Origin of the sequence: Yoonia sp. I 8.24 (assembly GCF_022096995.1) — a bacterium.
Lineage (GTDB): Bacteria > Pseudomonadota > Alphaproteobacteria > Rhodobacterales > Rhodobacteraceae > Yoonia.
Genome location: NZ_JACXGQ010000009.1, coordinates 1 through 113,295, shown reverse-complemented (window position 1 = coordinate 113,295; position 113,295 = coordinate 1). Strand labels below are relative to the sequence as shown.

General features: G+C 55.0%; 117 protein-coding genes (1 of these 117 only partly in view). 57 read left to right on the top strand and 60 right to left on the bottom strand.

Features of this window, described 5'->3' with window-relative positions:
- A protein-coding gene (locus Yoon_RS16225) for an electron transfer flavoprotein subunit alpha/FixB family protein (protein WP_238113632.1) crosses the window boundary here: on the top strand, positions 1–500 show its 3' portion. The gene continues 427 nt to the left of window position 1, outside the view; only the last 500 of its 927 coding nucleotides appear in the window; its start codon lies beyond the left edge, outside the window; its stop codon occupies positions 498–500.
- A gap of 71 nt (positions 501–571) precedes the next feature.
- Here Yoon_RS16225 and Yoon_RS16220 read toward each other — a convergent pair whose 3' ends face one another.
- The gene (locus tag Yoon_RS16220) at positions 572–967 is read right to left on the bottom strand and encodes a hypothetical protein (RefSeq protein WP_238113630.1); all 396 of its coding nucleotides are present in this window, start codon (positions 965–967) and stop codon (positions 572–574) included.
- Between the two features lie 86 nt (positions 968–1,053).
- On the opposite strand from Yoon_RS16220, the gene Yoon_RS16215 reads away from it, so the two are divergent.
- Genes Yoon_RS16215 through Yoon_RS16200 form a run of 4 tightly spaced genes read left to right on the top strand, consistent with a single transcriptional unit; the run spans position 1,054 to position 3,694 of the window.
- Positions 1,054–1,881, top strand: coding sequence for an energy-coupling factor ABC transporter ATP-binding protein (locus Yoon_RS16215; RefSeq protein ID WP_238113628.1), 828 nt, complete (start codon positions 1,054–1,056; stop codon positions 1,879–1,881).
- A complete protein-coding gene (locus Yoon_RS16210) occupies positions 1,856–2,458 on the top strand; it encodes an energy-coupling factor transporter transmembrane protein EcfT (protein WP_238113626.1) in 603 nt (200 codons plus the stop codon). The genes Yoon_RS16215 and Yoon_RS16210 overlap by 26 nt, the downstream gene beginning before the upstream one ends.
- Positions 2,459–2,472: 14 nt before the next feature.
- Entirely contained in the window at positions 2,473–3,027 is a 555-nt protein-coding gene (locus Yoon_RS16205) for a biotin transporter BioY (protein WP_238113624.1), read from the top strand.
- A complete protein-coding gene (locus tag Yoon_RS16200; RefSeq protein WP_238113622.1) occupies positions 3,017–3,694 on the top strand; it encodes a nitroreductase in 678 nt (225 codons plus the stop codon). The genes Yoon_RS16205 and Yoon_RS16200 overlap by 11 nt, the downstream gene beginning before the upstream one ends.
- Here the strand turns inward: Yoon_RS16200 and Yoon_RS16195 are convergent.
- The 3 genes from Yoon_RS16195 to Yoon_RS16185 form a co-directional block, all read right to left on the bottom strand.
- Entirely contained in the window at positions 3,691–4,785 is a 1,095-nt protein-coding gene (locus tag Yoon_RS16195) for a thiolase family protein (RefSeq protein ID WP_238113619.1), read from the bottom strand. The two genes, Yoon_RS16200 and Yoon_RS16195, sit on opposite strands and share 4 nt — an antisense overlap.
- Positions 4,785–5,954, bottom strand: coding sequence for a class I adenylate-forming enzyme family protein (locus Yoon_RS16190; protein ID WP_238113617.1), 1,170 nt, complete (start codon positions 5,952–5,954; stop codon positions 4,785–4,787). Before Yoon_RS16190 ends, Yoon_RS16195 begins: the two co-directional genes overlap by 1 nt.
- 69 nt (positions 5,955–6,023) lie before the next feature.
- Entirely contained in the window at positions 6,024–6,881 is an 858-nt protein-coding gene (locus Yoon_RS16185; RefSeq protein ID WP_370642198.1) for a DUF6473 family protein, read from the bottom strand.
- Between the two features lie 149 nt (positions 6,882–7,030).
- Between Yoon_RS16185 and Yoon_RS16180 the strand changes: the two genes are divergently transcribed.
- The gene (locus Yoon_RS16180; protein WP_238113615.1) at positions 7,031–7,906 is read left to right on the top strand and encodes a 3-hydroxybutyryl-CoA dehydrogenase; all 876 of its coding nucleotides are present in this window, start codon (positions 7,031–7,033) and stop codon (positions 7,904–7,906) included.
- Here Yoon_RS16180 and Yoon_RS16175 read toward each other — a convergent pair.
- From Yoon_RS16175 to Yoon_RS16145, 7 genes are read right to left on the bottom strand one after another with little or no spacing between them, the layout of a single operon-like run.
- Positions 7,903–8,781 (bottom strand): lysophospholipid acyltransferase family protein, encoded by an 879-nt coding sequence (locus tag Yoon_RS16175; RefSeq protein ID WP_370642197.1) that lies wholly within the window; start codon positions 8,779–8,781, stop codon positions 7,903–7,905. The two genes, Yoon_RS16180 and Yoon_RS16175, sit on opposite strands and share 4 nt — an antisense overlap.
- 32 nt (positions 8,782–8,813) lie before the next feature.
- On the bottom strand, positions 8,814–9,083 hold the full coding sequence (locus tag Yoon_RS16170; protein WP_238113613.1) for an HPr family phosphocarrier protein: 270 nt from the start codon (positions 9,081–9,083) through the stop codon (positions 8,814–8,816).
- A complete protein-coding gene (locus Yoon_RS16165; RefSeq protein ID WP_113775027.1) occupies positions 9,080–9,475 on the bottom strand; it encodes a PTS sugar transporter subunit IIA in 396 nt (131 codons plus the stop codon). Before Yoon_RS16165 ends, Yoon_RS16170 begins: the two co-directional genes overlap by 4 nt.
- Positions 9,472–10,386 carry an RNase adapter RapZ gene (gene rapZ / locus Yoon_RS16160; RefSeq protein WP_238113611.1) on the bottom strand — a complete coding sequence of 305 codons (915 nt, stop codon included), beginning with the start codon at positions 10,384–10,386 and terminating at the stop codon, positions 9,472–9,474. Before rapZ ends, Yoon_RS16165 begins: the two co-directional genes overlap by 4 nt.
- The gene (locus Yoon_RS16155) at positions 10,383–10,808 is read right to left on the bottom strand and encodes an HPr kinase/phosphorylase (RefSeq protein ID WP_238113610.1); all 426 of its coding nucleotides are present in this window, start codon (positions 10,806–10,808) and stop codon (positions 10,383–10,385) included. The genes rapZ and Yoon_RS16155 overlap by 4 nt, the downstream gene beginning before the upstream one ends.
- Positions 10,809–10,817: 9 nt before the next feature.
- Complete coding sequence (locus Yoon_RS16150; RefSeq protein ID WP_238113609.1) at positions 10,818–12,542, bottom strand: sensor histidine kinase; 1,725 nt, start codon at positions 12,540–12,542, stop codon at positions 10,818–10,820.
- 3 nt (positions 12,543–12,545) lie between these two features.
- Positions 12,546–13,247 carry a response regulator transcription factor gene (locus Yoon_RS16145; RefSeq protein WP_238113608.1) on the bottom strand — a complete coding sequence of 234 codons (702 nt, stop codon included), beginning with the start codon at positions 13,245–13,247 and terminating at the stop codon, positions 12,546–12,548.
- Positions 13,248–13,547: 300 nt separating this feature from the next.
- On the opposite strand from Yoon_RS16145, the gene Yoon_RS16140 reads away from it, so the two are divergent.
- The 3 genes from Yoon_RS16140 to Yoon_RS16130 are packed head-to-tail and all read left to right on the top strand — an operon-like array spanning position 13,548 to position 16,191.
- On the top strand, positions 13,548–15,146 hold the full coding sequence (locus tag Yoon_RS16140) for a phosphoenolpyruvate carboxykinase (RefSeq protein ID WP_238113607.1): 1,599 nt from the start codon (positions 13,548–13,550) through the stop codon (positions 15,144–15,146).
- A gap of 60 nt (positions 15,147–15,206) precedes the next feature.
- Positions 15,207–15,743 carry a DUF3859 domain-containing protein gene (locus Yoon_RS16135; RefSeq protein ID WP_238113606.1) on the top strand — a complete coding sequence of 179 codons (537 nt, stop codon included), beginning with the start codon at positions 15,207–15,209 and terminating at the stop codon, positions 15,741–15,743.
- A 43-nt stretch (positions 15,744–15,786) separates the two neighbouring features.
- Complete coding sequence (locus Yoon_RS16130; protein ID WP_238113605.1) at positions 15,787–16,191, top strand: hypothetical protein; 405 nt, start codon at positions 15,787–15,789, stop codon at positions 16,189–16,191.
- 20 nt (positions 16,192–16,211) lie between these two features.
- On the opposite strand, the gene Yoon_RS16125 is transcribed toward Yoon_RS16130, so the two are convergent.
- Positions 16,212–16,982 carry a sulfite exporter TauE/SafE family protein gene (locus Yoon_RS16125; protein WP_238113603.1) on the bottom strand — a complete coding sequence of 257 codons (771 nt, stop codon included), beginning with the start codon at positions 16,980–16,982 and terminating at the stop codon, positions 16,212–16,214.
- A gap of 149 nt (positions 16,983–17,131) precedes the next feature.
- Between Yoon_RS16125 and Yoon_RS16120 the strand changes: the two genes are divergently transcribed.
- Complete coding sequence (locus Yoon_RS16120) at positions 17,132–18,817, top strand: acyl-CoA dehydrogenase family protein (RefSeq protein WP_238113601.1); 1,686 nt, start codon at positions 17,132–17,134, stop codon at positions 18,815–18,817.
- On the opposite strand, the gene recO is transcribed toward Yoon_RS16120, so the two are convergent.
- From recO to folK, 13 genes are all read right to left on the bottom strand, one after another.
- A complete protein-coding gene (recO, locus tag Yoon_RS16115; RefSeq protein WP_238113599.1) occupies positions 18,814–19,539 on the bottom strand; it encodes a DNA repair protein RecO in 726 nt (241 codons plus the stop codon). The genes Yoon_RS16120 and recO overlap by 4 nt on opposite strands.
- 264 nt (positions 19,540–19,803) lie before the next feature.
- Positions 19,804–20,130: a DUF1491 family protein gene (locus Yoon_RS16110; RefSeq protein WP_238113597.1), complete on the bottom strand. Its 327-nt coding sequence runs from the start codon at positions 20,128–20,130 to the stop codon at positions 19,804–19,806.
- 12 nt (positions 20,131–20,142) lie between these two features.
- Complete coding sequence (gene era, locus Yoon_RS16105) at positions 20,143–21,060, bottom strand: GTPase Era (protein WP_238113595.1); 918 nt, start codon at positions 21,058–21,060, stop codon at positions 20,143–20,145.
- Positions 21,057–21,737, bottom strand: a complete 681-nt coding sequence (gene rnc, locus Yoon_RS16100) for a ribonuclease III (protein WP_238113593.1) — start codon at positions 21,735–21,737, stop codon at positions 21,057–21,059. Before rnc ends, era begins: the two co-directional genes overlap by 4 nt.
- Positions 21,734–22,417 (bottom strand): signal peptidase I, encoded by a 684-nt coding sequence (lepB, locus tag Yoon_RS16095; protein WP_238113592.1) that lies wholly within the window; start codon positions 22,415–22,417, stop codon positions 21,734–21,736. Before lepB (Yoon_RS16095) ends, rnc begins: the two co-directional genes overlap by 4 nt.
- Positions 22,418–22,421: 4 nt before the next feature.
- Positions 22,422–23,255, bottom strand: a complete 834-nt coding sequence (lepB, locus tag Yoon_RS16090; protein WP_238113591.1) for a signal peptidase I — start codon at positions 23,253–23,255, stop codon at positions 22,422–22,424.
- 52 nt (positions 23,256–23,307) lie between these two features.
- Complete coding sequence (gene acpS, locus Yoon_RS16085; protein WP_238113590.1) at positions 23,308–23,709, bottom strand: holo-ACP synthase; 402 nt, start codon at positions 23,707–23,709, stop codon at positions 23,308–23,310.
- Positions 23,706–24,329 carry a LysE family translocator gene (locus Yoon_RS16080; RefSeq protein ID WP_238113589.1) on the bottom strand — a complete coding sequence of 208 codons (624 nt, stop codon included), beginning with the start codon at positions 24,327–24,329 and terminating at the stop codon, positions 23,706–23,708. The genes acpS and Yoon_RS16080 overlap by 4 nt, the downstream gene beginning before the upstream one ends.
- Positions 24,326–25,072 carry a pyridoxine 5'-phosphate synthase gene (locus Yoon_RS16075; protein WP_238113588.1) on the bottom strand — a complete coding sequence of 249 codons (747 nt, stop codon included), beginning with the start codon at positions 25,070–25,072 and terminating at the stop codon, positions 24,326–24,328. The genes Yoon_RS16080 and Yoon_RS16075 overlap by 4 nt, the downstream gene beginning before the upstream one ends.
- Positions 25,073–25,100: 28 nt before the next feature.
- Positions 25,101–25,775, bottom strand: a complete 675-nt coding sequence (locus tag Yoon_RS16070; protein ID WP_370642196.1) for a DUF2062 domain-containing protein — start codon at positions 25,773–25,775, stop codon at positions 25,101–25,103.
- A 25-nt stretch (positions 25,776–25,800) separates the two neighbouring features.
- Entirely contained in the window at positions 25,801–27,933 is a 2,133-nt protein-coding gene (locus Yoon_RS16065) for a bifunctional (p)ppGpp synthetase/guanosine-3',5'-bis(diphosphate) 3'-pyrophosphohydrolase (RefSeq protein WP_238113585.1), read from the bottom strand.
- A gap of 39 nt (positions 27,934–27,972) precedes the next feature.
- Positions 27,973–28,326 (bottom strand): DNA-directed RNA polymerase subunit omega, encoded by a 354-nt coding sequence (gene rpoZ / locus Yoon_RS16060; protein WP_090201487.1) that lies wholly within the window; start codon positions 28,324–28,326, stop codon positions 27,973–27,975.
- 99 nt (positions 28,327–28,425) lie between these two features.
- Positions 28,426–29,004, bottom strand: coding sequence for a 2-amino-4-hydroxy-6-hydroxymethyldihydropteridine diphosphokinase (gene folK, locus Yoon_RS16055; RefSeq protein WP_238113582.1), 579 nt, complete (start codon positions 29,002–29,004; stop codon positions 28,426–28,428).
- Between the two features lie 108 nt (positions 29,005–29,112).
- Here folK and Yoon_RS16050 point away from each other — a divergent pair, with 108 nt between their 5' ends.
- From Yoon_RS16050 to Yoon_RS16025, 6 genes are all read left to right on the top strand, one after another.
- Entirely contained in the window at positions 29,113–29,688 is a 576-nt protein-coding gene (locus tag Yoon_RS16050) for an NYN domain-containing protein (RefSeq protein ID WP_238113580.1), read from the top strand.
- 91 nt (positions 29,689–29,779) lie between these two features.
- Positions 29,780–30,730 (top strand): 4-hydroxy-3-methylbut-2-enyl diphosphate reductase, encoded by a 951-nt coding sequence (ispH, locus tag Yoon_RS16045; protein ID WP_238113578.1) that lies wholly within the window; start codon positions 29,780–29,782, stop codon positions 30,728–30,730.
- A gap of 12 nt (positions 30,731–30,742) precedes the next feature.
- Entirely contained in the window at positions 30,743–31,345 is a 603-nt protein-coding gene (locus Yoon_RS16040; RefSeq protein ID WP_238113576.1) for a class I SAM-dependent methyltransferase, read from the top strand.
- The gene (gene rnhA, locus Yoon_RS16035) at positions 31,338–31,787 is read left to right on the top strand and encodes a ribonuclease HI (RefSeq protein WP_238113574.1); all 450 of its coding nucleotides are present in this window, start codon (positions 31,338–31,340) and stop codon (positions 31,785–31,787) included. The genes Yoon_RS16040 and rnhA overlap by 8 nt, the downstream gene beginning before the upstream one ends.
- Complete coding sequence (locus Yoon_RS16030) at positions 31,784–32,410, top strand: trimeric intracellular cation channel family protein (RefSeq protein ID WP_238113573.1); 627 nt, start codon at positions 31,784–31,786, stop codon at positions 32,408–32,410. Before rnhA ends, Yoon_RS16030 begins: the two co-directional genes overlap by 4 nt.
- Positions 32,411–32,448: 38 nt before the next feature.
- Positions 32,449–32,778, top strand: coding sequence for a hypothetical protein (locus Yoon_RS16025; protein ID WP_238113572.1), 330 nt, complete (start codon positions 32,449–32,451; stop codon positions 32,776–32,778).
- Here Yoon_RS16025 and Yoon_RS16020 read toward each other — a convergent pair.
- Positions 32,775–33,752 (bottom strand): NAD(P)H-quinone oxidoreductase, encoded by a 978-nt coding sequence (locus Yoon_RS16020; RefSeq protein ID WP_370642195.1) that lies wholly within the window; start codon positions 33,750–33,752, stop codon positions 32,775–32,777. The genes Yoon_RS16025 and Yoon_RS16020 overlap by 4 nt on opposite strands.
- Entirely contained in the window at positions 33,749–34,441 is a 693-nt protein-coding gene (locus tag Yoon_RS16015) for a COQ9 family protein (protein WP_238113571.1), read from the bottom strand. The genes Yoon_RS16020 and Yoon_RS16015 overlap by 4 nt, the downstream gene beginning before the upstream one ends.
- Before the next feature lie 108 nt (positions 34,442–34,549).
- On the opposite strand from Yoon_RS16015, the gene rpsU reads away from it, so the two are divergent.
- The 3 genes from rpsU (at position 34,550) to Yoon_RS16000 (ending at position 37,357) form a co-directional block, all read left to right on the top strand.
- Positions 34,550–34,756 carry a 30S ribosomal protein S21 gene (gene rpsU, locus Yoon_RS16010; protein ID WP_008231221.1) on the top strand — a complete coding sequence of 69 codons (207 nt, stop codon included), beginning with the start codon at positions 34,550–34,552 and terminating at the stop codon, positions 34,754–34,756.
- 752 nt (positions 34,757–35,508) lie between these two features.
- The gene (locus Yoon_RS16005) at positions 35,509–36,156 is read left to right on the top strand and encodes a Hint domain-containing protein (RefSeq protein WP_370642201.1); all 648 of its coding nucleotides are present in this window, start codon (positions 35,509–35,511) and stop codon (positions 36,154–36,156) included.
- 253 nt (positions 36,157–36,409) lie between these two features.
- On the top strand, positions 36,410–37,357 hold the full coding sequence (locus Yoon_RS16000; RefSeq protein WP_238113570.1) for a Hint domain-containing protein: 948 nt from the start codon (positions 36,410–36,412) through the stop codon (positions 37,355–37,357).
- Between the two features lie 50 nt (positions 37,358–37,407).
- Here the strand turns inward: Yoon_RS16000 and Yoon_RS15995 are convergent, their stop codons facing one another.
- The 4 genes from Yoon_RS15995 to Yoon_RS15980 form a co-directional block, all read right to left on the bottom strand.
- Positions 37,408–40,455: a DNA translocase FtsK 4TM domain-containing protein gene (locus Yoon_RS15995; RefSeq protein WP_238113569.1), complete on the bottom strand. Its 3,048-nt coding sequence runs from the start codon at positions 40,453–40,455 to the stop codon at positions 37,408–37,410.
- An 11-nt stretch (positions 40,456–40,466) separates the two neighbouring features.
- Positions 40,467–41,642, bottom strand: coding sequence for an aminotransferase class I/II-fold pyridoxal phosphate-dependent enzyme (locus tag Yoon_RS15990; RefSeq protein ID WP_238113568.1), 1,176 nt, complete (start codon positions 41,640–41,642; stop codon positions 40,467–40,469).
- Between the two features lie 280 nt (positions 41,643–41,922).
- Entirely contained in the window at positions 41,923–42,330 is a 408-nt protein-coding gene (locus Yoon_RS15985) for a DUF2000 family protein (RefSeq protein WP_238113567.1), read from the bottom strand.
- A 14-nt stretch (positions 42,331–42,344) separates the two neighbouring features.
- Entirely contained in the window at positions 42,345–42,899 is a 555-nt protein-coding gene (locus Yoon_RS15980) for a LysE family translocator (protein WP_370642200.1), read from the bottom strand.
- Between the two features lie 164 nt (positions 42,900–43,063).
- Between Yoon_RS15980 and Yoon_RS15975 the strand changes: the two genes are divergently transcribed.
- Positions 43,064–43,546 (top strand): Lrp/AsnC family transcriptional regulator, encoded by a 483-nt coding sequence (locus tag Yoon_RS15975; RefSeq protein WP_238113563.1) that lies wholly within the window; start codon positions 43,064–43,066, stop codon positions 43,544–43,546.
- A gap of 213 nt (positions 43,547–43,759) precedes the next feature.
- On the opposite strand, the gene Yoon_RS15970 is transcribed toward Yoon_RS15975, so the two are convergent.
- Entirely contained in the window at positions 43,760–43,963 is a 204-nt protein-coding gene (locus Yoon_RS15970; protein WP_238113561.1) for a hypothetical protein, read from the bottom strand.
- 65 nt (positions 43,964–44,028) lie between these two features.
- Entirely contained in the window at positions 44,029–45,357 is a 1,329-nt protein-coding gene (locus tag Yoon_RS15965; protein ID WP_238113559.1) for an amidase, read from the bottom strand.
- A gap of 123 nt (positions 45,358–45,480) precedes the next feature.
- On the opposite strand from Yoon_RS15965, the gene Yoon_RS15960 reads away from it, so the two are divergent.
- The 4 genes from Yoon_RS15960 to Yoon_RS15945 all read left to right on the top strand — a co-directional run bounded on the left by Yoon_RS15960 (position 45,481) and on the right by Yoon_RS15945 (position 48,401).
- Complete coding sequence (locus tag Yoon_RS15960; protein ID WP_238113558.1) at positions 45,481–45,759, top strand: helix-turn-helix domain-containing protein; 279 nt, start codon at positions 45,481–45,483, stop codon at positions 45,757–45,759.
- A 78-nt stretch (positions 45,760–45,837) separates the two neighbouring features.
- On the top strand, positions 45,838–46,542 hold the full coding sequence (locus tag Yoon_RS15955; RefSeq protein WP_238113556.1) for a hypothetical protein: 705 nt from the start codon (positions 45,838–45,840) through the stop codon (positions 46,540–46,542).
- A gap of 151 nt (positions 46,543–46,693) precedes the next feature.
- Complete coding sequence (locus Yoon_RS15950; protein WP_238113554.1) at positions 46,694–47,941, top strand: UbiH/UbiF/VisC/COQ6 family ubiquinone biosynthesis hydroxylase; 1,248 nt, start codon at positions 46,694–46,696, stop codon at positions 47,939–47,941.
- Between the two features lie 4 nt (positions 47,942–47,945).
- Positions 47,946–48,401, top strand: coding sequence for a hypothetical protein (locus Yoon_RS15945; RefSeq protein ID WP_238113552.1), 456 nt, complete (start codon positions 47,946–47,948; stop codon positions 48,399–48,401).
- Between the two features lie 19 nt (positions 48,402–48,420).
- Here the strand turns inward: Yoon_RS15945 and Yoon_RS15940 are convergent, their stop codons facing one another.
- Genes Yoon_RS15940 through Yoon_RS15930 form a run of 3 tightly spaced genes read right to left on the bottom strand, consistent with a single transcriptional unit; the run spans position 48,421 to position 50,177 of the window.
- Entirely contained in the window at positions 48,421–48,600 is a 180-nt protein-coding gene (locus tag Yoon_RS15940) for a Trm112 family protein (protein ID WP_238113550.1), read from the bottom strand.
- Positions 48,597–49,238, bottom strand: a complete 642-nt coding sequence (locus tag Yoon_RS15935; protein WP_238113549.1) for an LON peptidase substrate-binding domain-containing protein — start codon at positions 49,236–49,238, stop codon at positions 48,597–48,599. The genes Yoon_RS15940 and Yoon_RS15935 overlap by 4 nt, the downstream gene beginning before the upstream one ends.
- A gap of 27 nt (positions 49,239–49,265) precedes the next feature.
- Positions 49,266–50,177: a co-chaperone YbbN gene (locus Yoon_RS15930; RefSeq protein ID WP_238113548.1), complete on the bottom strand. Its 912-nt coding sequence runs from the start codon at positions 50,175–50,177 to the stop codon at positions 49,266–49,268.
- 119 nt (positions 50,178–50,296) lie between these two features.
- Here Yoon_RS15930 and Yoon_RS15925 point away from each other — a divergent pair, with 119 nt between their 5' ends.
- Complete coding sequence (locus Yoon_RS15925) at positions 50,297–50,776, top strand: NUDIX hydrolase (protein ID WP_370642193.1); 480 nt, start codon at positions 50,297–50,299, stop codon at positions 50,774–50,776.
- Here the strand turns inward: Yoon_RS15925 and Yoon_RS15920 are convergent.
- Both Yoon_RS15920 and rbfA read right to left on the bottom strand, forming a co-directional pair.
- Positions 50,725–51,459 carry a phosphodiester glycosidase family protein gene (locus Yoon_RS15920; protein WP_238113546.1) on the bottom strand — a complete coding sequence of 245 codons (735 nt, stop codon included), beginning with the start codon at positions 51,457–51,459 and terminating at the stop codon, positions 50,725–50,727. The two genes, Yoon_RS15925 and Yoon_RS15920, sit on opposite strands and share 52 nt — an antisense overlap.
- The gene (gene rbfA / locus Yoon_RS15915) at positions 51,459–51,854 is read right to left on the bottom strand and encodes a 30S ribosome-binding factor RbfA (protein ID WP_113774986.1); all 396 of its coding nucleotides are present in this window, start codon (positions 51,852–51,854) and stop codon (positions 51,459–51,461) included. The genes Yoon_RS15920 and rbfA overlap by 1 nt, the downstream gene beginning before the upstream one ends.
- A gap of 97 nt (positions 51,855–51,951) precedes the next feature.
- Here rbfA and dapB point away from each other — a divergent pair, with 97 nt between their 5' ends.
- A complete protein-coding gene (dapB, locus tag Yoon_RS15910; protein ID WP_238113544.1) occupies positions 51,952–52,761 on the top strand; it encodes a 4-hydroxy-tetrahydrodipicolinate reductase in 810 nt (269 codons plus the stop codon).
- Positions 52,762–52,910: 149 nt separating this feature from the next.
- Here dapB and Yoon_RS15905 read toward each other — a convergent pair whose 3' ends face one another.
- The 4 genes from Yoon_RS15905 to truA form a co-directional block, all read right to left on the bottom strand.
- Positions 52,911–54,026 carry a Hint domain-containing protein gene (locus tag Yoon_RS15905; protein ID WP_238113542.1) on the bottom strand — a complete coding sequence of 372 codons (1,116 nt, stop codon included), beginning with the start codon at positions 54,024–54,026 and terminating at the stop codon, positions 52,911–52,913.
- Positions 54,027–54,152: 126 nt separating this feature from the next.
- Positions 54,153–58,409, bottom strand: coding sequence for a translocation/assembly module TamB domain-containing protein (locus Yoon_RS15900; RefSeq protein ID WP_238113540.1), 4,257 nt, complete (start codon positions 58,407–58,409; stop codon positions 54,153–54,155).
- Complete coding sequence (locus tag Yoon_RS15895; RefSeq protein WP_370642192.1) at positions 58,406–60,181, bottom strand: autotransporter assembly complex family protein; 1,776 nt, start codon at positions 60,179–60,181, stop codon at positions 58,406–58,408. The genes Yoon_RS15900 and Yoon_RS15895 overlap by 4 nt, the downstream gene beginning before the upstream one ends.
- A gap of 72 nt (positions 60,182–60,253) precedes the next feature.
- Positions 60,254–61,024 (bottom strand): tRNA pseudouridine(38-40) synthase TruA, encoded by a 771-nt coding sequence (gene truA, locus Yoon_RS15890; protein ID WP_238113537.1) that lies wholly within the window; start codon positions 61,022–61,024, stop codon positions 60,254–60,256.
- A gap of 94 nt (positions 61,025–61,118) precedes the next feature.
- Here truA and Yoon_RS15885 point away from each other — a divergent pair, with 94 nt between their 5' ends.
- Both Yoon_RS15885 and Yoon_RS15880 read left to right on the top strand, forming a co-directional pair.
- Positions 61,119–62,531 (top strand): YcjX family protein, encoded by a 1,413-nt coding sequence (locus Yoon_RS15885; RefSeq protein ID WP_238113535.1) that lies wholly within the window; start codon positions 61,119–61,121, stop codon positions 62,529–62,531.
- Positions 62,528–63,517 carry a YcjF family protein gene (locus Yoon_RS15880; protein ID WP_238113534.1) on the top strand — a complete coding sequence of 330 codons (990 nt, stop codon included), beginning with the start codon at positions 62,528–62,530 and terminating at the stop codon, positions 63,515–63,517. The genes Yoon_RS15885 and Yoon_RS15880 overlap by 4 nt, the downstream gene beginning before the upstream one ends.
- A 2-nt stretch (positions 63,518–63,519) precedes the next feature.
- On the opposite strand, the gene Yoon_RS15875 is transcribed toward Yoon_RS15880, so the two are convergent.
- Positions 63,520–64,512: a DUF2125 domain-containing protein gene (locus Yoon_RS15875; RefSeq protein ID WP_238113532.1), complete on the bottom strand. Its 993-nt coding sequence runs from the start codon at positions 64,510–64,512 to the stop codon at positions 63,520–63,522.
- A gap of 62 nt (positions 64,513–64,574) precedes the next feature.
- Positions 64,575–64,754: a hypothetical protein gene (locus Yoon_RS15870; protein ID WP_238113530.1), complete on the bottom strand. Its 180-nt coding sequence runs from the start codon at positions 64,752–64,754 to the stop codon at positions 64,575–64,577.
- A gap of 495 nt (positions 64,755–65,249) precedes the next feature.
- On the opposite strand from Yoon_RS15870, the gene Yoon_RS15865 reads away from it, so the two are divergent.
- From Yoon_RS15865 to Yoon_RS15855, 3 genes are all read left to right on the top strand, one after another.
- Positions 65,250–66,134 (top strand): hypothetical protein, encoded by an 885-nt coding sequence (locus Yoon_RS15865; RefSeq protein ID WP_238113528.1) that lies wholly within the window; start codon positions 65,250–65,252, stop codon positions 66,132–66,134.
- Positions 66,135–66,401: 267 nt separating this feature from the next.
- On the top strand, positions 66,402–67,082 hold the full coding sequence (locus Yoon_RS15860; RefSeq protein ID WP_238113526.1) for a Crp/Fnr family transcriptional regulator: 681 nt from the start codon (positions 66,402–66,404) through the stop codon (positions 67,080–67,082).
- A gap of 230 nt (positions 67,083–67,312) precedes the next feature.
- Positions 67,313–68,305: a TraB/GumN family protein gene (locus tag Yoon_RS15855; RefSeq protein ID WP_238113524.1), complete on the top strand. Its 993-nt coding sequence runs from the start codon at positions 67,313–67,315 to the stop codon at positions 68,303–68,305.
- Here the strand turns inward: Yoon_RS15855 and Yoon_RS15850 are convergent.
- Positions 68,302–68,949 (bottom strand): DUF2161 domain-containing phosphodiesterase, encoded by a 648-nt coding sequence (locus Yoon_RS15850; RefSeq protein ID WP_238113522.1) that lies wholly within the window; start codon positions 68,947–68,949, stop codon positions 68,302–68,304. The two genes, Yoon_RS15855 and Yoon_RS15850, sit on opposite strands and share 4 nt — an antisense overlap.
- A gap of 117 nt (positions 68,950–69,066) precedes the next feature.
- On the opposite strand from Yoon_RS15850, the gene Yoon_RS15845 reads away from it, so the two are divergent.
- The 6 genes from Yoon_RS15845 (at position 69,067) to Yoon_RS15820 (ending at position 73,900) form a co-directional block, all read left to right on the top strand.
- A complete protein-coding gene (locus tag Yoon_RS15845; RefSeq protein ID WP_238113520.1) occupies positions 69,067–69,984 on the top strand; it encodes a manganese-dependent inorganic pyrophosphatase in 918 nt (305 codons plus the stop codon).
- A 24-nt stretch (positions 69,985–70,008) separates the two neighbouring features.
- Positions 70,009–70,884, top strand: coding sequence for a TIGR01459 family HAD-type hydrolase (locus Yoon_RS15840; protein ID WP_238113518.1), 876 nt, complete (start codon positions 70,009–70,011; stop codon positions 70,882–70,884).
- An 87-nt stretch (positions 70,885–70,971) separates the two neighbouring features.
- Positions 70,972–71,415, top strand: coding sequence for a MaoC family dehydratase (locus Yoon_RS15835; RefSeq protein WP_238113516.1), 444 nt, complete (start codon positions 70,972–70,974; stop codon positions 71,413–71,415).
- Between the two features lie 36 nt (positions 71,416–71,451).
- Positions 71,452–72,393 (top strand): bifunctional riboflavin kinase/FAD synthetase, encoded by a 942-nt coding sequence (locus Yoon_RS15830; RefSeq protein ID WP_238113514.1) that lies wholly within the window; start codon positions 71,452–71,454, stop codon positions 72,391–72,393.
- A complete protein-coding gene (locus tag Yoon_RS15825; protein WP_238113512.1) occupies positions 72,383–72,853 on the top strand; it encodes a YcgN family cysteine cluster protein in 471 nt (156 codons plus the stop codon). The genes Yoon_RS15830 and Yoon_RS15825 overlap by 11 nt, the downstream gene beginning before the upstream one ends.
- Entirely contained in the window at positions 72,854–73,900 is a 1,047-nt protein-coding gene (locus Yoon_RS15820; protein ID WP_238113510.1) for a low specificity L-threonine aldolase, read from the top strand.
- A 4-nt stretch (positions 73,901–73,904) separates the two neighbouring features.
- Here the strand turns inward: Yoon_RS15820 and Yoon_RS15815 are convergent, their stop codons facing one another.
- On the bottom strand, positions 73,905–74,495 hold the full coding sequence (locus Yoon_RS15815) for a 2-hydroxychromene-2-carboxylate isomerase (RefSeq protein ID WP_238113508.1): 591 nt from the start codon (positions 74,493–74,495) through the stop codon (positions 73,905–73,907).
- A gap of 115 nt (positions 74,496–74,610) precedes the next feature.
- On the opposite strand from Yoon_RS15815, the gene Yoon_RS15810 reads away from it, so the two are divergent.
- The gene (locus Yoon_RS15810) at positions 74,611–75,630 is read left to right on the top strand and encodes a ribose-phosphate pyrophosphokinase (protein WP_113774966.1); all 1,020 of its coding nucleotides are present in this window, start codon (positions 74,611–74,613) and stop codon (positions 75,628–75,630) included.
- Positions 75,631–75,688: 58 nt separating this feature from the next.
- On the opposite strand, the gene Yoon_RS15805 is transcribed toward Yoon_RS15810, so the two are convergent.
- The 8 genes from Yoon_RS15805 to Yoon_RS15770 form a co-directional block, all read right to left on the bottom strand.
- Positions 75,689–76,285 (bottom strand): hypothetical protein, encoded by a 597-nt coding sequence (locus Yoon_RS15805; RefSeq protein WP_238113507.1) that lies wholly within the window; start codon positions 76,283–76,285, stop codon positions 75,689–75,691.
- Positions 76,286–76,418: 133 nt separating this feature from the next.
- Positions 76,419–76,724 (bottom strand): H-type lectin domain-containing protein, encoded by a 306-nt coding sequence (locus Yoon_RS15800; protein WP_370642199.1) that lies wholly within the window; start codon positions 76,722–76,724, stop codon positions 76,419–76,421.
- 162 nt (positions 76,725–76,886) lie between these two features.
- Complete coding sequence (locus Yoon_RS15795; protein ID WP_238113505.1) at positions 76,887–77,324, bottom strand: F0F1 ATP synthase subunit epsilon; 438 nt, start codon at positions 77,322–77,324, stop codon at positions 76,887–76,889.
- Between the two features lie 20 nt (positions 77,325–77,344).
- A complete protein-coding gene (gene atpD, locus Yoon_RS15790; protein ID WP_238113504.1) occupies positions 77,345–78,769 on the bottom strand; it encodes a F0F1 ATP synthase subunit beta in 1,425 nt (474 codons plus the stop codon).
- An 18-nt stretch (positions 78,770–78,787) separates the two neighbouring features.
- The gene (locus Yoon_RS15785; protein WP_238113503.1) at positions 78,788–79,660 is read right to left on the bottom strand and encodes a F0F1 ATP synthase subunit gamma; all 873 of its coding nucleotides are present in this window, start codon (positions 79,658–79,660) and stop codon (positions 78,788–78,790) included.
- A gap of 25 nt (positions 79,661–79,685) precedes the next feature.
- Positions 79,686–81,221, bottom strand: a complete 1,536-nt coding sequence (gene atpA, locus Yoon_RS15780) for a F0F1 ATP synthase subunit alpha (protein WP_238113502.1) — start codon at positions 81,219–81,221, stop codon at positions 79,686–79,688.
- A complete protein-coding gene (locus Yoon_RS15775; protein ID WP_238113500.1) occupies positions 81,222–81,788 on the bottom strand; it encodes a F0F1 ATP synthase subunit delta in 567 nt (188 codons plus the stop codon).
- Between the two features lie 285 nt (positions 81,789–82,073).
- Complete coding sequence (locus Yoon_RS15770; protein ID WP_238113498.1) at positions 82,074–82,838, bottom strand: DUF2793 domain-containing protein; 765 nt, start codon at positions 82,836–82,838, stop codon at positions 82,074–82,076.
- A 160-nt stretch (positions 82,839–82,998) separates the two neighbouring features.
- Between Yoon_RS15770 and gmd the strand changes: the two genes are divergently transcribed.
- The 5 genes from gmd to galE all read left to right on the top strand — a co-directional run bounded on the left by gmd (position 82,999) and on the right by galE (position 89,248).
- The gene (gmd, locus tag Yoon_RS15765) at positions 82,999–84,117 is read left to right on the top strand and encodes a GDP-mannose 4,6-dehydratase (protein ID WP_238113496.1); all 1,119 of its coding nucleotides are present in this window, start codon (positions 82,999–83,001) and stop codon (positions 84,115–84,117) included.
- Between the two features lie 2 nt (positions 84,118–84,119).
- Positions 84,120–85,085, top strand: a complete 966-nt coding sequence (locus Yoon_RS15760; protein WP_238113494.1) for a GDP-L-fucose synthase — start codon at positions 84,120–84,122, stop codon at positions 85,083–85,085.
- Positions 85,086–85,095: 10 nt separating this feature from the next.
- The gene (locus Yoon_RS15755) at positions 85,096–86,508 is read left to right on the top strand and encodes a mannose-1-phosphate guanylyltransferase/mannose-6-phosphate isomerase (RefSeq protein WP_238113493.1); all 1,413 of its coding nucleotides are present in this window, start codon (positions 85,096–85,098) and stop codon (positions 86,506–86,508) included.
- Between the two features lie 131 nt (positions 86,509–86,639).
- The gene (locus Yoon_RS15750) at positions 86,640–88,229 is read left to right on the top strand and encodes a M10 family metallopeptidase C-terminal domain-containing protein (RefSeq protein ID WP_238113491.1); all 1,590 of its coding nucleotides are present in this window, start codon (positions 86,640–86,642) and stop codon (positions 88,227–88,229) included.
- On the top strand, positions 88,229–89,248 hold the full coding sequence (galE, locus tag Yoon_RS15745; protein ID WP_238113489.1) for a UDP-glucose 4-epimerase GalE: 1,020 nt from the start codon (positions 88,229–88,231) through the stop codon (positions 89,246–89,248). The genes Yoon_RS15750 and galE overlap by 1 nt, the downstream gene beginning before the upstream one ends.
- Positions 89,249–89,405: 157 nt before the next feature.
- On the opposite strand, the gene Yoon_RS15740 is transcribed toward galE, so the two are convergent.
- Positions 89,406–90,773: a phosphomannomutase gene (locus Yoon_RS15740; RefSeq protein WP_238113487.1), complete on the bottom strand. Its 1,368-nt coding sequence runs from the start codon at positions 90,771–90,773 to the stop codon at positions 89,406–89,408.
- A gap of 202 nt (positions 90,774–90,975) precedes the next feature.
- Between Yoon_RS15740 and Yoon_RS15735 the strand changes: the two genes are divergently transcribed.
- Positions 90,976–93,210, top strand: a complete 2,235-nt coding sequence (locus tag Yoon_RS15735) for a calcium-binding protein (RefSeq protein WP_238113486.1) — start codon at positions 90,976–90,978, stop codon at positions 93,208–93,210.
- A 5-nt stretch (positions 93,211–93,215) separates the two neighbouring features.
- On the opposite strand, the gene Yoon_RS15730 is transcribed toward Yoon_RS15735, so the two are convergent.
- Together Yoon_RS15730 and Yoon_RS15725 are read right to left on the bottom strand one after the other, a co-directional pair.
- Positions 93,216–94,334, bottom strand: coding sequence for a polysaccharide biosynthesis/export family protein (locus Yoon_RS15730; RefSeq protein WP_238113485.1), 1,119 nt, complete (start codon positions 94,332–94,334; stop codon positions 93,216–93,218).
- Between the two features lie 165 nt (positions 94,335–94,499).
- Positions 94,500–94,676 (bottom strand): DUF1674 domain-containing protein, encoded by a 177-nt coding sequence (locus Yoon_RS15725; protein WP_238113484.1) that lies wholly within the window; start codon positions 94,674–94,676, stop codon positions 94,500–94,502.
- Between the two features lie 68 nt (positions 94,677–94,744).
- Between Yoon_RS15725 and Yoon_RS15720 the strand changes: the two genes are divergently transcribed.
- The 4 genes from Yoon_RS15720 to Yoon_RS15705 all read left to right on the top strand — a co-directional run bounded on the left by Yoon_RS15720 (position 94,745) and on the right by Yoon_RS15705 (position 98,764).
- Entirely contained in the window at positions 94,745–96,013 is a 1,269-nt protein-coding gene (locus Yoon_RS15720) for an RsmB/NOP family class I SAM-dependent RNA methyltransferase (RefSeq protein WP_238113483.1), read from the top strand.
- Entirely contained in the window at positions 96,010–96,546 is a 537-nt protein-coding gene (locus Yoon_RS15715; RefSeq protein ID WP_238113482.1) for an NADPH-dependent FMN reductase, read from the top strand. Before Yoon_RS15720 ends, Yoon_RS15715 begins: the two co-directional genes overlap by 4 nt.
- 219 nt (positions 96,547–96,765) lie before the next feature.
- Positions 96,766–97,197, top strand: a complete 432-nt coding sequence (locus Yoon_RS15710) for a universal stress protein (RefSeq protein ID WP_238113481.1) — start codon at positions 96,766–96,768, stop codon at positions 97,195–97,197.
- 10 nt (positions 97,198–97,207) lie between these two features.
- On the top strand, positions 97,208–98,764 hold the full coding sequence (locus tag Yoon_RS15705; RefSeq protein WP_238113480.1) for a sodium:alanine symporter family protein: 1,557 nt from the start codon (positions 97,208–97,210) through the stop codon (positions 98,762–98,764).
- A gap of 109 nt (positions 98,765–98,873) precedes the next feature.
- On the opposite strand, the gene Yoon_RS15700 is transcribed toward Yoon_RS15705, so the two are convergent.
- Positions 98,874–100,223 carry an autotransporter outer membrane beta-barrel domain-containing protein gene (locus Yoon_RS15700; RefSeq protein WP_238113478.1) on the bottom strand — a complete coding sequence of 450 codons (1,350 nt, stop codon included), beginning with the start codon at positions 100,221–100,223 and terminating at the stop codon, positions 98,874–98,876.
- Positions 100,224–100,587: 364 nt separating this feature from the next.
- On the opposite strand from Yoon_RS15700, the gene Yoon_RS15695 reads away from it, so the two are divergent.
- The 9 genes from Yoon_RS15695 to Yoon_RS15655 all read left to right on the top strand — a co-directional run bounded on the left by Yoon_RS15695 (position 100,588) and on the right by Yoon_RS15655 (position 111,103).
- Positions 100,588–102,324 (top strand): heparinase II/III family protein, encoded by a 1,737-nt coding sequence (locus Yoon_RS15695; protein ID WP_370642191.1) that lies wholly within the window; start codon positions 100,588–100,590, stop codon positions 102,322–102,324.
- Positions 102,321–103,910 (top strand): bifunctional phosphoribosylaminoimidazolecarboxamide formyltransferase/IMP cyclohydrolase, encoded by a 1,590-nt coding sequence (gene purH / locus Yoon_RS15690; RefSeq protein ID WP_238113477.1) that lies wholly within the window; start codon positions 102,321–102,323, stop codon positions 103,908–103,910. The genes Yoon_RS15695 and purH overlap by 4 nt, the downstream gene beginning before the upstream one ends.
- Positions 103,911–103,920: 10 nt before the next feature.
- Complete coding sequence (gene lspA / locus Yoon_RS15685; protein WP_238113476.1) at positions 103,921–104,409, top strand: signal peptidase II; 489 nt, start codon at positions 103,921–103,923, stop codon at positions 104,407–104,409.
- A gap of 52 nt (positions 104,410–104,461) precedes the next feature.
- On the top strand, positions 104,462–104,971 hold the full coding sequence (locus Yoon_RS15680; protein ID WP_238113475.1) for a DUF3035 domain-containing protein: 510 nt from the start codon (positions 104,462–104,464) through the stop codon (positions 104,969–104,971).
- An 86-nt stretch (positions 104,972–105,057) separates the two neighbouring features.
- On the top strand, positions 105,058–106,389 hold the full coding sequence (locus Yoon_RS15675) for a pitrilysin family protein (protein WP_238113474.1): 1,332 nt from the start codon (positions 105,058–105,060) through the stop codon (positions 106,387–106,389).
- The gene (locus tag Yoon_RS15670) at positions 106,389–107,702 is read left to right on the top strand and encodes a pitrilysin family protein (RefSeq protein WP_238113473.1); all 1,314 of its coding nucleotides are present in this window, start codon (positions 106,389–106,391) and stop codon (positions 107,700–107,702) included. Before Yoon_RS15675 ends, Yoon_RS15670 begins: the two co-directional genes overlap by 1 nt.
- 49 nt (positions 107,703–107,751) lie before the next feature.
- On the top strand, positions 107,752–109,563 hold the full coding sequence (gene mutL / locus Yoon_RS15665; protein WP_238113472.1) for a DNA mismatch repair endonuclease MutL: 1,812 nt from the start codon (positions 107,752–107,754) through the stop codon (positions 109,561–109,563).
- Positions 109,560–110,723, top strand: coding sequence for a DNA recombination protein RmuC (locus Yoon_RS15660; protein ID WP_238113471.1), 1,164 nt, complete (start codon positions 109,560–109,562; stop codon positions 110,721–110,723). The genes mutL and Yoon_RS15660 overlap by 4 nt, the downstream gene beginning before the upstream one ends.
- A 62-nt stretch (positions 110,724–110,785) precedes the next feature.
- The gene (locus tag Yoon_RS15655; protein ID WP_238113469.1) at positions 110,786–111,103 is read left to right on the top strand and encodes a DUF3775 domain-containing protein; all 318 of its coding nucleotides are present in this window, start codon (positions 110,786–110,788) and stop codon (positions 111,101–111,103) included.
- Between the two features lie 13 nt (positions 111,104–111,116).
- Here Yoon_RS15655 and Yoon_RS15650 read toward each other — a convergent pair whose 3' ends face one another.
- Positions 111,117–112,157: a saccharopine dehydrogenase gene (locus Yoon_RS15650; RefSeq protein WP_238113467.1), complete on the bottom strand. Its 1,041-nt coding sequence runs from the start codon at positions 112,155–112,157 to the stop codon at positions 111,117–111,119.
- 9 nt (positions 112,158–112,166) lie between these two features.
- Entirely contained in the window at positions 112,167–112,811 is a 645-nt protein-coding gene (locus Yoon_RS15645) for a histidine phosphatase family protein (RefSeq protein WP_238113466.1), read from the bottom strand.
- Positions 112,812–113,295 lie beyond the last annotated feature (484 nt).

Here is a 113,295-nt window from a genome sequence, read left to right as displayed (position 1 = left end):
AGGTCATGACGATCCGCACCGCTGGTTTTGATGCGGCTGGCATGGGCGGGTCTGCCTCTGTTGAGACCATAGGTGCGACGGCTGACCCAGCTTTGTCCGAATGGATCGAAGATAAGGTTGCAGAATCCGATCGCCCAGAACTGACATCTGCGGGTGTTGTTGTGTCTGGTGGTCGCGGTGTCGGGTCCGAAGACGACTTTGCGCTGATCGAAAAACTGGCAGACAAGCTGGGTGCCGCCGTCGGCGCATCACGCGCCGCTGTCGACAGTGGCTATGCGCCCAACGACTGGCAAGTTGGCCAAACCGGCAAAGTGGTTGCACCTGATCTTTACGTCGCTGTTGGTATCTCGGGCGCGATTCAGCACCTTGCGGGTATGAAAGACAGTAAGATCATCGTCGCAATCAACAAAGACGAAGAAGCACCGATCTTCCAAGTCGCCGATTACGGTCTGGTTGCCGACCTGTTCGACGCGGTTCCAGAGCTGACAGAAAAGCTCTAATCGACCCGTTGATATACATTTGAAGGGCCTGCTTGCAAAAGCGGGCCTTTTTTCGTTCTAAAGAAACGAAGTCAACGCGGCGTGTCTGCAAATGGTTCGGCGACGACTTGGTGCTGGTCTTCGAAAACAATGTAGCCAATACGATGGCTCTTAATGATCTCAATCGTGTGTCCGTTTTCTTCTAGCAAGGCAACTAATTCATAAGCTTTCGCAATCATGTCCTTTGCGTCAGGTTTGAACCAACTTAGCCCAATCGCATTGCGCCTGTAGTTTCCCTTCGACGTTGACCGATTAAAACGATTAGGCGTCTGCAGATTATCATAAAACCAACCAAGAATGGTGTTGAGATACGCAAATGTATGCTGATCGACCCCGATGGTATCACGTAATTCATAGGCCGCGCAAAAGAAGCCTTCCCTTGCTGCTATACCATCAGCAATATTTTGACGCACAAATCGTATGTACATTGATAGCGCCTCCAGTCGCGTCCTTGCCATTATAGCGCGTCTCAAATCATGTGCCATGGTACTGTGGCCACAGAAGCGCACTCTAGATGACTGTTCGTCATCTTGCCCCTCTTCCCGTTATCCATTACCCAATCGCAAACCTGACGCGGGGCGCAAAGAGAATGGACGGCCTTCAGACTAAAAGCAGCAATCGCGCCAATGACATTGCGCTGGATGACCTGTGCTATGCGGTCGGCGGTAAGGTGATTCTTTCGAATATTACGTTGCAAACAACCGCTGCCCGCGTGGGTGTCGTCGGGCGTAACGGGTCAGGAAAATCCACGCTTGCGCGGGTGATTGCGGGGCTGGCTGCACCAAGCGCGGGCAATGCGCTGGTGGGCGGGCACGACCTATTCAAAGACCGCAAAGCCGCCCTGCGCGAAGTTGGCATCCTATTTCAAAACCCCGACCACCAGATAATCTTTCCTACCGTGGACGAGGAAATCAGTTTTGGGCTTCGCCAGCTTGGGGCGACCAAAGATGCCGCCGCCGCAATGACCCAAGACACGCTCACCAATTTTGGCAAAGCACATTGGGCAGGAGCCTATATCAACACGCTGTCACAGGGGCAAAAACACTTGGTCTGCCTGATGGCCATCACCGCGATGGCACCCAAGGCAATCATTCTGGATGAGCCCTTCTCGGGCCTCGATATCCCGACTAAGGCGCAACTGAACCGGTATCTTGCGCGCTATGCTGGGGGCGTCATCCACATCTCTCACGATCCGGACGATTTGGCTGGATACGATCAGGTGATCTGGCTTGAGCAGGGTAAGATCGCGCAAATTGGGGCGGCGACTGAGGTGCTGCCCGCCTACATCGCACGCATGACCGCGTTGGGGGGATCCGATGATATCTCTGACCTCTCCGGTTAAGACCCGCGCACATGACTGGCCCGCCGGGGCCAAGCTTGCAGGGCTCTGCGCCGTGACCTGTGGGCTGTTTTTGATCCAAAACCTCGTACTACATGCGGCCGTCTTTACCGGGGTGCTATTGTTGTCTGCGCTACCGGGCCGCGCGTTTTTCTTTGCCAGCATACGCCATTTGCGATTGCTGGCCCCGTTCATCATCGTCATCGCGATCTGGCATCTTTGGACATATGACGGCGCAATGGGGGCGACCATTATCTTAAGGATGCTATCGGCTGTCGCACTGGCTAATCTGGTGACGATGACGACCAAACTGACGGATATGATCGACGTGATCCATGTGCTCACCAGACCGCTGGCCCGGTTTGGACTGCGCGCCAATGTGCTTGAACTTGCCATCGCGATGGTAATCCGTCTGACGCCCGTGCTTGTGGACAAGGGCACACGCCTGTCCGAGGCATGGTCTGCGCGGTCACATCGGCACGCCGGTTGGCGGATCATTTTACCTTTCACCATAATCGCGTTAGATGACGCGGACCAAGTCGCAGAGGCCCTGCGCGCGCGCGGCGGATTCGACGCATGAAAAAGGACACCTAAATGGAAAAGAATGTTACGCTCATCGCGCTGTTCGCGGCCCTGATCGCCGCACTAGGCCTAATCCCGCCAGTCTCGCTTGGCTTTGGTGTCCCAATCACCGCTCAAACACTGGGCGTTATGCTGTGCGGCACCGTTTTGGGCGCAAAGCGCGGCACGCTTGCGGTGCTCTTGTTCTTGCTCTTGGTTGCTATCGGCCTGCCGCTTTTGTCAGGCGGACGCGGCGGCTTAGGCGTGTTTGCATCGCCGACAGTTGGGTTCTTAATCGGCTGGCCCATCGCCGCATTCGTCATCGGGTTGATCGTCGAAAAATGGCGGGGCGCACCTTTGCTGATTGTTGCTGGGGTAGCCTCGGTTCTGGGTGGCATCATCGTGATGTATGTGTTTGGCATTACCGGCATGTCAGTCATGCTTGATAAAACACTGCTTGAAGCCGCAAAAATCGCACTGGTCTATGTGCCCGGTGATCTACTGAAGGCAGGGATCGCTGCGATGCTGACATCTGCATTAGCCACAGCCCGCCCCGCAAGTGTGCTATCACGTGTCGATGCCAACTGATTTCCATGAAATCTTAGCGCGGCGGCGGTCGGTTCGGGCCTTTACCCAAGACCCGATTGACCGCCCCACTATTGAGCGGCTGTGCCAAGCCGCACGCCAAGCGCCAAGTGGTGCAAACCTACAACCCGGCAAATTTCATGTGCTGACTGGCGCGCCACTGGCGGCGTTTTCTCAGCGATTAGTCGCAGCGAATGCAAAAGGTGCGCCTGCAGATCTAGAATATTCCTACTTTCCTGAAATGATGGCACCTGCACTCAAGGACCGACAACGCAAGGCGGGGTTTGCGCTTTACGAAGCTCTTGGCATCGCGCGCCGTGATGTTACAGGACGCCGGGCGCAATTTGCCAAGAACTACCGGTTCTTTGATGCCCCTGTCGGCGTCATCGTCACGATTGATCGCGACATGGGCAAAGGCTGCTTCATGGATCTTGGCATGGCGATTATGACGTTTCTCTTGGCGGCCGAAGATGCCGGACTTGGCGCAAGTGGGATCGGCGCCATCGCAAATTATGGACGTATCGCGCATGATCATCTGGGGTTGTCAGAGGGTGAATTGGTGGTCTGCGGAATCGCCGTCGGCGTGGCCGACCAAAGCGCCCCAGTGAACCAATTTCGCACTGAACGGCTTTCGTTGGATGCGTTCACAACCTTTAGCGGGTTTGATTAATCAGCGCGCAACACAATCGCCGAACCGATCCCGCCAGCCGCCGCGATCGCCGCGATGCCAGCGCCGCCGGTCTGCCCAAGCTGATGATACAAACGCGCGGCCATAACGGCCCCTGACGCCCCAACCGGGTGCCCCCACGCCAAAGCACCGCCGCCAGTATTAACGATCTCTAGCGGCAATTTCGCGCCTCGTTGGCAGGCGATGGCCTGTACGGCGAAAGCCTCCATGATCTCGGCGCATTGGATATCAGCGACAGAAAGGCGGGCCTGCGCCAAAGCAGCTTCTATCGCGGCAATCGGCGCCGTGCCGGGCATTTCAGGATCTCCGCCAACCGTCCGCCCCGCGACAAACGCAACCGCGCGCCTCTGTGCGACCCAACGTTCCGAAACCATCACAACAAAAGCCGCGCCATCGGCGGCGACAGCCATATTCGCGGCGGTGATACAACCGGCCACAGACGCGGCTTTGTCACAAAGGCGTTGCGTCAAATTGCGCGTAAATGGATCACGGGTCAGCCCGGCGAACGGGATTATTTCGGGTTGCTTTGTCGCGCGGGCGCGCGCGTGGCTTTTGATCGCCCAAGCGTCTTGATCGGCTTTTGAAACCCCCCATGCCTGCGCCAACTCTTGCGCGGCAGTGGCCATATCCGGATCGCGATCGGGCCAAGGCGTAAACGGTGCTTGGTCATATGCTTCGGGCGGGCGCCCATCCGCAAAGGTACGCGACCGTAACGGACGACGCGAATAGGTTTCGACACCGCCAGCGATCACCACATCGTGCTGACCCGACCGGATCATCGCATCCGCGATCAACAGCGCATCCATACCGCCTGCGCATTGACGGTCAATTGACAGCCCCGCGACATGATCAGGCAGCCCCGCTTGCAATCCAATGATCCGCGCCGGGTTCCCGCCCGCCCCAAGCGCGTTGGACACGATTAATTCATCGACATCGACGGGCGCCAGCCCTGCGTCGGCCAAGGTTTGTTGCAATACGGGCTGCGCTAAATCGGCAAAAGACAATGCGGCAAAGGCCCCGTTTCGAGGTGCGATGGGGCTGCGCCGAGCAGCGATAAGATACGAGCGCGACATCAACCCGCGACGGCCATAGTGCGCAACCGCGCCAAGTCAGGCTTGCCCGCAGCAAGCAAAGGCATCTGCGCAATCGCGCGCACCTCTTTCGGTACGCAATATTGCCCCAAGGTTTCCCTACAATGGGCCTGCACATCGACGGGTGCCAACGACGAACCGGAATACTCTACGAAACAAATCAACCGGTTCCCCCGCGCTTCATCTGGTACGGGCACAACAGCGCAATCGCGCACCGCATTCAACCGCGATACACAGCGCTCAATATCTTCTGGAAAGACGTTGACGTCAGCGATCGTGACCATCCGGTTCTTGCGCCCCTTTAGGAACAAGTTGCCCTGCACATCCAAATGACCCATCTCGCCAATGCTCAAAAACGGGCCATCCCAGCGCGTGTCTTCGTGATCCCCGTTGGCGTAGCCATCAAAAAGATATGGGCTTGCCACCCAAATCTCGCCGACTTCACCTTGCGGCGCATCAATCCGCATTCGCACATCGGGATAGGCCCGCCCAACGGAACCGATCGGCGTTTGATCATCCGCAATGGCCATAAAGCTTGTTTCGCTCGCGCCGAAAAACGTAATGATTTGGGCCTGCGGGCAGATGGCATGCACGGCGGTCTTCACCTTTTCAGACAACGCCCCGCCACCGCAGAACACATAGCGCAGCTTTGGGAATGATGTGATTTGCGCTTGTGCAGCCCCTTTGACCAACAATCCCAATTGCGTTGGCGTGGCATAAATGACCGTCACACCCACCGCAGCGATCCCGAGCGCTTGCCGCTTTGGGGAGGTTTGCGCCAAGCCGCATATATCCGCACCAAGGCAAAGCGCTTCGACACTTGCGTAAAGGCTTAGTGAGTGCCCTAACGATCCGAAAGTCGCGTAAATGTCTTCCGGCCCAACCCCATAATGGTCCGCAGTAATCGCAAAGCTCTGCATCCATGATCGCGGGCTGCGTCGAATGATCTTGGGCTGGCCACTTGTCCCCGAGGTCGTACACAACACCCATTGTTGGGCATCATGATAGGGGGCGATGGGAGGCAGCGCCGATTGCCGCGCCATAAACCCACGCCGTCCACGCAGACAATCGACAAGCACGCCTAGGCCCGGCACGTCCGGGGTTAGGACGGTACTGTTGGCGTGAAGCGAAAAGGTAGGGTGCTGCGTCATGTTAACCGCATCTTTACACCTTCGCGCGCCGCGATGGAACGCAAACAGACTACAATCGCGGATGTCGCATCATGTCGCCATGGAATGCTGTTTGCGAAGAGCCTCAATAATCTGTGCGCTCGCCTCTTGATGGCAACGTACCCCGAGCATTTCGGACGCCATCGCTTCTTGTGAGGGTGGGTAGATCATGCCTTTGACACCTTCGGACAACGCGTCTGTTGACGGGTTCATAACAACAATATCCGCAACAAGCGGGCGCAGTTTTTCGACCATGTTCGCAGTGATAAAAAGCGGATCTGTTTGAAGCTGCGCCGGGCGCATAGACCAATCTTGATCACTCAACGGTTCATCAGAGAACCAAAGTAAAATTACCCGTCTGCCCGTTTTCTCCAACAGGTTTTTCATCCGCGCGGACCAGGCTTGGCGTAGCTCATTCACAACAATTTCAAATCGCTGCGGCGATTGGTCGTGCAAGGCGCCAAGCATATGCCGGATGAACGAAAAATCAGAAAAATCGACATCATTGTAGATCGCTTGCAGCACCGATGACGCTTCAACAAATCGGTCATTGCGACGCGGGTGCACCGAATAGAATCGGTTCGACAGATTGCTTGCCCCCATTATTTGCAGCACGGTAAAGTCTGCGTCGCGGCAAATTTCGAGCATGGATTGATCATTCACAAAAGCATCAACACCCGCACTGACGCCGCCAAAATTCACACAGGTTTGGCGCATTCCCTGCTCCACCAGCGCAGGGAAAGGTTGCTGGATAAATTTGCCGTAGGTTTCGGTTCCACCAATGAACGCTAGATAAGGCTGATCCAATCGCTTGCGCGGCCCACGAAACATCATCTTTGAATGCCCATAGTGGCAGGGCGCGTAATCAATTTCGTCAGTCTCGACCACCTCTTGCTTCATACGACCCATCACTTTTTAAGGTTACAGCGCGCAGATTCGCGCAAATACTTTGCGAATTTCCTAATGACAAAATTCAATTTAACTTTTCATCAACCGAGCGGCTTGAAGCCCCCCGGCATGGAGGCCTATGGTACGGCTAATCTGTAAAGGAATGAAAAATGGCGATTGAACGTGTGGGTATCGTTGGTGCAGGGCAAATGGGCAACGGGATTGCACATGTGTTTGCGTTGGCGGGCTATGACGTGGTGATGACCGATATTAGCGCGGACGCACTCGCTGCGGCTGTCGCTTTGATCGACCGTAACCTTGACCGCCAAGTCAGCAAAGAAGCGATCACAGCGGACACCAAAGCCGCCGCAATGGCCCGGATTTCGACCACACAGGTACTGGCTGATCTGGGTCAGACCGACCTGATTATCGAAGCTGCAACCGAGCGCGAAGAGGTCAAGACCGCGATTTTTGCAGAATTGCAGCCGCATTTGAAACCAACGACGATCTTGACCTCGAACACCTCGTCGATCTCGATCACCCGCCTTGCGTCACGCACGGATCGCCCCGAAAAGTTCATGGGGTTTCATTTTATGAACCCTGTGCCAATCATGCAACTGGTCGAACTGATCCGCGGGATTGCGACCGACGAAGAGACTTTCAAAGCCTGCTATGAAGTCGTTGAACAGCTCGGCAAAACATCCGCCACCGCAGAAGATTTCCCAGCCTTCATCGTGAACCGCATCCTGATGCCAATGATCAACGAAGCGATCTACACGCTTTACGAAGGCGTGGGATCGGTGAAATCGATCGATACCTCGCTCAAGTTGGGGGCCAATCATCCGATGGGACCGCTCGAGCTCGCCGACTTTATCGGGCTCGACACGTGTTTGGCGATCATGAACGTGTTGCACGACGGTCTGGCAGATACCAAATACCGCCCCTGCCCGCTGCTGACAAAATACGTCGAAGCAGGCTGGCTCGGCCGCAAAACCAAACGCGGTTTTTATGATTATCGCGGTGAAACCCCGGTGCCGACGCGCTAGTCGCGTAGGCCCAAGGTTTGCTCACGGAGCCACGCCATAAAGGCGCGTGGCTCTTTTTGGCGCGCTTTTACGTCTTCGTCGTCAAACGGCGCACCCACAACAGGTTTTTGCGGTTTTCCGCAGGCGTGAACGATTTCATGCAACAGTAGGCTTTGACGCAGGGTGGCAGAAATACGGTTCGCAATCTGATACCAACGCGAGTTGGCTCCGGGAAAGAAGCATGGCACGACTTTTGCGCCTGATTTACGGATCATGCTTGATGTGAACACATTCCATTCCGCCTCTATTGCCGGGCCGAACATCGTTTCCGACGATGCGACCACCCCTGATGGGAACAGCGCGATCAACCCGCCCCCCTTCAGGTGATCCATCGCGGTGCGGCGCATTTCGATCATCTTTGTGTGGGCATCCGGTTCATGTGGAAACGGCACAGGGATCATGAAATCGCCAGCCTCTTTATCGATGCCAGTCAGGATAGAGCGCGTTAAAATCCGGTAATCGGTGCGGACGCGGCCGATCAAATCAGCCAAGATCATCCCATCAACCATGCCATGCGGGTGGTTCGCAACAAGCACGGTTGGGCCGGTCTTAGGGATATTGTCTAATTGATCTTGCGGTGTCAGCAGATCAATCTCCATGACGTTCAACGCACCGCGCCAAAAATTCTGCCCTTGGAATTTCCCCATCCGCTCAAATTTCCGAATCATCCGTACGATCGGCAATTTGCCAGTGAACAATTCAATGGTGCGAATCACATTACGCTTAAACGGGCTTTCAAACGTGTTTGAATAGGTCAGGCTGCCACGATCATAGACCCGTGGTGCGTCTTGGGCCACAACCGTAGGTGTTTGTGAGTTGCGGGTCGTTTCAGTCACGTCAATTCATCCTATTAGGCCGCTACAGGCCGCTAGTTGCCTTCGCCGAACTTATCGGCGACCAATTCTGTGATGGCTGCGCTTAGCGCGTCAGCCTGTGGGCCAGTGGTCTCTACATCAATATAGGTGCCAATTGACGCGCCAAGCATCAAAAGCCCCATGATACTGTCGCCAGTGGCGCTCTCACCGTCTTTGCTAACGGTTGCTTGTGCGTCAAAGCTTTCGACGACTTCGACCAGCTTCGCCGAAGCGCGCGCGTGTAAGCCTTTGATATTTTCAATTTCTAGGCGGGTGGTGGTCATATATGCGTTCCGCCATTGTGGCTGTTAATATACTTGTGGGCTGCATTTATAGCAGCTTCAACTGCGTCAGGAACTGTGCGCCGGCGGGACTTTGCCAGCTTGATTAACATCGGCAAGTTGGCCCCATATAGAATACGTCGATTGTCTGGGCTGCAGGCGCGCAAAGATAGGTTTGACGGCGATCCGCCGAACATATCCGTGACGATCACGACGCCATCGCCAGCATCTACTGCATCCGCCGCGTCGCAGATTTCGGCTTGTTTCTCGGCGCGATCATCTTCGGGGCCAATAGCGATGCTAATAACACCGGCCTGTTCGCCGACCACATGTTCAACCGCAGATAGATATTCCTGCGCAAGCCTGCCATGTGCAACGATGACGATACCAATCAAACCGCGTGTCCTTTATTGCCCAGCGCGTCGCGCCGTTCCATTTCTCGATGCCGTTTAGACACATGCCACCCGTCTTCCGCAAGGGCAGATGCAAGGTACTCTGTCATAGCGACCGATCGGTGTTGCCCTCCGGTACATCCAAGACCGATAGACAGATGCGATTTTCCTTCTTGCTTGTGGGCGGGAAGCAGGAGGTCAACCAGCGATTTTAGCCGGGAAAAGAACTCTGCAAAACGGGGGTCCGCCTGTACATACGCAGCGACTGCGACGTCTCGCCCGTCCAAAATGCGCAATGTCTCCTCCCAATGTGGATTTCGCAGGAATCTGCAATCAATCACGATATCCATGCCCCGTGGCAGGCCACGTTTGTAGGAAAATGAATGGATCGTGACCCCCAAAGGCCGCCCATCACCGGGGGCAAACCAGCGGTCAATCTCGGCGCGCAGATCGTGTGGCGACATCCCCGTGGTATCGATCAGCACATCTGCGCGGGCGCGCACAGGGCTGAGCAGCTCGCGCTCGCGGGCGATCCCGGCAAGCGGCGATCCGGCTGGCGCCAGCGGGTGCATACGGCGGGTTTCGGAATAGCGACGCACCAGCTCATGCTCGTCCGCCTCGAGGTAAAGCACCTGCGCATTATGATCCGGGCGCCCCGCAAGCTGATCAATCGCCGCGACCAGCGCGTTGGTACCAAAATCTCGATTCCGCACATCCAACCCCAGCGCCAACGGACGGCCCGGTGGTGGCCCATCCAACAGACGTGGCAGCAAGGACAGCGGCAAATTGTCGATGATCTCATAACCAAGGTCTTCGAGCGCGTTAATCGCCGTCGACCGCCCTGCCCCCGATGGACCCGTCACCAGAACGATGGCAGGCGGTGTGGGGTCAGTTTTGGGCGGCGACGCTGTCATCGATTACTCCAGCCAGCTTTTAGAAGCTGCATAATAGCTGGCCCAAAGTGATCACCAACCCCGCGATGAATCAAGGGGGTGCGCAGATCACATAAGGTCACAAAGCGCGTCTCTGGCAGACGGTCTTGTTCCTGCATATCCATGTCAACGGCGACCTGCACGATAGCATCTGGTACAGTTGCCGCGTTTAGAATTCCGATGCCACGCGCCTCGATCAACCCTGCGATCGTTTCGGGGCAGGTCGCAACGAGCACGCCGTCCTGCGCTTTCAACACCACCCGATCATCGGCAACCAAATCACAGCCCAACGCCATCATTTGTAGTGCCAGGGTCGACTTACCGCTACCAGAAGCACCCAAAAGCAAAGCAGCTTTACCGCCATATGCAACGCAACTCGCGTGAACGGTATTAGGCCCGCTCATCACCGCACCCTAAATTGGAAGGCCAACGACGAAACGCGCACCAAGCGGGTCAGAGGTTGGGTCAGCTTCTGTCGGCCGGATATTTTCAGCCCAGATCACGCCGTCATGTGCCTCAACGATTTGCTTTGAAATCGCAAGCCCGAGACCCGAATTATTTCCGAACTGACCCTCTGGGCGTTCAGAATAAAACCGCTGGAAAATTTTGGCCAACGCGTCCTCTGGAATACCCGGACCGGTGTCTTCGACGACGACAAGCACCCGGTTTTCACGTTTACGAGCCCAAATGCGGATCGCGTCACCTTCTTCGCAGAACGATACGGCGTTGGTGATCAGGTTGACAAAGACCTGTGCCAATCGCCCTTCAAGTCCCCGGACTTGAATCGCCTCATTCGGCAAATCGGCCACAAATTCGATCCCCTTTGAAAGCGCCTCTTTGCCGAGGAAATCGATGATATTTTCAAGCATTTTGATCAGATCAAAGGCTTGCTCTTCTTCCTTGACCAATTCGCTATCAAGCCGGGACGCATTGGAAATATCACTGACCAAACGATCAAGCCGTTTCACATCATGTTCAATCACTTCCATCAGCTTTTGGCGCTGATCTTCGCGTTTCGCGAAGGGCATCGTCCCAACCGCAGAGCGCAAGGACGCAAGCGGGTTCTTAATTTCATGGGCCACATCAGCCGCAAATTGTTCGTTGCCTTCGATCCGTTCGTAAAGCGCAGACACCATCCCGCGCAAGGCGCCAGAAAGGCGCCCAATCTCATCGGGCCGGGCGGTCAAATCAGGAATGCGTACACGTGCAGCAGACATTTTGCGCGCGTTACGGTCATGGCTTGCCTCTGCTGCGGTGGCAAGATCAGCAAGTGGGTTTGCAATCGTCGAAGCCAGCACCAAGCTCAGCCCCACACTGACAACAATTGCAACCAAAAAAAGGCGTAGCACTTGTTCGCGCTCTCGCTGCACAAGGCTGTCAACTTCACCCGCTGCGGTCATCACCGCAACAACGCCAACCGCCGTGCCATTTTGTATGATTGGCGTAGTCACAATAAAACTGGTCACCGCGCCGATTGTCGTCGTTTCTAGGTTGGTGCCCCCGGTAATAGCCTGCCGCACTTTTTCCTGCGAAAGCGCCAAAAGCTGTTGTTCAGGGGTCAGAGTGTCACCCCTGTTGATCGTCATTGACGCGATGCCTGTCCAGATTTTTGACAAGAAATCGGTTAAGAATGTGCCGCCTGTATGGCTTTCAAGCTCTGCAAGCTCTTCTTCATTCAACTGGCCCGTTGCGGTTGCGACGAGGGTTGCATCAAGGGAAAAGACTGACACTTGCACCCCGCCGCGCAGATTTAGACCCGCGAGCGTTTCAGCGGGATCAATGCCATCTGCAGTCACAAAATTCACCGGGGCTGTATTTGGCAGTTGCGCCTCGAACACATCGGAAATCAACCGTGCCTCGTTGACCAGACCTTGCGCACGTTGATAGGCAAGGTGGTCACGCGATGGGCTCATGTACAGCACGCCCGCAATCAGCAAAATCATCGCGATCAGATTGATCATGATAATTTTGCGGGCAATCGGCGAGCGGCGCAACGATAACAAGCCACCGCGCGACAGCGTGACTTCGCCATCAGCATCAGGGAGCGCCCAATCATCGCCAAGCACCAGATCAGGATCACGCGCAGCCGCGCGCACTGACTGTAAATTGCGAACGTCGATCTTGGGTGCGGCGGTCATCCGCTACTCTTCGTTATAGCGATATCCGATACCATAGAGCGTCTCGATGGCAGAGAATTCGTCATCGGTGTTCCGCATCTTTTTGCGCAGCCGCTTGATGTGGCTGTCAATGGTTCGGTCATCTACATACACTTGGTCGTCATAGGCCACGTCCATCAGCTGATCACGGCTTTTGACAAAACCGGGTCGCTGGGCAAGGGCCTGCAACAGCAGGAATTCCGTTACGGTCAGGGAAACGTCGCGCCCTTTCCATTTTACCGCATGGCGCAAGGGGTCCATCACCAATTCGCCGCGTACCATAACTTTGGTTTCTTCGGTTTCTTCGACTTCTTCACCTGCAATGGCATCCTGACGGCGTAGCAAAGCGCGAATGCGTTCAACCAACAAACGTTGCGAGAATGGTTTCTTGACGTAATCGTCGGCCCCCATACGCAGGCCAAGAACTTCGTCGATTTCATCATCTTTTGAGGTGAGAAAAATCACCGGCATGGATGTCTTTTGGCGCAGGCGCTGCAACAGATCCATGCCGTCCATGCGCGGCATCTTAATATCCAGCACGGCAAGATCAGGCATGCGCTTATTGAACGCGTCAAGCGCAGACTGACCATCGTTATGTGTCTCGACTTCGAACCCTTCGGCCTCAAGTGTCATCGACACAGAGGTCAGGATATTTCGATCATCATCGACCAATGCAATTCTGGACATCTATCTTATTCCTTAATGGCCGTTCTCAATGGGTTATCTTTAGTCATTCCGTTTTCATCCTTTTGACAGGGCGAATCAATCCCCAATTGATGAGTTGCCACATTTTTGCCGCAATTGGTGCAGTTTTGCAGGTTTGCACGCTAACAATTCTTGGGTGCAAAACTAAATTTCGCGGGTGATTGCGCTAACATGCATATGATTGCGCTAACTACAGCAAGTCGGGCTATGAAGCCGCGAAACCTTGGTGTTAAGGAGACCTATCGCAGGCCATACCGGCCACATCATTTAAGGAGCGAACCCATGGACCAAGGTACGGTCAACCCATCGATGAAACTTGAAGATCAAGGCATCACAGGGCTGGGTTATGTGTATTATAACCGCTCTGAACAAGAAATGCATGAGGCCGCAGTTGCCGCAGGCGAAGGCGTTACCGGGAAAGGCGGCACATTCCTTGTGACCACCGGCACGCACACAGGTCGGTCGCCGAAAGACAAATTCGTCGTGCGCACCCCGTCTGTCGAAGATAAAATCTGGTGGGAAAACAACCCGCCTATGGCAGCTGACAAATTCGACGTGCTCTACGCAGATATGCTCGCGCATATGCAAGGCGGCAAATACGAGGTTCAAGACCTATTTGGCGGTGCCGACCCCGCCCACCGTTTGGATGTGCGGGTTATCACTGAACTGACGTGGCACGGGCTGTTCATCCGGCACCTTTTGCGCCGCCCAAGCGCAGATGAGTTGGAAACATTCGCACCAGAGTTCACCATCATCAACTGCCCGACCTTTAAGGCAGACCCTGAAAAACACGGGTGCCGGTCGGAAACTGTGATTGCGCTCAACTTTGATCGCAAACTGATCCTGATCGGCGGCACAGAATACGCGGGCGAAAACAAGAAATCCGTGTTCACCTTGCTGAACTACATTCTGCCCGAAAAAGATATCATGCCGATGCATTGCTCTGCCAACCATGCGCCGGGCAACCCGGTTGATACGGCTGTTTTCTTTGGGCTGTCAGGCACCGGGAAAACCACGCTGTCTGCCGACCCATCACGGGTGCTGATCGGCGATGATGAGCATGGCTGGTCCGATCGTGGTACGTTCAACTTTGAAGGTGGCTGCTACGCCAAGACCATCGGTCTGGATCCAAAAGCAGAGCCAGAGATCTACGCAACATGTTCTATGCCGCACACGGTCATCGAAAACATGGTGTTTGATCCAGAAACGCTGGAATTGGACTTCGAAGACGATAGCCTCACCGCCAACATGCGCTGCGCTTACCCGTTGAACTACATTTCCAACGCATCGGAAACCGCGCTTGGCGGGCACCCGAAAAACATCATCATGCTGACCTGCGATGCCTTTGGGGTCTTGCCACCAATCGCACGGCTGACACCAGCACAAGCGATGTACCACTTCCTGTCAGGCTTCACATCGAAGGTTGCCGGCACAGAGCAGGGCGTCACAGAGCCAGAGCCAACATTCAGCACATGTTTCGGCGCGCCCTTCATGCCACGCCGCCCAGAAATCTATGGCAACCTCTTGCGCAGCAAAATCGCCAGCCACGGCGCAACCTGCTGGTTGGTGAACACCGGCTGGACAGGCGGTGCATATGGCACCGGGTCACGCATGCCGATCAAAGCGACACGCGCGCTTTTGACCGCAGCGCTTGACGGATCATTGTCCGAAGGCGCCTTTACCAAAGACCCGAACTTTGGCTTCGAAGTGCCATTGGATGTGGCTGGTGTCGATAACGCGCTTTTGGTCCCACGCAACACTTGGGCTGACCAATCCGCCTATGACGCGCAGGCTGCAAAGCTGGTACAGATGTTTAGCGATAACTTCGCAAAATATGTGCCGTTCATCGATGATGACGTGAAATCAGCCGCAATCGGCTAGGGCTTATGGTGGATCAAGATCCACCTTACGTTCACAGCGAACCAACGCTATGGTCAGCCTATGAAACATTGGCTGGCCATTTTTGTTTTGATCATCGCGCCCTCTTTCGGGGCGGCCGCGCCTGATATGGTCAGCACGGAAATCGCTGAGATCGAAATCGGTATCCTCTGCGCACCCGACACAGTCACGACAAGCCCCGCGCCTGATACGCTTGCAGGGATCACCCATGTGGTCGATGAACCGCCCAGCTTTGTCTCAAACAGCCAAGTGGTACCTGCAGCCTTTGGGGTCGGGTTTGGCGTGCGATCACGCGCGCTGCGGGCAGAGGGGCTTGATAACGTCACTATAGTGATCACCCACCCGCCCATGGGCGACAATGGCGCCACGACGCAAAGTTACACTACTGGGATCGACGGCGGCGGCGGGTCGTTTACATTCTACCAATTTGACTATGCCTACGAATTGCAAACCGGTCAGTGGACGATGACCGCAATGCGCAATGATAAACCACTTTATTCCGTGAGCTTCGATGTCGTCGCCCCCGAAACACGGCCCGATCTCGCTAGCGTATGTGGGTATATGGGCATGTTGTCATAGGGCCAGGTTCACCCTGCAAACGAAACCAAAAGAGACCGCAAACATGAACTGGCTATCGGACATTACCATTTTCAATGAAAGCACAGCCTATACGGTTCCAGAAGATGTTTCGATTTACCGTACCCTCGAAGATATGTGTTCGGGAATGGAGCCTTGGATGGTTGAAGCCGGTGGCATCGGCTTTGCATTGAACGGACTAGGTGAGCGTCTAACTCTCGATTTAGATGGCGAAGACGTGGTCGGATCTATTGATAAAACTCGCCCAGCAGATCCAGAAACGGCCCTCGCGTGGCTACGTTTCGTCGCCGAAAACAAACGGGACGCACGCATTTTGCGATCTAAAAAGAAACCCGGTTTGTTTAGGGGCCCGTTGATTGTGGGTGAGTTAGAAGCCAAAGGTGCATTTCCCGACACGGTCGAGGGCCTACTTGCCTATATTCATCTATAAAAGTGATGTTTTAGGAAACCCTACCCCATCAGCCCCCGCCGGATCAGGTTTGCCCCAGCTAAAACCAAAACCCACAATGTGACGCGCCGAAATCGTTCTTGATCGAACCGATCCCCAAGCTTGAACCCAAGCCACATCCCTATGATCGCAGGAACCACCAGTAACGCCGAAAGCGGCCAAGTTTGCGCGTTCAGCACACCAGACCGCAGATGCCCAAGCAGCAACATCACCGATCCAAGCCCATAAATCACACCCTGCACCGCCATCTGACGTGCGCGCGGTGTGTCTAAGGCCAAAAGATACAGCACCGTCGGCGGGCCCCATGTCCCGGCCAACCCGCCGAGCGCGCCCGATACAGCCCCCGCACCCCATTCAAACACACGCCGATAACGCTGTGGAATAAGCGGATGCCATCCGATCAATTGAATAATGCAGAGCCCAACCACGGGCACCCCAAGCACCAAAAACATCGTATCCGCCGGAATACTGCGCAAGAATTGCGCGGACACGAGGATCATCACGCAAACAATCGACACATAGCGCCAATGCTCTTTAAATCCTGCCCACGCGGGGCCAAGGCCAGCGCGTGCAACCTGCATCGCGTTGGTCACCACAATCGGAATGATAACCCCAGCCACAACCGTTTGCGGGTCAATCAATATCCCCATACCAGACACCATAATCAACGGCATCGCAAACCCAACGGCACCTTTTACGAATCCGCCGACCAAGGTGATGGTGCAGGCGAAAAGCAAGAGAGGAAGCGACAGAATGGCAAAAAGATCAATCATGCGCCCTGCATACGCGTTAGCGATCTCGCATGCATTAGCCAAATTCACTGCGACACTTTACGTCAAATTTACGCTATATTTCGAATTAATATTGCGCTGCGACCGCAAAATGACTATCTCTGCACGTGCAAACAAAGAGGATTCGACAGATGCCGCACGATGGTCAGGACTTACCCAATGCCACCACCCCGATCTTAGGGGATCTGCTCGACCTTACCGCAACTGCGCTTGACGCGGTCGATGACGTCTTCGCACGCGCCAAATCAGCGGTCCGCGCCACGGTAACGGACGGCGAGAGGGTCAGCGCACGGTTGATCGAACAGCACCAGACCGCAGCGCATGGGCTGGCTTGGCTCGCGACCTATACTCAGGCGCTCCACCAGATGCACAATTGGGCGACACGTCTGCAAGCAGATGGTAAATTTGGCGACGTCGAACAATTGATCCATCAAATCGCCTTTGGCGAATACCTGTGGCAGATTTACGGTGGCATCCCGATGAGCCAGGGGGAAATTCTCCGCCTGCAAGACATTGGACTTGCCCAAGATGATATGCGCGCGCTCATGCAGCCCGCGGTGATGACCCTGACCCAAGCAGGCAACACCCAAACCGCGCGCACGCAGCTTGTCGCGCTCATGCAAGACCAATCCGCCAATGTCACTGTCGGGGTGACCGGACTTGATGACGAATTGGAAATGATCCGGGAACAATTCCGCCGGTTTAGTGTCGAAAAAATTACGCCTCACGCACATGAATGGCACCTCAAAGACGAATTAATCCCGATCGAGGTGATTGATGAAATGGCCGAACTGGGCGTCTTTGGCCTGACTATCCCCGAAGAATACGGCGGGTTTGGGCTGTCCAAAGCATCAATGTGCGTTGTGTCCGAAGAACTTTCTCGCGGCTATATCGGTGTGGGCAGCCTTGGCACCCGTTCAGAAATTGCGGCGGAATTGATCCTATGCGGCGGCACAGAAGAACAAAAACAGCAATGGTTGCCCGGCATTGCAAGCGCTGAAATCCTGCCAACAGCGGTCTTTACCGAACCAAACACCGGCTCTGATCTCGGCAGCCTGCGCACCCGCGCAGTCAAATCCGGCGACGACTGGGAAATCACCGGCAACAAAACATGGATCACCCATGCGGCCCGCACGCATGTCATGACCCTGCTCGCACGCACAGATCCTGACACCACCGATTATCGCGGGTTGTCGATGTTCTTGGCTGAAAAGACACCCGGCACCGTCGAAGAACCCTTTCCAACCCCCGGCATGACTGGCGGCGAGATCGAAGTGCTCGGCTACCGCGGAATGAAGGAATATGAGCTTGGCTTTGACGGGTTCCAAGTCAAAGGCGCGAACCTGCTTGGTGGCGAGACGGGTAAAGGGTTCAAGCAATTGATGCAGACCTTTGAAAGCGCGCGCATTCAAACCGCCGCCCGCGCCATTGGGGTGGCGCAATCCGCGCTGGATTTGGGCCTGCAATACGCACAAGACCGCAAGCAATTCGGCAAATCTCTGATCGATTTCCCACGCGTCTCAGGGAAATTGGCGATGATGGCCGTTGAAATCATGGTTGCACGGCAGCTCACCTATTTTAGCGCCGCTGAGAAAGACAACGACCGCCGCTGCGATCTTGAGGCAGGTATGGCGAAACTACTGGGTGCGCGTGTCGCGTGGGCCTGCGCCGATAACGCCTTGCAAATTCACGGCGGCAACGGGTTTGCGCTCGAATATCAAATTAGCCGTGTGCTTTGCGACGCGCGTATCCTGAATATTTTCGAAGGGGCCGCCGAAATTCAAGCGCAAGTGATTGCGCGTCGCGTGCTGGACTAACAGCGCGCAATCGCATCAATCAACCGCGACCGTGCAGATGGGATCGGCCGATTGCCAAGCGACGCGATTAGGCGGTGTTCGAGAAAATAACCTGTGGTCCGTAACGCAGTTACAATATCGGCGTTACTGGCCTCACCCTGCCCGGCCAAGACGGGGGGCAAAGGCAGTAATCGATCAGCCCATTCGCCTGCGGCTTGCCGGCTTACCGCGCGCCCGGTTTTGGGCGAGACATAGATCAATTCTTCATTGGTGCCGCGCACTGCGCAGGCTGACAGATCCATGCCAAACCCCATCTCCTCTAACAAGGCCTGCTCCCACCGCAGATAGGCCAAGGGCCATATGTCCGCTTGCCCCAGCAGATCCAAGAGCCCAATCGTACGTGTATAAAGCGCAGGGTGCGGTGCGCGCTCGGGCAAAACAAGCGATAGAATTGCACAGGTCGCATTCAACCCTGCAAGCGCCAGACGTTCGCCCATTGCAACGGCTGCGCGGCTGCGGATCGGTTCGACCGTAAAGGCACCAATATGGCTTTCAAGCCGTGCTTTCCACGCGACCGCCAGCTGGGCGCCAGGCTGAAGTATCGGCGCAATTTTACGGCTGGTCCCACCACGTACCACCCCGGCGTGCCGCCCCTGCGTCGGGCTAAACACGTCGATGATGACCGAGGTTTCGCCAAACGGGCGCGTCGCCAGCAAGACGGCCTCATCGCGCCATTCAATCATTGGGGTTTGTCCAGATCATTGTGCTATATCAGCGGGCGGGATCGCAAATTGCAAGCCTCGGCCGCCTCCGGCGGGAGTATTTGGGGCAAGATGATATTATACCACCTTACCCCAGTGAACGGCTTACGCCACATCACCTCGCACGGCCATCGGCTCTCCAGCCTGTACCGCAAGACCAGGTTACGAAATGTTGCTTAACAATCGGTTACTCGTGACCTTTTGCATATCATCTTGCCCCAAGTACTCCCGCCGGAGGCATCAAGGTTATGTAAGCCCCGGCTCATCTAGCAAATGACGGCCCTGACGGTCTTCGACCTCGATCACCCATAGGTCGGCATCAAACCCACGTTGTTTTTGAATTGATGCATCAACAAGCGGCTCGTCACCTTCGACCGAAACAACCCACTTGCGGTCACCCGTCATCAGATCAAAGCCACGTTGATAGCAACACGCCTTGCCATCCAGCGTATTCAGTTTCACCAAAACAGCGCCTGCGGTGGCATCACCGCGCGCCACGACAAAGGCGGGAATATCTTGCAACCGCAACCGTGTTAGATAGGCTGAAACCCAGATATCTGCCGTCAGCCGCATAAGATGGCCCAGCTATGCATTGCCGTCTTTGAAATCCAAACCCATTTCGGAGTAGCGCTCAGATTCTTCGAGCCAGTTCGGCCGCACCTTCACTTTCACAAACAGATGCACACGACGACCAAGGAATTCTTCGAGTTCAAGCCGTGACGCCTGGCTAACCGATTTCACGGTCTCGCCACCTTTGCCCAACACGATCCCCTTATGACCATCACGTGCGACATAGATCAACTGATCAATGCGGGCAGAGCCATCAGGGCGTTCTTCCCAATTTTCGGTTTCGACCGTCAGCTCATAGGGCAATTCTTGGTGCAAGCGCAGGGTCAGTTTTTCACGGGTCATCTCGGCGGCGATCATGCGCATTGGCAGGTCCGCGATCTGATCTTCGGGATAAAGAAACGGGCCCTCCGGCACTTGTTCGACCAACCATTTGCGCAGCGCATCGCAGCCGTGGCCGCGTTCAGCCGAAATCATAAATGTGTCCGCAAACGGGTAGGCATCATTCATTTCTTTGGTCAGCGCCAACAGTACTTCGGATTTCACCTTGTCGATCTTATTGATCGCCAGCGCGACCTTAGCCTTGCCACTACGTTCGGCCAGCGCTTCAAGGATTGTTTTCACCCCATCGGTCATACCCCGATGCGCCTCGATCAATAAGACCACGACATCCGCATCCGCCGCCCCGCCCCAAGCGGCGGCGACCATCGCACGGTCCAGACGGCGGCGCGGCTTAAACAGACCCGGCGTATCGACAAAAATCAACTGTGCGTTGCCTTCCATCGCGACGCCACGAATGCGGGCGCGCGTGGTCTGCACCTTATGGGTCACAATCGATACTTTCGCACCGACCATCAGGTTCAAGAGCGTGGACTTCCCAGCGTTCGGTTCGCCGATAAGCGCGACAAATCCCGCCTTGGTTGGAGCATCAGTCATGACTTAACTTTCTTTAAAAGAGCGGTCGCCGCAGCCTGTTCGGCATTGCGCTTTGCGCCTGCGCTCGCTTGCTCGGACGGGCCAGAGGCGAGACGCACCTCAATTGTAAACACGGGGGCATGGTCAGGTCCAGTGCGCGCGACCTCGACATATTGCGGGGGGACTTCGCCACGGGCCTGCGCCCATTCTTGCAAAGCCGTCTTGGCATCACGGGCGTCAACGGCAACATTTTGTACCCGTGCACCCCAAAGACGCAGCACCGCGTCGCGCGCGACCTCAAACCCACCGTCTTGGTAGATCGCAGCGATTACAGCCTCCATTGCGTCAGCCAGCAAAGCTTCTTTACGGCGCCCGCCTGACTTCATCTCAGAACGACCAAGCTTCAGGACCGCGCCCAGATCGATCTGACGCGCCACTTCAGCGCAGGTTTCGCGGCGGACGAGCGCGTTATAGCGTGGAGCCAACAGACCTTCGGGTGCGGCCTGATCAGCCTGCAAGAGCGCGTCTGCAATCACGAGGCCCAACACCCGGTCGCCCAAAAACTCTAGCCGCTGGTTATCATCGCGATGCGGGCTGACCATCGACGAATGGGTTACCGCACGCAGCAGAAATTCCGGCTTGGCGAACTGATAGCCAAGCCGGTTTGAAAACGCGGTGAGTTCAGCTGAGATCTTCAATTTATACCAACGAAATAGCGGTCACTACGCCACGTCCAGAATGCAAGAAACGAAGGGCCTGACGCCGAAAACAGCACTACTTTTGCACGCCCGACAACATTTTCAACGGGGACAAGCCCCATCCCACCCGCGCTTTGAGAAAACCGGCTGTCAGCGGAATTGTCACGATTATCGCCCATAAAAAAGAAATGCCCTTCCGGAACCGTGATGTTTAAAGTGTTGTCCATTGATGTGTTCCCAATATCAAGCGTTTGGTACCATGTGCCGTTTGGCAATGTCTCGATCTGTTGCCCCTTTTCGCAGTGTTCGTCATATGCAACAGGCCCATTGTTACATCTTGGCCATGCACCAAGTGAGCCTTGCGAAACAAAAACCTCCACAAATGGATCAATTGCTTCGACTTCAACAGAAACCTCATTAATATAGAGAACTCCGTTCCTCATCTGAATCGTGTCCCCGGGCATACCAATCAAACGTTTTACATAATGCTGATCATTCAACGGATGCCGGAATACCAAAACCTCGCCTCTTGCGAAACTTTCATCTGATTGAACGACGTTTAGATAATCACCAACAAGAAGTGTCGGCTTCATTGAACCTGACGAAATAAAATACGGATTCCACGCCAAATCAGCCAGATGTGCTACGGCCAATAATGGAGAGAACAACCAAAACAGCATTGATCTAATCGTAAGCCTTAAAGAAACGATCAGGGCGCCATGTCCAAAAATACAGCATCGATCGCCCTGCGGAAGAAAAGATCACACGATCCGCGCGCCCGATCAGATCTTTGCGTTCGACAAAACCAACGCCGCCGGTGGCCTGTGGGAAACGGCTGTCTGTGGAATTATCGCGGTTATCGCCCATGAAGAAAAACTCATTCTGCGGCACGACAAAAACTTGTGTGTTGTCTTGCTGGCGGTTGCCCGTATTCAAGATGCTATGGCTGACACCGTTTGGCAGTGTCTCAATTTGGCGTTCTTTAACGCATTCAGCGCCATCCCCGACAGCACCGTTGCTACACGACGGCATACGCCCTTGCGGGCCTTGCGGTTCAGAGATTTCAACAAAGGGTTCTGCGTCTTCAACGGTGACGGCAACGTCATTGATATACAGCAGGCCCTCTTTCATCTGAATGCGGTCGCCGGGGAGGCCGATCAGACGTTTGACGAAATCTTGACCCGTTACCGGGTGGCGGAAGACCACGATGTCGCCGCGCTCTGGATCGGATCCAAATAGACGGTCATCGTAATCTTCGGCGAAACCACAAAACTTGTCCGCACCAAGGTTCAAGAATGGGATAGACGGGCAAGAAGCATAGGAATAGCCGTAAGCCATCTTGTTCACGAATAGAAAATCGCCGACCAACATCGTGTCTTTCATCGACCCTGACGGGATCCAGAACGGCTGAAACAAGATCGTACGAAACAGCCCAGCAATGACCAGCGCCCAGAAGACGGTTTTGACCGTTTCAATGACGGCTGCGACGGGCCCAGTTTTTTCGGCTTGTTCGGCCATTACCAATTCCTTTTAGGTGTTTGTGGCTACATGCGGCGGCGCGCCCGTCCTGTCAAGGCGCAGGGCGGGCCTCGATCACGACAAAGGCCTGTGCCCAAGGGTGATCATCGGTCAAAGTGACGTGAATAACGGCTTTGTGTCCCGATGGCGTCATGGCGTCCAGCCGCTCTTTGGCCCATCCGGTGACTTGCATTGTGGGTTGCCCACTGCGCATATTGCTGACCGCCATATCTTTCCACGAAATCCCCATGGCAAGCCCAGTGCCCAGCGCCTTTGAGCAAGCCTCTTTCGCGGCCCAGCGTTTTGCGTAGGTACCAGCAACATCTTTGCGCCGTTCGGCCTTAGCCTGTTCGATGTCAGTGAAGACACGGTTACGAAACCGATCCCCAAACCGATCAAGCGTACCTTGGATGCGCTCAATATTCGCAAGGTCGGTGCCGATCCCAAGGATCATTGCAATCGCGCCGTCAAAATTTTAAAACTAGCCACGCCGAAAAAGCCCGCAAAGATCGCATCAAACCAGCGACTGGTGCGTGCATAACCGGCCACAATACGTTCAGATGAAAAGATCAAGGCATACCCCAGAAAGATTAGGATCGATCCAGCAAAAAGCAGGCCAAAATAGTTCAACAGCATCAATGCGTTCGCATCAGCGGGTGCCACAATCGCATAAATGGATCCCCAGCCCAGTACTGCTTTGGGATTCGTTAGGTGGATTGCAGCTCCCTTTGCGAATAACACGCGCGCACTGCCTGAAAATGGCGTACCTGCCTGCCCGACCTTCTGTGTAGTGGCGCGACGTAAAGCTTTGATAGAAAGCCACCCCAAGTATGCCGCGCCCACGTAACGGATAAGTTCAAAAAGCCAGACATTGGTCATCATGATGGCCGACAACCCCAACGCAGCGGTAATACCCCAAATTGCGGATCCAGCTAAAATACCCAATGCAAAGAACAGCGCAGCCCCACGTCCCGAGGCCATAGCTGTACCCGCAATGCCAAGTGTAGCAGGCCCCGGTGAACCACCCGCAAGCAACCAAGCAAACCAAATTGCGACAAACTCTAGCGTGATCATGTCCGTGCCAAGTCCATACACCGCCGCATTTCCGAAATTGCAGGTCCAAGGCCACGGAATATTGCCTCACCGATGATGAAATGACCTATATTTAATTCACGCACCTGTGGCAGCGCGGCAATCGGGGTGACGCTTTCATAGGTCAACCCGTGGCCAACATGCACCTCTAACCCCAATTCATAGGCGTAGGCCGTCATATCAGTAATCTTCGCCAATTCGCTATCGCGTACGTCCCAGCGTTCTTCGGCCCATGCATCAGCGTAGGCACCGGCGTGCAATTCGATCACTGGGGCACCGATGCGTGCGGCGGCTTCTACTTGGGCTTTGTCGGCGGCGATAAACAGCGACACACGCGATCCCGCATCAACAAACGGTTTGATGTAATGGGCCAGCTTATTGTCTTGTTGCGCAACCTCTAACCCGCCTTCGGTGGTTTTTTCTTCGCGCTTTTCAGGCACGAGGCAGACCGCATGAGGTTTATGACGTAGGGCAATGGCTTGCATTTCTTCCGTCGCGGCCATTTCAAAGTTCAGCGGCACGGACAGCTGATCGACCAGTCGATCAATATCGCTATCGATAATATGACGGCGATCTTCGCGCAGGTGGGCAGTGATCCCGTCTGCGCCAGCCTCTTGCGCCATCAATGCCGCGCGCACCGGGTCCGGCAGGTTGCCGCCACGCGCATTGCGCACGGTCGCAACATGATCAATATTCACACCAAGACGTAGTTTTTCGGCTGCCATCACGATCCCCTTTTCTGGGACACTAGGATTATCCGGGGCTGTCGTCACCCGTGTTTTCAGGTTTTTTATTCAGCTGGCTAAGCTTGTTGCGTAGCACCTTCCGTCGGCGTTTTTGATAGACCGAAATCAAAGGCACGCAGGTGTAATAGGCACCCGCGCCGCAGAGAATGCCCGGAATGATCCCACCAATCATATAGGGTAGAAACAGCTCGTGGTAGAATTCAGCCAGCCCATGCCAATCGGCGCGCGCAGGTGTGAACATCGCCATGAAATTATGGGTAATGTCGGAAAATGCGTTGCCAAAACGACAGCCGAGCCCACAAAATTCCGCCGCGCGGTCACCAAAGCCAAAGATCGCCGCGTTAAAGGGCCGGCCAAGCAGAAAATGCCCCATCGATAAGGCCGCTACCCCAATGGGGATATAGGTCAATGGGTTGCCAAAGAATGTGCCCAAAAGCGCCGCTAATAAATTCCCGCGCATCACCTGTGCAAGAAGCACCGCAATCACAAAATGCAGCCCATAAAATGGGGTAAACGACGCGAACACGCCGACGGCGATGCCCCGCGAAATTTTTTCAGGTGTGTCAGGTAGGCGGCGCACACGGTGTTTGACATATTCGAACGCCCGCGCCCAACCGCCGCGTGGATAGATAAAATCGAGCACGATCTGCCAGATCGGTCGCCTATCCCTGCGCTTAAACACCAAAACTTTTTCCTTAACTGGCGCGTTAGCTGCGCCGCATATTTGACAGCGCCGGGTCACGGTGCCGCACAATCGACGATACATTACTCTCCGCCTCTAGTGCGGTCATGACCCGGTGCAGATGCTCTGTGTCGCGTAGATCGACATCGATCAGTAACCTAAAGTAGTCTGGTTTCCGGTCGATGAACTTGAGGTCAGAAATATTTGCATTCTGTTCGCCGATCAATGTGCAAATACGTCCCAGCACGCCAGAATCGTTGGTGATCGTTACGTCAAAGGTCACCGTGTTGACGGCGGCGTGAGTTCCTTCGTGCCAATGCAGATCAACCCAGCGTTCGGGTTGGTCTTCGTAGTCGGCCAAGGCTTCGCAATCGATCGCATGAACGACAACGCCCTGCCCGCGAAACGCAATCCCTAGAATACGTTCACCCGGCACAGGCTGGCAGCAGGCCCCGCGCTGTTGTTCTTGTCCTACGGCAAGCCCAACAACGGCGCGATTCTTATCGACTTCTTCACCGTCACGCGCTTCGAGCTCAGGATAGATCGCGCGCACGACATCACGGCCAGTGATTTCTGCACTGCCCAGTTGCGCCAACAATTCATCGGCATCTGAAATCGCCATCGCCTTGGCCGCGGTAGTAAGCGCCTTGTCAGTCGCCTTTTTACCAACATTTTCGAAAGCCACGCGCGCCAGTTCACGGCCCAGACGCACAAAACGTCCCCGATCTTCTTCGCGCAGGCTACGACGGATCGCGGTCTTTGCACGGCCCGTAACGGCGATTTCAATCCATGTCGCTTGGGGTGTCTGGCCTTCCGCGGTGATGACCTCGACCGATTGGCCGTTTTTTAGCCGGGTCCACAACGGCACGCGAATGCCGTCCACCTTTGCACCGACACAGGCCGACCCAATGCGCGTATGGATAGCATACGCAAAATCAATCGGCGTCGCGCCGCGTGGCAGTTTGATTACATCCCCCTTCGGGGTGAAACAAAACACCTGATCGGTGTACATTTCAAGCTTCACGGCTTCGAGAAATTCATCGTGATCCTGATCATCGTCAAGCCGTTCTGTCAGTGATGCAATCCAATGCACCGGATCAACAGCAAAGCGGTTTTCGACCCGTTCACCGTTCTTATAGGACCAATGCGCGGCAACGCCGGTTTCGGCAACCTCGTGCATTTCGCGGGTCCGGATCTGGACCTCAACCTGTTTGCCATCTCGGCCCGACACGGTTGTGTGGATTGATCGATAGCCGTTGGTTTTCGGTTGGCTGATATAATCTTTAAAGCGGCCCGGCACAGCGCGCCAGCGCTGGTGAATCGCACCTAAAACGCGGTAGCAGTCGGCTTCGGTCGCGACGATAATGCGGAACCCGTAGATATCAGCGAGGCGGCTAAAGCTTTTATCTTTTTCCTGCATCTTGCGCCAAACCGAATAAGGTTTTTTGGCGCGGCCCGATACTTCGGCGACGATGCTCACTTTTTCGAGTTCAACCCGCATGTCGGCGGTAATCTTTTGCACCACATCGCCCGCTTCGCGTTGCAGGGTGATAAAACGGCGAATGATTGAACTCCGCGCATCCGGGTTCAAGACACGAAACGACAGATCCTCAAGCTCTTCGCGCATCCATTGCATCCCCATGCGCCCCGCAAGCGGCGCATAGATATCCATGGTTTCGCGGGCCTTTTGGGCCTGCTTTTCATCACGCATTGACCGGATGGTGCGCATATTGTGCAAACGGTCTGCCAGTTTGACCAAGGTCACCCGCAAATCCCGCGAGGTCGCCATAAAAAGTTTGCGAAAATTTTCAGCCTGTTTGGTCTGGGTTGACGACAGTTGCAGATTGGTCAGCTTCGTGACGCCATCAACCAAATCAGCAATTTCGCGACCAAACCGGGTTTCAACATCAGCAAAGGACGCTTTTGTGTCCTCGATTGTGTCATGCAACAGCGCGGTGATCAGCGTGGCATCATCCATCTGTTGTTCGGCCAAAATACAGGCAACGGCAACAGGGTGGGTGAAATAGGGCTCGCCAGAATGGCGAAACTGACCTTCATGCATGTCGGCGCCAAACGCATAGGCATCGCGCAGAAGGTCCGAATTTGAGTTGGGGTTATATGCGCGGACCAGATCGATCAGTTCGTTAGCGGTCGTCATCTGGTCCAGCACCTATCTTTGTAGGCCGGCAAAGGCCTTTTAGCGCTGGCCTTGCGCTTCCATCAGCGCGCGCAGCAGTTTTTCTTCGGACATGTCGTCTTCAACAGGCTTGTCGGCCTCTGCGCCCATCAGCAAGGACATGCTATCTTCTTCGGGCTCATCAACTTCGATCTGAGTCTGGTTCGCTTCGATCATCCGCTCGCGCAGATCATCGGCTTGCTGCGTTTCCTCGGCGATTTCGCGCAGGGACACAACTGGGTTCTTATCGTTGTCACGGGCGACGGTAATCGGCGCACCAGCGGCGATTTCGCGGGCACGGTGGGCCGCAAGCATCACAAGATCAAAACGGTTCGGTACTTTATCGACGCAATCTTCTACGGTGACGCGGGCCATTGGCGTACTCCAGTCGGACAAGGGAACATAGCAAGAGCGCTGTTTATTGCGAAACAAAACGATTGACAAGGGGTGCAGGCCGGAACCGGCGGATAATTATTATGCCGCACCGCGCCACGTAACTTCTGCTAAGTCCTTGGCGGGCAAGGCATCACGCATTTCGGTGACCGTCTTTTGTAACACAGGATGCACCCAATGCGGGGCCACATCGCTTAGCGGAACTAAAACAAAGGACCGATCCTGCATGCGTGGATGCGGAAGAATCAATTGATCAGGCGCGTTACTTTGCTGCTCCTCAGAAGTTAATTCGCACCAGTGCGTGTAAGTTTGCACGTCAGGCAGGATCCTTTCGCCGACCGCGATCAAATCTAAATCAAGCGTCCGCTGCCCCCAACGCACCTTGCGCGTGCGTCCGGCCATCGCCTCGACCTCGTGTAACTTGGTCAGAACCGCGCTGGGCGTATCGGTTGTGGTGATGGCCATTGCCGCGTTCACGAAATCGGGACCAGCACCCTTTGGGAATGCCGGGGTGCTATAAAAATCGCTAAAAATGGGATTCGAATTTGAAATACCCGCCACTATTTTCATGGCTTTTAGTACAGTTTCCGCAGGGTCACCAAAAACTGAATTTTCGTTACTCCCGAAGGCGATAAGCACAATTTCCAATTCTTCTATCATTTTCGCCACTTGCCAGTTAAGCTTAAGACATTACAATACTGGGACCCCAGCACAACACACACCACTCACTGTTTGCTGGCAACGTGTATATTTTTGAAAGGATATTTCATGTTTTATCGGGACGAGCGTCTCGCGCTCTTCATCGATGGCTCAAATCTTTATGCAGCTGCAAAGTCGCTGGGCTTTGACATCGACTACAAACTACTCAGGCAGGAATTTATGCGCCGCGGCAAGATGTTGCGCGCGTTCTACTACACCGCTTTGCTTGAGAATGACGAGTATTCGCCAATTCGCCCTTTGGTTGATTGGCTTAACTACAACGGCTTCACCATGGTGACCAAACCGGCCAAAGAATACACCGACAGTATGGGCCGCCGTAAGGTCAAGGGAAACATGGACATTGAATTGGCCGTGAATGCGATGGAGCTCGCGCCGCATGTCGATCACGTCGTGATCTTCTCTGGTGACGGCGATTTCCGTCCGTTGGTTGAAAGCCTGCAACGTCAAGGCGTACGTGTTTCCGTGGTTTCGACAATCCGCAGTCAGCCACCGATGATCGCTGATGAACTGCGCCGTCAGGCCGACAACTTCATCGAATTAGACGAATTGCGTGATGTGGTGGGACGCCCAACACGTGAACCTCGTCCTGAATTCGTTGGCGAAGTCGCAGACGACAGCGAATAAATCTTCCGCCAGACGGGCAACTGTCTGGCGTCCTCTACTGGACGCGGCGGCGTCAAGGTCTTACCTCTAGGGTAACCACCCGAGGATAAAAATGACCCAATCCCCTTTGACTTTATACCTTGCTGCCCCGCGCGGATTTTGTGCAGGCGTTGATCGTGCGATTAAGATCGTCGAAATGGCGATCGAAAAATGGGGCGCTCCCGTCTATGTCCGCCATGAAATCGTACACAATAAATTTGTGGTCGATGGGCTGCGCGATTTGGGGGCGGTTTTCGTCGAAGAACTGGAAGAATGCCCCGATGATCGCCCTGTAATTTTCTCGGCGCATGGGGTTCCCAAAGCAGTGCCAGCAGCGGCTGCGAAACGCGAAATGGTTTATGTTGATGCGACCTGCCCGCTGGTGTCCAAAGTCCATATCGAGGCCCAACGCCACGCTGACAACGGGTTGCAAATGATCATGATCGGCCACGAAGGCCACCCTGAAACCGTTGGGACAATGGGGCAATTGCCGGACGGCGAAGTACTGCTTGTTGAAACCGTCGCAGATGTCGCCACCGTGCAGGTCCGCGACCCGGACCGGCTTGCCTTTGTGACCCAAACAACCCTGTCAGTCGATGACACGATTGATATCGTGGCCGCACTCAACGCACGTTTTCCCAAAATCGTTGGCCCCCATAAAGAAGACATCTGCTACGCCACCACAAACCGCCAAGAAGCGGTCAAAGCAATCGCACCAAAATGCGACGCAATCTTGGTCGTCGGCGCCCCGAATTCGTCAAACTCTAAGCGTTTGGTTGAGGTCGGCGCGCGCGCAGGCTGCCCCTATGCGCAGCTGGTGCAACGCGCGACCGATATCGACTGGCGCGCGCTAGACGGCATTGCATCAATAGGAATCACCGCAGGCGCATCCGCCCCAGAAGTCCTGATCAACGAAGTCATCGATGCTTTCCGCGCGCGTTATGACGTGACCGTCGAACTGGTTGAAACCGCACAAGAAAACGTCGAATTCAAAGTGCCTCGCGTTCTGCGCGAACCAGCATAGGAAATGCATGTGATGCCTGATCAAGACACGATCGCAACCTATAACGCCAAAGCGGCTGATTACGCCAAATTCAACAAAACGGATCATCCCGACGCGGACCTTCAGGCCTTTATCGACATAATGCCCAAAGGCGCACATGTGCTTGATTTAGGTTGCGGGCCTGCAAGCGCCTCTGCGCATATGCGCGACGCCGGATTGCTCCCCGATCCGGTGGACGCCGCCCAAGGCATGGTCGATCTGGCCAATCAAACCCATGCAATCAACGCCCGCCTCGCGCGCTTTGACGATATCACCGCGATAGCCACATATGATGGGGTCTGGGCGAATTTTAGCCTGCTGCACGCCCCACGCGCTGCATTGCCCGGACATCTGCAAGATATATGCAACGCCTTGAAACCCGGCGGTATTTTTCATATCGGCATGAAAACCGGGACGGGCAAGGCACGCGACGCAATTGCGCGGCTTTACACATATGTCGAAGTGGTAGAGCTCAAGGACTTGCTGCACGCTGCGGGGCTCACGGTCGTTTTCACACGCGAAGGCGTTGGAAAGGGGCTTGCCGGAACAAATGACCCCTTTGTCATCATGCGCGCCAAGAAAGTGACCGATGCCTGAACTATTTGCTTACACCGACGGGGCTTGCTCTGGAAATCCAGGACCGGGTGGCTGGGGTGCCGTGCTGATCGCACGCGATGGCGAAACCGTCGTGAAAGAGCGTGATCTCAAAGGCGGTGAAGCCCATACGACCAACAACCGCATGGAGCTTCTCGCAGCGATTAACGCGCTTGAAACGCTCTCCAACGCGTCCAAACTAACGCTGGTCACCGACAGTTCATATGTCAAAGACGGGATCACGAAATGGATTTACGGTTGGAAATCCAAAGGGTGGAAGAAAAAGGGCGGCGAGATCAAGAATATTGACTTGTGGCAACGGCTTGACGCGGCGCGCTTGCGCCATGACGTGACATGGGAATGGGTCAAAGGGCATGCTGGGCACCCCGAGAATGAGCGTGCAGATGAATTGGCCCGCGCTGGCATGGCGCCGTTCAAAAAATGACCGTGCTCGCGTTTCTTGATTACGCTTCGGTTTTTGTCTTTGCCCTGACCGGTGCCTTGGTCGCCAGCCGCGCGCAGCTTGATTTGGTGGGCTTTGTCTTTATGGCCAGTCTTACCGCTGTTGGCGGCGGCACCTTGCGCGATATCATTTTGAACCGCGACACCGTATTTTGGGTCGCACAGCCATCCTATATCGGGGTGGCTTGTCTGGCTGCATTGCTTGTCTTTTTCACCGCGCACCTGCTTGAAAGCCGCTATCGCACGATTGTCTGGCTGGATGCCTGCGCGTTGGCCATAGCGGTGCCCGCCGGGGTCGCGGTCGCTGTCGCGATGGGCCAACCGCCCAGCATTGTTGTGATCATGGGGATTATTACCGGGTGTTTTGGCGGGTTGATGCGCGATGTGGTCTGCAACGAAGTCCCGCTGGTACTCAAACAAGGCGAACTCTACGTCACTTGCGCCCTGCTCGGCGGGGTTGCGGCAAGTCTCGCGCACTACTTTGGGTTACCGCAGCCGCTCGCGCTATCGATCTGCGCAGGCAGCGCATTTGCTCTGCGAGCAGGCAGCATCGCGTTCGGCTGGCACCTGCCTGTTTATAGAGCCTTTCCCCCGCAGCAAAAATAGATCCGTTATAAAGGAGTATAGAATAAAGGAGATATTCAGTGCTAAATATACTTATTATCGTTGCGGCAGGCGTATTTTCAGGTTGGGCTGTCGCGATAAATCTTTCTAAATACCGGGCCGGAAGTCCGTTTCGCGATCTAATCTATGTCTGCATTACAATAATCTCAGCTCTGTCTATTTGCGCTGCATCTTCCGCCGTGATGTTTAAAGTGAATATTCTTGAGCTTCCCTCACCCAACGCCGGGCTAGGAGAGTTACTTTTCAACAGCTGGGCTGTTACAAGTTGGGCGAGCTTACTTGTCGTTCCAATTGTTTTGATTATTTCGATGTCGGAACGTCGCAAAAACCGCGTTCCGGACCTACACTAGTCATTTACGCGCAGCACTATCTTCCCGATATGTGCGTTGCTTTCCATCCGTGCGTGGGCCGCAGCGGCATCGGCAAGTGCGAATTCTTGGTCCATCACCGGGGCGATATCGCCCGCTGCGATACGTGGCCAGACCTGCGTGCGCAGTTGATCTGCAATCCACGCCTTGGCCAGATCAGATTGCGGGCGCAGCGTTGATCCGGTCAACGTCAACCTCCGCATCATCACCTGCATCAGGTTAATATCGACCTTCGGCCCTTGCAGAAATGCGATTTGCACCAATCTACCGTCATCCGCCAAAGATTTGATATTACGCTGAATATACGGGCCGCCCACCATATCAAGGATCAGATCAGCCCCACCAAGCGCTTGCATTTTTTCAACAAAATCGACATCGTGATAGTTAAAGGCAGCTTCGGCCCCCAAGCCCATGCAGGCCGCGCATTTTTCATCGCTCCCAGCGGTGGTGAAGACACGCGCGCCAAAGGTTTTCGCTAGTTGAATTGCAGTTGTGCCAATCCCCGACCCGCCGCCATGGACCAGAAACCGCTCGCCGGCCTGCAATCCACCGCGCATGAAGACATTCGACCAAACCGTAAAGAATGTTTCCGGCAGACAGGCCGCCTGCGCCATGCTCAGCCCCTTTGGGACGGGCAAGCAATGCGCCGCAGGCGTGGCCACGTATTCGGCATAGCCACCGCCGGGCAAAAGCGCACAAACCGCATCTCCTACCGCCACAGATGTCACGCCCGCGCCAATCGCGGCAACGGTGCCTGACGCCTCTAGTCCCGGAAGATCACTCGCATTCTTGGGCGGGTTATATAGGCCCGCGCGCTGCAACGCGTCCGGACGGTTCACGCCAGCATAGGCGACTTTAATCACCACATGATCATAGGCAGGCGCGGGCATTGGGCGGTCGGTCAGGGTCAGCACTTCTGGCCCGCCGGGGGCGGCGATTTCAACGGCTTTCATCATTGCGGATCCTTCCAAACACCGGGGAGGTCATCGCGCGCAGCCGCTGACGGTGCCTTTACCCCGGCTAAAATACGGTCAAGCGGTCCGGTGAGCGGCTTGAATAGCGGGTTTGCTTTTACCCGCGCTTTGACTTTTTCAAATTGCATCACGCCTTCGATACGGCGGTCAATAAACGCATCGGTGGCTTCGCCATCGAGACTTTCATCACCCAGCCAATACAGCACAACAGCGGCATATACGGCGGTTAACGTCATGCGTTTGCTGTACCAATTCGCATCTTGTGATGTATCCCCCAAGGCCGTCCAAATCGCATCGGCGGTGCCCCAGATCAGTTTTGTGCCGTCCGCCGCCATATGCGGCATCGCAAACAGGGTTGTGCCACGGCGCACGACCTCTTTGTCATCAACCGCGGCCAGCCGCAGGCGAATCGCCATTGCCACTTTGTCGCGAAAGCGCATGTCGGATAGATCAGCCGTGGCCAATGACGCCACCATCGCCGCGTCGCCTTGCTGATGGAACGCAATTGCCAAATCCACAGCACCACGCGGACAGATTGCCGCCGGATCATCAAGCCCAATATCCTTTGCAGCCATAGCCAATGCGGCGGGCGACCACCCATCAAAGACGACATGCGGCAGAATTGCGTCCAGCAGCGCGGCTTTGGTGGGATCAATCATAGTCTGTGTCATTGGCGTTCTCCTCGCGGTGGCGGGTACTAGACAAACGGGCCCGTCATTGCTATGTGCCCATTTCCTGCAATTTTTGCAAATCCAACTTAGAGAGGTGGTGAAAACCACATGCAGGTTAGTGTTCGTGATAACAACGTCGATCAGGCGTTGCGTGCTCTGAAAAAGAAACTTCAGCGTGAAGGCGTTTTTCGTGAAATGAAGCTTAAGCAACATTTCGAAAAACCGTCCGTCCGTAAGGCGCGTGAAAAAGCAGAAGCTATCCGTCGTCAGCGCAAGCTGGCTCGGAAGAAGCTCCAGCGCGAAGGTTTGCTCTAAGCAATCCTACGTGAGGAATAGAAACCCCCGTCTGAGCAATCAGGCGGGGGTTTTTTATACCTGTAATTGTACCGCGCTTCGGATGCTGCAGATAGATAAACCCTTCCAAAAATAACTAACTTCATATAAACGCGATTTCCTATCCTTTTAGCCACGTAACAACCTTAGCCAAGTACCGTTATGGTGGTTGGAGGTTTTCGAAAGTAGAAACCGGGCATTGGAGGTTAAATTATGGCGACTGCATCCTTCGCTGTTTTAGGCGCTGACGTTATCCAAGGTGGAAACATCAGTACAAACTCCAGTGGTGGCAACAACAATGCCGGTACCGTTTCGTTTCAAAACGGCTCAAGCGTCTTTGACGCCGATGACCTTGTTGTATTCGAAGTCACCAATCCAACCGCGGATGGCGAAATTGGGAACGGGAGCGCGATCTCTGATCTCACGATATTTGATAACTACGCGGATTATCAGGCCTACCTCGCAAGCGTCGCCGCAGGAACACCAGATGCGTCGTTGATAAAATACAACTACGCGCCTCAAAACCCGGGACAGACCGCGAATGTTCAATCTGACATCTCTGGCCTTGGCGATAGTTACGTCAGGTTTAACGCCAATGTGCTGATCCCATCCGACGGCGGCCCAACGCTCAGCAATACGCTCACAATTGCACCGGGAACAAACATCGGGGACAATGGCGGCGCAACAGTTACGCTTGATCGCGAACGAGACTTCGACCTTAATTACAATTCTTCATTGATAGTGGGACTATTGAAGAAGGTAACTCCAATTTCTACATCGGTGACTATGTCGAAATTATCAACGGTGGCCCGGTTTGCTTTGTCGCAGGCACGTACATTAGCACAGCAGCCGGTGAAAAGCTTATCGAGACGCTTGAAGTCGGCGACATGGTACTTACGGCAGACCACGGGTATCAGCCAATTCGATGGATTGGGCGCAAACGCTTCCCCGCACTGGGAAATTGCGCGCCCGTACACTTTGCACCAGGCGCAATAGGAAACACTTGCCACTTAGAGCTATCCCCAAACCACCGCGTGTTGGTCACGGGGTGGCGGGCCGAATTGCTATTCGGCGAGGCTGAAATATTGGTACCTGCCAAATTCCTAATTAACGACACAACGATCCGATATCGTAAATCCGGCTTTGTCGACTACGTTCATATCCTGTTTGAAGCACATGAAATCGTCACAACAGATAACGTACGCAGCGAAAGCCTGCTTCCATCATGGGGGGCGCCGACCGAGGGAACAGATATAGGGCAAGCGGAATTGTTCAGCCTTTTCCCCGAAGCATTTGCAACGCAGCCAAAGCCATATGTCCTTGCGCGGCGCAGTTTATGTAACTTTGAAGCGCAAGTATTTGCCTGCGACACAAGCGCGTAGGTTTACTCTAAGCAACACAACAGCGTTACGAAATTTGCCCCCGTTTTGCACATGCAGGCGGGGGTTATTTTATGCGCAGTAGATCGCGTCCTGAGCCGGTAGATGTATTCTCTAAAAGAGGCCCGCCACCCCAATAAGTAGAAATTTAGCCCATTGACACCTATAAGGTTGTGCCTGCAATGTTTGGTACCGTCATAATTTATTAGCTTTTGTCGGTACGTTTTGACGATTCGCCACAGTGAGGACATTCACGATGCCGATCATCACGCTTACATTCCCGCCGGGCAGTGTCGCTGAAGTCAGCGGCAACAATCCTGTCACGGTGGATTCCGTAAACACGGTTGATATTGTTATCAATATCAACGACGTGAACGGCGACGGGCTGATCGATAACGCAGAATGGGATGCATATACTACCGGTGGCGGTGGTGCAGATACGGGCGCATCAACCTATCTCTATGATCAAAACACAGGTAACGCCGGGACCCTTTATGATACGACTGGATCAAGCTTCACTGTTGGTCAGGACGTTGATGCGATCGCTGATTCGCTCAGCAATTCTTTTCAAGCTGATGTCAGCGCGGTCGATTGTTTTGTGACTGGCACGCGTATCCTTACCCAACACGGTGAGCGCCGTGTCGAAACACTGAAAGTTGGCGACCTACTCGCTACGCAAGATCACGATCTTCAGGTTATTCGCTGGATCGGGTGTCAAAAAATCACCCAAAAACAAATGCGCGCAAACGAGTCACTTTGCCCAATCCGAATTCGCGCCGGCGCGCTTGGGGCTAACCTACCCAAGCAAGATTTGTGGGTGTCGCGCCAACACCGTCTCTTGGTTAGATCACCCATTGCAGTGCGTATGTTCGATATCCGTGACTACTTAATACCGGCGATCAAACAAACAATCCTGCCCGGCATTTCGATTGAGGTGCCAGAGCATGACATCGCATATTACCATCTGCTGCTTGACCGTCATGAAATTCTCTTTGCTGAAAGTGCCCCTACCGAAAGCCTATTTACCGGGCCGGAAGCGCTAAAGTCTGTAAGTTTGCAAGACGCGATTATGCTACGCGAACTGTTTCCCGCATTGAATGACGCGGACTACAGCCCCGACCCAGCAAGCTTCATTCCACCAAACAAACAACAGCGCCGCTTGATCGAACGCCACGCCAAGAACAAAAAACCGCTACTTGTGTAGCAAACAGTTCTCAACATCTAATACGTTGGATAGTCGCAATTGCGCGCAGCTTAATGCTGTTCAGGCACCAAAATCTCACGCTTACCGACATGGTTGGCGGAACTCACGACACCTTCGTCTTCCATCTGTTCGACCAGTCGCGCGGCTTTGTTATAGCCGATGGCGAGCTTGCGTTGGATGTAAGACGTCGAACATTTGCGATCCTTGATCACAATCGCAACTGCTGTGTCATATAGCGCATTTTCGCTATCAGACCCGTCGCCAAGCCCCAGCACCAAATCAATGCTGCTGCCTTGATCATCAGGTGGGCCTTCGACGACGCCAGACATGTATTCCGGCGGACCAAAGCCCTTGAGGTGGTTCACAATCTCTTCGACTTCTTCATCGCTCACAAACGGGCCATGGACGCGGGTAATCTTGGACCCGCCCGCCATATAAAGCATGTCACCCATGCCAAGCAGTTGTTCAGCACCCATTTCACCCAAAATCGTGCGGCTATCGATTTTCGACGTGACCTGGAACGAAATTCGGGTGGGGAAGTTCGCTTTGATCGTGCCGGTGATGACATCCACAGACGGGCGTTGTGTCGCCATGATCAGGTGGATACCTGACGCACGCGCCATCTGTGCAAGCCGTTGAATACAAGCTTCGATTTCTTTGCCCGCTACCATCATCAAATCGGCCATTTCGTCAACGATCACGACGATATAGGGCAGCACCTCCGGTGTGGATTCTTCGGTTTCAAAGATCGGATCGCCGGTCTCATCATCAAACCCGGTCTGCACGGTGCGGCTGAACATTTCGTTTTTGGACAGCGCATCTTTGACGCGACCATTGTAGCCGTCGATGTTCCGCACACCCATTTTGGACATCTTGCGGTACCGTTCTTCCATCTCGCCAACGACCCATTTGAGGGCAACAACTGCCTTTTTCGGGTCGGTCACAACGGGCGACAACAGGTGCGGGATCCCGTCATAAACAGACAATTCCAACATCTTAGGGTCGATCATGATCATCCGGCATTCTTCGGGTGTCAGCTTGTAAAGAAGCGACAAGATCATTGTGTTGATCGCCACAGATTTACCAGAACCCGTGGTCCCCGCAATCAGCAGGTGGGGCATCTTTGCAAGGTTCGCGACAATCGGTTCACCGCCAATATCTTTCCCAAGCGCAAGCGGCAGCTTTTGATTGCCATCGCCAAAGTCACGGTGTGACAGGATTTCGCGCAAAACAACCTTTTCACGGTTTTCATTCGGCAGTTCGATCCCAATCACCGTCCGGCCTGGCACGGTTGAAACACGTGCTGCCAGCGCAGACATAGACCGCGCGATGTCGTCGGCGAGCCCGATAACGCGCGAGGCTTTCAAACCTGGGGCGGGCTCAAGCTCATACATGGTGACAACAGGGCCGGGGCGCACCGATGTGATCTCGCCTTTGACACCGTAATCATCCAGCACGCTTTCCAACATACGCGCATTCTGTTCCAGCGCATCATCACTCAGGTGATGTCGCTGGATGTCGATAGGGTTCATCAACAGGTTGAGCGGCGGATGCTCATAATCGGCGTACTTTTCATCAAATGCCAGTGCGGGCTGTGCCTCTGCCTTTGCTTGGCGCGACGGCTGCGGCGCACGCTTTGGCGGGTGCTGTACGACCGCGCGCGGCTCCGTTGTTGGGGCCACTGGTACATGGGCGGTTGGGATCGGCATATGGGGTGCAGCAACATAGGGCGCCGCATCCATCATTGGGTTTGATGTGTCTTCGTCGTCGAACTCGGGCATGGGCTCAAGATCGGCAATCGGCGCGCGTTCCAAAATTGGGGCTGGAACAGATCCCGCCTCTGGCATTGGCTCAGGCGCAACTGCAGCCACCTGTTCAACACTTGGTTCTTCGCGATCAGCAAAGACAAGCGGTCGCGGACCACGGCCCGCTGTCAAAGCAGGTTCAATCCGCACGCCAGTTGGAGACGGTGGAATTTCACGCGCCTTGATTGCATTCGCAATACGGCTGCTCACACGCTCAGAATCCGTGGCCAGTGGCGCAATTGGTGCGATGGCTTCAGGCGTCACCAATTCAGGTTCTGGCATGGTGTCGTTGCGCTTCAATAGACCTGACAGAAAGCTACCGCCGCTGGGTTGGGTTGACTGTTCAACAGGCTCAGGGGCTGGGGCTGGCACGTCCAACGTGCGCGACGCTGTAAGCGGTGGCGCAGGTGGCATTTTGGGCGTGTCACCCGATACGCGTGGCTCAGCAATGGGCATCGCCGGACGGGCACGCACAACAGCGGCGGCGCGTGCTTTGAAATCTGGTGTGGAGGCCGCGGGAACCTCATCCTCGATCAGTTCCTCAGCGGCATCGTCAAAATCAACGGCGCGGCGCTCTGCGGCGCTCGCCCGATAAGCCTGAATGTTCGTGTTCATTCCGTGCGCCGCTTTCGCAGAAAGCACGGCCCCTTTGCCGACCAGTTTCAGCAGGGTTGCGTAAAGCATCACAGTACCAAGCATAAGAAACCGACCAGCGACACGCAGTTCTGGGCGGGTAAATCCAAGCGCAAACGCCATCAGTACGACTAGCGCAGCGGCGGCCATGAATGACAAAAATTTCACACCAAATACCGCACCAAAGAGCACAATTGTCAAAATAACACCCAAAACGGTGTCACCAAACAACCCACCAAGACCAAAGTTCGCAGGCCAATCAGCGCCAGGCGTCAGCGTGGCCGCATAAACGGCCCCCACAACAATCGCGATCGGCGCAAAGATGATCCGGCCAATCGCGCGATCTTGTCCACGGTGCAGTATGAACCGGGCGCTCCATGCGATCAACAACACGGGCACGACCCAAATCCCAAGCCCGACAACCATCATTAACGGCGCTGCAATCGAGGCACCGAAATGCCCGAGCAGGTTTTGCACCGGCGCATCGGTCGCAGAAATCCAGCTGGGATCATCAGGTGAATAGCTGCCAACGATCAAGGCAATCAACAGCCCTAAAAGTCCAAGGCCAAAACCCACCAATTCTTTGCTACGTTTTTCAAGCGCTGCCTGCGTTGCACTGTCCAAAAGCGGATCGCGCTGCCGTGTTTGATATGATGCCATCTTTACCGTCCTTAACCGTACAAACAGTCGTGAATTAACGTCAATCCACGCTGTAATTCGTCTTCATGGGCCACCATCGCAACCCGAATGTAGCCCGCGCCGGGATTTTCACCCGCTGCCTCTCGGGCTAAATAGGCACCGGGCAACACCCGCACGCCTGTTTCCTGCCACAGCTTTAGCGCCGCGGCCTCACCGTCTTCGACAGGAAGCCACAGGAAAAATCCGGCCTGTGGGGAATGGTATCCCGGCAGGCCGTCAAAAATCTGATCCGCAATCTCATACTTGCGCATATAGAGCGCGCGGTTCTCCACGACATGCGCCTCATCTGCCCAAACCTTCGCTGAGACTGCCTGCATAGGGCCGGGCAACGGCGCGCCCGCAAAGGCGCGCAATTGACGAATCTGCGCAATAGATTTCACCCCACCCGCGCAAAAACCTGACCGTAGTCCGGGCAGGTTCGACCGTTTTGACAGCGAATGGAAAATCACCACGCGGTCCGGGTTTGCACCCATTTCAGTGGCGATCTGCAATGCGCCGGGTGGCGGCGTGTTGCGGTAAATCTCGGAATAACACTCATCCGCGAAAATGATGAAATCGTGTTTCTCGGCCAAGGTGATAAGCGCGCGCCAGTAATCAACATCGGCCACCGCCCCCTGCGGGTTGGCCGGCGAACAGATGTAAGCAACGGTGGTACGGTCCAGCACGTCAGGTGCAAGCGCATGGAAATCCGGCAAATGCCCTGTGGCTTCGGTGGCGGGCACGAACATCGGTTCAGCCCCCACAGATAAGGCGGCAACTGCATAGACCGGATAAAACGGGTTCGGTGTCAGTATGACAGGCTGACCGTTCTTCATTTCGGGCGATAGTGCCATCGCCGCATTATACAGCCCTTCGCGGGTGCCGTTCAGTGTCAGAATTTGCTCATGCGCGATATCCAGCCCGTAACGACGGTTCAAAAACCCCGCAATCGCATCCAGCAAATCATCGGTGCCGTTGTTGTTGGGATAATTCCCAAACCCTTGCAAATTGTCCGCAAGGATATCGCCGACGAAATCGGGGAAAGGGTGGCGCGGTTCGCCAATCGTCATATTAATCACGTCTGTTGCCTGCGTCGGCACGTCTAAAAGCGCGCGCAAACGTGGCCACATCGCAACCGGGAGGTCCGAAAACCGCGCGGGGAATACCATAAATGCCTCAATTCACGGGATCATTTCGCCCCGTTTTTTACCAAACTAGCCTGTTGCCCCCCGCGCTGTCCAGAACAAGCCGCAAAACGGTATGAATTTGTGGTTTTTTGGTATGAACCGTCAGAGATGTTTGACCTTTACGCCACAACATTGCCCTAGATAAGCAAAGCGGACCTTGGGGGCGGCTGCAGCGAATGTCTCAAATGAGCCCATTTAGCCGAATGCTGCACCACGAACGACTGTCCGCTACGGGGATTACCAACGGCGCGATCTGGACAAGTCATCCATGCATCTTCGCTCCCTTGGTGATCTTGTCCACGATCTTCTTGTCGGCGCGCAAGGCGATGCCAACGGTATTGGCCTCGTCGGGTCCATGTTCGGCAAAAACCGCCCGATTGGCGTCGTCGTGCCCTGTGGCAAACATCTCCTCGATGTACGCCACGGTTTCGACGCCCTGATCGCGGGCTCGTTTCCGGATGTTGGTCAGCACATTGGCCGCGCCTGACAGAACGATCACAGGCTGAACGCTCATCGGCAGATGCGTATTGCCGTCACAGTCTTCGTAGGGTTTGCCGATCAGGTCGGAATTGGCTCCTGTGATACCACTCATCAGAAACGCGGTGACGTTCAATTTCTGCCATGTGGCCAGATCTTCATGGACGATGATGGCGATCTTAGTGTCGAACATGTTTGTCTTCCTTTTCAGATAATCATAATCATGGATGCAGCGAGGCTCAGGCCAAGGGCATAGTTGAAGAGCCGTGCAACCGTTGGATTTTGTAAGAGCTTGCGCAGGGCGGCCCCGCTGGCAAGCCATGGAAAGCATCCCAAAATGGCAGCAGAAATGAACACCGCGCTGAGCGTGCTCGCCTGGAGGAAGGCAGACCCGTCTGCGGCCATGAACGCCCCGACAATCGACACTGAGACAATCCATGCCTTGGGGTTCAGCCATTGAAGCAGGAACGCGGGTAGAAAGCATAAGGCCTGCGCGCTGTCCGGTTTTGATGCGTCTGCAACAGGCGCGAATGCAATCATCCATGCCAACCAGAGGATCGCACCCATTCCCACGACGCGTAGCGCAGATAAGGCCATGTCGTGCTCCAAGAGGGTCACGCCAAGACCGAACCCTACGACGAACAGAACGAGGCCTGTGCCCACAGCTGTTCCCAGCAAGGCGGGTACGCCGCGAACAATGCCCATCCGAGCGCCAACCGTCGTCAGCAGGACATTTGATGGCCCGGGTGTGACGGAGGCTATGAACGCGAAAACGAAGAAAGCTGAGAGTTCAATGGTGCATCCCCTTTCTTGTTTTGGTTAAATTTGATTAATGCCGAACAAAGTTCTGTATTTTTTTGTAATTGACGTTTATCATCCGCTTATTGTCGACGCCATCGAAGCGATTTCGGGAAACGGGGGGCAAAATGGAAATCGACCGAACAGATCAACGGATTTTGGCGCTTTTGTCGAATAATGCACGGATGACTAACAAAGAGCTGTCCTACGAGGTCGGACTGTCAGCCTCGAGCGTACATGAACGGCTGAAGAGGCTGCAGGAAAGCGACCTGATTGCGGGAACCTATACCGATCTCCGGCTGGATCGGCTGGGCCTGTCACTCAAGGCGCTTCTTTTCATCCAGATGGCCGAACATCAGAAGACGGAACTTGATCGGTTTCTCAGAGAAATCTTGAAAATCCCAGAGGTGCGTGCGGGTCGAATGATCGGCGGGCGCTTCGACGCGATTGTCGAAGTTGTGACGCGGGATACGTCTCATCTGCATCGATTGGTTGTGGAGCGGTTCTCCTCTCGCGAAGAGATCAGCCGCATTGAAACATCAATCGTCTTTGAAAGCGTTGAGCAGCGTGATCTGGCAGGCACGCTTGAACTGGCCCACTATCGCTCCTGAGCAGTAGAGCGAAAAGCGAAAAGCAGACCTTGGAGCAGCCGCAGCGAAATGGCGTTTTGTCCGCATGCCAGACATATAGGCCAGACGCGTTGAATGTCCGGTTTGGGTTAGAAATGCGTGACCTGGCGCGTAGACTGGATTCAGAAAGACCAGCGGATCCCGTCAAAGGTTAGTGACGTTCCACATTGGGCCGACGATCTGCTGGCGGTTCACTCAACGACGGTGGTGCGCAACCACCCCTGCAACCAGCGCAAGCGCAACAACCGCAACAACCACGTTTGTTGCGGGGGCGCGCGTGTTCGTGGCGGCCTTTGGTTCATGTGTTGGCGTAGGCATTGGCGTGGGCTGGGCGCTTGCAGTAACGGGGACCGAAAGCACAGCGGCGGTCACCAATGCGGTAAGTGAAATGCGTAACATGTTTTTCTCCGGGTTCAGCAACGTATGAACCCTTACAACGGCGCAGCTGTAAAAATCCGTCGCGCTTAGCTCAAGGCTTGTTCCGCCGCGACCGCCAGCCGCAACAACGCGGCCTCCCCCCCGTTTTGCCCGTTCAACATGATCCCGCAAGACGGCACCCTGGTCGGCAACGTGATCGAAGTCAGATCAAGCAGGTTTGCCACGCGGGTATTGCGCAGCGCGAGCAGGTTTTCAGTTTTATAATACTCCTCATCCGCCAGCAGACGGTCTGCATTCGGGGGCAAGATTGGCGCTGTCGGCATGATCACCGCATCAAATTTTGCTGTCATTTCAGCATATTGCTTACGAATACCCCGCAGTAAATTCCAGCCCGCCACATAATCAGCGCCGCTGACCAATTTGCCGCCGCGCACACGCTCCAAAATCTGCGGGAACATCTTTTCTGGGTTGGCCTCAACCAGATCACGCCACCAACCATAGCTATCCGCGCCGTAAAGACTTCCGGCAACGCCAAAAGCATCAACAAGCGGCGCAAAACTGTGGTGTTCAATATGCGCCCCGGCATTTTGCAGCCGCTCAACCGCATTTTGGAACGCGGCGCGCGGCGCATCGCGCACATCGTCAGGCGCAATCGTATCGAGCACCATTAGACGCTTACCTTTTAGGGTTTCACCACCCGGATCAACGGGCTTTGCACCCTCTAAGGCGGTGAACACCAGTGCAGCATCTTCTACTGATCGGCACAGTGGACCAACCGTATCAAACGTCAAACACAGCGGCACGACGCCTTCTAGCGACAGATGACCATGGCTGGTTTTCAAACCGACCAAATCATTCCACGCAGACGGAATGCGCACAGATCCCCCCGTATCAGACCCAATGCCCGCCGCCGCCAAACCAAACGCGACCGAAGCCCCCGCCCCCGACGAAGACCCCCCCGGCACCGCCGCGTGATCGTTCACGCATGGGGGCGTCGCGGTGATTGGGTTCAGGCCAAGCCCCGAAAACGCAATCTCGGACATGTGTGTTTTGCCAAGACAGATCAGCCCCGCCGCTGTCGCATCTTGCAAGACGCGCGCGTCCGTATCCGGCACGCGCCCTTCCATCAAAGCGGTCCCCGCTTCGGTCGCAACGCCTGCGGTATCAAACAAATCTTTCCACGACACAGGCACACCATCCAAAGGCCCACGGCGGAACCCCGATTTGGCGCGCGCAGATGCCGCCGCAGCCTCTGCCCGCGCACGGTCATGCATCACACGTGCATAAATGCGATCCCGAAATTCATGCGCATCAATGGCATCCAGATAGACATCGGTCAGGGCAACCGGGTCAATATCCCCCGCCCCAATCGCACGCCCCAAATCCGCCGCCGTCATCCATCGCCAGTCTTGCATCTGAAATCTCCTGTCTTGGGGTGACCATAACGACGCAAAAATCTAAGAACAATCGCGGATAACGTGGCAACTGCATCCGAATTTTGACTGGAAAACGATGCCCACGCTTGATAGTTAGATCACATGACAGACCTTATCAAAATCGACAGTGAGCGGCTCAAAGCCATCCGCAAAGGGCGCAAAATCGGGCGGCCAAAGCTTGCCAAACTCTCCGGCCTGACAGAACGGAAATTGGCGAAAATAGAGGCAGAGACGCTCTCTATCTTACCACATTCCACCGTCGCAAAGCTGTCTGACGCGCTCCAAGTCCCCGAGCCAACCCTCACGGGTGATTTCCCACTGACCCAAGAAGACCTGAACCCAATCGCTAAATCAACCTGCACAAGCGGGTGCTGCGGGTAAGCCTATTGATACATTTGAAGCGTCGTGTAGTTTGAAAATATAGTTTTCAACAACCATTTTAGAACGTGTTTCAAATCAATGAACATCATCATCCGCACGGCGCTTTTCCTGTGTTTGCTGCTGACCGCCAGTTGCAACAAGGTCTACACGTGGCACCAAAAACTGACTGTCACCGTGCAAACCCCTACCGGGGAAGTCAGCGGATATAGCGTCACCCAGATCACAAAAACCCATAGCGACAGCTGGTACGCCCCACCCGAAGCACGCGGTGTGCGCAGCGATGTCCGGGGCGAAGCGGTTGTGGTCGAGGTTGCACCGGGCAAATATCTGTTTGTCTTATTGGACGGTGTGGAAAGTCTCGCCTACCACACATTCACCCAATTTCCTTACACGCGCGGCAGCGAGTTCGACCGCTGGGCCAGATCAATCGAGCGCCATCGCGGATCAGCCGAAGTTCCGCAGGATGCATATCCCATGATGGTGGCATTCGCTGATATTGATGACCCAGCCAGCGTGGTTCTGGTCGATCCAGAAAAGCTGGCAAGCACCTATGGTGAAGGATATTCCCTTGCTGAGGTAACTCTTGAAATTACGGATGAAGAAGTGACCACTGGAGTGGTCGAGACAATGTTGTATTGGTGGATGGAAAAACGATCGGGCTCCTACAATGAAATGAGCCCCCTTCGCCTATCAAACAATAGTCCTAGAGGGTGGGAGAATCTCAGCGCACGCTCATTTTGGTCAGTAGACCTTCTACAGAAATTCAGTGAAAGGGCTCAGTGACCATTCACGGCAAATAGCCCCACCGAAGTCTGCACAAAGCTCCGACGCTAGCCTGACGTTTCGCCGACCCTTCATTTCCCAATAGAATAACACGCTAACCCGCGATCCGTTATGGTTTGCATAAACAACCTTCGGTGGGGCCACACACCGCATGGACAATCCCGTACGCGCGGTCATATTACGCCCTATGGATACGGATATTATCATTGTGGGTGGCGGGCTGAATGGGCCTGCTTTGGCTTTGGCGGCGGCGCAGGCGGGCTTTGCGGTCACGATCATTGACAGCTTGCCAATTGATCAACGCAAGCAGCCTGATTTTGACGGGCGCAGCTATGCGCTGGCGCTGTCCTCAAAACACCTGCTGAAAGGGATTGATGTCTGGGGCGCTGTGGCGGATCACGCGCAGCCGATGTTGGAAATTAAGGTCACAGATGGTGTCGCGGGCAAGGGTGCGAGCCCGTGGATGCTGCATTTTGACCATGCCGAAATCGAAGAAGGCCCGATGGGCTTTATGGTCGAAGATCGCCACCTGCGCCGCGCATTTCTAGATGCGATGGCGGCAGCGCCTTTGATCACGCAGATGTCCGAAGAAACGGTTATTTCTCAGGACATTACTCCGTCCACGGCTCAAGTCACATTGGCCTCTGGCAAGACCGTCACCGGGTCCGTTCTGATCGGATCAGACGGGCGCAGAAGTGGCACGGCGGAACGCGCCGGGATCAAACGCACGGGCTGGGGTTACGGCCAAACCGCCGTGGTATGCGCAGTCGCCCATGAAAAGCCAAACGGCGGCATTGCGCATCAATTCTTTATGCCCGCAGGCCCACTGGCGATTTTACCGCTTACCGAAAACCGTAGCTCCATTGTCTGGAGCGAGACCGATGCACGCGCCACAGAATTGGCCGCAATGAATGATGCTGATTTCTTGGACGCACTACGCCCTGCGTTTGGCAGCTTTCTGGGCCAAATCAGCCTGACTGGCGCGCGGTTCAATTACCCGCTGGGCCTGACGCTGGCCAATAGTTTTATCGCTGACCGCATGGCGCTGATCGGGGATGCGGCCCACGGAATGCACCCGATTGCCGGGCAAGGGTTGAACGCAGGGCTGCGCGACGTGGCAGCTTTGGTCGAGGTCCTTTCAGACGCCCGCGCTCGCGGCGAAGACATCGGCGGACCCCAAGTTTTGCAGCGCTACCAACAATGGCGGCGGTTCGACACGGCGACGCTTGCGCTGGCCACCGACACGTTCAACAGGTTGTTTTCGAACGATAACCCAGTCCTGCGCGGGTTGCGTGACATTGGCATGGGCGTGGTCAACGGAATGCCCGGCCTGCGGCGCAGTTTCATCCGCGAGGCCGCAGGGCTATCGGGTGATTTGCCAAAATTGATGCAGGGTTAGCGCCGTGGCGTACGATGTCATCGATTTGGCTGAAGCAAATCGGCGGCTGGAACAGCTGATCATCGGGAATTGGGTTATCGGGTTTACGACTGGCGATACCTGGACGCTGCGGTTAGGAAGAAATAACTATTATCTTCATTTCAATGGAATGTTTTCTAACAAGATAAAACCCTTAGTGAAGACCTTACAGTCAGACCATCCGGACCTAATGGATCATTCAGATCAAGATAGCATTGCTTGGACTACGATATGGGCAGCCATGATTTATCGACCAATCATCTCGGCAACGATAAACGCCGGTGCAGAGATAGCACTTAGGTTCGAAGGCGGCACCGACATCATTATTGCAACAAATACTGAAATCGTCGACTGGCAATGGAGCATCGGTAAGGAGAATAAGATTCCTTACATGACGCAAGCAGATATCGCCTGTTTTGAGCGAGGTGAGATTAGTGGCTGATCAGTTCGATAGCGAACGATCAATCCAGCTTACGCGCTTCATCGACCAACATCACCGGTATGCCATTGCGGATAGGAAATGCGAGATGTGCGTTTTTTGACACCAGCTCTTGTTTTTCCGCGTCATATTCCAGCGTGGCTTGGGTCATTGGGCAAACCAAAGCCTCGAGCATTTTGGGGTCAAATTCTGTTTCGTTCATTGTAAAATCTCGTCGCCTGATCCGCCACGCAGGGCGAATTGGATTAAGGTTGTCAGGGTTTCGCGGCGGGTAGACAGCGATGGTGCCTCTAGCAGGGCTTGCTTGTCTTCGGGTGCGAACGGGCAAAGCATCGCAAGCGAATTGATTAGCAATTCATCATCGGCCTCGCCCAGACTGTCCCAATCGGTTGACAGGCCTTTGTCTTCAAAAAAGCGGCCAAGCATTTTAAGGAACGGGTCACGGTCAAAATCAGGGTCTTTTTCGGCGACACCAAGATCGCGTTCAAATCCGCCCCAATTCACGTTGCAACGCCGGTAAGGTGTAAACCCGTCAACCTCTTGCGTGATCCGAAACCGCGACACGCCAGTGAGCGTAATCATATAGCGCCCATCGTCGGTTTCCGTGAATGTCGTGATTCGGCCCGCACAGCCAATCGCGTGTAACCGACTGCTATCGTCCGGGCGCGCATAGGGCTGCACCATGCCAATCAGCCGATGCTGCGTCTTAAGCACATCATCCAGCATCGCCAGATAGCGCGGCTCAAACAATTGCAACGGCAAACGCGCGCGCGGCAAAAGCAGCGCCCCCGGTAAAGGGAACACTGGCACAACATCTGGCAGGTCAGCGATTGGTATCATGACAGATAGCCTAGGCTGATCCGACGCCTATGCAAATATCAATGATGATAATTTGCGCCGCCCGTTTAGGACAATTGGATCTTTTGCGTCGCGCGCATCAAAAATTGTGAACAATTGCGTCTTGGCCGCGCCGTCATTCCATTCACGATCACGGCGGAACAATTCCAAAAGCTGGTCAATAGCCGCTTCGACATCGCCATTGGCATGCAGCGCGATCGCCAGATCAAGCCGCGCCTGATGATTATCTGGGTCAGCTTCGATTGCAGCCTGCAATTCGGTGACAGGTCCCGCATTCGCAGCCTCACGCGCAAGTGTGATTTGCGCGTGCACCGCTTCGAGCAGTGGATCCGTTGAGATTTCAGCAGGGGCGCCGTTCAAAATAGCCTCGGCCTGATCGATATCGTCCAGCGCAAGATAAGACCGCACAAGCCCTGCATAGGCGGGTGCGCTATTGGGTTCTTCTTGCAAGATCGCGGCAAAGGTTTCGGCGGCGTCAGCGACCTCGCCTTCTTCCAACATCAATTCCGCCGCTTCAATCGCCGCAGACAGGCCTTCGGGTTCTGGATCACCTGCAAGGGCTGCAATTTTTTCTACAAATGCGTCAATCTCAGAGGGTGGCAGCGCGCCTTGGAAGCCATCAACAGGGCGCCCTTGAAAGAAAGCATAAACTGTCGGGATCGATTGCACCTGTAATTGCCCGGCATAGGCTTGGTTCGCGTCCACGTCGATCTTGACCAGTTTAACCCGACCACCAGCCTTGGTCACGGCGGCCTCGATCGCAGGGCCCAGCGTTTTACACGGGCCGCACCAAGGTGCCCAGAAATCCACGATCACGGGAACGGTTTGTGAGGCTTCAATAACGTCGGCAGCAAATGAGGCGTCAGTAGCGTCTTTGATCAGATCAGCGGGGGGTTGTGGTGTCGTATCCAATTCCAGCATGGTCCGTCTCCTTATTCAATTTTCCCTGCATATATGTGCGTTCTGACGCGCTAGGCCAAGAGGGAATGACACTTTACCGCAACGCATCACCCACTTAGCTTGTGGGTATGGAAAAAACAGTGGCCACTTGCGCGGATGGGAACCCAAAGAAACCACGGCTCGCTGCGATAGCGGTGGTTTTGCGTGGCGACCAAATTTTGCTGGCACGGCGCAAGAACGCGCCGGATGCCGGGCTTTGGGGGTTTCCGGGTGGGCATGTTGATTTTGGCGAAACGGCATTGGACGCGGCCGCGCGTGAATTGCTTGAGGAAACCGGTGTTGTGGCGACCCCTGACCGCTACATTACGAACCTAGATATTATCGTGCGCGACACTAATGGAACAATCACCCATCATTTTTTGCTAGCTTCTGTCTTGTGTCACTACGTATCGGGCACCCCATCCGCATCGGACGACGTCAGTGACGCGCGTTGGTTTGACGTCGAAACCATCGAATCTTTAGAAACAAGCGCCGACGTGCCGCAAATCATCGCGCAGGCACAGGCCATCTATTCAGGGTCTGGGATCTGTTCAACGACGCCCACAATCGGCCCCAGTTGAAACCCAAAGTCAGAGCGCCGCAGGTCAGGCGCATAGAGACGTGACACCTTACCGTCGAAATATAATGCGTCAGGGGTTTGCAAAAAATCGCGGAAAAAACTGCCGAATTCGTGAAATGTAACGGCATTATTTGAAATCGCGAATATCGCGCGCGCGCCATCCGCAGTGGTTCCTACCCCGTTGCGGACATAGCGCGATGTGCTGTCGATCAGGAAACGCGGGTGTAACGCCCCGGCAATCACCAGCATTGGGCCAGATTGCGTGGCGTCGCGACAGGCGGGGGCGTTTTCTATAAAACTCAGGGTCTCGTAGACTTGGGCGGACCCATCATTGACGCAAAAAACACCGTTGGGCAGCAGCCCAAAATTGCCGGGCCCCGCATTTGGCACGATACGCATCTCTTCAACACCGTTTTCGACATAATGCCCAACTGGTGCACGGTCGTCATGGTACATCCCAGCGTTCATCGCAAAGACAAGGGTTTCGTCGGGAATGGAATTATCCACGGCCGAGAACCCGCCCAGAATTTCGCCCGCATCGTCGCGCAAAAACAGGCGCAGATCTTCTTTGACAGCATCGACTTCGCAGGTCGTGTAGCTGTTTCCTTTGTAATCCACATCCGCGCAAGTGACCGCCGCCACAGGGGACGCAATCCACAACAGTGCGAATATAAGCCCGCGCATTAGTCGTCGATATCCTGACGCACATGGCTTTCCGCCAACAACGCGCGTGTCGCGTCCATCTGATCGAAGGTGCCGTCGATTTCGAACCGCAGTTCGGGCGCGAATTTCATCGTTCCGCCCTTCACCACTAGATGGCGGATTTCATAGCGGTTGCGACGCATCGCAGCGAGCGCCTCTTCTTTGCCATCCCCCCCAAGCGGTAGAATAAATGCCGTTGCAATGCTGAGGTCCGGTGTCATCCGGACTTCGCCCACGGTGATGGACATGCGGTTCAATTCAGGGTCATGCACGTCGCCGCGTTGCAGGACCTCTGACAGGATTCGGCGAAACTGTTCGCCCACGCGCAACATACGTTGTGTGGGTGCCTTGCCGTCGCGATTTGATTTCTTTGCCATGCCCCACATTTAGGCCTGTTCTGCGCCAATGCCAAGCAAGCCTTTGCACAGACGGCGATCCCCAGCTAAGAGAGGGGTAATCGCGAAGGAAAAGACCATGACACAGACACCAGGCATCGTCATCACAGGCGGATCAGGCGCAATGGGCCAGATGTTGATCAAAACCGTACTGGAATCAGACAAATGCCACCTGGCAGGTGTCGTGGATCGCGCGGGTCACGATTGGATCGGCCGCGATATTGGGGCCGCGATGGGCGGGGCTGATGTTGGTGTGGTCGTGACCGATGATACCGAAACTGCGTTTTCCGACGCGCAAGCGGTCATCGATTTCTCAGCACCTGCGGCAAGCGTTGCGTTTTCGAGGCTCGCGGCCAAAGCGGGCATTACCCATGTGATCGGCACGACCGGGCTAACGGATGAAGACATAACCGCAATCAATGTTGCCGCGCAAGATACGGTCGTTGTGCGCGCAGGCAACATGTCGTTGGGTGTGAACCTTTTGGTCAAGCTGACCCAGAAAGTCGCCGCCGCACTTGATGAAGATTTTGACATTGAGATCATTGAGGCCCACCACCACCGCAAAGTTGATGCCCCGTCTGGCACGGCATTGATGTTGGGCGAGGCCGCCGCCGAAGGGCGCGGCGTGGAATTAAACGACGTGCGCGACAGCGGGCGCGATGGGATCACAGGCGCACGTACACGCGGCGATATCGGGTTCAGCGCAATCCGAGGCGGCGATATCGTGGGCGAACATGACGTGATGTTTGCAGCCCCCGGCGAACGCATCGTGCTGCGCCACCTCGCAACGGACCGCGCGATCTTTGCACGCGGCGCGCTTAAGGCCGCACTATGGGGCCAAGGCAAAGCACCCGGCGCTTATGATATGATGGATGTTTTAGGGCTGTAGGGTCGCCCCCATCAATAGACAAAATCGTGTAATAAAAATTCAAACCTGAGCCTGCGCGCGTCGTCGGCCAAATCTGAGGGTCAGAGCAAAGATCTAATTGGCGAATGGGAGACGTCTACAAAAGCTTGATGAGATGATTGTGTCCCATATCAGGTCGGCGGTCGCAGCATCTCCGCAACGACAGTTGCCTCCCATTGCTTGAGAGTAATGTAGTCTGCCTGAGGCGCTTGACCTAACCCGGGAAACAGCGCTTCTAATTCTTCGATCTGACCGTTGTCCATCGCTTCTAGAGCTTGATCGCCGGGAAAGAAGCTTTCTGTCGGTATGCCGTTAGCAAAGATGATTTCGTGCCGATCAAAAAGGAGATGAAAATATTCGATGCCCGTGCAGGCACGGTCTCGAAACACATTTTCAACGTAGCCGCAAAGGTGTTTCGCTTTGACAAGACAGGCCGCGCTGTCAGTGATGAGATCGACAGCTTGGCCCTCGATAAGCAATTGATGTTGGGGCGAGACGTGCAAGTCGGTTCTCGGAAGGTCTTTACCCAAGGCTCCGGATTTGATGCAAATCGGCGTGATAGCCGGGTTTGTCGCAAAATCAGACTGGTTGAGAGCCCGGGAATATTTCCATCGCAACGGCTGCAGCCCGTTGTCCCGCGTGACGACTAAGTCATCAACACAAAGATCCTCAATCAAAACAGGACCACGCGCCGTTTCTATTTCTGCGCCATTCCCAATACAAACTGCACTGCCAACGGTGAGTGTGCCATCGAGGCGGTTCCCTTCATTATCAAACTGGATTGAAGTGCCACCTGGTGAAGCCGAGATGTTAACCGAAGTCGCGCCATCAGCGAGCCCTTCCGTCGCCGTGATTGCGGTCGTGCCACCACCAATATCAAAAAAGCTGATTGGCTCAGTCAGCGTACTGTCGGTCAGCGCAATTGCTTCGGCGTTGCCAGCGCCCCCGCCATTGGGGTCGGTTGTGACAGTATCAAAAGAATAGACGTAAAGACCAGTAACGGGATCAATGACCGGCGTAATGCTGGCAAGGTTGAACGTGTCGATGACAGTTCCATCTAGGTTATATGTGGTAAGGTCAAAATCCGCCGCACGTGCTGCTTCATCCGCTGTCAGTGAGACCTCAACAAATTCCGAAACGCCACTGCTAGATGCATAGCTGTTTTGGTAGTGAATTTCGGAGATGAAAGCCATATTATTTCCTTTTCCCAAGGAAGTCGTGGTGAGCTGGACACCTTGTCCATCCAATCTTTACAGCAGGCATTCGCCGCGATCCAGAAAAATGGCTGCATGGGCTCTCTTAAGACTTTCGCTGCATCACGCGCGGAAGTTCGGTTTCATCGAGGTATCGGTCCCGGCAAAGACGCTCAGGCTTTAATAATCCCGCTCAAAGAACACACCAACGCTGGTTTCTCCATCCTGATCGACGCTGCCTTTGGCTGTGATTTCATCTGTGACATCAAGGTTGATGTTGATCTCGGTGCTGCCGTCGCTGGTGACGGTGACGTCTGTGTAAACATTGTCGCTGAGGTATTTGCCCGCGCGCACGGCGGCGTTGCCGTCGTCATCCGTTGTGACATCAAAATCATCAAGCCCGATGTTTTGCCGTAACCGGTCCACGGCCCCGCCCCCCTTGCCCGCAAGCGTGCTGATCGCCGAGGCAAGTTGCACCGCTTGCAGGGGGCTGATGCTTTGCAGATCGCGGCCAAAGATAAGCTGCGACAGGACTTCGTCTTGGGGTAGTTCTGGCACAGATTCAAATGTGACTTCGGGCGCATCAGCAGACCCTTCAACGATGATATTGATCGTGGTGCCGCTATCCGTTTCGGTCGTCGCAACCAAGCGCAGGTATGGATCAAAATCACCCTGCATCGTGGCGCTACCTTCGGTCAGGTCGAACCGTTGCTGCAAAATATCAATGCGTCCACGCACCAGCTCAAACCGCCCAACAGGCACGACATTCGCCGTGGTCCCCCCGATGGTCAACTGGCCGCCAAGTTCCGCATCAAGCCCACGACCCCGGATAAATATCCGCGAGGGCGCATCAACCACAACGTTCAACGGATAAGCGCGCGACGTGCTACTGCCCCCGCCACTGGATTCGGCTGTTTGTCCAACACCCGCGCGCAACATCGTTTGCTGGACAGCGCTGTCAACGTTCAGATGCACGACATCTGGAAGATCACCCAGTGAACTAACGCTGGATGAGGGGACCTGAATATCCGTTTGCCCAAGCGTCAAAAGCCCCGCGATCCGCGCGCCGCCATCAAGCCCTCCGTTCAAGGTAATTTGCCCGTTCACAACAGTTGAATACAGTTCGGGATCCTGTTGCACCACGTCATTGAACGCAAGCGTCAGATCAGCCTGTTTTGTACCCGTCAGCCCCACAGGACCGCGGATCGTCAGATCGCCGCCACCTTCGACGCCCGCGCGCAGATCGAACTGCGCGGCTGTGCCTGTCAGGCTAATCTGCCCGCCGATACCTGACAACGCTTGCTTTAGCGTTGGTGCGGTCAACCGCCCATCGGCAAAAGTCACGTTGCCACTAACCGATGTCAGCGCTGGCGGTCCATTCACCCCAATGTCAAAATTCGCAGTACCGCTAAGTCGCCGTGGATCAATCGCAGCATTCGCAAGTGCAAGCGGCGCGGCCCCCGTAATGGTTAGGGCCATATCCAAAGACTGCGTCGTCTGGCCACTGATATCGGCTTGCAGCCCGCCGGGGCCTGTTCCTGTCGCATCGATACCCCAATTGCCATCCGCATCCAATGACGCCGATCCGGTCGCGCGCACGGGGCCGCTGATCTGATCCGTCAACACGCCCACGTCACGCAAACTGGCGTTAAACCGCCCTTGGCCATAGCCAGACGCGCCATTAAGCGCCCCAACGATCGATATCTGCGGGGTTGATAGCTCTAGGGTCCGCACAGCCAAAACCCCATCAGCCAGGCCAACTGTCGCATTCACACGACCAACCCCGGTGATTAACGGGTCAACCGTTGGGTTTGCGATGCTCAGGTCTTCGCTCCGCGCTGTGATATTCAGATCGAACTGACTTAGGTCAGGCAGTAAATCACCCGAAGCAGTGACCGTGGCACCCCCTGAAATGGGCTGTCCAATCAGCGTAGCAAAGGCGCCAAGCTCTGCAACTTCTGCATTGAGTTCGCCTGAAATAGCAAAGCTGCTGGCGGCTGTGCCGATAGCAGCATCCAACCCAATTGTCGCACCCGAACCCGACAATTGTATCACGGCCTGCGTTGTTTCATCTGCACTGGGTTCGGCTGTCGCTGTTAAATTCATTGGCCCAGAGAGGCTCGGATCAAGCAAGGCCGCATCATACAAACGTAGATCAACATCAGCCTGCGCGGGGCCGTTCATATCCAGATCGGCCGCGCCGCGTAATGCAAAGGCGGGCGTCGTCACCACCATATCCGATAGTGAAACCTTGCCCGCCGCAGGGCGCGCCACAGCGGCTGTAAACCGCCCCGCGCCTTTTAACAGCGGATCAATACGCGCAATGCCTGTGGTTACGTCTTGGGTCTGCCCCGCAATGTCGACATCAAAGCGCAGCTGATCGCTTAGCAGAACGCCGCTGGTTGTGAAATTGGCCTGCCCCGAAATAGGCTGCCCGGCCAGCGCGGCATAGCGTGACAAGTCGATCACGCTTGCTGTCAGCTCTGCGTTAACTGTTTGCCCGGTTTCAGCGGGATTTAGCGTCGCCTCTCCTGCAAATGTTGCCGCAGGGCCGGTGCCGTTTACCGAAATGCCCGTCACACCATCTGCTGAGCGCGTAACATCACCCGCGACGGATACTGGGCCATTTAAATCAGGCAAGACCACGGCAATTTCGGCGACGCGCGCCGTGAATTGCGCGACTGAGCCACCGCTGGTCAGATCTGCCGACGCCGTCACGGTTGCCGCTGGTGTTTGAATGCGCAAACTCTCAAGCCGAGTGCCCGCCTCGTCGCGGACAGCGCTTGCCGCAAGCGTTCCGGTGCCTGCAAAAACGGCGTCTGCTTCTGGCACACCCACCGAAAGATCGAATGTTTGACCTGCAAGCGCTAGATCGAACAACCCGTCAAGTGGCGTGATATCGGCATCAAGGTCGAATGCAGCGCTGCCCCCCAACTCTTGTCCGATCAAGGTCGAAAACCGTTCCAACCCGGTGACTTCAACACGCGCAGAACCCGTTGTCTGAAGCCCTGATTTCGGACCATCAATGATTGCGTTGGCATCAATATCAATCCCCGCCCCACGCAACGAAAGCTGACTGATGCGCATCGGTTCATGTTCCGTCCGGGCGGCAGTGAACAGACCTTCAACACTGTCACCAAGGGCGCGCGCGGCGCCGGCATCGTCAAGCCCAACACCGGTTGCGCCATAGGCAAGGTTCGCGGTGACTTGGCCAATCAGATCGCCTTCGCCCGGTTGCAAAATACCACCGCCGCGCAGGCTGAGCGTTTCAATCTGTAGGCCGGGACGATCAAACCCTGTGGCGGAAATATCCGCGCGCCAGTCATCGGCCAAATCCGCATCATAGCTAATCGCGATTTGCGCGCCGTTCACATAGGTCTTTGGGCCAGACAACGGAAGCAACACGGGCTCATCCGCAAGTGGGGTAATCGCACCGGTCAGGTCGATCAGCTCTGGCCAGCCTTGGGTACCGATGTACAATGCACCATTCAGGGTGACGCGGCCTGCGTCAATCGTCACGGCGGGAATATCAATGCGACCCGTATCGGATAGCACAGCCACAGCCGATAATTGCGCATCCGTGCCAAAAAAATCTTGGTATTCGGGGTTGAACAGCGGCGAAATATCGCCCCCAACATCAAGAGAAATCCGTTGTTCGCCATCTGCGTTCAGTAATTCAAAATCACCGCTTAGCCGGTCCTGACCATCCGTTGCGATTGCAATCGTCGCGGCATAATCGTCAATTGGCGCATTCCCCGCGATCCCCATTTTAATCGCGGGGCGACCGGGTAAATCAAGGATACGCCCAATGATCCCATCTTCGCTTTCTTCCAGATTCAAAAGCAGATCAAGCACGCGGGTTTCATTTGAATAACCGCCGTTAATTTCAAAGACGCCCGGCTTGTTGCCAAGGCGGGTTGCCACAATTTTTGCCGTACCCTCACCACCACCCAGCGATGCGTCACCTGTCAGGCTAACGGTGATTTCTTCTCCCAAAAACGCTTCGCCAAGCAAGATTTCAGCGATATCAAGCTGATCAAGTGTAATCGAAACGGGCAGTTCAGGCAGCGCGAATGAGCTGGCCTCTGCGCTTGGGGTGTCCGCATCTTCGGACACTGGCGGGCGGGCGACAATGATGCGCGCGGCGCTCAGCTCTTGCACATCAATGGCACCGCGCAGCAACGCGCTTCGGTTCCAGATTAGCACGATATCTTCAAGCGTCAGCCAAACCCCATCTGCATCGGCCACCGTCAGCACATCAATTGTCGCGTTTGAGCTAAGCGCGCCTTCAAAACCAATGATGCTGACGTCCCGGCTAACTCCAGATAGATTTTCTTCAATCAGATTAGTCAGATAACCTTTGTCTTCTTCCTCTTGGGTTTGCGCCAAAGCGGAAAGGGGGAAAAGCAAGCAAAGAAGCGCAAAAATATGTTTCAAAACGCTTGTCCAATTCCGATATAAACCTGCACATCTTCGCCGGCGTCGTCGCCGCTCGCTTGGGTCGCGATATCTAGCCGGATCGGCCCAATCCCCGTATCATAACGCAACCCAATTCCAGCGCCTGCATGCCAATCACCATTTTCAAGCGGCACAGCCGTATCGCCCACTTGGCCAATATCATAGAATCCCACAAGCGATATTTTTTCGCGGATCACATAGCGCGCCTCTAGCTGTGCACCGGCAAAAGACGTGCCGCCCGTGGTCACGAATTCACTGCCGTTCCATGTTTCAACGCCTAAGTTTTTATATGATTGACCGCGCACGGTCCCGCCGCCGCCAGAATAAAACAGATAATCAGCGGGCGCTTCTGTCGTATCCGCGCCTGCGACACTGCCGATCTGCAAACGCCCCGCGAGCGTGAGCTGCTGTTCTTCGCCAAAGCTGATGTAACCGCGCGCATCGCCATAAGTCCGCGCACCAGCCAGATCATCATCAAGGCTAATGAATGGGGTGACCGATAGGTCTAGATAATAGCCCGATTTCGCGTTGGTGTCATTGTCACGGCGGTCATAGGTCGCGTCTAACGGCAGCGTAAATAGCGTGTAGTCGCGCGTGCCCAGTTCCGTTTCTTCATGCGCTGTTAATAGGCCGACACCTGCCCGCACCGTCAGTTCATCGCTCAAGATTCGCGAAAACCCAACATCGACCTCGAACTTATCGACCAGATAGTCGGGTTCGTCTTCGCGCGACAATTCTGATGTGATAAAGAAGTCCGTGTCCGCACCAAAGGTCGCGGGCCGGGTGAAGCTCGTGTTTATGCTATAATCGGTGCCACCAGTTTCACCGTTAATGCCAGCAATTTCAGTATCCACCCGAAATCGTTCCGCCCCGCCTAGTAGATTGCGATGTAGCCAAAACGACGAAACCGTCAGCCCTTCAATCGAGGACATCTCAAGCCCGAAACCAAAGCGACGCGGCTTGGATTCGTCCAGCTGCACGGTCATCGGCAAGATGTTTCCATCAATCAAATCATCCGCTTGGGTCATTGCAACGCTGTCAAACGCACCCGCACGCCGCAATCGGGTTTCGGCTGCCGCGATCTCGGACGGGGCGTAAACATCGCCCGATGGCAACCCCGCGATCTGCAAGATGCGTGCGCGACTGACGTCTTCGTTTCCGGTCACGGCCAAATCACCAAAATACACTATAGGACCGGGGTCCAGCGCAACTGTGATGTCCAGTTTGTCATCTGCGTGGCGCGCCGTGATCTGTTGGGATGTGACCCGTGCAGTGGCGTAGCCCTGATCACGCCAGCTATTGATACTGCCGGATACGGCCCCTGAAATTTCGCCAGATCTCGCAGGTTGGCGCGGCCCTAAATCTTGGGGCAATTCGGTGCCCGTCGGCAACGGCGATATCGCCACCTCGCCAAATGTAAATCGCGGCCCGGGAACAACGTTAATCACCACTTCTGTGATAGCAGAAGGGGCTGACAGCGGCGCGATGTTCGACGCCTCGACCCCATCGACGGTGATCGAAATCTGGCCACCATAATACCCTTGGGCATAAAGCGCGGTTAAAAGCCTGCGATAGTCAGCACGGGCGGCCGCAATATAATCTTGGGGCACAGCCGTATCATCAAGTGCGCGCAGCAATGACGTATCGTCCAGCACGCTGCGCGCCTCATCGCTGATCAGCCGCACGTCTTGGGCACTCGCCGCACTCGCCGCACAAAGAAAAGCCATAATTAGCCGTCTAAAACTGGTCACGCGCCGTCCCCTGCCCAACATTACATTTGTTGCAATCAACAGTAACCAAGCCGCAAGGCATTGACCATTCACTTAAGCGGCAAACGGGTCGTTGGGGTATGTCACTGCGGCCAAATATAACCCCTGTGGCGGGCAGACAGGGCCGCAAGCTGCGCGGTCTTTGGCTTCAAGCGCCTTTGTCACATCGTCTGGCGTCCAGCGCCCGGACCCGACACGTTCGAGCGTACCGACAAAGCTGCGTACTTGGTTATGCAAAAAAGATCGCGCGCGAATATGGAACTGATATTCGGTTCCGACTGCACGCGGAATTTCAACGACCTGAAGCGAATCCAAGGTTTTCACCGGGCTTTTTGACTGGCAGATCGACGACCGGAATGTCGTGAAATCATGCAAACCAATCAGCCGATCCGCGCCCGCCTGCATCGCACCCGCATCCAAAGCATGATTCACCCGCCACATTTGCCCGGCCTCGGATGTTAATGGCGCACGGCGCGCGATCAGTCGGAATAGGTATTGCCGTTCAAGCGCGCCAAATCGCGCATGCCATTCATCATCAACCCGCGCACAGTCCATAATCGCAACCGGGTTAGGTTTAAGATGATAATTGAGCGCTTCGGACAGGCGAAACGGGTCCCAGTCGCGCTGCAAATCGCAATGCGCGACCTGCCCAGTTGCATGCACCCCTGCATCAGTGCGCCCAGCGGCGCCAATCGTGTGTTCGCCCGGCTCAATCTTGGCAAGGGCCGCTTCAATCGTGCCTTGCACTGACGGCTGGTCGTTCTGGCGTTGCCACCCGGCAAAGGGTGCGCCGTGATATTCAACAAGAAGGGCAAAACGTGGCATGCCCCCGATTAGGCGCGCCGGGCGGTAAAATCAATCCCTACACATCTGCGCGTACCGCCCCTATCTTGAAACCACGCAGTGAAGGGGCCCGAGGTTGGTTTTTAGGACGATCGCAAATCAAGTGTCATGGGCCGCGGCCGAAATCACAGACACATTGACCCATCCGTTCGCGGAACCGGTGATCCGTCTGGGGGTGACCGGGTTGTCGCGCGCGGGCAAAACGGTGTTTATCACCTCGCTGGTCGCAAATCTGATGGATCGCGGGCGGATGCCGCAACTGACCACCGCAGCAAATGGGGCGATCACCGCCGCCTACCTTCAGCCTCAACCCGACGATACGATCCCCCGCTTTGCATATGAGTCCAATCTAGGATGCCTGACCGCGCCTAACCCTAAATGGCCTGATAGCACTGATCGGATTAGCGAATTGCGGCTGTCTTTACGGGTGCAACCTTCGGGGCTGTTGGCCGGGCTATCTGGCCCGCGCACGGTGCATATCGATATCGTCGACTATCCCGGCGAATGGTTGCTTGATCTGGCTTTGCTGGACCAATCCTATGCGCAGTGGTCTGCCGCCGCATTGGCCCGCGCCAAGGGCCGCCCCGGCGGGGACGCCTATCTTCAGCAAGCGCGAGACATCGACGCAAATACCGCATTGGATGAGCCCGCCGCGCAGGCGCTTGCAGCCGGGTTTACCTCACACCTGAACGCAAGCCGTGCGGCAGGGTTTTCAGATTGCACACCCGGTCGGTTCATGCTGCCCGGTGAATTGGCAGGATCGCCCGTGCTCACATTTGCACCTCTGCCCGGCGAAAAATTCGCGCGCAAATCATTGGGCCGCGAGTTTGAGCGCCGCTTTGAAAGCTATAAACGCAACATCGTGCGCCCGTTCTTTCGTGATCATTTTGCCAAGATCGACCGGCAGATCGTGCTTGTCGATGTTCTGGGCGCGATCCATGCGGGGCCAGCTGCACTTGACGATTTACGCAATACGATGGCCGGAATTTTGGGCGCATTTCGTCCCGGTCGCAATGCGTTCCTGACCCGTATCTTCCAGGGGCGACGGGTCGAGAAGATTCTGTTTGCCGCAACCAAGGCCGACCATTTGCACCACAGCCAGCACCCGCAACTGACAGCCATTGCCCAAGCATTGCTCCGCGAGGCCAGCGACCGCGCTGATTTCGCAGGGGCCAAGACCGCCGCCATGTCCATTGCGGCCTTGCGTACAACGGTTGAAGATACAGTCGATCACGCAGGCAAGCCGATTGACGTCGTGCGGGGGCGGTTACTTGAGACCGGAAAGCAAGCCGCGTGTTATCCCGGTGATCTACCCGACGACCCAGCGCATTTGCTGTCGCCGGCCCGCGCCGGGGCCGACAATTGGTTAGATGCGGATTACGCGGTGATGCGGTTTGCACCTGCGCCGCTGACGCTGCGCCCCGGTGACGGGCCACCACATATTCGGCTCGATAAGGCTGCACAGTTTTTGTTTGGGGATCGCCTATGACCAATGGCCCTGTTCTGATTGATCTTGACGAAACTGAACAAGCGCAGCCTGACGCGGCACCCCCGGTGCCTGATCTTGCGATCAATGCCCAAGGGGCAGCGATGCAACAGGTGGCAACGATCGCGGCACGCAAACCGTCGCGCCTAGCCCGCCTGTTTTGGGCGACCACGATGACATTGGTGGGGTTCATGCTGTCTTTGGCGGCATGGGACTATGTGACCGGTTTGCTTGCTCGTTCGCCCATTCTAGGCGGCATCGCCACCGCGCTGGTCGGGGCGATGGTGCTTGTCCTCGCATTGGTTACACTGCGCGAACTGGCTGCATTCACGCGCCTGAAAAGGCTCGATGCCATCCAACGCCAAGCCAATGATGCGCTGAACACAGGCGACTTGAATGCCGCACGCGCGGTGGTGACCGCGTTAGATAAGCTATATAAGGCGCGTGAAGATACCGCTTGGGGGCGATCCGAATTACAGGCGCGCAGCGGCGATGTACTAGACGCCGACGGGTTGATCGGACTGGCTGAAAACACGCTTTTGGACCCGCTCGACGCCCGCGCACAGCGCGAAGTCGAAGCCGCAGCCCGTCAGGTCGCAACCGTCACCGCGATTGTGCCACTTGCGCTTGCCGATCTGTTCACAGCGCTGACCGCCAACATGCGGATGATCCGACGCATCGCAGAGATTTACGGCGGTCGCGCGGGCACCTTGGGCAGTTGGCGTTTAACACGCTCTGTGCTGACGCATTTGGTGGCCACAGGTGCTGTCGCTGTGGGCGACGATTTGATTGGGTCGATTGCGGGTGGTGGGGTGTTGTCCAAGGTTTCGCGGCGCTTTGGGGAAGGCGTGATAAACGGGGCATTAACAGCCCGTGTTGGCGTGGCCGCGATGGAAGTCTGCCGCCCGCTGCCGTTTCACGCCACATCGCGCCCATCAGTCACGGCGCTCGTGCGCCGCGCGCTCAGCGGGCTATTTGGTAAGGAGTAATTCTACCAAAACTGTGGCGCCGTCCCAATCGGTATAGGCCCCAGCGACATGCGCCCGGCGTTAAAAGTAATAGGAAATTCCGGTGCACCACCTTCCACGGCCATCGCGGATGCCAGGGTAACAACCGTTAACTTGTTGCCAGCGTCAATCACCCCAGCCGCGACCATCAAATCAATGATCTCGCGCCATTGCGCGGACCGGAACGTAATCCGCCCATCGGGGTTGCCTTGGGCATCAATGTCAAATGCACCTTGCGCGCGTATCTCAATCGGGCCCCATGAAATCGTCAGATTGCGCAGGGTGAATTTCGTCGCGCGCGGTTCCCGCCCGCGCCCATCAAAACCATGCCGATCAAGCGGCTGATCAAATGTCACGGCACTATCAAACACAGCGCGCGTTATGGCAGTGCCCAATGCGCCGGTAGGGTCGATTTGTTGCGCAATTACGCTGGGCAGCACGACCTGATCGGCATCGAAATAGGCGTCATAACGATTCTCGGCAGCCGGTTCCGCGCGAAAGGCCAAAAGCGCGCGTTCCGCATTGATTTGCCAGCCAAAATTAGACGCAACTTGTGCCGTGCCAACTTCGACGGTCGCGTCATCAAACGAAAGCGCGGTATTTGCTGCGACACCCGCGCTTGCACGCAAATTCTCGGTTGTAATCTGCAGGGTTTGATCACCAAAGCGCAAGGTCTGATCATTGGCGAAGGCGGCGATCACGCGATTGGGTTGATAGCTGAGCGCGAACACCTGCACAAAGGGCGCGGCCCATTGCCAGCCTTCGTCCTGCGGGGAAAGAGAGAATTCTGTGATTGTGGTGTCGAACCGCGACGGGAAACCGATTGTGTTCATCTCAGCATAGGTCAAATTCCAACCATCAGTGCGCGCCTGTGTGACTGCTGTTTGGGTGCCATAGGCAACGGCGCGTGCGCCGACAAACCAATAGCCGCTGTATAGAATGGATAGGAATATGACCAAAAATGTCAGTCGCCGCATTGCGTTGCCTCGGGTATAGAATTTGATGGCAACTTAGCGACAGGATTGCGCGGGCGCGAGTATTACTTCTTTTCGACAGCTTTGGTGTTTGTTGTTAGCCGATCAAGAATGTCATCGACGTCTGGGAACCGATCTTCACTCGCATCATCGTCAGCGGGAAAATGCACCGCAGATGACCTGAAATCTGTTGTATCCTCATGCAAAAGATCCAAATCCACGTCCATTTTTCTGTCGCCGGCCATATGCTTGCTCCTACAAAAAGCCCGTCTTGCTTTCGCACACGCGTTAACCAAGAGTTATCCACGATATGCTTGCGCAAACGTTTACGTCTTAACAATCTGCCCTAAAAACTATTTTACTTCGTCGTTTTCATCAAAAATACTGATAGCTCTGCCGAGCCTGAGAAAACCATTACAAATACAAGATACTAGATAAATCACTTTCAAAAGCGTCGCCGAAATGCTGCTGTAGTTTTGCAACAGTCAGCTTCTCGCTAAGCGGTAAGAGACGCGATACATTCAGCTTATGCATGTGTGCCCCTTTAATCAAGCGACGATTCTTGCGGAGATAAAAACGGTGAATTGCCAAAAATCTGTGTCTTTGCTGCCAATTTAAGCATGCCATTCGGAGTTTTCGCCGACTCTGTGTCCAAAGTCACAAACGGGCAAGTGATAGGGCCGTAAATGTTTAGCACGCATACATTCGTGTGCCCGAAAAACAGATTAAAGGCCCAAATCATGTTCACTCTTGCCCCAGCGAACCCCGCCCGCAACGATCTGGAATGGTGCTGGTTTTTGCGCGGTTTTGGCAAAGCTGGCGACGCAATCGAACGCGCCTTGTACAAAATTGGCGTGATGGATCATACGGGTTGGGCCCGTTGGAAGCACAGTGCGTTAACCGAAACTGGCGCCCCAGTTGCTGTTCGGTTTTCGACGCATGATCAAGCATTGTCGATCATCACAGAGGTCGAAAACCCCGCTCAGGACCCAAAGACGCGACTTGCCATCGCTTGCAAGATGATCACCGCATTAGGCGGCGAAGCCCCCGAAACGCCATTTCGTGAAGTGATCAGCGCCGCGCAGGGATCATCCCCCCTGACATTCGGCGCGCGCCTAGGTTTGCGCCATGATAACGACGCGCTGCACCTTACCCTGTATGTCGAATTGCCTGAGGGCGCATCGGATATGTCCGGATTGCTAACGCATTCCCGGATCGGGGACGACAACGCCGCCGATCAGAATGTGACAATGCTAGCGTATGATGTTCAAACCAAACATGTCAGTTTGTTTAGCATCCCCGATGCCGAAACCCTGACCCAATTGCCTATCGTATGTACAAGCAAGCAGCCGATTGCGATACGCAGAAAACTGGGCGCCGAAGACACAGCGTATAAGGTGATCCAAAATGACATTCGTTCTGCTGACACAGAAGTCTTGGCACAGCTAACCAGCTTGGAACAGCGCGTGCTGCAAAGGCATCCCTGCCTGATTGAGCATTTACAAACAACGATTCCAGATGCTGCATTTCGCGGGGATATTTGGGTTTCAGAACAAAACGACGGCCAGACAGAGTTGACGTTTGACATCGCCGCCCCTTGGATAGGGAGTGATCAACCGTACTAACTTGTTGTTTCTAAGCCACATCACGTATTTGGGCCTCACGTGGTGAACGCAGCCAAAAGCCCAATATAATTGGTCATAATGCGAGCCTGGCTTGCTGGCCAATGATCCGCTCCGTTTCGGCAGCGAGCCAAATCTGCTAGGTAAATCATTTTCTATATTTGGAGCGATCGCTTACGTGCCTATAGTCCCACTGCGGACTAAGGGATGTAGCATGACACACTTACGATACCAGCGCGTTACGGGCCGTAAACACGTGTGGTTTAAACAATGAAGCCTCAAGAATTGCTGCACTATAATTTGCCGCTTTTTTCCGGTGTAACCGTCGAAGATTTGGCCGATATTCCGCTTGTTCTAACTGAAAAGACATTTAGTGCGTGGCAAACGATCTTTGATCAAGATGACAATTCACACGATGTCTATTTCTTGCTTTACGGGTCTTTGCTCGCCGTGTTTTGGACAAGTGACGGGCGTGAAATCGTGTTTTCGCGATTTGCGATCGGTGCACATTTTGGCGAATTAGCGGCGTTGGACGGCACAAGCAGATCATTGGCAACTGTCGCAAAAACCGAAACCAAAGTCCTTATTCTTAAACGCGACAGCTTTTTGCGGTTGTTTAACGAGGTACCGTTGATCCGTGATCGGATCACGCGCCAAATGGTCGCGCGCATTCGTACGCTCACAGAGCGAAACATGGAAATGACAACGCTGTCTGTCGAGCAACGGGTTAGCACGTACCTACTCCGTCTTGCTGCAGAACACGGCAAATTATGTGTGGGTGCCATCATCGAAAACGCGCCGACACATGCAGAAATCGCGGGTACCATCGGCGCGAACCGTGAAATGGTGAGCCGATCTATCAGCAAACTGTCAAAACGCGGAGTCATCAAAGCTGCACGGCAACGTATCGAAATTCTTGATCCGGCAGCCCTTTCCGAAGATCTATCTTAACCGTGTTTTAACACACAAACCGTAACAATGCGGTATGTTAAGCACGTTATAAGTATCTGAAAGGCGGCACCATCGTGAGGTTATTTAGTATTTTGGGACCCGAAGGTGTTGTTGGGCTCGTCGGTGCGAGCGTATTTTTGTTGCAGCGACTGTTAACTTAATCCCCCGACACAATTGACCCGCGCAAAAGACGGCTTACCTTAATGGGGTCATAACCCAAAGGAATGCCAATGTTCTTGCGCGCTGCCGCCACTGCCCTCTTCTCGGTTTTCAGCCTGCCCGCCCTCGCGCTATGCGCTGGCGAAAGCTACCTTGATCAGCTGAGCGCCGAACAACATCAAAAATTGTCGGCAGCAGTCGCAGATATCCCTTTTGCGCAAGGTCTGGTTTGGGACGCGCGAAAAGATACGCAAAACCTGCGCATCGTCGGGACGATGCATATATATGATCCGCGCCTTGGTGCACTGTTCGCAAGCATTTCTGCGAGCGTCGCCTCTGCCGATTTGATCTTGGTCGAGGCCACGCCTGACGATCAGGCAGACCTGCAACAGCTGATGGCCCGTGATCCCAGTCAACTGTTTCTCGTCGACGGCCCTACGCTGCCTGAACTTCTGGACGGCCAAACCTGGGAGTTGCTTTTGCAGGCCGCCGCAGACCGGAGCATTCCAAGCTTCATGATCGCGAAAATGCAACCTTGGTACGCGTCGCTACTCTTGGCTATGCCGCCTTGCGCAATGGATGATGTAATCGCAGGCCGCTTGGGGCTTGACCATATGATCATGGACGCGGCGGCAGAGGCTGGTGTGCCGATGCAATCACTTGAAGCCTTCACCACGCTGTTCGCGATCTTCCAAGAGGAGAGCTTGGACGAACAGATCGAATTTCTGCGCATGGGTCTGATGATGCCTGATACCCAACAGCAGGTGTTCGTCGCCATGCTTGATCGCTATTTCGCCAAAGACGTTGGCACCTTATGGGAAATGTCGCGCCTCACGCTCGCCGATTTGCCAGAGCTGGATTTAGAAACCGCCACGGTGCTTTTTGACGAAACCCAGGAATCAATCCTTGATGAACGTAACCGCAACTGGATTCCTGTCATCACCGAGGCAACCAAATCCCATAATAATGTCATCGTCGCAGCCGGGGCCGCGCATTTGATTGGTGAAAACGGGATATTAAATCTGCTCCAAAACGACGGCTGGACACTGACGCGCGCTGATTAGTCATCGCCGAAATCAGCTAACCCCTGCTTGCCCGCATCGGTCAACGCGTAGATGCCGCGGTCGACACGTTCGAACCAACCATAGTGATCGTCGGCCATAATGCGCGTGGCCTGCGGTACTTCGGCCCAATCTTTGACCTTTGCACCCTTTGACGGCCCGTGAATCGCAAGAAATCGGGCGCAGCGCACAGCGTCTTGGCGGTAGCCCGTCACGATCCCATGTCGCGTGGCACCGCCCGCATTTGGGTCGCCCTGCAACCGATCAAACGCGCGCAACAGCCGGGTTTTCTTTTTCTTGGATTTGCGCGCTGCATAGGGCCCCGGATCGGCCAGAATCTCGACAAAGCCGTCGCGCGCGCGCACCGTCATGACGCCCAGCCCTGCGCGCCGCGCGAGGTTTACGTTTGCCTTCAATGCCTTGGCACGCCCCCCGGCGGGAACCGCAATATAAACATCATCGGTGAGCGCAAGTCGTTCAATCCCTTGATGAAAAAGCGCCAGCGAAAACCCCAACTTCAATTCGACCACAATCAGATCATCGCCGCGCCGTCCGACAACATCGGCAGAGCCGACCTCTCCTTTGACGTCATAGCCTTGGCGTTGCAGATGGGCCTTGATCGGCGGGTATAGGTCAGCTTCGCGCAATTGTATCTTTCGCGTAGGGTGGATCTCGATCCACCTTACACCATTAAGACCATGGGGTGACAGTCGCTTGGTGTGGTTTTATAAGGCGGTCAAAGTCTCCCTTAGAAAGCATCACACATGACAACTCTTGTTTTTGGCCACAAAGCCCCCGACACCGACAGCACCGGATCCCCCCTGATTTGGGAATGGTTTTTGAACCACACAGGCATCGAAGCCAAAGCTGCGTTGCTGGGCGCCCCCAACACCGAAGCCGCATTTGTCGCCAAGCGCTGGGAATTTGATCTCCCCGAAGTGATCGCCGATGTCGAAGACGACCAGAAATGTGTGATTGTCGATACAAACAACCCCGCTGAACTGCCAGCGAACATCAACAACGCTGACGTTTTGGCGATCATCGACCACCATAAACTGGCGGGCGGTCTGGAAACCAAAAACCCAATTAACATCACCATCCGCCCATTGGCCTGCACCGCGACAATCATGCACGAAATGATGGGCGAAAAGGCCGCTGATATGCCCGAGGGCGTCAAAGGGCTGATGCTGTCTTGCATCCTGTCTGACACATTGGCGTTCCGCTCGCCAACCACAACATCGATGGATAAAGAGCTAGCAGAAACACTGGCGGCAGATTTGAAAATCGATCTCGAAGCCTATGCATCTGAAATGTTCGAAGCTAAATCAGACGTCTCCGAATTCTCTGACGCGGAACTTTTGCGCATGGACAGCAAAGAATACGGCGTTGATGGCAAGAAATTCCGCGTTTCAGTTCTAGAAACCACTGCGCCGAAAATCATCTTGGACCGCCAGAAATCCATCATGGAAACCATGCCAAAGGTCGCCAAAGAAGATAGCGTCGATGAAGTTCTGTTGTTCGTTGTCGACATTCTGAACGAAGAGGCAACAATGTTCATCCCGAACGACATTGTGAAATCTGTGGCTGAAAAATCATTCGACGCCATTGTCGAAGGTGACAGTGTTGTTCTGCCCGGCATCATGAGCCGTAAAAAGCAGATCATCCCGAACCTCAAAGCTTAAAACACCCTGTACAAAGGCCGCGCCATGACCCGGATTATCGAAACTTTCGCAGACATCTCGGGCCAATACGACGCGGCCTTTGTTGACCTATGGGGTTGTATGCACGACGGGATCACGGCCATTCCTGATGCCGTCGCCGCAATGCAAGCCTATCGCGCCAACGGTGGTATTGTGGTGCTTGTCACCAATTCGCCGCGCCCGTGGGAATCAGTTGCACGTCAAATCCTTGGCTTTGGTATTCCCGAAGACGCATGGGATGCGATTGCGACTTCGGGCGATAGCGCACGTGCGGCAATGTACCGTGGAATCGTGGGCGAGAAAGTCTATTTCATGGGTGAAAGCCCGCGCGACGATGATTTTTTTAAGCCATTGTCGGTGATCGAAAACCCAGTCGATATTCAGCGCGTGCCGCTAGATCAGGCCGAAGGAATCGTGTGCTGCGGCCCGTTTGATCCGATGGCCGATGTCGATGTGAACCGCGCGGATTTCCTTTTTGCGAAACAAAGAGGGCTCAAGCTGCTCTGCGCGAACCCTGATATTGTTGTGGATCGTGGTGAGGTACGTGAATGGTGCGCGGGCGCGTTGGCCCAGCTTTATACTGATATGGGCGGCGAAAGCCTGTATTTCGGCAAACCACACCCCCCCATTTACGACCTTGCACGCCGTCGCTTGGCAGCGCTGAACAAACTGCCTGCTGACGCACCAATTATCGCTATCGGCGATGGGCCTCACACTGATGTTCTGGGCGCTGTGCAAGAAGATTTGGACGTGCTGTTTATTTCTGGCGGGCTTGCCGCCGCTGAAACAAAAACAGTGACCCAGCCTGATCCAGAGGCGCTGCGTGATTATCTGAACGCGCAGCAAACGCATGCGACGTTTGCAATCGGACAATTACGCTAAGGGTACTTGATTTTTCTGCGGCCGCGAAGTAATAAAGTTTCAAAGCCGAAAGGCTTATCGGATTTTTATTACCCAATGGAACGCGACATGCTTGATAATGCCCCACGTGGAACCATCTGCATTGAAGACATCGAAATCGGTATGATCCGCACCCTACGCAAGGTTGTGACAGATGAAGATATCGAAATGTTCGCCACTGTCTCTACTGATCATAACCCTGTGCATCTCGACGATGACTATGCGCAAGATACAATCTTTGGCGGGCGCATCGCACACGGCATGCTGACTGCCGGGCTGATCAGCGCGGTGATCGGTGAACAATTGCCGGGGCATGGCACCGTGTATCTGGGGCAAAGTCTTAAATTCTTGGCCCCTGTGCGTCCCGGTGACATGGTTCTGACCGAAGTCGAAGTGATGGAAATCGACAACGCAAAACGCCGCGTGACAATGAATACGCGCTGCCTTGTGAACGGCAAAAAGGTGCTTGTCGGCGACGCCACGGTTCTCGCACCATCGCGCAAGTTCGACTAGGGTTGCAGCCCTTTGCAGGCCGCGCTACGCAAGGCCATGCGCATCATTCGTGACACACTTTTTATCGACCCTAGCGACCGCGGCGCAGCTGCGGCGATTGGGAATTTCGACGGCGTTCATATCGGCCACCAATCGGTGATTGATCTGACACGGAACATCGCCAAGGCTGAGAATGCTCCGCTTGGCCTGATGACCTTTGAGCCCCACCCCCGCAGCTATTTTTCACGCGATTCGAAACCATTTCGCCTCATGAATGCCGAGGCCCGTGCAAACCGGTTGGATAAGCTTGGCGTCGAAAAACTGTACGAGGTCCCATTTAACGAAGCCCTTGCCAGCCTCACGCCGCGCGCATTTGCGCAAGACGTCATTGCTGATCGGTTAGGGTTGAAACACGTCGTTGTCGGTGCCGATTTTTGTTTCGGACAAGGGCGCTCTGGTACGATTGATGACCTGCGCACCTTTGGGGATGAAATGGGCTTTGGCGTTACCGTGGCCCCGATTCTGAAGATTGGACCAGCAAATGTATCATCCACCGCCATTCGGCAGGCCCTGAGCGACGGCAAACCCCGCGACGCCGCTGCAATGCTGGACCATTGGCACCGGATTGAAGGCGAAATTATTCGCGGTGATCAACGTGGCCGCGAGCTTGGGTTTCCGACGGCAAATATGTCAATTGCCGGCCTGCACCCACCAAAATTTGGCGTCTATGCAGTTAAGGTCGATGTCTTAGACGGCCCGCACGCAGGCAGCTACGATGGTGCGGCCTCTATTGGTGTGCGCCCGATGTTTGATGGCGATATACCAAATTGCGAAAGCTACTTGTTTGATTTTAAGGGTGACCTTTACGGTGCGACCCTTTCGGTTGCATTGGTCGACTATCTGCGGCCAGAGCTAAAGTTTGACGGGCTGGACGCGCTGATCGCGCAAATGAACGCTGATTGCGACACCGCCCGAAAGATATTGCAAGATGTCGAATGAAATAACTCGCGCTGGGTTGGCTGACCGGTTTTGGGAAACCAAACCGATGGACAAGCTGACGCAACCCGAGTGGGAAGCGCTTTGCGATGGCTGCGGGAAATGCTGCCTGAACAAGCTAGAAGATGAAGATACCGGCGTTGTTGTGATGACCCGCGTTGCGTGCCGATTGCTGGACGACCAAAGCTGCCTATGCGGGAATTATTCAATTCGGCATAACTTCGTTCCCGAATGCATCGTGCTAAGCCCGAAGACCATCGCAGATACAATGTATTGGCTGCCGCAAACCTGTGCTTACCGTCTGATCTATGAAGGTCGCCCGCTGTTTGATTGGCACCCGTTGGTCACAGGCGATCCCGAATCTGTCCACCGCGCCGGCGTATCCGTGCGCGGCATGACCCTCCCAGAGTTTGAAATCGACGAAGACGACTGGGAAGACCACATCATCGAGGAGCCAACATAGATGTTTTTCTCATCCGATAACGCAGGACCCGTACATCCACAGGTGATCGCGGCGATCACTACAGCCAATACAGGCTACGCGCCCGGCTATGGCAGCGATGCATTCACCCAAGATGCGCGCCAAAAAGTCCGCGACACTTTTGAAGCCCCCGAGGCAGCAGTCGAATTTGTCATCAACGGCACCAGCGCCAATGCGTTGCTGCTTGCAACCATGTCGCAACCTTGGGAAACGATCTTTTGCGCCGATGTCGCCCATATCCAAGAAGACGAATGCAACGCACCAGAGTTTTATTCGCAGGCAAAGCTGACGTTGGTGCCGACAGTCGACGGCAAAATGTCACCGGACGCCTTGCGCACCAAAATCGAATCTGAACAAAATCGCGGCGTACATGGCCCGCAACGTGGACCGCTTTCGATTACGCAAGTGACCGAAAAAGGCACGATATACAGCTTGGATGAAATTCGCGCGTTGACAGATGTGGCGCGTGAATTTGGCATGAAAACTCACATGGACGGCGCGCGCTTTGCTAATGCGCTGGTCGCGCTCGATTGCACCGCAGCTGAGATGTCGTGGAAGGCTGGGATCGACACCGTTAGCTTTGGCGGCACGAAGAATGGCGCATTAGGTGTCGAGGCCTGCGTGATCTTTGATCCCGATCTCGCTTGGGAATTTGAGCTGCGCCGCAAACGTGGTGGTCATCTTTTGTCAAAGCACCGCTTTCTTTCAGCGCAGATGCAAGGCTATTTGGCAGACGGTCTTTGGCTGGATTTGGCGCGCGCCGCGAATGCGCGCTGCACACAATTGGCGACAGGGCTGCGCGATTACGACGGGTTAACATTTCAATGTGAACCCCAAGCCAATATCATCTTTTTTGACATGCCACGCCGTGAACATAAGCGGATGCTGGATGGCGGCGCGTTTTACTATGTGATGGGCGGCGACCCGCATACGGGTGATCCCGATGGCATGCTGACCGGGCGTTTGGTCACTGATTGGTCAGTAACGGAAGATGCCGTGCAGCAATTCGTTGATCTGCTGCACGGCTAAGGCTTTAGCCCGCCAAATAAGCGTCCAGATCATCCAACCGATCTTGTCCCCAAAACCGTTCATCCGTGTCGGTGATAAAGAATGGTGCGCCAAAGGCCCCGTTGGCGACCGCATCTTCAAGGTTGGCCGCATAGGTTTCTGCACTGGTCAACATATGCTTATCCGCAAGGTCAGGTGCAAACCCAGCTTTGGTCAGGCAGTCGCGGATCACGTCTTCTTGAGAGATGTCCTTTTCTTCAGCCCAACAGGCCGCGCCGATCGCATGGACCAACCCCGCCACGTCTCCCCCCTCATTCTGGGCGGCAATGATCGCATAGGATGACGGCGCGGGATTCGTTGGCCAAAATGCGGGCTTTGGGTTCAGGGGCAATCCAACCTGCGCGGTTTGGCGGCGCAGCTCTTGGGCGCGGTATTCCATGCGGCTTGGGTGGCGATCTTTGGGCGCGGTGCCGCCGGTGCGGGAGAACAGGCTCATGATATCCAAGGGGCGATATGTGATGGTTGCACCATGTTTCGCGGCAATTTCACCTGGCCGCGTCCCGCATAGGTAGCTAAACGGTGAAATCGTTGCAAAGAAGTAGTCAATATGGGCCATTTTCGTCTCCTGATGTCCGCGAATTGTTTGCGTGACGGTAACCCTGTGTTAGTCGGTGTCAACGCTTCGAATCTGTCATGTACTTGTTACTGCCTTCTGCCAAAGGACCCCCCCAATGCCGACTATGACTGCACCCAAGCTCATTTCTGGAAATTCAAATCAGCCTCTCGCCGCTGCGATTTCACGCCGTATGGCGATGCATCGCGGTATGGATGTCGGGCTGGTCGACGCCCGTGTCGAACGCTTTAACGATGGCGAGATCTTCGTCGAAGTGTTTGAGAACGTCCGCGGCGAAGACATGTTTATCATTCAGCCGACGTCAAACCCGGCCAACGATAACCTGATGGAATTGCTGATTATCGCCGATGCTCTGCGCCGGTCCTCTGCTGATCGCATCACCGCTGTGATCCCCTACTTTGGCTACGCCCGCCAAGACCGCCGGTCAAAGGCGCGCACGCCGATCACGGCGAAACTGGTTGCGAACATGCTGGTCGAAGCTGGCGTTGAACGTATCTTGACCCTGGATTTGCACGCCACGCAAATTCAGGGTTTTTTCGATATCCCGGTGGATAACCTTTATGCATCCCCGATCTACGCATTGGACGCGATGCATAATTTTCGTGACCGGATGGAAGACGTCATGGTGGTATCACCCGATGTTGGCGGCGTGGCGCGCGCGCGCGACCTTGCCCAACGCCTTGGTGCGCCCCTGTCTATCGTTGATAAACGTCGTGGCAAGCCCGGAGAAGTGGCTGAAATGACCGTTATCGGCGACGTCAAAGACCGCGTGTGTATTATTGTTGATGATATCGTTGATACCGCTGGCACCCTGTGCAAAGCCGCCGAAGTCTTGATGGATAACGGCGCCCGCGAAGTGCATTCCTATATCACCCACGGTGTTCTTTCAGGCCCTGCAGTTGACCGGATCACAAATTCAGCGATGAAAAGCCTAGTGATTACAGACACGATCGCCGCAACAAAACCCGTTTTGGCCGCCCCGAATATCCGGGTCGTACCAACAGCACCGATGTTTGCGCAGGCCATCTTGAACACTTGGAACGGCACATCCGTGTCATCCCTGTTCGACCACAAAACGCTCGGCCCAATTTACGAAGGCCTATACGCGGCGGACTAGCCGCCGATATGCGTTTGATGGCACCCTCAGCCGTTCAACAAGGGTGCCATCAACAACGTTAGTTAAACAGGTAAGACACGTTCAACGAGACCGCTTCGAACGTCGGCTCATAGCCTCCACCTTGGCTCGTCGTATTTGTTTCAAGGTTGTCATAGATCAGTTCATACCGCAGCATGTTGCCGTTAAAGCCCTGCTGCAGACCCAGCCCAACCGTATATCCAGAATTTACGGCGTCATCGCGCGTGGTGATAAATGTTGCGGCGCTACCGCTGGCTGCGGCAAAACCAAAGGATGCAAAACCCTCGAAATTACCAACCGGCATCCCGACAATACCGCGTAAACGGGTCGTTGCGTAGTGTTCACAATAGTAAGGTCCGCTAGCACCATCTGAACAGGTGTTCCCACCGTTCTCGAAATCACTGCCGACAGCAATATCCGCGCCAAATTCAGCACCATAGAACATATCAGCCTGATCCCAGCGGTATCCCACGGTCCCAGTGATTGCACCGTACGTGTCAGTAGACGAAGTGCTACTAGCTACATCTTCAAGTGAGTCGCCTTGCACCAAAGAAACCCCGCCGCCGTAATATAGCCCATCGGCCTGAGCGGTTGTCGCGCAAAGCAATACTGTCGTTGTTACAATTGTTTTGATCATCTTATTCTCCATAGATTAATAGTCGTCGATTAATGGAAAAACTCTGCGCCAAAAAAACCAAAAAAGTCATGAAAAACGGATTCTACCCGGCCATTCATGTACCCTTGCGATAACATTGCAACACCGATTGTTGCTAATACAGATCCCAGCCATCGTCATTCGGAAGCTCCCCGAATGACGTCCATGCAATCCGGACGCGCGCGACTTGTGTGTCCGCCCAAGTGCGAAACACAATTTCAAATCCAGTTTCAGTGATGTTTTCGGCTTGAACATCGGCCCGCGTATTCGTCGAATTTGAAATATCCCACATCGACATGGACACCTGCACATGCGGCGGTGTCAGATACTGGGTTTCAAATTTCACGTATTCGCGGCTTTGGCGTGGTCCGTTGCCACGCCACATTGCGCCGTCATCTTCGAAGTCTGAAAACAAGACCACATCTCCGTGATCTATCCCAACTGTGCTACTGTTTAATCTATGCATCGCCTCTCGCGACCCTCTAAAATCCTTAAGGTTGTATGTCACGTTTCACCAACAAACGCGACCCTACAATAGCAAAGGGCCCCGCGATGCGAGGCCCTTGTAATTATTAGCGCATTTTTAACCGAAGTTAGAGTGCTCTGAATCCAACCCGATATGGGTGCCCATTGCAACCATATCCGCGATCAGCTTCGCGGCTTCATCGACGGGGCCCGGTTCATTTTCAACTTCTTCTTCATGCTTCTTGTACAGCTCTTTGGCATCAGCAATAAGCTTTTCGTAAACCTCTTGCGTCATCTCATCGCGGTGCAAAGCTTGTTCTGCCAAGACCGAAACGCCCGTTGCGCTGATTTCAGCGAAGCCGCCAAGAACAACATATTCCTCGGTCGTCCCATCATGCGTCACACGCATAATGCCGGGGCGCAATGTTGTGATGGTTGGCGCGTGGCCCGCCATCACAGTCATGTCGCCGTCAGCACCGGGGATCATTACCTCGGTTGTTTCGACTGAAGCCAAACGGCGTTCAGGTGAAACGAGATCGAATTGTAGGTTTGCCATGTTGGCTCCTTACAGGTTCATTAAGCTGCGTCAGCAGCCATTTTTTCGGCTTTTGCTTTCACTTCTTCGATGCCACCTACCATGTAGAAAGCGCCTTCTGGGAAGTGATCGTATTCACCGGCAACAACAGCTTTGAAAGAAGAAATCGTGTCGTCCAGAGGAACCTGAACACCCGGTGAACCGGTGAAGATTTCAGCAACGTCAAACGGCTGTGACAAGAAGCGTTCGATTTTACGCGCGCGGGAAACGGTCAGTTTGTCTTCTTCTGACAATTCGTCCATGCCCAAAATCGCGATGATATCTTGAAGCGACTTGTAGCGCTGCAGCATTTGCTGAACGTCAGCAGCCACGGCGTAGTGCTCTTCACCAACGATTGCTGGGTCCAGCAGACGTGATGTTGAATCGAGCGGATCAACCGCAGGGTAGATACCCTTTTCAGAGATCGCACGGTTCAAAACGGTTGTCGCATCAAGGTGCGCAAACGATGTCGCTGGCGCAGGGTCGGTCAAGTCATCCGCAGGCACGTAAATCGCCTGAACCGATGTAATCGACCCGTTCTTTGTTGATGTAATACGTTCTTGCATCGCGCCCATGTCGGTCGCCAGTGTTGGCTGGTAGCCAACCGCAGATGGGATACGACCCAAAAGCGCAGACACCTCGGAACCGGCTTGTGTAAAGCGGAAGATGTTGTCGACGAAGAATAGAACGTCTGTACCAGATTGGTCGCGGAACGCTTCGGCCATTGTCAGACCTGACAGGGCAACACGCATACGTGCACCGGGAGGCTCGTTCATTTGGCCGTAAACCAGGGCCACTTTGGACTTGGTCAGGTCATCCATGTCGATAACTTTGGATTCGATGAATTCGTAGTAAAGATCGTTACCTTCACGTGTACGCTCACCCACACCCGCGAATACGGAGTAGCCAGAGTGCACTTTCGCGATGTTGTTGATCAATTCTTGAATAAGAACTGTTTTACCAACACCCGCACCACCGAACAGACCAATTTTACCACCCTTCGCGTAAGGCGCGAGAAGGTCGATAACTTTGATGCCTGTTACCAGTACTTCAGAAGCCGTCGATTGTGCTTCGAATTCTGGCGCTTCAGCGTGGATAGAACGGCGGTCTTCTTCACCGATGGGGCCACGTTCGTCGATTGGCTCACCAATCACGTTCATGATCCGGCCCAGTGTGGCATCGCCCACTGGAACTGTGATGGTTGTGCCTTCGTCGGTCACTTCTTGACCGCGGACCAGACCTTCGGTCGCGTCCATCGCAATTGTGCGAACTGTGTTTTCACCAAGGTGCTGTGCAACTTCAAGTGTCAGTGACTTGCCGTTGTTGTCCGTGGTGAGGGCGTTCAAAATCTCAGGCAGGTGGTCACCGAACTGCACGTCAACGACGGCGCCGATGATCTGCGTGATCTTACCTTTAGCGTTTGCCATAATGGTTTTCTCCGGGGTCTAGAGCGCTTCCGCGCCCGAAATAATTTCAATCAGCTCGTTGGTGATGACGGCCTGACGCGAACGGTTAAATTCGATAGTCAGTTGGTCGATCATGTCACCAGCGTTGCGTGTCGCATTGTCCATCGCAGACATCCGCGCACCCTGTTCAGAGGCCGCGTTTTCCAGCAGGGCGCTGAAGATGGCTGTCGCAACACCGCGCGGCAACAAGTCAGCTAGAATTTCTTCTTCGCTAGGCTCGTAGTCGTACAGGGTTGTGTCAGCGTCCTCAGCCACATCAAAGCTAGATGGGATGATTTGCTGGGCGGTTGGGTGCTGTGTCACAACGTTTTCGAAACGCGCGTAAAAGATCGTCGCGACATCAAATTCGTTTTCATCAAAGCGGGCCAACACGCCTTTGGCGATGTCTTGTGCGTTCAGATAGCCAAGCCGTTTGACGCTACTCATGTCGACATGATCGACAAAGTAATCGCCCAACTCGCGCTTGATCGCGTCGCGGCCTTTTTTTCCGACAGTGATGATTTTCACTGTCTTGCCGTCTGCGATCAATTTTTGCGCGTGCGTTTTCGCAAGCTTTGCGATGTTGCCGTTAAAGCCACCACACAAACCACGTTCAGCCGTCATGACGATCAGCAATTGCACCTGATCGCTGCCCGTACCGGACAGCAATTTTGGTGCAGTTTCTGAACCGCCAACCGATGCAGCAAGCTGCCCCATCACAGCGTTGAAACGCTCTGTGTAGGGACGTGATGCTTCGGCTGCTTCTTGGGCGCGGCGCAATTTTGCTGCCGCGACCATTTGCATGGCCTTCGTGATCTTGCGGGTCGATTTGACCGACGCGATCCGATTTTTCAGGTCCTTAAGATTAGGCACGTGTTCGTCTCCTTGATCTTAGGGTTTAAGCGAAATCGGCAGCGAAAGCGTCCAAAGCGGCTTTGATCTTGGCTTCAGCGTCGCCTTTGATCTTTGGATCTTCTTTGGTGATCATTTCAAGCACGTCAGATGCGTTTGTACGCAGGTGCTTGAGCAAACCAGCCTCGAAACGGCCAACGTCTTTGACGCCGACGTTATCCAAGTAGCCTTTTGTACCAGCATAAATCACGCAAACGATTTCTGCGTTTGTCAGTGGCGCATACTGTGGTTGCTTCATCAATTCAGTCAGACGGGCACCACGGTTCAGCAATTGCTGTGTCGCGGCGTCAAGGTCAGAACCAAACTGCGCAAAGGCAGCCATTTCACGGTACTGCGCAAGCTCAAGCTTAACAGGACCAGCAACAGATTTCATTGCGTTCGTCTGCGCGGCAGACCCAACACGCGAAACTGACAGACCGGTGTTCACCGCAGGACGGATCCCTTGGTAGAACAGTTCAGTTTCAAGGAAGATCTGACCGTCGGTGATCGAAATCACGTTGGTTGGAATAAACGCAGACACGTCGCCACCTTGGGTTTCGATGATCGGCAGCGCCGTCAAAGACCCGGAACCGTTGTCTTCGTTCAGTTTACATGAACGCTCGAGCAGACGGGAGTGAAGGTAGAAAACGTCACCTGGGTAAGCTTCACGCCCTGGTGGACGGCGCAGAAGAAGTGACATTTGACGGTAAGACACAGCTTGCTTGGACAGATCATCATAGATGATCAGCGCGTGGCGGCCCGCATCGCGGAAGTGCTCTGCCATGGCTGTCGCAGCATATGGTGCAAGGAACTGCATTGGCGCAGGATCAGAAGCCGTCGCAGCAACAACGATTGAATATTCAATCGCGCCGGATTCTTCGAGCTTTTTCACCAGCTGTGCAACTGTTGAACGCTTTTGACCAACCGCAACGTATACGCAGAACAGTTTGTCCGACTCGCTGGCAGCTGCATCATTGTATGATTTTTGGTTCAGGATCGTATCAAGTGCGATCGCTGTTTTACCTGTTTGGCGGTCACCAATGATCAATTCGCGCTGGCCACGGCCAACGGGGATCATTGAGTCAACAGATTTCAGACCTGTCGCCATTGGTTCGTGAACCGATTTACGTGGGATAATGCCGGGCGCTTTGGAATCAGCAACTGCGCGTTTTTTCGTTTTGATCGGGCCTTTGCCGTCAAGCGGGTTACCCAGACCATCAACAACGCGACCAAGCAGTTCGTCACCAACAGGAACGTCCACGATGGATTTTGTGCGCTTAACAGTGTCGCCTTCTTTGATGTCACGGTCAGAACCGAAGATAACAACACCAACGTTGTCAGCTTCAAGGTTCAACGCCATCCCGCGGATACCACCGGGGAATTCAACCATTTCACCGGCTTGTACGTTATCAAGGCCATAAACGCGGGCGATACCATCACCAACGCTTAGTACCCGGCCAACTTCGGCCACTTCGGCTTCTTGGCCAAAGTTTTTGATCTGGTCCTTAAGGATCGCAGAGATTTCAGACGCTTGGATCGCCATTTATCCGACCTCTTTCATAGTGTTCTGGAGTGCGTTGAGCTTTGAGGCGATCGACGTATCGATCATCTTAGAGCCCACTTTGACAATAAGACCGCCGATGATAGAGGCATCGACGGTTTCTTTGATGGTGACAGATTTGCCCACTTGGGCAGTAAGTGTTTTGGCTAGCTTATCGGCTTGCGCTTTTGTCAGCTTCTTGGCTGCGGTCACTTCGGCAGTCACCTCGCCACGTTCTTCGGCCAACATGCCTTGCAGAACAGCCAAAAGCTGCGGCAACACAAACAAACGGCGCTTGCTTGCCAGCAGCGCCAATACATTGCTTGTTGATGCAGACAATTTCATTTTTGTTGCAATCGCGGCGATCGCGGAACCTTGTTGTTCACGGCTATAAAGCGGTGATGACAACAATGTACGCATGTCATCGCTTTCAGTGATTGCAGTTTCCAAAGCCGCTACGTCAGTTTCGAGCGCTTTGATGGCCTTGCCTTCTTTGGCAAGGTCAAACACGGCTGTCGCATAACGCGACGCAATGCTTGTGGAGATACCAACAGTTTCGGACACGTCCACCCTTCCGATGTCTTAGGCCCAATCACCACCCCATTCAGGGCGACAACCAAGCAACTTGTTTGGCCCCCGTGGATCACGAAAGCGTCAAAATCCTGTGCGATGTAGCAGAGCAACTATGCTGTCGCAAGTTCCCTGCGCAGTTAATCCACACCATATCTGGCTGGATAGGGATTTGGGGTATCATTTTTGAGGCCAAACCACGAACGTCGGGTCAAAAAGCAAAAAAGGCGCGGTCAATTAAGACCGCGCCCCTGATTAACGAATCTGTTGTCGTACCGAATTCTTTTAAAAGAGGTCCTGCCACCCGGTGCCATCGTGGCATCGCAACTTGTTCGTCGTCGAATCAAAGTAGACGTCGCCAGCCGCCGCAGTTCCGGGCGTCGCGCTCGGCTCCACATGCAAGACCTGGTTAATACGCACGCGCCCATCCGTGCCATCGATTCCGATGGCTGTGAACCATGACGCTCCGTCTGCGCTGACTTTAATACTAAAATCATCGCTGCCAGAAAGTCCCATTTCCGCGCGCCCGGACCATCCACTTTGATAGAGTAGTGATGCGGTGTTGCTGCCCCCCGCCTTATTGATTTTAAGCTGGTGCCCAGCGCCTGCATTGTTCAATAGCGTCGCCTCACTAGAAACAGCCAATCGGTTGATCGCATCGGCCGTCGTGTTCACTCCGATCATCGCGACATTCTGCGGCTCAAACGCCGCCCCTTTCGTGACCCAAACCCCACTATTCAGCACTTGCAGCTCGCCAATGTCGCGCACCCATGCTGTCCAACCATCGATAGGCGCGACAAATAGCCACCCCCCACCACGCCACGTTGCGATTTGCCCGTCTTGACCGACCCAATCGCCCGTCGCACCCGTCCCGATCCCCCAAGATTCGCCCTCCGCCGGGCTAGCGGGGGGCACCGTGGCGCCGCTCTCTTCCAGCGTCAACTGCACGAGCAGATCAAGAAGCTCGATCGCTTCGTTATGCGTGACGTGTTTTTGCGCCTGCGCGGGCAAGATATACGGCATGGACAGGTTCGGGGTAAAATCAGACATGGGGTCATCGCGCCTTTTGGGAAATGTGAAATCCCCGGCAGTATCGACCCATCCGTGTAAATGATCACTGCAAGCAGCGTACGGCGGTTAACGCGTCGTTAAGACCTCTCAGGCACCAAAGTAGTTAACGAATCGTAATTGCGGCATGAGGGGAATTTACGTGAAGCGCGCTTTGATCACTGGGGTCACAGGCCAAGACGGGTCTTACCTTGCCGAATTTCTGCTTGAAAAAGGCTATGAGGTCCACGGCATTAAACGCCGTGCATCGCAATTTAACACCAATCGCATTGATCACATTTACCAAGATCCGCAAACCGACGACGCACGATTCATCCTGCACTATGGCGATCTGACCGACAGCTCGAACCTGACCCGCATCGTCGCACAGGTTCAGCCCGACGAAGTTTATAACCTCGGTGCGCAATCCCATGTCGCCGTCAGCTTTGAAGCCCCCGAATACACCGCTGATGTGGATGCGATGGGCACGTTGCGCCTGCTAGAGGCCATTCGCTTTTTGGGACTGGAAAAGAAAACCCGGTTTTATCAGGCTTCGACCTCTGAACTTTACGGTCAAGTCGCGCACAGCCCGCAGACTGAACAAACCCCGTTTCATCCGCGCAGCCCATATGGCGTGGCCAAGCTATTCGCCTATTGGACCTGTGTGAACTACCGCGAAGCTTATGGCATGTACGCCTGCAACGGCATTTTGTTTAACCACGAAAGCCCGCGACGCGGCGAAACTTTTGTCACCCGCAAGATAACGCGCGGGCTGGCCAATGTCGCAATGGGTCTGCAAGATTGTATTTATATGGGTAATATCGATGCGCTACGTGATTGGGGCCACGCGCGCGACTATGTGCGCGCGCAGTGGATGATGCTGCAACAAGAGACGCCCGAAGACTATGTGATCGCCACAGGTGTTCAGCATTCTGTGCGCGACTTTATACGCTGGTCGGCGGCTGAACTCGGGTTGCAATTGACCTTTAAGGGAAAAGGCATTCATGAAATGGCCGTGGTGAAAGCCGTCACCAGTGACCGCGCCGCTTCGGTCAAACCCGGCGACGTGATCATGCGGATCGATCCACGTTATTTCCGACCCGCCGAGGTCGATACGTTGCTGGGCGACCCGACAAAGGCCCGAGCACAGCTTGGTTGGTCACCGCAGATCACTGCACAACAGATGTGCGCCGAGATGATCGCCGAAGACCTGCAAACGGCACGGCGCTATGCGCTTCTGAGGGAACATGGGTTAAGCCTGCCGATGACAATCGAGGCCTAAACATGCGTATATATGTGGCCGGGCACAACGGTATGGTTGGCAGCGCAATTCTGCGGCAACTGGCGCAGACTGATCACGAAATCCTGACGGCACCGCGCGCGCAAGTCGATCTAACCAACCAAAGCGCCGTCCGTGGTTTTTTGCGCCAAGAGCGCCCCGACGCGGTTATCCTTGCCGCGGCGCGTGTTGGCGGGATCATGGCCAATGCCACCTACCCTGCCCCATTCATCTACGACAATCTGATGATCGCAGCGAATGTCATTCATCAATCGCATGACGCCGGGATTGATCGGCTGTTGTTTCTTGGGTCGTCATGCATTTACCCGCGTGACGCCGCGCAGCCCTTGCGAGAGTCTTCGCTGTTGACTGGTCTGCTCGAACCAACCAACGAGCCCTATGCGATCGCAAAAATCGCCGGAATCAAACTTTGCGAAAGCTATAATCGACTATATGGCACCGATTACCGATCAATCATGCCGACCAATCTTTACGGTCCGGGCGACAATTTTCATCCCGAAAATGCCCATGTGCTGCCTGCGCTGATCAATCGGTTTCATGCGGCCACGCAGGCGGGCGATGACACCGTAACCGTTTGGGGAAGCGGCACGCCCCGGCGCGAATTCTTACACGTCGATGACCTAGCAAAGGCTGCACTGTTCATTCTAGGACTGGATAAAGCGCGATACACTGCCGCGACATCCCCAATGCAAAGCCACATCAATGTCGGCACAGGCACCGACATCACAATTGCAGAACTCGCGGCAATGATCGCGGATATTACCGGGTTCTCTGGCACCATCACCTTTGACCGCAGAAAACCCGACGGCACACCACGCAAATTACTGGACGTGCAAACAATGGCCAACCTTGGCTGGCGCGCGAAAATCAACTTGCGTAATGGGATCAGCAACACCTATCAGTGGTTGAACGCGCAGCGAAAAGACGAACACGCGCGCAACGCAGGTTGAGAGAGGTGGCATGATTACTCCGGTCATACTATGCGGCGGATCTGGCACACGGCTGTGGCCGCTTTCACGCAAAAGCTACCCGAAACAATTTGCACCCATAATCGGCGACCAAAGCCTCTTCCAGACCAGCGCGCTCCGGCTGCAGGGCGACGCGTACAATAGTCCAGTCGTTGTCACTGCTGACCAATTTCGGTTCACGGTCACACAACAATTGCAGGAGATTGGGATCGATCCCGGTGCCGTTTTGATCGAACCCGCAGGGCGTGACACTGGCCCTGCGATATTGGCGGCGGCGGCGCATCTGGCGCAGACCGATCCAGAGGGGCTAATGTTGGTCGCCCCCTCAGACCACGTGATCCCCGACAAGATTGCGTTTGACGCGGCAGTCGCTGCCGCAACCCCGGCGGCACAAAGCGGCCAATTGGTCACCTTTGGGATTCAACCCGACCGGGCTGAAACGGGCTATGGGTACCTCGCGCTTGATGCCATACCAACCGGAGAAACACGCCCTTTACCTCTCAAGGGTTTTGTCGAAAAACCTGATGCAAGCCATGCCGCAAAGATGGTGGAAGATGGCCGTTATCTTTGGAATGCCGGGATTTTCCTGTTCTCGGTCCAAGCCATCCTCAGGGCCTACCAAGCGACAAGTCCCGATATGTTTCTGGCGGTACAAGCGGCAATCGCCGAGGCAAAAACGGACCTTGGCTTTTTGCGTTTAGCGCCTGAACCATGGACGACAGCGCCCGCAATCTCAATCGATTATGCGGTGATGGAAAAAGCTGACAACCTATCTGTCGTCCCCTTTGCCAGCGGGTGGTCAGATCTTGGCGATTGGGCGTCTGTTTGGCGTGAAACCCAAACGGATGGCGTGGCGCTTTCCGGACCTGCGACCGCGATTGACTGTTCCAATACCTTGCTACGCTCAGAGGTCGACACGCAGGCAATCGTCGGCATTGGGCTTAAGGATATTGTCGCTGTCGCCATGCCAGATGCGGTGCTGGTCACGCATAAGGACCGGGCGCAGGACGTCAAAAAAGCCGTTGCGATCCTCAAAGAAAAATCCGCACCGCAGGCGACATGCTTTCCAAAGGATCACCGCCCGTGGGGCTGGTTCGAAAGCCTCGCAACGGGTGATCGTTTTCAAGTCAAGCGGATCGTCGTCAAGGCCGGCGGCGCCCTGTCTCTGCAATCGCATCACCACCGCGCAGAGCATTGGATCGTCGTACAAGGGACCGCAAAAGTCACCGTTGGCGAAGATGTGCAGATTCTTTGCGAGAACCAATCGGTCTATATCCCGCTTGGCGCCATCCATAGGCTTGAAAACCCCGGAAAGCTGCCGATGGTTTTGATCGAAGTGCAAACCGGGGGCTATCTGGGCGAAGATGACATTGTTCGCTACGAAGACATTTACGCGCGTGACTAATGCGTGCGCGAGACGGCACTCCGAATTATACGTTGAACGCAAGTTACCAACCGTGCTAATTTTCGCCGTAATTCTGATGTTTAACAGCATCGCAACTATTTAGACGCTTATTTCTCAGGAGAAATTATCCCTTGTGTGAAACTTGCCAAGCCCTCGCGAATACAACTGAATCAGTTTCTGGTCTGTCAGAAAACTGCCCCGCCTCAACGCTCGATACTGGCGGTAGCCTTGGGTACGACACCATCACAGTCTATTTTGTGCCTAGCGGTGGCACCGCCAATGCAGTTCCCGGTGAACGCACATCTGAAGGTTGGACCTCATATCAACAGCAGCAGTTCATGGCAGCGCTTACGACGATTTCGAATTACATCGACGTGACATTCACACAAACCAGTGACCCTAATGCCGACTTTCAGTTCGTCCTTGATGACTTTGGAAATGCAGGATCACTGGGGTATTTTTACTTGCCACCTGTAGAGGATTATTCAGGCCAGCTTATGGGCGCGTTCAATAGCGGCGGCTATGGCTGGAATAACGACGGCGGGCTTGAAGCTGGTGGATTAGGCTATTCCACAATCATTCACGAAGCACTGCACGGGCTGGGCCTTGCCCACCCCCATGACGGCGATAGCATTCTAAATGGGCTCGAAGGGTTTACCGGAAACTCTGACTATCCCTTTGGCTATTATGGCGACTACGACCTAAATCAGGGCGTCTATACGATCATGTCCTACAATGATGGGCTGTATACCAACCCTGCAACGGACTGGCAAAACGACGGGAGCTCCGCTTCACCTATGGCGCTCGACATTGCGATTTTGCAAGAGATTTACGGCGCGAACACGACATACAATAGCGGCGATAATGTCTATGAAATCCCGGACAATGACGACGCTTGGATTTCTATTTGGGATACGGGCGGCGAAGACACAATCAGCTACTCAGGCACAAAAGACGTCACAATCGACCTACGCGAAGCAACTTTGATCTACGCCGAAGGTGGCGGAGGTTACATTTCTGGGGCTGACGGGGTTGCGGGCGGCTATACAATCGCGAACGGCGCGGTCATCGAAAATGCGATTGGTGGATCAGGCGATGATACGTTGATCGGGAATGGCGCCGATAACGAGCTAACCGGTAACGGTGGCAACGATGAATTGGTGGGCGGCACGGGCGACGATGACCTGGACGGCGGTAGCGGCAATGACACATTGCAAGGGGATTCGGGCAGCGATGATGCCACTGTGTCCAGCGGTACCAACACTATTTATGGTGGCAGCGGGTTTGACGACTTGGATGGCGGGACTGGCGTTGACACGATCTTTGGCGGCAGTGGCGACGACGACATCACTGGCGGTGGTAGCGGCGACACGCTGTACGGTGGGCGCGGCGATGATGATATCGATGGCGACGCAGGTGCCGACACGATCATTGGCGGCATGGGCGCAGATACACTAACGGGCGGCGCTGGCGCAGATACATTTGTCTTTAATGCGATGTCTGACAGCTTTATTGGGAATAGCGACACAATAGATGACTTTGGAAACGGTTCCGACCAAATTGATCTAAGCGCACTAGGTATCAGCGGCGCGGATGTCACCCTAAATGCGTCAGGTGGGAACACAACTGTTTTCATCGATAGCAACGATGATGGCGTTGACGATATGGCAATTTTGCTGACTGGCACAGTGCTGACGGACACCAGCGACTTCATCTTCTGATGCGCGTTCTGGTTACCGGTGGCGCAGGCTATATCGGTAGCCATACATTGCTTGAGCTCATGGCCCAAGGCCATGAGGTCTGTGTGCTGGATGATTACTCGAACGCCACGCCCGAGGTTTTGAACCGGGTGCGCGTCCTGTCGAATGGTACAGTGGCAGATTACACAGGCGATGTCCGCGACCCCGAGATGCTTGATCAAGTGATGCAAATTTTTCGCCCGGATGCGGTGATCCACTTTGCTGGACTTAAGGCGGTTGGCGAAAGCGAAGCAAAGCCGCTGCTGTATTACGATGTGAACGTGGGCGGTACGCTGGCCCTCCTGCGCGCGATGGACCGCGTGGGGTGCCGTACAATCATCTTTTCCTCTTCGGCCACAGTTTACGGTGAACCTGTCTATCTTCCCTACGACGAAGCCCACCCAACCGCGCCAATGTCCGTTTACGGCCAATCCAAACTGATGGCTGAAAACATTCTGACGAGCTGGGCGAAAGCAACGCAGGGTGCCGCCGCCGTATTGCTGCGGTATTTTAACCCGGTTGGCGCCCATCATTCGTCAAAGATCGGCGAAGACCCCAAAGATATTCCCAACAATTTGATGCCATATATCGCGCAGGTCGCCGTCGGGAAACGTCCGGCGCTATCCGTGTTTGGTGATGATTACGACACGCCCGACGGCACGGGGCTGCGCGACTATATCCATGTGGTTGATCTGGCCCGCGCGCATGTCGCGGCGCTCGACTATGCTACGAAAACACCCGGCGCACGCCCCTTCAATATCGGCACCGGGCAAAGCTATAGCGTACGCGACATGGTTGCGGCTTTTGAAAGTGCCTGCGGCCAGAAGATCGCAACAATCCAAGCCGAGCGCCGCGCCGGAGATATTGCGGCCATGCAGGCGGATGCGTCACGTGCGGCGGCGGAACTTGGGTGGCGGGCCGAACATGGTCTTAATGACATGGCTGCAAGCACCTGGGCTTGGCAATCCGCGAATCCAAACGGGTACGATCCCCAAAAATGACAAAGGCTTCCCGGTGAAAATCACACGAGAAGCCCTTAGACAAATCATTAACCAAATCACAAGAACCTTGCCCTGACGCCGATTTCTAAGCTTTTAGGTGCTAAAGTCTGTGCATTTTGTCACAATACACCAAGAATTTTGTGAATTGCGGTGTGCTTTACATTTCAAGGCGGCGAGATATGTCAGCTAGCCCAATCCGCAGCATATCTTGCGCGGCATCGGCGCTATCTGCCTCGACATAAAGCCGCAATTCTGGGGCGTTACCCGAAGGCCGCAGATGAACGATGCGACCATCTTGCAGCGTTATCCGGAGCCCGTCGGTTTGATTGATGTCGGCTTCTTGTCCTTCGAAACACCGCAAAAACGCGGCGCGCGATTCGTACGTTTCGGAAAGCTCACGCACCAGTGCCTGCGTCTTATCTGTCGCGACATTCTGCAAGCGATCTGCCGCAGTGAACCGAGCCGGTTGATCAGCGACCAGTTCTGCGACACTGCGCTGGCGTGCTGCGGCAAGCACCGCGAGCATGGGCAAAATGGCATCACGGGTCATCAATGGTGGTAATGTCCCGTTTGGTCCTTGCGCACAAAACCCCAAAAGGAATCCCCCGTTTGCCTCATAGCCAACGGTTTTGCCTGCGCAGGCTTCCATACCCGCAATTACATATGGCGACCCGATCTTAGTGCGCTGCACCGATAGGATTTGATCCACACCGGTGTTCGACGACACTGGGGTCACTGCGGTTTCTGCGCCCAAGGCCTGCGCTGTGATCTGGCCAAGAATATCACCTGGAATCACGATGCCCCCCGCATCTGTCACCAGCGGACGGTCCCCGTCGCCATCAGTCGAAACAATTGACGCGATGTCATGCGTTGCCGCCCAATCGCGCAATTGCACGCGTAAGGCAGGTGAAACAGCTTCGGTATCAACGGGGATGAATGTATCGGACCAACCCAGCATCACCACTTCCGCGCCCAGCGCGGTTAACAAATCGGCAAGCTGATCACGCCCCACAGCGCTATGTGCATAAAGCCCGATCCGCATCCCGTCCAACGCCTGCCCATAGGCGGCCACATAGCGCGCATTATTTTGGGTGCAGATTTGGTCGTTCTGGGACAGAGTGCCGGGATTGACCGCTACCGTCTTGCCCAATGCAGCAAGGATGGCTTGCTCATGCGCCTTTGTGATTTCGCCAGCGGGTGTATAGAATTTAAGCCCGTTGCGATCCGCTGGAATATGGCTCCCCGTGATCATCACCGCCGCGGCGCCTGCGGACATTGCCCCCAAGGCCAGCGCCGGGGTAGGCACCGCGCCACACATCGTCACATGCACCCCCGCCGTCACCGCCGCAAGGGAAACCATTGCAGCAATCTCAGGCGAGGACGGGCGCAGATCGTGGCCGATGTAAATCCCCGTGCCAATCGGACAAGACGCGATGAAAGCCGTGACATGTTGCCCAACGCAATCCGGTGTCAGTGCGGTGACAAGGCCGCGCAATCCGCTGGTGCCAAATTTGGGTGTGCTCATGATTTTCACCTTCTGCGTCGGATCGTTCTACCGCCCCCTGCGCCACAGGTACACCCGTAGCATCCTTCTAAAATTCACCGATTTATTGAGCCAATTTCGACCTAAGGTCCATGATCCTGCCGCATTTCGACCATGTGCCTGCCCCGCCTCGCCACGACCCTAAAGATCGACGACTGTTCTTTGGTCCTGGGGGGGACCACGCATGTCAGACATCACTATGGTAACTTACCTCAGCAATGGGGCTGAGCTCGCGTATTCGCACATCACGGATCTGTCTTTAATGACAGTAGATGGGGTGCAGGTGCTTTACAGCACAACCCAATACGACGGGCTCCTCAACGGCTGGGATATTTCCGGGGCGGTACCGGCGCTGATCGACAGCTTTGTGCTCGACGGTGGGGATATCGCTGGCAGCACAGCGACGATAGCAGCCGTACAAACTGGCAGCGGCATCACGATCCTAAGCGGGGGTGGCACCGGCGGCATCCTGCAAACCGTAACCCTTGATACAGATGGGGCCTTTGATGGAACCACTGCGCTGGCGGGGGTCAGCTTTTCTGGATTCCAGGACTTTACGATAATCACCCTGATTTCTGGGGAACAGATCGCCTATGGTGGCATCGCGGGTGCCGCCGGAATCGGGCAAATCACGTTTGACACGACCGGGGTCATGACGACGCAAACGCAATTGACTGGGACACCGGGCAGCTATGTCAATCAGATATCGGCGACGGCCTCGCTTAATATCGGCGGCCAAAACTTGCTTCTGACTGCAAGTGGTGTGGACAACGGCATCAGCAGTTGGTTGGTCGATGCGACGGGCGCGTTGACCTTGGCACAAGACCTTGGCACCACCGAAAACCTTTGGGTATCTGCGCCTACGGTCATGGCGACCGCGCTTGTGGACGGCACAAATTATGTATTACTCGGCGCGGCCGGAAGCGGCAGTATCAGCGTGATGGAGATCGACGCCAGCGGGCAGATGATTATCCGCGACCATGTGCTGGATACCTTAGAAACCCGGTTTGACGGGATCACAGCCCTAGAGACCGTAACCCACAACGGGCAAACCTATGTCATCGCAGGCGGGGCGGATGATGGGATCACCGTGTTTACATTGCTTGAAGGCGGGCAGTTGGTAAAGCGTGCGCATATCGCGGACACCACCGAAATGGGGCTTGAAAATATCAGCGCAATTGCGGTGGCCGGGACAGGCGGTGGGCTTGATATTTATGTCGCCAGCAGTAGCGAAATTGGCCTAACCAAATTGCGATATGACATCGGCACCGCTGGGATCACGACCACTGCTACGCTTGCTGGCGGCATCCTCGCCGGAACGGCGGGTGCTGATATTTTGCAGGGGCACGACGGCCCGGATGATCTGCAAGCAGGCGCAGGCGATGACATTCTGCGTGATGGCGATGGCAGCGATACGATGACCGGCGGGGCGGGTGCGGATGTGTTTATCCTCTCTGCTGATGACATGGACGACACGATTACCGATTTCACATTAGGTGAAGACGTTATTGATCTGTCAAATTGGTCTATGCTGCGTGACATCAGCCAACTCACCATGACCATTACCGCAAACGGTGTCGAAATCAGATACGGCGATGAGCTACTGACGATCTATAGCGCTGATGGGAATCCAATCGATTATCGCGCATTCACCAACGCTGATCTGATCGGGGTGACCCGCATTCCAAATAGCGCAACACCGGGCTACCCGGGCCCCGCAACCCCGCCACCTGATCCATCACCCCCGTCTTCCCCTGTTATAGATACCGGCGTCATGGACCCATTGGCCGGCACAGCGCTGATCGCAGATGGAAACAGTGACGACTTGCGTGACGCATTTGATGGGGCACCCAGCCCCAGCCCCACCGATGGCACCGCAACCGATGATCTTATCATGGGGACCGTAGGGGATGACACGATCAACGGTGGTGATGGGCGCGATGTGATTATGGCAGGTGGTGGGAATGATACCGTAACTGGCGGCGCTAGTGATGACACGCTTATGGGGCGGGGAGGTGATGACGTTTTGGAAGGCGATGCCGGTGCTGACATGCTGCTAGGCGGCGCAGGCGATGACGATATCTTTGGTGGGAGCGGACAAGACGTTCTGCGCGGCGGTGACGGGAATGACACGATCAGCGGCGGGGCAGGTGACGATATTCTCTATGGCGATGCTGGCGCGGATGAATTTATCTTTGAAGGCGGCAGCGATGTGATCGCAGATTTCACACAAGGCGAAGACCATATTACGCTTGATGCGGGCCTTTGGACCGGGCTCACATCTGCGGCCGACCTTTTGCTGATCTATGGGACGCTTAATGGAACGCAAATGATAATCGACTTTGGGGATGGCGATGTATTGACCATTGAAAACGTGACCGATGCCACCACGCTCGCGGATGACATCATTCTTTTTTAACAGGATCAGTTCACCAGCGAGGCGATATTTTGTCCCAGACTAAATACCGTCAAAGCGGGCCCAAGCGCGCTTTCGGTGCCATAAATCAAATCATCATCCTGGATGATAAATTTGCCTGCCGAAAACAGCCCGTCCGCTGAGGTCAGGTCCATCGTGAACACCACGCGTTCCTGCGCAGGACCTGTCACATCATCGCGCACTGCGTCGGCATCATATTCACGCATGATCAAGATACCCTTGGGGTTCGCGACCCCATCGCTCAAACCGCCGATGGTCGACAAGGCTTCAAGCGCGGTCATATCGGGTTGGGTTATTTGATGTACGGCTTCGGACCCAGTCGCGCCAAGCGATAGAAAATTGCGGTCGTCACCAATGATCATCACGCGGTCCCCGCCACGCATTGTCGTGTTCAGCGCGGGCTCTTCCATCAACCGTTTCAGCGACACTCCATAGGTGCGCCCGGCACGGATCAGTCTCACCTGCGGGTTCAGAAGCGACGGGTCAGCCCCCCCGGCAAGCGACAAAAGTTCCAGCAGCTTAAAGTTCCGGTCCGGCAATTCATATAGGCCCGGCGCCCCGAAACCTGTCATCAGGTTGGCCATGTTCGCGCGGCCGGGCAGGACGATCAGTTGCACCTGCGCCGATGGAATAGTGCGGCTTAGCTCTTCTTCGATACGCCCGCGCGCTGTCATCTCAGACATGCCGGAAATATGCATATCACCGATATAAGGGACAAAAATGCGCCCGTTGGCACCAACTTTGGTATCTTGCAACGGTGTGACGCGCTGCCCAGCCCCGGCCAAAAGCGAGTTTTCTTCAGCGTCCCATATTGTTAGCTGAACGGTATCGCCCGGCGCGATAATCAGCGATGCAGGCTGTTCTTGGCTCGCGATCCAAGGAAAAGACTGCACATCGCGATTAGGCCATGCATTGATCACCGGCAATGTTTCACGGGTGACCGCGACAACTTCGAAATCATAGACGGCCTCTTCGCCCTCTTCGCGGTTGCCTGCGTTGGATGCGGCCAACACTTCGGATTGAAACCCAGCCCCGCGCGGCAGGCTACAGCCAGCAGTCAATAGACATAATCCCAGCACGGCAATGCGCAGCATCGATAACGGCATGCTTACTCCCTCAGACGGCCGCAAATTAAGCGTGCGGCATCCATTTTCTTTACGACTACCTGAAATCTTCATGAAAGCAGAGCAGAAAATATGGAAAATTGCAGAGTGATGCAATGCCGCATAACGCGACCACGCCCGACGCAAGCTACCCGCTGATTGCATCGCTTAGAAATCGACTGCAATCCCTTTGCGTTCCCAATCGCCAAAACGTACCGGCTCAGGCCCGTCTCGCCCACCTAATTCAGTCGGCAAGCCATCCTTGCCACTGGCCTTACGGCGTGCTTCTGCCTCAGCAAGGGCGCGCTGGGCGGGGGTCGTTTGATCGGATGGCTGATCGGACATTTGAACTCTCCTTGTCGGCGGCATGGCTTTGATATACCCCGCTTGCACCCAGCATCAAGAGATACCCAATGAACCAAACAGGTCTGCCTGCCCGCCGTACCGCGCATCATTTGATGATGCAAATCACGACTGAAGGTCGCCTGATGGCCGAGTTGATCGCCGGCGGCGCACTTGCGCAGCTTGCCAATGACGACCGCGCCCGTGCGCAACGCTTGGCAACAGATGCTTTGCGCGGCTTGGACCGTGCAGATCGGATGCTGAAACCCTATCTAAAAAAGACGCCACCTGACCATGTGCTGAATGCCCTGCGCCTTGGCGTGATTGAGCTGTGCGGTGGTGAGGCAGCACATGGCGTTGTGAACGCTTATGTTGAAATTGTGGGCCGCAACAAACGCACCCAATCGATGAAGGGGCTGACCAACGCGGTGCTCCGTAAAATCGCAGCCGAAGGCCCCGATGGCTGGCATAAACGCGCAGTACCGCTGACACCGGGCTGGCTCCGCCAGCCTTTGGTTGCGGCATGGGGTCGTGACGCGGTTGTTGCGATGGAGGCCACGCATTTTGGCGGCGCGCCGCTGGATCTGACCCCCAAGACTGATGCGCAGGCCGTGGCCGATGCGACAGGCGGGCAAGTGCTGGCTACCGGATCGGTGCGGATCATGAACGCGGGCCAAGTATCCACCCTGCCCGGCTACGACACCGGCGATTGGTGGGTGCAGGATGCAGCGGCCGCAGTTCCGGTCAAGCTTTTGGGCGATGTCGCGGGCTTAAAGGTATTAGACCTCTGCGCTGCACCGGGCGGCAAAGCCATGCAATTGGCAGCCGCAGGCGCGGATGTGACTGCAGTAGACCTGTCGTCACGGCGCATGGACAGGGTCACTGAAAACCTGACACGCGTCGGGCTCAAGGCGCGGACCGTGACCAGCGACGCTTTTGCATTCACGGAAGATGGTTTTGACGCGATCATTCTGGATGCGCCCTGTTCAGCCACCGGCACAATCCGGCGGCATCCTGATCTGCCCTATGCGAAAGACGGATCAGAATTTGGCGCATTGATTGACCAACAAGAAACCATGATCGATCACGCGCTGACCCTGCTCAAACCCGGCGGACGGCTGGTATTTTGCACCTGTTCACTGCTACCCGACGAAGGCGAAGTGCAGATCGAGGACGCGCTGACGCGTCACCCCGATATCACTGTTGAACCCGCCACAGCCCCCGGTATCGACCCCGCATGGATCAGCGAAGAAGGTGGTCTTCGCCTGCGCCCCGACTATTGGGCCGATTTAGGCGGAATGGACGGATTCTATATGGCCGTGCTGCGCAAATCAGCATGAATATACTCGCGATTTCCGGAAGCACGCGCGCGGCATCTACCAATACTGCGTTGCTGCACGCACTTGCCAGGATCGCACCAGCTGGAGTGACAGTCACAGTTTACCATCAACTGGCAAGCCTGCCCATTTTCTCAGCGGACCAAGACGCAGCCCCCCCACCTGCCGTTCACACATTCAAACAAATGGTCGCAGATGCAGACGGGATCGTCTTCGCATGCCCTGAATACGTGCGCAGCATTCCCGGAGGGCTAAAAAACGCGATTGATTGGCTAGTTTCTGGCGACGCGGTTATCGCAAAGCCAATGGCGATTTTGCACGGCTCTCACCGAGGCGATGACATGCTGGACGCGCTGAGGGTTGTGCTTTCGACCGTCAGTAGCGCATTCAGTGCGACACCTTTTGTCAGGTTTGCATTGATCGGAAAATCACCCGAACACGTCTCCGAGCTACTGGCCGCACCTGAAAACGCGGCACAACTGCGCGCATTTCTTAGAAGTTTCATCGCCTTGGCAAATCCGCGCACAAACACATAAGCTTGCAAGACCTAACGGGATCGTCGTACCGGAAATACGAACCCCAAAACCCAATACAATCACATTGACTTAGGTCTGATTTAGACTGCGAGCTTAGCGGTCGTTTGTGCCTATTCCATAAGCGATCCTTGTGATCGCCCGACAAAGACGCCCAAAACTCTTTACATGGTTGTCCGGACTCGCCTTACTGGACACCTAAAAACAGTGAGGGACAAAATAATGAAATTAGTAATTGGCCTTGACGGGCAAAGTTCGGGAGAAAAAGCTCTCGAGTTTGCAAAAAACTTAGCGAACCGAATGGAAAGCTGTGAATTGATTGTGGTTTACGTGATCGAATGGTCGCCGTTTTCATTTCAAACCGCTGAAGAAAATGCGCAGCGCCATAAACGCCGTGAAGAAGAAATTGCAATCGCGATGGAGCGCGTGGTGAACCCCGCCATCAAGACGCTTACGGAGGCGGGACTGACAGCGCGCGCCGTGGTGCGCCATGGTGATGTTGCCGATACGATTGACGACATCGCACATTCAGAGGGCGCAAGCCAGATCATCGTTGCGCGCTCCAGTGCTGGCGGCTTTTCCAAGCGTATCTTTGGCAGCTCAACAGCTAATTTGGTGATGGATGCCCGCGTCCCTGTCACCGTCGTGGTATAAGGATCATACAATGACTAAGATTTATCACTTCTTTCTCTTGGCTGTGGCGTTCTTTGTCGCGGCAGTCCCCGCATCGGCGCAAGAGGCCGCAATGACGTTGGACGAAAAAGTAAACGCGGGGTTCTCCGCAGCAACCGGTTGGTTCGTCAATTTTATTTTCATGTCGATACCGGGAACTAGTTTTCCGTGGATCGTCATGTGGTTGGTGATCGGCGCAACCGTTTTCACCATTTATTTTGCAGCCGTGCAGTTTCGATTCTTTGGACACGCAATTGGGCTCGTCAAAGGCGATTACTCCGATCCCAATGACGCTGGCGAAGTCAGCCATTTTCAGGCATTGGCAACGGCCCTGTCAGGCACCGTCGGCCTTGGAAATATCGCGGGTGTTGCTGTTGCCGTTGGCATCGGCGGTCCTGGCGCGACATTCTGGATGATTTTGGCTGGTCTGCTGGGTATGGCATCTAAGTTTACGGAATGCACTTTGGGCGTCAAATATCGCAATGAATACCCGGACGGCACGGTTTCTGGTGGCCCGATGTACTACATTTCCAAAGGGTTTGACGAACTTGGATTGCCGGGAGGCAAAATTCTTGCCGTCCTGTTCTCTGTGTTTTGTATCTTAGGTGCCTTTGGCGGCGGGAACATGTTCCAAGCGAACCAAGCACACGCAGCGATTTCGGGGATCACCGGTGAGTATCCGGGTTGGATCACCGGCATCATTTTTGCTGGCGTGGTTTTTGCGGTTATCGTCGGTGGTGTGAAATCCATCGCGAAAGTGACCGAAAAGATCGTACCGTTTATGGGTATCTTGTATGTAACTGCGGCGTTGATCGTCTTGCTGGTGAATTTCAACATGATCGGCTGGGCGTTTGGACAAATCTTTGCAGGCGCATTTACCGGTCTTGGTGTTGCTGGCGGCATGGTTGGTGCATTGATTCAAGGTTTTAAGCGAGCGGCTTTCTCAAACGAAGCAGGGGTGGGTTCTGCTGCGATTGCGCACTCAGCAGTGAAAACAAAAGAGCCAATCACCGAAGGCTTTGTATCGTTGCTTGAACCACTGATTGATACGGTTGTGATCTGCACAATGACTGCGCTTGTCATCGTCATTTCCCAGCAGTTGATCATCGATGAAGCCACAGGCAACTACATGCTAAACGAAGCTGGCACTGCAATCGCAACGGTCGACGGGAATTCTGGTGTGGAATTAACGGCGGCGGCATTCGGGTCCGCAATTAGCTGGTTCCCGTTTGTGATGGCGATCGCAGTTATCTTGTTCGCGTTTTCTACGATGATTTCATGGTCCTACTATGGCTTGAAGGCGTGGACCTATTTGTTTGGAGAAGGCAAAGGAACTGAACTCGCGTTCAAAATCATCTTCTGCATCTTCATCGTCATCGGTGCGGCTGCCAGCCTTGGCCCTGTGATCGACTTCTCAGATGCTGCGATCTTTGCGATGGCTGTGGTGAACATTTTTGCTCTCTACTTCCTGATGAAGATCGTCCGCAAAGAATTGGCCTCCTACTCTGAGCGTTTGAAATCAGGTGAGATTAAGAAGTTCACACATTAGACGCTAATGAAAGCAAACCAAAAAAGCCGCCCCTGAAAACGGGGCGGCTTTTGTCGTGAATAACCGTGCTCAGACGTAACGAGTGGCGAGCGGTTCGTGATCAGTGGGATCAGAACTGGTAGTCTAGCGCCAAGCTTAGGCCATAGCTTTCCAAGTCATCTTCGCCAAGACCATCAACAAAGACATTCATCCCAGCAATCAACCCTGCGCCATTGGAATAGTTTAGACCCGCATCGATCCGGCCACGCCAGCCATTATAATTGCCAATGACGGATGACGAAGCGGCGTCACCATCGGTATCCGACCAGATGCCTGATAGCCCTCCAACGAGCACCAAATCATGCGATAGCATCGGTTTTTCAAAGTCCACACCAAGGGCGACCTCGGTTTGTTCAATATCCTGAGAGTCGATATCAACACTGTCGCTGTCCGTATATGCATCCTGCGTATCGCGCACATGGCTGGCAGAGATGATCGGGAACATTGTGAAATGTTCCATTTCAACACGGCCTTGCAAATTCAGCGTGGCCAGCCAGCGTTCACCGTCAAAACTGTCGGTTGCATCACCATCGGGCGTGAATTCGTTATCTGTTTTACCATAAAGCAGGCGCCCATCCAAAAACAGCGGGTGTTCAGAAATTTGCGTGGCGAAATATGGCCCGACCAGCCAACCTCTACCTTCGGCTTTGTCTCCGTTAGCAAAGTCCTGCTCTGCCAAGTCCAGCTGCAACATGGCACCAACGATGGTGTTTTCACCAAAAGACAGATGCGTACCAGCGGCCCCAAGGAAATAGCTTTGGTCGTTGCCTTCTTCAAATTTCGTGGCGCTACCGGTCAAAGTCGCCCAGACAGGCCCGCGCCCGGCAGAGGCAAAATCAATGCTGCCAGCACCTTGGGTTACGTCTGCATTAAGACGTCCACCAGCGCGGCCATCGACAAAACGCGCCACGTCGGGCTGGTTTTGCACCAGCGCACGCGCGCGGTTTTCCATGAAACTTGCGATCTGTTCCTCTGCGGCAGTGCCGGTCACGCCATCATAAGTGATGGTACCGCTGACAACGAAGCTTACATTGCTAGGGCTACCGTTGTACGAGCCACAAAAATTGTCTACATTGCTCGTGGGTTGGAAAGTGATTTCGAGCTGACCATCCGCAATAAGCGGCGCAAGTGTTGCCTGATCAACAATCAGGATTTGGGTCAGTCCAGATACACAGTCCAGTCCCGTAGGGGCAGCCACACCTACGCTCACACCATCCAATAGCACCGTCAGCATTTCTGTACCATAACCAAAATCGCCATAGAGGCTCAGATCAATGGTGGCATCCCCATTGGTTCCCGTCGGCAAACCAGTGAGCGTCGTGCTTGCAGAGCCTCCAGTGACTGTGCTGTGAACTTGCGGAATACTCACGGATTGCGCGTGCGCCGCCGTTGCGGCCAACAACAATGGTGCCGCAAGCATCCCCAATTTTTTGCTAATCTTTGTAGCTTGAACGCCACGCGTAAAACCAGGCCTCGAAGCCTTGTCGAAAATCTTCATCTCTCTTCCAATCGTTAACTAGTCAACATGCGGGATATCTACCAACTATCGGGTAGCATTAAAGAAAATATCACACATTTTGAAATTCGCGCGGGCAACAGTGCAACAGCGCAACAGTGCATATTTCATCCTGACATCGCCCCAAAGTAGAAACGCGGCCTTGTCCGCACAGCGCCCATTGATCAACGCTTTGGCAAAACCACGCCCAAGCGCAGAAGTTTTCGTGACTTGGCTACAATGATTTCCTATCGTGCCGCCAAGTACGAGTAACCAAGGCGGCGTAGCATTGGCACACGCGACCACATGGCGGGATCGCCGGACCAGATTTATGCACCGGGTGCACGCGCGTAGAGCTACGCGTCGCAATCTGCCTATTGGCTTTGTGACGACACCCGATCCGCGCTCAATTGGCGCTGTCGGACGTGGACGACAATTGATCACCGGCAATTTCCTTTTTTCAGGCCAGTTTATCGAAGGGCCACGGCTTTCGATCTGGGACGTCGCGGATAAACACCCAGAAAACGCGGATGAAATTCACGGCGCTGCCTGGGTGGATGATCTGGTAGCAGTCGGCGATGATAAGGCCCGCAGCCGAACACAGGATTGGGTTTACGATTGGATCAAGCGCTACGGCGACGGGCGCGGCATGGGCTGGACGCCAGATGTTGCTGGCCGTCGTCTGACGCGTTGGATCAATCACGGGCCGTTTATCTTGCGTGGCCAAGACACTCCCGCCGCTGACCAATTTATGCTAACTCTGGCGCAACAGACCCTGTTTTTGGCTAACCGTTGGCATACAATGTCCCATGGATTAGCACGGTTCGAGGCGCTCAGCGGGCTGATCTATGCCGGATCAATGCTATCGCAGATGCAAGATCATGTTGGCCCCGCAGCCACTGCCCTCGCCACAGCTTGCTCGGATGAAATTAGCCCCGGTGGCGCGATCGCCACACGTAACCCAGAAGAATTGCTGGAAATTCTCGTGCTACTCAATTTGGCGGTGCAATCGCTGACCGAAACACAGCAGAAGCTACCACGTGAAATTCCTTTGGCGATTGAGCGCATCGTGCCAACCCTGCGGGCCTTGCGCCATACTGATGGCAGCCTAACCCGGTTCCACGGAGGTGGCTCCGGGCTTGAAGGGCGGCTGGACCAAGCCTTTGCAGATGCGGCGGTCAGAGCAACGCCCGATTCAGGGCTGCATATGGGGTTTGCAAAACAAACGGGCGGACGCACTTCGCTGATCGTCGATGCCGCGGCGCCGCCTTTCGGGGCCGCATCGGCAAAGGGGCATGCAAGCACACTTGGGATTGAACTCACCTCGGGTCGCCGCCCAATCATCGTCAACAGCGGATCCGGCGCACGGTTTGGCCGCGAATGGCGGCGGGCCAGCCGTGCGACCGCCAGCCATTCCACGCTTGGCATTGAAGGGCTATCATCTTCGCGACTGAACCCGCAGGGGAAATGGTTGATTAAGACCCCAAGCTCCGTGCGGTTTAACGCCCCCACTACCAACGGCATCCGCCAGATCGAAGTATCCCAAAACGGGTACCAGCCCAGTCATGGCTTAACCCATGCCCGCATCCTAAAACTTGCAATCGATGGGCGACAACTCACCTGCGAAGACCTGCTTGCCACACTTGATGAACAAGACCACGCACAGTTTGATCGCGCGTGCGGGGCCGATGGAGTCCCCTATAATATTCGGTTCCACCTGCATCCTGATGTCGCAGCCACTCAGGAAGGGGAATCTGTCTATCTATCCCTCAAATCCGGTGAAACATGGGTGTTTAGCCATGATGGGGTTGCGCAATTGTCGATTGCGCCTTCGGTTTACCTACAAAATGGCCGTTTAAGGCCGATAGGCACGCATCAAGTGGTTTTATCTGGGCGCGCAATGTCCTATGCGACACGCATCCGTTGGTCATTGGCCAAGGCACAAGACACGCCAACTGCGGTGCGTGACCTTGTCCAAAGTGACGACGCGGATGATGTGGAATATACACCTGGGGACTTTGAATGACCGACCTTGCACCACTGCGCCGCGCGCTGCTTTCTGTATCTGACAAAACTGGGCTTGTAGATTTGGCGCGTGCTCTCGCTGATCGCGGAGTCGAATTGCTGTCAACAGGCGGATCTGCCGCTGCCCTACGCGACGCAGGGCTTGAGGTCCGCGATGTGGCTGATGTCACGGGCTTTCCCGAAATGATGGACGGGCGCGTGAAAACGCTGCATCCGGTTGTGCATGGCGGCCTGCTGGCGCGCCGCGATCTTGATGGGCACCGCGACGCGATGGTCGAACATAACATTGGCCCAATCGATATGCTCGTTGTGAACCTTTACCCGTTTGAGGAAACCGTGGCCAAAGGCGGCGACTACGCAGCCTGCATCGAAAACATTGATATCGGCGGCCCTGCGATGATCCGCTCCGCCGCGAAAAACCACGCCTTTGTCACCGTTGTCACCGACGTCGAAGATTACGCCGCCGTTTTGGCCGAACTGGACGCGAACGACGGCCAGACCACAATGGCGCTGCGCCAAACACTTGCCCAAACCGCCTATGCCCGCACAGCAGCTTATGACACCGCCGTCAGCACATGGATGGCAGGTGCGATTGGCCAAGACACGCCACGGCGTCGGTCGTTTACAGGCACATTTAAGCAAACCATGCGTTATGGCGAAAACAGCCATCAGTCTGCGGCGTTCTACACGGATGGCACAGAACGGCCCGGTGTTGCGACCGCAACGGTCCACCAAGGGAAAGCGCTGTCATACAACAACATCAACGACACCGACGCCGCGTTTGAGTTGGTCGCGGAATTCGACCCAGCTGAAAGCCCTGCTGTCGCCATTGTCAAACACGCCAACCCATGCGGCGTAGCGCGCGGTGCGACATTGCTAGAAGCTTACCAAAACGCATTCAACTGCGACCGCACGTCGGCATTTGGCGGGATCGTCGCGTTAAACCAGCCTTTGGACGAAGAAACCGCCAAGGCAATTGTCGAAATCTTTACCGAAGTCGTGATTGCGCCGGGCGCATCCGATGCGGCGAAAGCCGTGTTCGCGGCCAAGAAAAACCTGCGCCTTTTGACCACCGATGCGCTGCCTGATGTCACAACGCCGATCACAACGTACCGTCAGGTTGCGGGTGGGATGCTCGTTCAGGACAAAGACACCGGCTATGTCGGTATGGACGATCTGAAAGTGGTGACCAAAGTTGCCCCAACCGACGCGCAAATGTCAGACCTCTTGTTCGCTTGGAAAGTTGCGAAACACGTCAAGTCCAACGCAATTGTCTATGTCAAAGACAAGGCAACAGTTGGCGTCGGTGCTGGGCAAATGTCACGTCTGGACTCTGCGCTGATTGCCGCGAAGAAATCAGAACGCATGGCCGAAGCCATGGGCCTGCCACAACCGCTGACTATTGGATCAGCCGTGGCATCCGATGCATTCTTCCCCTTTGCGGATGGTCTGCTCGAAGCCGCCGCTGCGGGTGCGACCTGTGTGATCCAGCCGGGTGGCTCTATGCGTGACGACGAAGTTATCGCCGCAGCCGATGAGGCCGGTATCGCGATGGTCTTCACCGGCATGCGCCACTTTAAACACTAAGGGGCGGCTCATGCGTCTGACGTTCTGGACCGGGCTTATTGTGGTATTGCTGGATCAAGCCAGCAAATACTACGTCGTGCATTGGCTCGGTCTGGGGAACCCCGGTCGGGGTAAGATCGAAGTGTTTCCGCCCTACCTCGAATTTCAGATGGCATGGAATCGGGGCGTGAACTTTGGGCTCTTTTCTGGGTTTGATATGCGCTGGGTGCTGATCGGCGTGGCTATAGCCATCTCAATCATCGTGCTTTGGTGGCTGCGCAAAAATGGCGGATCGAAATGGGTCTACCTGTCAGCCGGGTTGTTGGTCGGCGGCGCTATCGGGAATGTGATCGACCGTATCTTTTATGAAGCGGTCGCGGATTTCTTGAACATGTCGTGCTGCGGGATCAACAATCCTTATTCCTTTAACATTGCGGATGTTGCGATCTTTATTGGGGCAATTGGGCTTGCGTTTTTCGGCGAAGATGCCAAATCTAAACCCAAGAAGAAGAGCACGTGACGTTGTCGCGGGCTTGGGGTACAAGACCCCGACATTACCAATGGGTGCTTTCATGCGTGCAATGATTTTATCAGTTCTAGCCTTTGTCACGCTTGCGGCCTGCGGCAATACGGAACGTTCCTTGCGCGACATGCGGACAACGGATGGCGGCCCAGATGAGTTTTCGGTCATTCCCGCGCAGCCGCTCGCATTACCTGAAACACTGGCGCTTGTGACACCCACACCCGGTGGTGCGAACCTTGCCGACCCCACACCCAAAGCCGATGCGATTGCGGCACTTGGTGGCAATCGTGCCGTGCAACAGGCTGGAGGTGTCCCAGCAAGCGATTCCGGCCTGATCGCACAGGTGACACGCTACGGCGTGGACGCCGACATTCGTGCCTACTTGGCCGAACGCGATGCGAACGCACGCCGACGCAAGCAAGCGTCAAATGTGTTCAACCCCTTGAACCGTGACCGGTACTTCCCGCTTTACGCCGGGCAAGCATTGGATGCAGATGCAGAGTTGGCGCGACTTGCAGCGCTTGGCGTTCTTGTTCCAAACGCGCCAGCGGCTGAATAAAACATTCCTTCACAACCGCGTATGGCGGCTTGAACATCGCGGGTCCTAGCGTCAGTTTACGCCTGAGCTAACCAAAAAGGGTGCCGATGAAACATTTGCTTACCGCTATGGCGATAATCACCGCAGCTACCGCCGCACAGGCGCAAGAGGTGACAACCTTTGATCTTGATAACGGTATGGAAGTCGTTGTGATCGAAGACCACCGCGCGCCTGTTGCCGTGCATATGGTGTGGTACAAAATCGGATCAGCCGACGAACCTGAAGGCACATCAGGTATTGCGCATTTCTTTGAACATTTGATGTTCAAGCAAACGGATGTGCTGGCCTCGGGCGAATTTTCTGCAACCGTTGCTGCGAATGGCGGCAGCGACAATGCGTTTACCAGCTATGATTACACGGCCTATTTCCAACGCATCGCAGCGGACCGGCTAGAATTGATGATGCAGATGGAAAGCAACCGGATGACAAATCTGGCGCTCACCGCTGATAATATCGAAACCGAACGCAATGTGATCCTTGAGGAACGCAACCAGCGCACCGAAAATAATCCCAGCGCCTTGGCCCGCGAGCAGTTCAACGCCGCGCTGTTCCAAAACCACCGTTACGGCGTGCCGATCATCGGCTGGAAACACGAGATGGAGCAGCTTGATCTTGAAGACGCCAATGCGTTTTACGGCCGCTATTATGCACCCAATAACGCGATTTTAGTTGTCGCGGGCGATGTTGATCCGGATGATGTGCGCACGCTTGCTGAAACCTATTACGGCGTGATCCCGGCAGAGCCAGACCTGCCAGAACGCCTGCGCCCGCAAGAGCCCCCACAACGCGCCGAACGCCGGATTACCTATACTGACCCACGCGTCAGCCAACCCTATATCAGCCGTACGTATCTTGCACCTGAACGCGATCCCGGCGCCCAAGAAGAAGCTGCAGCGCTGACCTATCTGGCCGAGCTACTTGGTGGATCGTCGTTTACCTCTGATCTTGGTACAGCGTTGCAATTCGACACACAAACCGCGCTTTATACCAATGCCTCCTATAGCGGAAATTCTCTGGATACAGGTATTTTCCGGGTCGCCGTTGTCCCCGCCACCGGTGTCACATTGTCCGAAGCCGAAGCTGCGATGGATCAAGTCATCGCAGATTTCATGGAAAACGACATTGACCCGGCGCGGATCGACAGTATCCGCACGCAGTTGCATGCTTCTGAGATTTACGCGATGGATAATACCCAAGGGTTGGCGCGCCGCTATGGCGCGGCACTTAGCCAAAGCCTGGCAGTTGCTGACGTACAGGCGTGGCCCGATATCCTGCAATCCGTTACCGAAGCAGATATCAAAGCCGCCGCCGCCAAAGTATTCAACCGCGATCAGGCCGTCACAGGTTGGGTTGTCGCAAGCCAAGAGGACGCCCGCTAATGCTGCGTAAATTGATTGCAATCACGCTGTGTGTGTTCGCCACCACGGCCCATGCCGAACTTGACATCAAAGAAGTCACATCCCCCGGCGGGATCAATGCTTGGGTCGTCGAAGAACCCAGTATTCCATTTGTCGCGCTTGAGATCCGGTTTCGTGGCGGCACCTCGCTAGACTTGCCTGGCAAACGCGGCGCCACCAATCTGATGATGGGGCTGCTTGAAGAAGGGGCAGCCGATATGACTGCCCAAGAATTCCAAACAGCGCGCGAAGCCCTAGCCGCAAGTTACGGGTTTTCTGCATCGGATGATTCCGTTGGCATTTCGGCTCAGTTCCTGACCGAAAACCAAGATGCGGCACTGGAACTATTGCGTCAGGCATTGATCGCACCAACATTTGACCAAGACGCGGTTGATCGGGTCCGTGGGCAAGTACTTGCAAATATCGCTTCCGAAGAAAAGAGCCCCAATAGCATCGCAAGCGCTGCGTTTAACGCCGCTGCATTTGGCGATCACCCTTACGGCACCAATAGCGATGGCACCGTGGATAGCGTCAATGCGTTGACCCAAACAGACATAATCAACGCGCATAAAAACGCGCTGACACGAGACAGGATTTATGTTTCTGTTGTGGGCAATGTTACCGCCGCGCAGGTCGGACAAATGCTTGATACTTTACTGGGTGACTTACCAGAGCAAGGGCCTGAATCGCCAGACGATATTGCCTTTGGCCTTACAGGCGGCACGACCGTGATCGACTATGCGACCCCGCAAGCCGTCGCATATTTCGGACACGCTGGCATGAAACGCGACGACCCTGATTTCTTTGCCGCCTATATTCTCAACCACGTCTTGGGCGCAGGCGGCTTTGAATCGCGGCTTATGCATGAGGTGCGTGAAAAGCGCGGGCTGACTTATGGGATCGGCACCTATTTGGTCCCCAAATTTCACGCGGAAATGATGATCGGTACTGTTGCGTCATCCAATGCGACCATCGCCGAAGCGATCAGCGTGACCCGTGATGTCTGGGCTGACACTGCTGAAAACGGGATAACAGATGTGGAACTGACGGCGGCCAAAACCTATCTAACAGGGGAATATCCGCTGCGATTTGATGGTAACAGCGACATCGCGAACATCATGGTCGGCATGCAGATGATCGGTCTCTCGCCAGACTATGTGATCAATCGCAACGTTTTCATTGAAGCCGTCACTTTGGACGATGTGAACCGGGTTGCGGCAGAATTGCTCGCCCCTGCGGATCTGCATTTCGTTGTCGTCGGGCAACCCGAAGGTCTGTTAACTACGTCAAACTGATCGTAAATCTGCTCTCGTAGAATCGCGTGGAAATGCTATAGTTTGTAGCATGGCCATTGCAGACCCCCAGATAAAGCCCCGTCCGGTGATCCGGCAGCTTGATGACGCCGCGATCAACCGGATTGCGGCGGGCGAGGTGTTGGAACGCCCCGCCTCTGCCGTCAAAGAGCTGGTCGAAAACGCTGTTGATGCCGGGGCAACCCGCATTGAGGTGGTGATCGCAGATGGTGGCAAGACCCTGATCCGTGTGACGGATAATGGCTGCGGCATTGCAGCGGATGATTTGCCGCTTGCGCTATCACGTCACGCAACTTCAAAAATCGACGGCTCTGATCTACTCAATATTCATTCCTTTGGGTTTAGGGGCGAAGCGCTACCATCGCTTGGCGCTGTTGGGCGTTTATCAATCACCTCGCGCGTTGACGGGCGCGATGCTGCGACGATCAATGTCGCGGGCGGCAAGATGGATGCGGTTCGCCCCGCCGCGCTATCCGGCGGCACTGTGGTTGAACTGCGCGATATGTTCTTTGCGACACCCGCGCGTTTGAAATTTCTGCGCACCGACCGTGCCGAGGCGCAAGCCGTCAGTGATGTCGTCAAACGGCTGGCGATGGCCGAACCCTTTGTCACCTTTATCTTGCGCGATGCCTCTAAGGGCGACACGCGCACGGCCTTCCGCGCAGACGCGCAAAGCGGCGATATGTTCGACGCGCTTCACGGGCGGTTGCAAACCGTGCTTGGCCGCGAATTTGCGGAAAATGCACTGGCGATTGATACCGAACGCGAAGGGTTTCACCTGACCGGTTACGCCGCCTTGCCGACCTATTCGCGCGGCGCAGCGATTGCGCAATTCTTGTTTGTGAACGGACGTCCGGTGCGTGATAAAATGCTGCTCGGCGCATTGCGGGCGGCTTATATGGATGTGTTGTCGCGCGACAGACATCCGGTTGCCGCACTTTTTGTTGACTGCGACCCGACGCTTGTCGACGTCAACGTGCACCCGGCCAAATCCGAGGTTCGTTTTCGCGAACCCGGCATTGTGCGCGGATTGATCGTATCGGGGCTGCGCCATGCGCTGGCAGATGCTGGGCACAGGGCGTCAACGACTGTGGCAACTGCGACGCTCGGCGCGATGCAGCCGCAACCAACCGAACCTCGTGTTTACCAAATGGACCGGCCCAGCTTTAGCGCGCGGTCCATGACATTTCAGGCCCAAGCGCCGGGTTTCCAGGAAGCCCCATCAGCCAGGATCGAACCCATAATAGAGGACGAGCACGCGCATCTCCCGCTTGGGGCGGCGCGTGCGCAGGTACATGAAAACTATATCATCGCGCAAACGCAAAACGGTATCGTCATCGTTGACCAACACGCCGCCCACGAACGGCTGGTCTACGAAAAGCTAAAAACGCAAATGGCTGAAAACGGGGTCGCGGCGCAGGCGCTTTTGATTCCCGAAATTGTCGAGCTATCCGACGGCGACGCCGCACTGCTCTTGTCCATCGCGGATGATCTGTCAAAACTGGGCCTCACTATCGAGGCGTTTGGCGGCGGTGCAATTGCCGTGCGCGAAACCCCAGCGATTTTGGGCGAAATCAACGCAAGCGCCATGATCAAAGACATCGTTGATGAATTGGCAGACCAAGGCGATAGCGCCAATGTCAAAGCTAAAATTGACGCGATCCTTAGTCGGGTCGCCTGCCACGGATCCATCAGGTCAGGCCGCCGGATGCAAGGCCCCGAAATGAACGCGCTGCTACGCGAAATGGAGGCCACCCCACTGGCTGGCCAATGCAACCACGGACGCCCCACATATGTGGAATTGAAGCTATCCGATATTGAACGGCTGTTCGGTCGCACATGATCCAGATTGGCGATCAGACCTATGCTTTTAGCGATCCATGGGTGATTGGCGGGTTTGCCGCAATATCGGTCACGTTGCTGGTTCTTGTATTGCTTCTAACAACTGCACGCCGCGCCGGGCGGTCTGCCGATGCCGTCAGCAGTATCGCCCAACAAGTCGGGCAGCTGTCGCAAAATGTCGTCGCCCTTGGCCAAGGGCAAAGCCAGCTTGCAGGCAACATTCAATCCGTCAGCGATGCCCAAGCTATCGCACAGGTCCATGTGATCCAAACCATGGAAGCCCGGCTGGCCGAAGTGCAAGAAAAGATGAAAGACACGCTAACTGGATCATCGGAAAAAACCACCAAAAGCCTGACGCAGTTGCAAGAACGACTTGCGACCATCGATAAGGCGCAGACGAATATTGAAAAGCTGTCGGGCGATGTGTTGTCACTGCAAGATATCCTGTCGAACAAGCAACGGCGCGGCATGTTCGGCGAAATCCAACTGACCGATATCGTCTCTAAGGCCCTGCCCGCCGATAGCTACACGCTGCAAGCAACCCTTTCGAACGGGAAACGTGCGGACTGCCTGATCCATCTGCCCAATCCACCGGGGCCCATCGTGATCGATGCGAAGTTTCCGTTTGAAGCCTACGAAGCTTACGCTGCCGCCGAAACCAAAGACGACCAAGCCTACGCCCTGCGCGCACTTGGGGCTGCGGTGCGTGTTCATATCAAAGCAATTTCCGAAAAATACCTGATCGAAGGGGAAACCGCCGACGGCGCGTTGATGTTCCTCCCGTCCGAGGCCGTCTATGCCGAACTGCACGCGCGGCTTCCCGAGGTCGTGCGCGCCGGGTTTGACGCGCGTGTTTGGATCGTCTCGCCAACAACCTGCATGGCCACGCTGAACACAATGCGCGCGATCCTCAAAGACGCGCGGATGCGGGAACAGGCTGGCGAAATCCGCAAGGCGCTGCGGCTACTCCACCGCGACGTTGGGATCATCGCTGAAAAGGCGGTTAAGCTGGACACGCACCTGCGCCAAGCGGGCGAAGACGTTTCCGGCGTGCTGACCGCCGCCACCCGCGCAGGCAAACGCGCGGATCGGTTAGATAACTTCGATTTTGAAGAACTCCCAAACGACGCCCCCCTCAAGGTCAACCCTTTGATAGAGTAGTTGCGCCAGATCAAAGCGTCCGGTTCCGATCCCGGGTACACCTAATGCAAGGAGAACGTATAATGCTTGCCATTTCATCAGATAAAATCGCCGAGGTGATTATCCTCGCACGCGAATTGCACCGGGCGGAAAATGAATTTGACGGGTTCGTGGGCCAGTTGACCGGCGAAGAGAAAGTCGCCTTGGTCTCGGTGTTTTGGATCGGGCGCGGCAGTTTTGACGCCAGCGAACTAGCCGAGGCACAGCAAACAGCCGCGCGCGAGGCAACAACCCCAACCGCCAGCTATCTCAAAGGATCGCCGCATCTGGCCGACCACCTCGAATCCGGGATGGAAGCATTGGGGCTCAACCCAACTGACGCCGAAGAAGACCTGTTATAACGTAGGGTGGATTTTAACCCACCGCTTTTTCGAAACAATCGCGTGCGCGACCCCATACATCTTGGTCCAATGCGCCCAATGTCATCAGATGCGGCAAGAGTTGATCCGCAAAATCTGCACTGCTTTCTGCAGGCAGCATTGAAGGCAGGTTATCAATCGCGGTGACATCCAACACCGGTTCATCATGCACACGCAGCGCTGGTGCATCCCAAGTTGTCGTGCGGTCATAAACTTTGATCGGTGAAAAATCGCTGTCCGGGTCGCAAGCGATGTCGCCGATGACGGTCAGCTTGCGATCCGCAGTTTTTGCATCCGCGGGAACAAAGACGGGGGTTCCCGGCCGCGCGAGGATACAATTTAAGAAAATATCGTGATCCAACACTTCAGGAAAAAGTCCACCCGATACGGTTTCGGCCATATCCCATTTTGTAACTTGCACCCCCATAGCTTCGCACAAATCTGCGCCGCCAGTGCCAACACGGCCCAAAGCCCCGATGATCAGCGCGTTTGGGCGTGTCGCGCCAAGACGCGTTTTCAAATCACCCCGCAGTGCCGCCGCATCTGGATAGCTGTGAACCGCCCCCGCCAGTTCACCCTTTTGCTGGGCTGCCCAACACATCAGCGACACCGCCGCCCCGGCATACCCCGCCCAATATCCGAATGCGGCAACCCGGCGCCCATCCGCAAGGGTCAGATATTCCAGATCGTAAAGCGTACCGCCGCCGGCCTGGAACCGATCCAGCAAGATACGCCCGTCAGGTTGACCTTTATATGCGTGCCCAAACATGATGTGGCGGTGCCGCAGTGGCGTCCCGTCCTCTGGCAATTCTTTCAGCCCAAAGATCAGCGCATCCGCGGGTGCATTCATCCAAGAAAACTCTGGTGCAATGGCGCACCCAACTTCAGCGTATTGTGCAATCGGAATGATCCGTTGCGCGCTTTGCTCAACAGTGATCTGAAAACCGTTTGCCAATAGCTGTGCAGCTCCGTCTGGCGTTAGCCCAACACGGTCTTCGTTTGCACGGCTTTCTGAACGAACCCAAAGATGTACCATAAATACCCCCTAAAAATGCGTGATCGCATGGGTGCGATCTGGCTGGTCTAAATGCGGTGCAGCGTTAAAGCTGGCCAATATTGGTCCCTGCGGGATCACGTGAACCCGGTGGACCGATGTATTCATGATGGGCAACAAGACATGCGCCAGCCGGGTCGGGTCCAGCTGCAGCAAATGGCGGATAATCATCCCGATCACCCCACCCGATGTGACGCAAAGCACGCGCACTCCTGGTTGTGCGGCCTCTTGCAAAACACCGGTCACACGATCCTCAAACGAGGCAAAAGTCTCAACGCCCTGAATTTCCGCGCGATGCCATGCTTCCATCACCTGTGGAATATGAGCCGCAAATTCTTCCGGGCCAGGCATCGGCACGCCATGCACATCATCAAGAGCCTGACCGAGATTAAAGTAATCCATCTCATTTAGGCGCGGATCGATAACCGGATCAGCGAACCCCATACCCGCAGCCGTTTCACGATGGCGGCGCAAGCTGCCCGCGATCACCTTGTCAAAGGGCGCTTCCCGGTCGCTGAGGTATTCACCAAGCCAGCGGGCCTGCTGATGCCCCATCTCAGAAAGCTTGTCATAGCTTTCTTCATCTGTTGCGCTGGAATTTGCCTGCCCGTGACGCACAAATACAATCTCGCCCATGCGCGACTCCTTAATTTTTCTAAGACCTACGAGGTCAAATACGGCTTGGCAACGCTCATTGGCCGCAACATCGGGTCACGCGGGCGCGATTTGAAAGAAATATATGCCTACACTTTTTTGCGTTCGACGTTGTTTCGTGAGCGGCATGTCAGCCGAAAATTGCTTCATCGCACAGAGATCATTTCACTTGTGTTCATCCCTGCACAGAACCAGCGCATGGGCGTGCTTCTACGGAATTCAAGAGAAATTTCTGATCACATCGGTCACCATTTTCGTGATCGTCCGAGCCCTTTTCGAACGGCCAAAAGAACCCGATATCCATTTCATCAACACGGCAAACGAAGCCGCCGCGACAAATAACAGCGATCTAACATCGCTAAACAAAAGAGAAAAAGGAACACATTATGTCTATCAAAACAATCGCACTTGCCGCCGCAACAATCGCTGCTCTGGGTTCAACTGCTTCTGCAAGCAACTACTTTGA

What these genes read in the sequence shown, in the direction of transcription:
- Yoon_RS16220 (WP_238113630.1), bottom strand. Translation starts at nt 967, where the DNA reads ATGTACATACGATTTGTGCGTCAAAATATTGCTGATGGTATAGCAGCA.
- Yoon_RS16215 (WP_238113628.1), top strand. Translation starts at nt 1,054, where the DNA reads ATGACTGTTCGTCATCTTGCCCCTCTTCCCGTTATCCATTACCCAATC.
- Yoon_RS16210 (WP_238113626.1), top strand. Translation starts at nt 1,856, where the DNA reads ATGATATCTCTGACCTCTCCGGTTAAGACCCGCGCACATGACTGGCCC.
- Yoon_RS16205 (WP_238113624.1), top strand. Translation starts at nt 2,473, where the DNA reads ATGGAAAAGAATGTTACGCTCATCGCGCTGTTCGCGGCCCTGATCGCC.
- Yoon_RS16200 (WP_238113622.1), top strand. Translation starts at nt 3,017, where the DNA reads ATGCCAACTGATTTCCATGAAATCTTAGCGCGGCGGCGGTCGGTTCGG.
- Yoon_RS16195 (WP_238113619.1), bottom strand. Translation starts at nt 4,785, where the DNA reads ATGTCGCGCTCGTATCTTATCGCTGCTCGGCGCAGCCCCATCGCACCT.
- Yoon_RS16190 (WP_238113617.1), bottom strand. Translation starts at nt 5,954, where the DNA reads ATGACGCAGCACCCTACCTTTTCGCTTCACGCCAACAGTACCGTCCTA.
- Yoon_RS16185 (WP_370642198.1), bottom strand. Translation starts at nt 6,881, where the DNA reads ATGGGTCGTATGAAGCAAGAGGTGGTCGAGACTGACGAAATTGATTAC.
- Yoon_RS16180 (WP_238113615.1), top strand. Translation starts at nt 7,031, where the DNA reads ATGGCGATTGAACGTGTGGGTATCGTTGGTGCAGGGCAAATGGGCAAC.
- Yoon_RS16170 (WP_238113613.1), bottom strand. Translation starts at nt 9,083, where the DNA reads ATGACCACCACCCGCCTAGAAATTGAAAATATCAAAGGCTTACACGCG.
- rapZ (WP_238113611.1), bottom strand. Translation starts at nt 10,386, where the DNA reads ATGACAGCGTCGCCGCCCAAAACTGACCCCACACCGCCTGCCATCGTT.
- Yoon_RS16155 (WP_238113610.1), bottom strand. Translation starts at nt 10,808, where the DNA reads ATGAGCGGGCCTAATACCGTTCACGCGAGTTGCGTTGCATATGGCGGT.
- Yoon_RS16150 (WP_238113609.1), bottom strand. Translation starts at nt 12,542, where the DNA reads ATGACCGCCGCACCCAAGATCGACGTTCGCAATTTACAGTCAGTGCGC.
- Yoon_RS16145 (WP_238113608.1), bottom strand. Translation starts at nt 13,247, where the DNA reads ATGTCCAGAATTGCATTGGTCGATGATGATCGAAATATCCTGACCTCT.
- Yoon_RS16140 (WP_238113607.1), top strand. Translation starts at nt 13,548, where the DNA reads ATGGACCAAGGTACGGTCAACCCATCGATGAAACTTGAAGATCAAGGC.
- Yoon_RS16135 (WP_238113606.1), top strand. Translation starts at nt 15,207, where the DNA reads ATGAAACATTGGCTGGCCATTTTTGTTTTGATCATCGCGCCCTCTTTC.
- Yoon_RS16130 (WP_238113605.1), top strand. Translation starts at nt 15,787, where the DNA reads ATGAACTGGCTATCGGACATTACCATTTTCAATGAAAGCACAGCCTAT.
- Yoon_RS16125 (WP_238113603.1), bottom strand. Translation starts at nt 16,982, where the DNA reads ATGATTGATCTTTTTGCCATTCTGTCGCTTCCTCTCTTGCTTTTCGCC.
- Yoon_RS16120 (WP_238113601.1), top strand. Translation starts at nt 17,132, where the DNA reads ATGCCGCACGATGGTCAGGACTTACCCAATGCCACCACCCCGATCTTA.
- recO (WP_238113599.1), bottom strand. Translation starts at nt 19,539, where the DNA reads ATGATTGAATGGCGCGATGAGGCCGTCTTGCTGGCGACGCGCCCGTTT.
- Yoon_RS16110 (WP_238113597.1), bottom strand. Translation starts at nt 20,130, where the DNA reads ATGCGGCTGACGGCAGATATCTGGGTTTCAGCCTATCTAACACGGTTG.
- era (WP_238113595.1), bottom strand. Translation starts at nt 21,060, where the DNA reads ATGACTGATGCTCCAACCAAGGCGGGATTTGTCGCGCTTATCGGCGAA.
- lepB (WP_238113592.1), bottom strand. Translation starts at nt 22,417, where the DNA reads ATGCTGTTTTGGTTGTTCTCTCCATTATTGGCCGTAGCACATCTGGCT.
- lepB (WP_238113591.1), bottom strand. Translation starts at nt 23,255, where the DNA reads ATGGCCGAACAAGCCGAAAAAACTGGGCCCGTCGCAGCCGTCATTGAA.
- acpS (WP_238113590.1), bottom strand. Translation starts at nt 23,709, where the DNA reads ATGATCCTTGGGATCGGCACCGACCTTGCGAATATTGAGCGCATCCAA.
- Yoon_RS16080 (WP_238113589.1), bottom strand. Translation starts at nt 24,329, where the DNA reads ATGATCACGCTAGAGTTTGTCGCAATTTGGTTTGCTTGGTTGCTTGCG.
- Yoon_RS16075 (WP_238113588.1), bottom strand. Translation starts at nt 25,072, where the DNA reads ATGGCAGCCGAAAAACTACGTCTTGGTGTGAATATTGATCATGTTGCG.
- Yoon_RS16065 (WP_238113585.1), bottom strand. Translation starts at nt 27,933, where the DNA reads ATGACGACCGCTAACGAACTGATCGATCTGGTCCGCGCATATAACCCC.
- rpoZ (WP_090201487.1), bottom strand. Translation starts at nt 28,326, where the DNA reads ATGGCCCGCGTCACCGTAGAAGATTGCGTCGATAAAGTACCGAACCGT.
- folK (WP_238113582.1), bottom strand. Translation starts at nt 29,004, where the DNA reads ATGATAGAAGAATTGGAAATTGTGCTTATCGCCTTCGGGAGTAACGAA.
- Yoon_RS16050 (WP_238113580.1), top strand. Translation starts at nt 29,113, where the DNA reads ATGTTTTATCGGGACGAGCGTCTCGCGCTCTTCATCGATGGCTCAAAT.
- ispH (WP_238113578.1), top strand. Translation starts at nt 29,780, where the DNA reads ATGACCCAATCCCCTTTGACTTTATACCTTGCTGCCCCGCGCGGATTT.
- Yoon_RS16040 (WP_238113576.1), top strand. Translation starts at nt 30,743, where the DNA reads ATGCCTGATCAAGACACGATCGCAACCTATAACGCCAAAGCGGCTGAT.
- rnhA (WP_238113574.1), top strand. Translation starts at nt 31,338, where the DNA reads ATGCCTGAACTATTTGCTTACACCGACGGGGCTTGCTCTGGAAATCCA.
- Yoon_RS16030 (WP_238113573.1), top strand. Translation starts at nt 31,784, where the DNA reads ATGACCGTGCTCGCGTTTCTTGATTACGCTTCGGTTTTTGTCTTTGCC.
- Yoon_RS16020 (WP_370642195.1), bottom strand. Translation starts at nt 33,752, where the DNA reads ATGATGAAAGCCGTTGAAATCGCCGCCCCCGGCGGGCCAGAAGTGCTG.
- Yoon_RS16015 (WP_238113571.1), bottom strand. Translation starts at nt 34,441, where the DNA reads ATGACACAGACTATGATTGATCCCACCAAAGCCGCGCTGCTGGACGCA.
- rpsU (WP_008231221.1), top strand. Translation starts at nt 34,550, where the DNA reads ATGCAGGTTAGTGTTCGTGATAACAACGTCGATCAGGCGTTGCGTGCT.
- Yoon_RS16000 (WP_238113570.1), top strand. Translation starts at nt 36,410, where the DNA reads ATGCCGATCATCACGCTTACATTCCCGCCGGGCAGTGTCGCTGAAGTC.
- Yoon_RS15995 (WP_238113569.1), bottom strand. Translation starts at nt 40,455, where the DNA reads ATGGCATCATATCAAACACGGCAGCGCGATCCGCTTTTGGACAGTGCA.
- Yoon_RS15990 (WP_238113568.1), bottom strand. Translation starts at nt 41,642, where the DNA reads ATGGTATTCCCCGCGCGGTTTTCGGACCTCCCGGTTGCGATGTGGCCA.
- Yoon_RS15985 (WP_238113567.1), bottom strand. Translation starts at nt 42,330, where the DNA reads ATGTTCGACACTAAGATCGCCATCATCGTCCATGAAGATCTGGCCACA.
- Yoon_RS15975 (WP_238113563.1), top strand. Translation starts at nt 43,064, where the DNA reads ATGGAAATCGACCGAACAGATCAACGGATTTTGGCGCTTTTGTCGAAT.
- Yoon_RS15970 (WP_238113561.1), bottom strand. Translation starts at nt 43,963, where the DNA reads ATGTTACGCATTTCACTTACCGCATTGGTGACCGCCGCTGTGCTTTCG.
- Yoon_RS15965 (WP_238113559.1), bottom strand. Translation starts at nt 45,357, where the DNA reads ATGCAAGACTGGCGATGGATGACGGCGGCGGATTTGGGGCGTGCGATT.
- Yoon_RS15960 (WP_238113558.1), top strand. Translation starts at nt 45,481, where the DNA reads ATGACAGACCTTATCAAAATCGACAGTGAGCGGCTCAAAGCCATCCGC.
- Yoon_RS15955 (WP_238113556.1), top strand. Translation starts at nt 45,838, where the DNA reads ATGAACATCATCATCCGCACGGCGCTTTTCCTGTGTTTGCTGCTGACC.
- Yoon_RS15950 (WP_238113554.1), top strand. Translation starts at nt 46,694, where the DNA reads ATGGACAATCCCGTACGCGCGGTCATATTACGCCCTATGGATACGGAT.
- Yoon_RS15940 (WP_238113550.1), bottom strand. Translation starts at nt 48,600, where the DNA reads ATGAACGAAACAGAATTTGACCCCAAAATGCTCGAGGCTTTGGTTTGC.
- Yoon_RS15935 (WP_238113549.1), bottom strand. Translation starts at nt 49,238, where the DNA reads ATGATACCAATCGCTGACCTGCCAGATGTTGTGCCAGTGTTCCCTTTA.
- Yoon_RS15930 (WP_238113548.1), bottom strand. Translation starts at nt 50,177, where the DNA reads ATGCTGGAATTGGATACGACACCACAACCCCCCGCTGATCTGATCAAA.
- Yoon_RS15920 (WP_238113546.1), bottom strand. Translation starts at nt 51,459, where the DNA reads ATGCGCGGGCTTATATTCGCACTGTTGTGGATTGCGTCCCCTGTGGCG.
- rbfA (WP_113774986.1), bottom strand. Translation starts at nt 51,854, where the DNA reads ATGGCAAAGAAATCAAATCGCGACGGCAAGGCACCCACACAACGTATG.
- dapB (WP_238113544.1), top strand. Translation starts at nt 51,952, where the DNA reads ATGACACAGACACCAGGCATCGTCATCACAGGCGGATCAGGCGCAATG.
- truA (WP_238113537.1), bottom strand. Translation starts at nt 61,024, where the DNA reads ATGCCACGTTTTGCCCTTCTTGTTGAATATCACGGCGCACCCTTTGCC.
- Yoon_RS15880 (WP_238113534.1), top strand. Translation starts at nt 62,528, where the DNA reads ATGACCAATGGCCCTGTTCTGATTGATCTTGACGAAACTGAACAAGCG.
- Yoon_RS15875 (WP_238113532.1), bottom strand. Translation starts at nt 64,512, where the DNA reads ATGCGGCGACTGACATTTTTGGTCATATTCCTATCCATTCTATACAGC.
- Yoon_RS15870 (WP_238113530.1), bottom strand. Translation starts at nt 64,754, where the DNA reads ATGGCCGGCGACAGAAAAATGGACGTGGATTTGGATCTTTTGCATGAG.
- Yoon_RS15865 (WP_238113528.1), top strand. Translation starts at nt 65,250, where the DNA reads ATGTTCACTCTTGCCCCAGCGAACCCCGCCCGCAACGATCTGGAATGG.
- Yoon_RS15860 (WP_238113526.1), top strand. Translation starts at nt 66,402, where the DNA reads ATGAAGCCTCAAGAATTGCTGCACTATAATTTGCCGCTTTTTTCCGGT.
- Yoon_RS15855 (WP_238113524.1), top strand. Translation starts at nt 67,313, where the DNA reads ATGTTCTTGCGCGCTGCCGCCACTGCCCTCTTCTCGGTTTTCAGCCTG.
- Yoon_RS15845 (WP_238113520.1), top strand. Translation starts at nt 69,067, where the DNA reads ATGACAACTCTTGTTTTTGGCCACAAAGCCCCCGACACCGACAGCACC.
- Yoon_RS15840 (WP_238113518.1), top strand. Translation starts at nt 70,009, where the DNA reads ATGACCCGGATTATCGAAACTTTCGCAGACATCTCGGGCCAATACGAC.
- Yoon_RS15835 (WP_238113516.1), top strand. Translation starts at nt 70,972, where the DNA reads ATGCTTGATAATGCCCCACGTGGAACCATCTGCATTGAAGACATCGAA.
- Yoon_RS15830 (WP_238113514.1), top strand. Translation starts at nt 71,452, where the DNA reads ATGCGCATCATTCGTGACACACTTTTTATCGACCCTAGCGACCGCGGC.
- Yoon_RS15825 (WP_238113512.1), top strand. Translation starts at nt 72,383, where the DNA reads ATGTCGAATGAAATAACTCGCGCTGGGTTGGCTGACCGGTTTTGGGAA.
- Yoon_RS15820 (WP_238113510.1), top strand. Translation starts at nt 72,854, where the DNA reads ATGTTTTTCTCATCCGATAACGCAGGACCCGTACATCCACAGGTGATC.
- Yoon_RS15815 (WP_238113508.1), bottom strand. Translation starts at nt 74,495, where the DNA reads ATGGCCCATATTGACTACTTCTTTGCAACGATTTCACCGTTTAGCTAC.
- Yoon_RS15810 (WP_113774966.1), top strand. Translation starts at nt 74,611, where the DNA reads ATGCCGACTATGACTGCACCCAAGCTCATTTCTGGAAATTCAAATCAG.
- Yoon_RS15805 (WP_238113507.1), bottom strand. Translation starts at nt 76,285, where the DNA reads ATGATCAAAACAATTGTAACAACGACAGTATTGCTTTGCGCGACAACC.
- Yoon_RS15795 (WP_238113505.1), bottom strand. Translation starts at nt 77,324, where the DNA reads ATGGCAAACCTACAATTCGATCTCGTTTCACCTGAACGCCGTTTGGCT.
- atpD (WP_238113504.1), bottom strand. Translation starts at nt 78,769, where the DNA reads ATGGCAAACGCTAAAGGTAAGATCACGCAGATCATCGGCGCCGTCGTT.
- atpA (WP_238113502.1), bottom strand. Translation starts at nt 81,221, where the DNA reads ATGGCGATCCAAGCGTCTGAAATCTCTGCGATCCTTAAGGACCAGATC.
- Yoon_RS15770 (WP_238113498.1), bottom strand. Translation starts at nt 82,838, where the DNA reads ATGTCTGATTTTACCCCGAACCTGTCCATGCCGTATATCTTGCCCGCG.
- Yoon_RS15760 (WP_238113494.1), top strand. Translation starts at nt 84,120, where the DNA reads ATGCGTATATATGTGGCCGGGCACAACGGTATGGTTGGCAGCGCAATT.
- Yoon_RS15755 (WP_238113493.1), top strand. Translation starts at nt 85,096, where the DNA reads ATGATTACTCCGGTCATACTATGCGGCGGATCTGGCACACGGCTGTGG.
- galE (WP_238113489.1), top strand. Translation starts at nt 88,229, where the DNA reads ATGCGCGTTCTGGTTACCGGTGGCGCAGGCTATATCGGTAGCCATACA.
- Yoon_RS15740 (WP_238113487.1), bottom strand. Translation starts at nt 90,773, where the DNA reads ATGAGCACACCCAAATTTGGCACCAGCGGATTGCGCGGCCTTGTCACC.
- Yoon_RS15735 (WP_238113486.1), top strand. Translation starts at nt 90,976, where the DNA reads ATGTCAGACATCACTATGGTAACTTACCTCAGCAATGGGGCTGAGCTC.
- Yoon_RS15730 (WP_238113485.1), bottom strand. Translation starts at nt 94,334, where the DNA reads ATGCCGTTATCGATGCTGCGCATTGCCGTGCTGGGATTATGTCTATTG.
- Yoon_RS15725 (WP_238113484.1), bottom strand. Translation starts at nt 94,676, where the DNA reads ATGTCCGATCAGCCATCCGATCAAACGACCCCCGCCCAGCGCGCCCTT.
- Yoon_RS15720 (WP_238113483.1), top strand. Translation starts at nt 94,745, where the DNA reads ATGAACCAAACAGGTCTGCCTGCCCGCCGTACCGCGCATCATTTGATG.
- Yoon_RS15715 (WP_238113482.1), top strand. Translation starts at nt 96,010, where the DNA reads ATGAATATACTCGCGATTTCCGGAAGCACGCGCGCGGCATCTACCAAT.
- Yoon_RS15710 (WP_238113481.1), top strand. Translation starts at nt 96,766, where the DNA reads ATGAAATTAGTAATTGGCCTTGACGGGCAAAGTTCGGGAGAAAAAGCT.
- Yoon_RS15705 (WP_238113480.1), top strand. Translation starts at nt 97,208, where the DNA reads ATGACTAAGATTTATCACTTCTTTCTCTTGGCTGTGGCGTTCTTTGTC.
- Yoon_RS15700 (WP_238113478.1), bottom strand. Translation starts at nt 100,223, where the DNA reads ATGCTTGCGGCACCATTGTTGTTGGCCGCAACGGCGGCGCACGCGCAA.
- purH (WP_238113477.1), top strand. Translation starts at nt 102,321, where the DNA reads ATGACCGACCTTGCACCACTGCGCCGCGCGCTGCTTTCTGTATCTGAC.
- lspA (WP_238113476.1), top strand. Translation starts at nt 103,921, where the DNA reads ATGCGTCTGACGTTCTGGACCGGGCTTATTGTGGTATTGCTGGATCAA.
- Yoon_RS15680 (WP_238113475.1), top strand. Translation starts at nt 104,462, where the DNA reads ATGCGTGCAATGATTTTATCAGTTCTAGCCTTTGTCACGCTTGCGGCC.
- Yoon_RS15675 (WP_238113474.1), top strand. Translation starts at nt 105,058, where the DNA reads ATGAAACATTTGCTTACCGCTATGGCGATAATCACCGCAGCTACCGCC.
- Yoon_RS15670 (WP_238113473.1), top strand. Translation starts at nt 106,389, where the DNA reads ATGCTGCGTAAATTGATTGCAATCACGCTGTGTGTGTTCGCCACCACG.
- mutL (WP_238113472.1), top strand. Translation starts at nt 107,752, where the DNA reads ATGGCCATTGCAGACCCCCAGATAAAGCCCCGTCCGGTGATCCGGCAG.
- Yoon_RS15660 (WP_238113471.1), top strand. Translation starts at nt 109,560, where the DNA reads ATGATCCAGATTGGCGATCAGACCTATGCTTTTAGCGATCCATGGGTG.
- Yoon_RS15655 (WP_238113469.1), top strand. Translation starts at nt 110,786, where the DNA reads ATGCTTGCCATTTCATCAGATAAAATCGCCGAGGTGATTATCCTCGCA.
- Yoon_RS15650 (WP_238113467.1), bottom strand. Translation starts at nt 112,157, where the DNA reads ATGGTACATCTTTGGGTTCGTTCAGAAAGCCGTGCAAACGAAGACCGT.
- Yoon_RS15645 (WP_238113466.1), bottom strand. Translation starts at nt 112,811, where the DNA reads ATGGGCGAGATTGTATTTGTGCGTCACGGGCAGGCAAATTCCAGCGCA.